This is a genomic window from Quadrisphaera setariae (assembly GCF_008041935.1).
In the GTDB taxonomy this organism is placed as follows: Bacteria; Actinomycetota; Actinomycetes; order Actinomycetales; family Quadrisphaeraceae; genus Quadrisphaera; species Quadrisphaera setariae.
This window is the reverse complement of sequence record NZ_VKAC01000002.1, coordinates 1-112,654: the sequence shown is the minus strand read 5'-3', so window position 1 is coordinate 112,654 and position 112,654 is coordinate 1. Positions and strand designations below refer to the sequence as shown.

The 112,654-nt window shown below is 75.1% G+C and carries 115 protein-coding genes, 4 tRNA genes and 3 pseudogenes (1 of these 122 cut by a window edge); 58 read left to right on the top strand and 64 right to left on the bottom strand.

All coding sequences use genetic code 11. The features are described from left to right. Both FMM08_RS03735 and FMM08_RS03730 read right to left on the bottom strand, forming a co-directional pair. Positions 1-239: the beginning of an ABC transporter ATP-binding protein gene (locus FMM08_RS03735; protein WP_147925014.1), read on the bottom strand. 1,789 nt of this gene lie to the left of the window's left edge; only the first 239 of its 2,028 coding nucleotides appear in the window; it begins with the start codon at positions 237-239; its stop codon lies off the left edge, out of view. Further along, positions 236-2,023 carry an ABC transporter ATP-binding protein gene (locus FMM08_RS03730; RefSeq protein ID WP_147925013.1) on the bottom strand — a complete coding sequence of 596 codons (1,788 nt, stop codon included), beginning with the start codon at positions 2,021-2,023 and terminating at the stop codon, positions 236-238. The genes FMM08_RS03735 and FMM08_RS03730 overlap by 4 nt, the downstream gene beginning before the upstream one ends. A 276-nt stretch (positions 2,024-2,299) precedes the next feature. Here FMM08_RS03730 and FMM08_RS03725 point away from each other — a divergent pair, with 276 nt between their 5' ends. Next, positions 2,300-3,124, top strand: coding sequence for an MBL fold metallo-hydrolase (locus FMM08_RS03725; RefSeq protein ID WP_147925012.1), 825 nt, complete (start codon positions 2,300-2,302; stop codon positions 3,122-3,124). A gap of 61 nt (positions 3,125-3,185) precedes the next feature. Continuing rightward, positions 3,186-3,614, top strand: a complete 429-nt coding sequence (locus tag FMM08_RS03720) for a DUF1232 domain-containing protein (RefSeq protein ID WP_147925011.1) — start codon at positions 3,186-3,188, stop codon at positions 3,612-3,614. Here FMM08_RS03720 and FMM08_RS03715 read toward each other — a convergent pair. Then, positions 3,601-4,158: an AAA family ATPase gene (locus FMM08_RS03715; protein ID WP_147925010.1), complete on the bottom strand. Its 558-nt coding sequence runs from the start codon at positions 4,156-4,158 to the stop codon at positions 3,601-3,603. The genes FMM08_RS03720 and FMM08_RS03715 overlap by 14 nt on opposite strands. An 89-nt stretch (positions 4,159-4,247) precedes the next feature. On the opposite strand from FMM08_RS03715, the gene FMM08_RS03710 reads away from it, so the two are divergent. From FMM08_RS03710 to FMM08_RS03700, 3 genes are all read left to right on the top strand, one after another. Then, entirely contained in the window at positions 4,248-4,457 is a 210-nt protein-coding gene (locus tag FMM08_RS03710; protein WP_147925009.1) for an antitoxin, read from the top strand. Between the two features lie 102 nt (positions 4,458-4,559). Beyond that, a complete protein-coding gene (locus tag FMM08_RS03705) occupies positions 4,560-4,757 on the top strand; it encodes a hypothetical protein (protein ID WP_147925008.1) in 198 nt (65 codons plus the stop codon). Between the two features lies 1 nt (position 4,758). Then, on the top strand, positions 4,759-5,595 hold the full coding sequence (locus FMM08_RS03700; protein ID WP_147925007.1) for a phosphotransferase family protein: 837 nt from the start codon (positions 4,759-4,761) through the stop codon (positions 5,593-5,595). Between the two features lie 43 nt (positions 5,596-5,638). On the opposite strand, the gene hisS is transcribed toward FMM08_RS03700, so the two are convergent. Beyond that, positions 5,639-7,006, bottom strand: a complete 1,368-nt coding sequence (gene hisS / locus FMM08_RS03695; RefSeq protein WP_147925006.1) for a histidine--tRNA ligase — start codon at positions 7,004-7,006, stop codon at positions 5,639-5,641. A gap of 33 nt (positions 7,007-7,039) precedes the next feature. Continuing rightward, positions 7,040-7,774: an MBL fold metallo-hydrolase gene (locus FMM08_RS03690; RefSeq protein ID WP_255472005.1), complete on the bottom strand. Its 735-nt coding sequence runs from the start codon at positions 7,772-7,774 to the stop codon at positions 7,040-7,042. Positions 7,775-7,892: 118 nt separating this feature from the next. On the opposite strand from FMM08_RS03690, the gene FMM08_RS03685 reads away from it, so the two are divergent. Then, positions 7,893-8,729 (top strand): peptidylprolyl isomerase, encoded by an 837-nt coding sequence (locus tag FMM08_RS03685; protein WP_147925005.1) that lies wholly within the window; start codon positions 7,893-7,895, stop codon positions 8,727-8,729. After that, positions 8,726-10,510, top strand: a complete 1,785-nt coding sequence (locus FMM08_RS03680) for a DUF349 domain-containing protein (protein ID WP_255472004.1) — start codon at positions 8,726-8,728, stop codon at positions 10,508-10,510. Before FMM08_RS03685 ends, FMM08_RS03680 begins: the two co-directional genes overlap by 4 nt. 683 nt (positions 10,511-11,193) lie before the next feature. Here the strand turns inward: FMM08_RS03680 and FMM08_RS03675 are convergent. The 7 genes from FMM08_RS03675 to ruvA form a co-directional block, all read right to left on the bottom strand. Continuing rightward, positions 11,194-13,428 (bottom strand): RelA/SpoT family protein, encoded by a 2,235-nt coding sequence (locus FMM08_RS03675; RefSeq protein WP_369431665.1) that lies wholly within the window; start codon positions 13,426-13,428, stop codon positions 11,194-11,196. A gap of 432 nt (positions 13,429-13,860) precedes the next feature. Beyond that, positions 13,861-14,454, bottom strand: coding sequence for an adenine phosphoribosyltransferase (locus FMM08_RS03670; protein WP_147925004.1), 594 nt, complete (start codon positions 14,452-14,454; stop codon positions 13,861-13,863). Next, on the bottom strand, positions 14,451-15,605 hold the full coding sequence (gene secF, locus FMM08_RS03665) for a protein translocase subunit SecF (protein ID WP_147925003.1): 1,155 nt from the start codon (positions 15,603-15,605) through the stop codon (positions 14,451-14,453). Before secF ends, FMM08_RS03670 begins: the two co-directional genes overlap by 4 nt. A gap of 1 nt (position 15,606) precedes the next feature. Further along, a complete protein-coding gene (gene secD / locus FMM08_RS03660; RefSeq protein WP_222710376.1) occupies positions 15,607-17,682 on the bottom strand; it encodes a protein translocase subunit SecD in 2,076 nt (691 codons plus the stop codon). 67 nt (positions 17,683-17,749) lie between these two features. Continuing rightward, entirely contained in the window at positions 17,750-18,127 is a 378-nt protein-coding gene (gene yajC, locus FMM08_RS03655) for a preprotein translocase subunit YajC (RefSeq protein ID WP_147925001.1), read from the bottom strand. A gap of 11 nt (positions 18,128-18,138) precedes the next feature. After that, a complete protein-coding gene (gene ruvB, locus FMM08_RS03650) occupies positions 18,139-19,320 on the bottom strand; it encodes a Holliday junction branch migration DNA helicase RuvB (protein WP_147925000.1) in 1,182 nt (393 codons plus the stop codon). Next, on the bottom strand, positions 19,320-19,967 hold the full coding sequence (gene ruvA / locus FMM08_RS03645) for a Holliday junction branch migration protein RuvA (protein WP_147924999.1): 648 nt from the start codon (positions 19,965-19,967) through the stop codon (positions 19,320-19,322). The genes ruvB and ruvA overlap by 1 nt, the downstream gene beginning before the upstream one ends. A 156-nt stretch (positions 19,968-20,123) precedes the next feature. Between ruvA and ruvC the strand changes: the two genes are divergently transcribed. Continuing rightward, positions 20,124-20,762: a crossover junction endodeoxyribonuclease RuvC gene (ruvC, locus tag FMM08_RS03640; RefSeq protein WP_147924998.1), complete on the top strand. Its 639-nt coding sequence runs from the start codon at positions 20,124-20,126 to the stop codon at positions 20,760-20,762. 17 nt (positions 20,763-20,779) lie between these two features. Here the strand turns inward: ruvC and FMM08_RS03635 are convergent, their stop codons facing one another. Continuing rightward, a complete protein-coding gene (locus FMM08_RS03635) occupies positions 20,780-21,526 on the bottom strand; it encodes a YebC/PmpR family DNA-binding transcriptional regulator (RefSeq protein WP_147924997.1) in 747 nt (248 codons plus the stop codon). Between the two features lie 71 nt (positions 21,527-21,597). Beyond that, positions 21,598-22,254 carry a pyridoxal 5'-phosphate synthase glutaminase subunit PdxT gene (gene pdxT, locus FMM08_RS03630; RefSeq protein WP_369431664.1) on the bottom strand — a complete coding sequence of 219 codons (657 nt, stop codon included), beginning with the start codon at positions 22,252-22,254 and terminating at the stop codon, positions 21,598-21,600. A 48-nt stretch (positions 22,255-22,302) separates the two neighbouring features. Between pdxT and kynU the strand changes: the two genes are divergently transcribed. Then, positions 22,303-23,610 carry a kynureninase gene (gene kynU, locus FMM08_RS03625; protein ID WP_222710374.1) on the top strand — a complete coding sequence of 436 codons (1,308 nt, stop codon included), beginning with the start codon at positions 22,303-22,305 and terminating at the stop codon, positions 23,608-23,610. After that, positions 23,607-24,359 (top strand): aminoacyl-tRNA hydrolase, encoded by a 753-nt coding sequence (locus FMM08_RS03620; RefSeq protein ID WP_147924995.1) that lies wholly within the window; start codon positions 23,607-23,609, stop codon positions 24,357-24,359. The genes kynU and FMM08_RS03620 overlap by 4 nt, the downstream gene beginning before the upstream one ends. A 27-nt stretch (positions 24,360-24,386) precedes the next feature. Here FMM08_RS03620 and FMM08_RS23300 read toward each other — a convergent pair whose 3' ends face one another. Next, on the bottom strand, positions 24,387-24,746 hold the full coding sequence (locus FMM08_RS23300) for a Uma2 family endonuclease (protein WP_222710373.1): 360 nt from the start codon (positions 24,744-24,746) through the stop codon (positions 24,387-24,389). Positions 24,747-25,057: 311 nt separating this feature from the next. Here FMM08_RS23300 and FMM08_RS03610 point away from each other — a divergent pair, with 311 nt between their 5' ends. After that, complete coding sequence (locus tag FMM08_RS03610; protein ID WP_147924994.1) at positions 25,058-25,510, top strand: TetR/AcrR family transcriptional regulator; 453 nt, start codon at positions 25,058-25,060, stop codon at positions 25,508-25,510. Further along, positions 25,510-25,878, top strand: a complete 369-nt coding sequence (locus tag FMM08_RS03605; protein WP_147924993.1) for a hypothetical protein — start codon at positions 25,510-25,512, stop codon at positions 25,876-25,878. Before FMM08_RS03610 ends, FMM08_RS03605 begins: the two co-directional genes overlap by 1 nt. Positions 25,879-26,314: 436 nt before the next feature. Here FMM08_RS03605 and pdxS read toward each other — a convergent pair whose 3' ends face one another. The 11 genes from pdxS to FMM08_RS22830 form a co-directional block, all read right to left on the bottom strand. Further along, the gene (gene pdxS, locus FMM08_RS03600; RefSeq protein ID WP_147924992.1) at positions 26,315-27,226 is read right to left on the bottom strand and encodes a pyridoxal 5'-phosphate synthase lyase subunit PdxS; all 912 of its coding nucleotides are present in this window, start codon (positions 27,224-27,226) and stop codon (positions 26,315-26,317) included. A gap of 97 nt (positions 27,227-27,323) precedes the next feature. After that, on the bottom strand, positions 27,324-27,947 hold the full coding sequence (locus FMM08_RS03595) for an NUDIX hydrolase (RefSeq protein ID WP_147924991.1): 624 nt from the start codon (positions 27,945-27,947) through the stop codon (positions 27,324-27,326). Between the two features lie 4 nt (positions 27,948-27,951). After that, complete coding sequence (locus tag FMM08_RS03590; RefSeq protein WP_147925287.1) at positions 27,952-28,542, bottom strand: hypothetical protein; 591 nt, start codon at positions 28,540-28,542, stop codon at positions 27,952-27,954. 17 nt (positions 28,543-28,559) lie between these two features. After that, entirely contained in the window at positions 28,560-29,828 is a 1,269-nt protein-coding gene (locus tag FMM08_RS03585) for a glycosyltransferase family 4 protein (RefSeq protein ID WP_147924990.1), read from the bottom strand. Then, entirely contained in the window at positions 29,825-30,892 is a 1,068-nt protein-coding gene (locus FMM08_RS03580; protein ID WP_222710371.1) for a phosphatidylinositol mannoside acyltransferase, read from the bottom strand. Before FMM08_RS03580 ends, FMM08_RS03585 begins: the two co-directional genes overlap by 4 nt. After that, on the bottom strand, positions 30,879-31,523 hold the full coding sequence (gene pgsA / locus FMM08_RS03575; RefSeq protein ID WP_147924989.1) for a phosphatidylinositol phosphate synthase: 645 nt from the start codon (positions 31,521-31,523) through the stop codon (positions 30,879-30,881). The genes FMM08_RS03580 and pgsA overlap by 14 nt, the downstream gene beginning before the upstream one ends. A 41-nt stretch (positions 31,524-31,564) precedes the next feature. Beyond that, positions 31,565-32,236: an HIT family protein gene (locus FMM08_RS03570; protein WP_439653544.1), complete on the bottom strand. Its 672-nt coding sequence runs from the start codon at positions 32,234-32,236 to the stop codon at positions 31,565-31,567. Continuing rightward, positions 32,233-34,227 carry a threonine--tRNA ligase gene (thrS, locus tag FMM08_RS03565; protein WP_147924988.1) on the bottom strand — a complete coding sequence of 665 codons (1,995 nt, stop codon included), beginning with the start codon at positions 34,225-34,227 and terminating at the stop codon, positions 32,233-32,235. Before thrS ends, FMM08_RS03570 begins: the two co-directional genes overlap by 4 nt. A 45-nt stretch (positions 34,228-34,272) precedes the next feature. Continuing rightward, positions 34,273-34,926: an MOSC N-terminal beta barrel domain-containing protein gene (locus FMM08_RS03560; protein ID WP_222710370.1), complete on the bottom strand. Its 654-nt coding sequence runs from the start codon at positions 34,924-34,926 to the stop codon at positions 34,273-34,275. Between the two features lie 82 nt (positions 34,927-35,008). Continuing rightward, positions 35,009-35,080: transfer RNA gene (locus FMM08_RS03555), tRNA-Val, on the bottom strand. 41 nt (positions 35,081-35,121) lie between these two features. After that, on the bottom strand, positions 35,122-35,655 hold the full coding sequence (locus FMM08_RS22830; RefSeq protein WP_187279528.1) for a PGPGW domain-containing protein: 534 nt from the start codon (positions 35,653-35,655) through the stop codon (positions 35,122-35,124). A 138-nt stretch (positions 35,656-35,793) separates the two neighbouring features. On the opposite strand from FMM08_RS22830, the gene FMM08_RS03545 reads away from it, so the two are divergent. Continuing rightward, positions 35,794-36,216 carry an SsgA family sporulation/cell division regulator gene (locus FMM08_RS03545; protein ID WP_147924987.1) on the top strand — a complete coding sequence of 141 codons (423 nt, stop codon included), beginning with the start codon at positions 35,794-35,796 and terminating at the stop codon, positions 36,214-36,216. A gap of 436 nt (positions 36,217-36,652) precedes the next feature. Here the strand turns inward: FMM08_RS03545 and FMM08_RS03540 are convergent. From FMM08_RS03540 to FMM08_RS03530, 3 genes are all read right to left on the bottom strand, one after another. Further along, a tRNA-Val gene (locus tag FMM08_RS03540) sits at positions 36,653-36,727 on the bottom strand. Between the two features lie 22 nt (positions 36,728-36,749). Beyond that, positions 36,750-36,820: transfer RNA gene (locus tag FMM08_RS03535), tRNA-Cys, on the bottom strand. A 43-nt stretch (positions 36,821-36,863) separates the two neighbouring features. After that, positions 36,864-36,936: transfer RNA gene (locus FMM08_RS03530), tRNA-Gly, on the bottom strand. A gap of 240 nt (positions 36,937-37,176) precedes the next feature. Here FMM08_RS03530 and glgX (FMM08_RS03525) point away from each other — a divergent pair. The 4 genes from glgX (FMM08_RS03525) to treZ all read left to right on the top strand — a co-directional run bounded on the left by glgX (FMM08_RS03525) (position 37,177) and on the right by treZ (position 44,497). Next, positions 37,177-39,345, top strand: a complete 2,169-nt coding sequence (gene glgX, locus FMM08_RS03525; protein ID WP_147924986.1) for a glycogen debranching protein GlgX — start codon at positions 37,177-37,179, stop codon at positions 39,343-39,345. Continuing rightward, positions 39,342-41,957 (top strand): malto-oligosyltrehalose synthase, encoded by a 2,616-nt coding sequence (gene treY, locus FMM08_RS03520; protein WP_147924985.1) that lies wholly within the window; start codon positions 39,342-39,344, stop codon positions 41,955-41,957. The genes glgX (FMM08_RS03525) and treY overlap by 4 nt, the downstream gene beginning before the upstream one ends. Before the next feature lie 2 nt (positions 41,958-41,959). After that, a complete protein-coding gene (locus FMM08_RS03515) occupies positions 41,960-42,601 on the top strand; it encodes a peptide deformylase (protein ID WP_147925282.1) in 642 nt (213 codons plus the stop codon). A 63-nt stretch (positions 42,602-42,664) separates the two neighbouring features. Further along, complete coding sequence (gene treZ, locus FMM08_RS03510; RefSeq protein ID WP_147924984.1) at positions 42,665-44,497, top strand: malto-oligosyltrehalose trehalohydrolase; 1,833 nt, start codon at positions 42,665-42,667, stop codon at positions 44,495-44,497. 46 nt (positions 44,498-44,543) lie between these two features. Here the strand turns inward: treZ and zapE are convergent, their stop codons facing one another. Further along, positions 44,544-45,647 (bottom strand): cell division protein ZapE, encoded by a 1,104-nt coding sequence (gene zapE / locus FMM08_RS03505; protein WP_187279527.1) that lies wholly within the window; start codon positions 45,645-45,647, stop codon positions 44,544-44,546. A 207-nt stretch (positions 45,648-45,854) separates the two neighbouring features. Between zapE and FMM08_RS03500 the strand changes: the two genes are divergently transcribed. Next, positions 45,855-46,784 carry a sulfurtransferase gene (locus tag FMM08_RS03500; protein WP_147924983.1) on the top strand — a complete coding sequence of 310 codons (930 nt, stop codon included), beginning with the start codon at positions 45,855-45,857 and terminating at the stop codon, positions 46,782-46,784. Further along, positions 46,781-47,248, top strand: a complete 468-nt coding sequence (locus FMM08_RS03495) for a SufE family protein (RefSeq protein WP_255471996.1) — start codon at positions 46,781-46,783, stop codon at positions 47,246-47,248. Before FMM08_RS03500 ends, FMM08_RS03495 begins: the two co-directional genes overlap by 4 nt. Before the next feature lie 104 nt (positions 47,249-47,352). Here FMM08_RS03495 and FMM08_RS03490 read toward each other — a convergent pair whose 3' ends face one another. Next, the gene (locus FMM08_RS03490; protein ID WP_187279526.1) at positions 47,353-48,507 is read right to left on the bottom strand and encodes a phosphatase PAP2 family protein; all 1,155 of its coding nucleotides are present in this window, start codon (positions 48,505-48,507) and stop codon (positions 47,353-47,355) included. A 110-nt stretch (positions 48,508-48,617) separates the two neighbouring features. Between FMM08_RS03490 and FMM08_RS03485 the strand changes: the two genes are divergently transcribed. Further along, positions 48,618-48,863 carry a hypothetical protein gene (locus tag FMM08_RS03485; RefSeq protein ID WP_147924981.1) on the top strand — a complete coding sequence of 82 codons (246 nt, stop codon included), beginning with the start codon at positions 48,618-48,620 and terminating at the stop codon, positions 48,861-48,863. 4 nt (positions 48,864-48,867) lie between these two features. On the opposite strand, the gene FMM08_RS03480 is transcribed toward FMM08_RS03485, so the two are convergent. Further along, entirely contained in the window at positions 48,868-50,142 is a 1,275-nt protein-coding gene (locus tag FMM08_RS03480; protein ID WP_147924980.1) for an alpha/beta hydrolase family protein, read from the bottom strand. After that, entirely contained in the window at positions 50,139-50,582 is a 444-nt protein-coding gene (locus tag FMM08_RS03475; protein WP_147924979.1) for a DoxX family protein, read from the bottom strand. The genes FMM08_RS03480 and FMM08_RS03475 overlap by 4 nt, the downstream gene beginning before the upstream one ends. Before the next feature lie 265 nt (positions 50,583-50,847). Between FMM08_RS03475 and glgX (FMM08_RS03470) the strand changes: the two genes are divergently transcribed. The 4 genes from glgX (FMM08_RS03470) (at position 50,848) to msrB (ending at position 55,200) form a co-directional block, all read left to right on the top strand. Then, positions 50,848-52,941: a glycogen debranching protein GlgX gene (gene glgX / locus FMM08_RS03470; protein WP_369431661.1), complete on the top strand. Its 2,094-nt coding sequence runs from the start codon at positions 50,848-50,850 to the stop codon at positions 52,939-52,941. 176 nt (positions 52,942-53,117) lie between these two features. After that, entirely contained in the window at positions 53,118-54,173 is a 1,056-nt protein-coding gene (locus FMM08_RS03465; RefSeq protein ID WP_147925279.1) for an ATP-dependent DNA ligase, read from the top strand. A 10-nt stretch (positions 54,174-54,183) separates the two neighbouring features. Continuing rightward, positions 54,184-54,708, top strand: coding sequence for a hypothetical protein (locus tag FMM08_RS03460; RefSeq protein WP_222710368.1), 525 nt, complete (start codon positions 54,184-54,186; stop codon positions 54,706-54,708). 57 nt (positions 54,709-54,765) lie between these two features. Next, complete coding sequence (gene msrB, locus FMM08_RS03455) at positions 54,766-55,200, top strand: peptide-methionine (R)-S-oxide reductase MsrB (protein ID WP_147924977.1); 435 nt, start codon at positions 54,766-54,768, stop codon at positions 55,198-55,200. Here the strand turns inward: msrB and FMM08_RS03450 are convergent. Together FMM08_RS03450 and FMM08_RS03445 are read right to left on the bottom strand one after the other, a co-directional pair. Continuing rightward, positions 55,166-56,455 (bottom strand): APC family permease, encoded by a 1,290-nt coding sequence (locus tag FMM08_RS03450; RefSeq protein ID WP_255471992.1) that lies wholly within the window; start codon positions 56,453-56,455, stop codon positions 55,166-55,168. The genes msrB and FMM08_RS03450 overlap by 35 nt on opposite strands. A 133-nt stretch (positions 56,456-56,588) precedes the next feature. Then, the gene (locus FMM08_RS03445; RefSeq protein ID WP_147924976.1) at positions 56,589-57,239 is read right to left on the bottom strand and encodes a LysE family translocator; all 651 of its coding nucleotides are present in this window, start codon (positions 57,237-57,239) and stop codon (positions 56,589-56,591) included. A 40-nt stretch (positions 57,240-57,279) separates the two neighbouring features. On the opposite strand from FMM08_RS03445, the gene FMM08_RS03440 reads away from it, so the two are divergent. Continuing rightward, entirely contained in the window at positions 57,280-57,759 is a 480-nt protein-coding gene (locus FMM08_RS03440; RefSeq protein ID WP_255471991.1) for a GNAT family N-acetyltransferase, read from the top strand. Here FMM08_RS03440 and FMM08_RS03435 read toward each other — a convergent pair. The 4 genes from FMM08_RS03435 to hemE all read right to left on the bottom strand — a co-directional run bounded on the left by FMM08_RS03435 (position 57,748) and on the right by hemE (position 61,948). Then, entirely contained in the window at positions 57,748-58,407 is a 660-nt protein-coding gene (locus FMM08_RS03435) for a 2'-5' RNA ligase family protein (RefSeq protein ID WP_222710367.1), read from the bottom strand. The genes FMM08_RS03440 and FMM08_RS03435 overlap by 12 nt on opposite strands. Continuing rightward, entirely contained in the window at positions 58,404-59,087 is a 684-nt protein-coding gene (gene hemQ / locus FMM08_RS03430) for a hydrogen peroxide-dependent heme synthase (RefSeq protein ID WP_439653546.1), read from the bottom strand. Before hemQ ends, FMM08_RS03435 begins: the two co-directional genes overlap by 4 nt. A 171-nt stretch (positions 59,088-59,258) precedes the next feature. Beyond that, complete coding sequence (hemG, locus tag FMM08_RS03425; protein WP_147924973.1) at positions 59,259-60,803, bottom strand: protoporphyrinogen oxidase; 1,545 nt, start codon at positions 60,801-60,803, stop codon at positions 59,259-59,261. After that, positions 60,800-61,948 (bottom strand): uroporphyrinogen decarboxylase, encoded by a 1,149-nt coding sequence (gene hemE / locus FMM08_RS03420; RefSeq protein ID WP_147924972.1) that lies wholly within the window; start codon positions 61,946-61,948, stop codon positions 60,800-60,802. Before hemE ends, hemG begins: the two co-directional genes overlap by 4 nt. On the opposite strand from hemE, the gene FMM08_RS03415 reads away from it, so the two are divergent. The 6 genes from FMM08_RS03415 to efeB all read left to right on the top strand — a co-directional run bounded on the left by FMM08_RS03415 (position 61,947) and on the right by efeB (position 68,206). Further along, positions 61,947-62,549 (top strand): DUF3000 family protein, encoded by a 603-nt coding sequence (locus FMM08_RS03415; RefSeq protein ID WP_147924971.1) that lies wholly within the window; start codon positions 61,947-61,949, stop codon positions 62,547-62,549. The two genes, hemE and FMM08_RS03415, sit on opposite strands and share 2 nt — an antisense overlap. 140 nt (positions 62,550-62,689) lie before the next feature. Beyond that, entirely contained in the window at positions 62,690-63,307 is a 618-nt protein-coding gene (locus tag FMM08_RS03410) for a response regulator transcription factor (protein WP_222710366.1), read from the top strand. 33 nt (positions 63,308-63,340) lie between these two features. After that, entirely contained in the window at positions 63,341-64,633 is a 1,293-nt protein-coding gene (locus tag FMM08_RS03405) for an HRDC domain-containing protein (RefSeq protein WP_147924970.1), read from the top strand. Between the two features lie 158 nt (positions 64,634-64,791). Then, a complete protein-coding gene (gene efeU, locus FMM08_RS03400) occupies positions 64,792-65,658 on the top strand; it encodes an iron uptake transporter permease EfeU (RefSeq protein WP_147924969.1) in 867 nt (288 codons plus the stop codon). 68 nt (positions 65,659-65,726) lie between these two features. Then, positions 65,727-66,902, top strand: a complete 1,176-nt coding sequence (gene efeO / locus FMM08_RS03395) for an iron uptake system protein EfeO (RefSeq protein WP_147924968.1) — start codon at positions 65,727-65,729, stop codon at positions 66,900-66,902. A 5-nt stretch (positions 66,903-66,907) separates the two neighbouring features. After that, complete coding sequence (gene efeB, locus FMM08_RS03390) at positions 66,908-68,206, top strand: iron uptake transporter deferrochelatase/peroxidase subunit (protein WP_147924967.1); 1,299 nt, start codon at positions 66,908-66,910, stop codon at positions 68,204-68,206. A gap of 18 nt (positions 68,207-68,224) precedes the next feature. Here efeB and FMM08_RS03385 read toward each other — a convergent pair whose 3' ends face one another. The 3 genes from FMM08_RS03385 to FMM08_RS03375 are packed head-to-tail and all read right to left on the bottom strand — an operon-like array spanning position 68,225 to position 71,523. Next, entirely contained in the window at positions 68,225-68,632 is a 408-nt protein-coding gene (locus FMM08_RS03385) for a TIGR03618 family F420-dependent PPOX class oxidoreductase (protein WP_147925274.1), read from the bottom strand. Between the two features lie 46 nt (positions 68,633-68,678). Further along, on the bottom strand, positions 68,679-69,845 hold the full coding sequence (locus FMM08_RS03380; RefSeq protein WP_147924966.1) for a phosphotransferase family protein: 1,167 nt from the start codon (positions 69,843-69,845) through the stop codon (positions 68,679-68,681). Positions 69,846-69,882: 37 nt separating this feature from the next. Next, positions 69,883-71,523 carry a CYTH and CHAD domain-containing protein gene (locus FMM08_RS03375; RefSeq protein ID WP_147924965.1) on the bottom strand — a complete coding sequence of 547 codons (1,641 nt, stop codon included), beginning with the start codon at positions 71,521-71,523 and terminating at the stop codon, positions 69,883-69,885. A 77-nt stretch (positions 71,524-71,600) separates the two neighbouring features. Between FMM08_RS03375 and FMM08_RS03370 the strand changes: the two genes are divergently transcribed. Beyond that, positions 71,601-73,034: an FAD-binding oxidoreductase gene (locus FMM08_RS03370; protein WP_147924964.1), complete on the top strand. Its 1,434-nt coding sequence runs from the start codon at positions 71,601-71,603 to the stop codon at positions 73,032-73,034. A 52-nt stretch (positions 73,035-73,086) separates the two neighbouring features. Beyond that, entirely contained in the window at positions 73,087-73,650 is a 564-nt protein-coding gene (locus FMM08_RS03365; RefSeq protein ID WP_187279525.1) for a GNAT family N-acetyltransferase, read from the top strand. A 29-nt stretch (positions 73,651-73,679) separates the two neighbouring features. Here the strand turns inward: FMM08_RS03365 and FMM08_RS03360 are convergent, their stop codons facing one another. After that, positions 73,680-74,081 carry a RidA family protein gene (locus tag FMM08_RS03360; protein WP_147924962.1) on the bottom strand — a complete coding sequence of 134 codons (402 nt, stop codon included), beginning with the start codon at positions 74,079-74,081 and terminating at the stop codon, positions 73,680-73,682. Positions 74,082-74,108: 27 nt separating this feature from the next. Between FMM08_RS03360 and FMM08_RS03355 the strand changes: the two genes are divergently transcribed. From FMM08_RS03355 to ligD, 3 genes are read left to right on the top strand one after another with little or no spacing between them, the layout of a single operon-like run. Continuing rightward, positions 74,109-74,480, top strand: coding sequence for a VOC family protein (locus FMM08_RS03355; protein WP_147924961.1), 372 nt, complete (start codon positions 74,109-74,111; stop codon positions 74,478-74,480). Then, complete coding sequence (locus tag FMM08_RS03350) at positions 74,480-74,887, top strand: VOC family protein (protein WP_147924960.1); 408 nt, start codon at positions 74,480-74,482, stop codon at positions 74,885-74,887. Before FMM08_RS03355 ends, FMM08_RS03350 begins: the two co-directional genes overlap by 1 nt. Before the next feature lie 50 nt (positions 74,888-74,937). After that, entirely contained in the window at positions 74,938-75,936 is a 999-nt protein-coding gene (gene ligD / locus FMM08_RS03345; protein WP_147924959.1) for a non-homologous end-joining DNA ligase LigD, read from the top strand. Here ligD and FMM08_RS03340 read toward each other — a convergent pair. Beyond that, a complete protein-coding gene (locus FMM08_RS03340) occupies positions 75,927-76,517 on the bottom strand; it encodes a GNAT family N-acetyltransferase (RefSeq protein WP_147924958.1) in 591 nt (196 codons plus the stop codon). The genes ligD and FMM08_RS03340 overlap by 10 nt on opposite strands. An 89-nt stretch (positions 76,518-76,606) precedes the next feature. Here FMM08_RS03340 and FMM08_RS03335 point away from each other — a divergent pair, with 89 nt between their 5' ends. After that, entirely contained in the window at positions 76,607-77,560 is a 954-nt protein-coding gene (locus FMM08_RS03335) for a phosphotransferase (RefSeq protein ID WP_222710365.1), read from the top strand. A gap of 1 nt (position 77,561) precedes the next feature. Then, positions 77,562-77,957: a rhodanese-like domain-containing protein gene (locus FMM08_RS03330; protein ID WP_147924957.1), complete on the top strand. Its 396-nt coding sequence runs from the start codon at positions 77,562-77,564 to the stop codon at positions 77,955-77,957. Positions 77,958-77,967: 10 nt separating this feature from the next. On the opposite strand, the gene FMM08_RS03325 is transcribed toward FMM08_RS03330, so the two are convergent. Both FMM08_RS03325 and FMM08_RS03320 read right to left on the bottom strand, forming a co-directional pair. Then, positions 77,968-78,207, bottom strand: coding sequence for a toxin-antitoxin system YwqK family antitoxin (locus tag FMM08_RS03325; protein ID WP_222710364.1), 240 nt, complete (start codon positions 78,205-78,207; stop codon positions 77,968-77,970). 25 nt (positions 78,208-78,232) lie between these two features. Beyond that, complete coding sequence (locus FMM08_RS03320; RefSeq protein ID WP_147924956.1) at positions 78,233-79,138, bottom strand: methylated-DNA--[protein]-cysteine S-methyltransferase; 906 nt, start codon at positions 79,136-79,138, stop codon at positions 78,233-78,235. Between the two features lie 117 nt (positions 79,139-79,255). Between FMM08_RS03320 and FMM08_RS03315 the strand changes: the two genes are divergently transcribed. The 3 genes from FMM08_RS03315 (at position 79,256) to FMM08_RS03305 (ending at position 82,008) form a co-directional block, all read left to right on the top strand. After that, on the top strand, positions 79,256-80,509 hold the full coding sequence (locus FMM08_RS03315) for an acyltransferase family protein (RefSeq protein WP_147924955.1): 1,254 nt from the start codon (positions 79,256-79,258) through the stop codon (positions 80,507-80,509). Positions 80,510-80,572: 63 nt separating this feature from the next. Continuing rightward, a complete protein-coding gene (locus tag FMM08_RS03310) occupies positions 80,573-81,619 on the top strand; it encodes an NAD-dependent epimerase/dehydratase family protein (RefSeq protein WP_147924954.1) in 1,047 nt (348 codons plus the stop codon). Next, positions 81,616-82,008: a helix-turn-helix domain-containing protein gene (locus FMM08_RS03305; RefSeq protein WP_255471983.1), complete on the top strand. Its 393-nt coding sequence runs from the start codon at positions 81,616-81,618 to the stop codon at positions 82,006-82,008. The genes FMM08_RS03310 and FMM08_RS03305 overlap by 4 nt, the downstream gene beginning before the upstream one ends. A 22-nt stretch (positions 82,009-82,030) precedes the next feature. Here the strand turns inward: FMM08_RS03305 and FMM08_RS03300 are convergent, their stop codons facing one another. The 6 genes from FMM08_RS03300 to FMM08_RS03275 are packed head-to-tail and all read right to left on the bottom strand — an operon-like array spanning position 82,031 to position 87,265. Next, the gene (locus tag FMM08_RS03300) at positions 82,031-82,411 is read right to left on the bottom strand and encodes a TfoX/Sxy family protein (protein WP_187279524.1); all 381 of its coding nucleotides are present in this window, start codon (positions 82,409-82,411) and stop codon (positions 82,031-82,033) included. Between the two features lie 48 nt (positions 82,412-82,459). Next, the gene (locus tag FMM08_RS03295; protein ID WP_147924952.1) at positions 82,460-83,899 is read right to left on the bottom strand and encodes an amidohydrolase family protein; all 1,440 of its coding nucleotides are present in this window, start codon (positions 83,897-83,899) and stop codon (positions 82,460-82,462) included. A 52-nt stretch (positions 83,900-83,951) separates the two neighbouring features. Continuing rightward, the gene (locus FMM08_RS03290) at positions 83,952-84,329 is read right to left on the bottom strand and encodes a hypothetical protein (RefSeq protein ID WP_147924951.1); all 378 of its coding nucleotides are present in this window, start codon (positions 84,327-84,329) and stop codon (positions 83,952-83,954) included. Then, a complete protein-coding gene (locus tag FMM08_RS03285; RefSeq protein ID WP_147924950.1) occupies positions 84,326-85,189 on the bottom strand; it encodes a DODA-type extradiol aromatic ring-opening family dioxygenase in 864 nt (287 codons plus the stop codon). Before FMM08_RS03285 ends, FMM08_RS03290 begins: the two co-directional genes overlap by 4 nt. 43 nt (positions 85,190-85,232) lie before the next feature. Next, positions 85,233-86,057 (bottom strand): citryl-CoA lyase, encoded by an 825-nt coding sequence (locus tag FMM08_RS03280; RefSeq protein WP_147924949.1) that lies wholly within the window; start codon positions 86,055-86,057, stop codon positions 85,233-85,235. Beyond that, complete coding sequence (locus FMM08_RS03275; RefSeq protein WP_147924948.1) at positions 86,054-87,265, bottom strand: CaiB/BaiF CoA transferase family protein; 1,212 nt, start codon at positions 87,263-87,265, stop codon at positions 86,054-86,056. The genes FMM08_RS03280 and FMM08_RS03275 overlap by 4 nt, the downstream gene beginning before the upstream one ends. 198 nt (positions 87,266-87,463) lie before the next feature. On the opposite strand from FMM08_RS03275, the gene FMM08_RS03270 reads away from it, so the two are divergent. The 4 genes and pseudogenes from FMM08_RS03270 to FMM08_RS03255 all read left to right on the top strand — a co-directional run. Next, positions 87,464-88,288, top strand: coding sequence for an IclR family transcriptional regulator domain-containing protein (locus FMM08_RS03270; protein WP_147924947.1), 825 nt, complete (start codon positions 87,464-87,466; stop codon positions 88,286-88,288). A gap of 29 nt (positions 88,289-88,317) precedes the next feature. Further along, entirely contained in the window at positions 88,318-89,178 is an 861-nt protein-coding gene (locus FMM08_RS03265) for an alpha/beta fold hydrolase (RefSeq protein WP_187279523.1), read from the top strand. 26 nt (positions 89,179-89,204) lie between these two features. After that, positions 89,205-89,660, top strand: coding sequence for a MarR family winged helix-turn-helix transcriptional regulator (locus FMM08_RS22825; protein WP_187279522.1), 456 nt, complete (start codon positions 89,205-89,207; stop codon positions 89,658-89,660). Positions 89,661-89,806: 146 nt separating this feature from the next. Beyond that, a pseudogene (locus FMM08_RS03255) lies at positions 89,807-91,075 on the top strand (chloride channel protein); the annotation flags it as partial. A 75-nt stretch (positions 91,076-91,150) separates the two neighbouring features. Here FMM08_RS03255 and FMM08_RS03250 read toward each other — a convergent pair. Beyond that, positions 91,151-92,068, bottom strand: a complete 918-nt coding sequence (locus FMM08_RS03250) for a DMT family transporter (protein WP_147924944.1) — start codon at positions 92,066-92,068, stop codon at positions 91,151-91,153. 104 nt (positions 92,069-92,172) lie between these two features. After that, positions 92,173-93,006, bottom strand: coding sequence for a MerR family transcriptional regulator (locus FMM08_RS03245; protein WP_222710362.1), 834 nt, complete (start codon positions 93,004-93,006; stop codon positions 92,173-92,175). 27 nt (positions 93,007-93,033) lie between these two features. On the opposite strand from FMM08_RS03245, the gene FMM08_RS03240 reads away from it, so the two are divergent. The 3 genes and pseudogenes from FMM08_RS03240 to FMM08_RS23290 all read left to right on the top strand — a co-directional run bounded on the left by FMM08_RS03240 (position 93,034) and on the right by FMM08_RS23290 (position 94,759). Beyond that, entirely contained in the window at positions 93,034-93,435 is a 402-nt protein-coding gene (locus tag FMM08_RS03240; protein ID WP_222710361.1) for a VOC family protein, read from the top strand. Between the two features lie 62 nt (positions 93,436-93,497). Next, a pseudogene (locus tag FMM08_RS23295) lies at positions 93,498-93,981 on the top strand (maleylpyruvate isomerase family mycothiol-dependent enzyme); the annotation flags it as partial. 124 nt (positions 93,982-94,105) lie between these two features. Then, positions 94,106-94,759: an AMIN-like domain-containing (lipo)protein gene (locus FMM08_RS23290; protein ID WP_222710359.1), complete on the top strand. Its 654-nt coding sequence runs from the start codon at positions 94,106-94,108 to the stop codon at positions 94,757-94,759. 139 nt (positions 94,760-94,898) lie between these two features. Here FMM08_RS23290 and FMM08_RS03225 read toward each other — a convergent pair whose 3' ends face one another. Beyond that, positions 94,899-95,576, bottom strand: a complete 678-nt coding sequence (locus tag FMM08_RS03225) for a TetR/AcrR family transcriptional regulator (RefSeq protein ID WP_222710358.1) — start codon at positions 95,574-95,576, stop codon at positions 94,899-94,901. Positions 95,577-95,656: 80 nt separating this feature from the next. On the opposite strand from FMM08_RS03225, the gene FMM08_RS03220 reads away from it, so the two are divergent. Then, complete coding sequence (locus FMM08_RS03220; RefSeq protein WP_187279521.1) at positions 95,657-96,595, top strand: DMT family transporter; 939 nt, start codon at positions 95,657-95,659, stop codon at positions 96,593-96,595. Between the two features lie 42 nt (positions 96,596-96,637). Here FMM08_RS03220 and FMM08_RS03215 read toward each other — a convergent pair whose 3' ends face one another. The 3 genes from FMM08_RS03215 to FMM08_RS03205 are packed head-to-tail and all read right to left on the bottom strand — an operon-like array spanning position 96,638 to position 98,546. Beyond that, complete coding sequence (locus FMM08_RS03215; protein ID WP_147924941.1) at positions 96,638-96,970, bottom strand: DUF3349 domain-containing protein; 333 nt, start codon at positions 96,968-96,970, stop codon at positions 96,638-96,640. Continuing rightward, on the bottom strand, positions 96,967-97,269 hold the full coding sequence (locus FMM08_RS03210; protein WP_147924940.1) for a hypothetical protein: 303 nt from the start codon (positions 97,267-97,269) through the stop codon (positions 96,967-96,969). Before FMM08_RS03210 ends, FMM08_RS03215 begins: the two co-directional genes overlap by 4 nt. Before the next feature lie 44 nt (positions 97,270-97,313). Beyond that, positions 97,314-98,546, bottom strand: a complete 1,233-nt coding sequence (locus FMM08_RS03205) for an inorganic phosphate transporter (protein WP_147924939.1) — start codon at positions 98,544-98,546, stop codon at positions 97,314-97,316. 158 nt (positions 98,547-98,704) lie between these two features. Between FMM08_RS03205 and FMM08_RS03200 the strand changes: the two genes are divergently transcribed. From FMM08_RS03200 to FMM08_RS03170, 7 genes are all read left to right on the top strand, one after another. Next, positions 98,705-99,637, top strand: coding sequence for an aminoglycoside phosphotransferase (locus FMM08_RS03200; protein ID WP_147924938.1), 933 nt, complete (start codon positions 98,705-98,707; stop codon positions 99,635-99,637). Positions 99,638-99,647: 10 nt separating this feature from the next. Further along, a complete protein-coding gene (locus tag FMM08_RS03195) occupies positions 99,648-100,397 on the top strand; it encodes a Type 1 glutamine amidotransferase-like domain-containing protein (protein WP_147924937.1) in 750 nt (249 codons plus the stop codon). A 39-nt stretch (positions 100,398-100,436) separates the two neighbouring features. Continuing rightward, positions 100,437-101,390: a VOC family protein gene (locus FMM08_RS03190; protein WP_147924936.1), complete on the top strand. Its 954-nt coding sequence runs from the start codon at positions 100,437-100,439 to the stop codon at positions 101,388-101,390. 31 nt (positions 101,391-101,421) lie between these two features. Further along, positions 101,422-103,218 carry an FAD-dependent oxidoreductase gene (locus FMM08_RS03185; RefSeq protein WP_147924935.1) on the top strand — a complete coding sequence of 599 codons (1,797 nt, stop codon included), beginning with the start codon at positions 101,422-101,424 and terminating at the stop codon, positions 103,216-103,218. Beyond that, complete coding sequence (locus FMM08_RS03180; protein WP_147924934.1) at positions 103,215-104,297, top strand: maleylacetate reductase; 1,083 nt, start codon at positions 103,215-103,217, stop codon at positions 104,295-104,297. Before FMM08_RS03185 ends, FMM08_RS03180 begins: the two co-directional genes overlap by 4 nt. Beyond that, positions 104,294-105,208: a dioxygenase family protein gene (locus FMM08_RS03175; protein WP_187279520.1), complete on the top strand. Its 915-nt coding sequence runs from the start codon at positions 104,294-104,296 to the stop codon at positions 105,206-105,208. The genes FMM08_RS03180 and FMM08_RS03175 overlap by 4 nt, the downstream gene beginning before the upstream one ends. 119 nt (positions 105,209-105,327) lie before the next feature. Next, positions 105,328-106,287, top strand: a complete 960-nt coding sequence (locus FMM08_RS03170; protein WP_187279519.1) for an AraC family transcriptional regulator — start codon at positions 105,328-105,330, stop codon at positions 106,285-106,287. A 27-nt stretch (positions 106,288-106,314) separates the two neighbouring features. Here the strand turns inward: FMM08_RS03170 and FMM08_RS03165 are convergent, their stop codons facing one another. Next, complete coding sequence (locus FMM08_RS03165; protein ID WP_147924932.1) at positions 106,315-106,938, bottom strand: alpha/beta hydrolase; 624 nt, start codon at positions 106,936-106,938, stop codon at positions 106,315-106,317. A 70-nt stretch (positions 106,939-107,008) separates the two neighbouring features. Further along, on the bottom strand, positions 107,009-107,923 hold the full coding sequence (locus FMM08_RS03160) for a phosphotriesterase family protein (RefSeq protein WP_147924931.1): 915 nt from the start codon (positions 107,921-107,923) through the stop codon (positions 107,009-107,011). Positions 107,924-108,037: 114 nt separating this feature from the next. On the opposite strand from FMM08_RS03160, the gene FMM08_RS03155 reads away from it, so the two are divergent. Further along, complete coding sequence (locus tag FMM08_RS03155; RefSeq protein WP_147924930.1) at positions 108,038-108,451, top strand: hypothetical protein; 414 nt, start codon at positions 108,038-108,040, stop codon at positions 108,449-108,451. 32 nt (positions 108,452-108,483) lie between these two features. Further along, positions 108,484-109,119: a TetR/AcrR family transcriptional regulator gene (locus FMM08_RS03150; RefSeq protein ID WP_187279518.1), complete on the top strand. Its 636-nt coding sequence runs from the start codon at positions 108,484-108,486 to the stop codon at positions 109,117-109,119. Between the two features lie 8 nt (positions 109,120-109,127). Here FMM08_RS03150 and FMM08_RS03145 read toward each other — a convergent pair whose 3' ends face one another. From FMM08_RS03145 to FMM08_RS22820, 4 genes and pseudogenes are all read right to left on the bottom strand, one after another. Then, positions 109,128-109,637 carry a GtrA family protein gene (locus FMM08_RS03145; RefSeq protein WP_369431660.1) on the bottom strand — a complete coding sequence of 170 codons (510 nt, stop codon included), beginning with the start codon at positions 109,635-109,637 and terminating at the stop codon, positions 109,128-109,130. 79 nt (positions 109,638-109,716) lie between these two features. Next, positions 109,717-110,346, bottom strand: coding sequence for a hypothetical protein (locus tag FMM08_RS03140; RefSeq protein ID WP_147924927.1), 630 nt, complete (start codon positions 110,344-110,346; stop codon positions 109,717-109,719). A 57-nt stretch (positions 110,347-110,403) separates the two neighbouring features. After that, positions 110,404-110,589, bottom strand: coding sequence for a hypothetical protein (locus FMM08_RS03135; protein ID WP_147924926.1), 186 nt, complete (start codon positions 110,587-110,589; stop codon positions 110,404-110,406). Between the two features lie 219 nt (positions 110,590-110,808). After that, positions 110,809-112,654, bottom strand: a pseudogene (locus tag FMM08_RS22820) (hypothetical protein); the annotation flags it as partial.

Genomic DNA, 112,654 nt, shown 5'->3' with positions numbered 1-112,654 from the left:
AGGGCCACCGAGGCCGTTCCCACGACGACGACGAGCGCGATCCAGGCCCGCTCCGGCCGCAGGCGGCCGAGGAGGCGCCGGGCGCTGGGCCAGAAGTCCTTGGACTTCTCTGCGGGCATCGCCATGCCCATCATGCCGCCGCCGCCCATGGGCCCGCGGCGCGGTCCGGGACCCCCCGGGCCCCCGGGTCCGCCGGGGCGCTGGCCGGGGATCGGGCGGGCGGGCGTCGAGGAGGTCATGCCACGGCCCCCGTCGCACCGGCGGTGTCCGCCGCGTCGGCGGCCGAGAGCTGGCTCGTCACGATCTCCTGGTACTCCGGCGAGGTCTGCAGCAGCTCGGCGTGCGTGCCGCGGGCGACCACCCTGCCGTGCTCGAGGACGAGGATCTGGTCGGCGGAGACCACCGTCGCCACGCGCTGCGCCACCACCACGCGGGTGGCGTCGCGGATCCCCTCGGCGGTGTCGAGGGCGGCGCGCAGGCGGGCGTCGGTGGCGGTGTCGAGGGCGCTGAAGGCGTCGTCGAAGACGTAGACCGCGGACCGCTTCACCAGCGCCCGGGCGATGGCGAGCCGCTGGCGCTGTCCACCGGAGACGCTCGTGCCGCCCTGGGTGACCGGCGCCTCGAGCTGCCCGGGCAGCTCCCGCACGAAATCGGCCGCCTGCGCGACCTCCAGGGCCTGCCACAGCTCGGCGTCGGTGGCGTCGGGGCGGCCGAAGCGCAGGTTGGAGGCGACGGTGCCGGCGAAGAGCAGCGCGCGCTGCGGCACCAGGCCGATGCGGTCCCACAGCACGTCGGGGTCGAGCCGGCGCACGTCCACCCCGTCGAGGAGCACCTGGCCGCCGGTGACGTCGAACAGGCGGGGCAGCAGGTTGACCAGCGTCGTCTTGCCGCCTCCGGTGGACCCGACCACCGCCGTCGTCGTCCCCGGAGCGGCCGTGAAGGTGATGTCGCGCAGCACCGGCTCCTCGGCGCCGGGGTAGGCGAACGTGGCGCCGCGCAGCTCCACGGTGCCGCGCAGCGCCGGGTCGAGGTCCGCCTCGTGGACGGCCTCGGCGGCGGCGGGCGGCACCACGGACGGCTCGGCCTCGAGCACCTCACCGATGCGGTCGGCGGAGACGGCGGCGCGCGGCAGGAGGAACGCCAGCATCGTCGTCATCATCACGGCCATGAGGATCTGCACGAGGTAGGAGATGAACGCCGTCAGCTGGCCGATCTGCAGGTCTCCGTCAGCGATGCGGTAGGCGCCCAGCCACACGACGGCCACGGTGGAGGCGTTCATGACGAGCATCACCGTGGGGAACATCAGCGCCATGAGCCGCCCGGCCCGCAGGGCGGTCTGCGTCAGGTCGGTGCTGGCAGCGGCGAAGCGGGCCTCCTCCACGGGCTCGCGGACGAAGGCGCGGACCACGCGGACCCCGGTGAGCTGCTCGCGCAGCACCCGGTTCACGCCGTCCAGGCGGACCTGCATGAGCCGGAACTGCGGCACCATCCGCACGACGATCGCGCCGACCGCCCCCAGCAGCACGGGGACGGCGACGACGAGCACCCACGCCATGCCGACGTCCTGGTGGAGCGCGAGCGCCACCCCGCCGACGGCGGTGATGGGGCTGGTGACGAGCAGCGTCGCGCCCATGAGCACGAGCATCTGCACCTGCTGCACGTCGTTGGTGGTGCGGGTGATGAGGCTGGCTGCACCGAAGCGGCCGACCTCGCGCTCGGACAGGGCCGCCACGTGCCCGAAGACCGCGGCGCGGACGTCGCGCCCGAAGCCCATGGCCGTCTTGGCGCCGAAGTACACGGCGATGACGGTGGCCGCCACCTGCCCGAGCGTCACCAGGAGCATCCACAGCCCCGTGACCAGCACGTACTGCGTGTCTCCGGTGACGACGCCCTGGTCGATGATGTCGGCGTTGAGCGTGGGCAGGTACAGCGACGCGAGGGTCTGCAGGGTCTGGAAGACGACGACGCCCGCCAGCAGGGACCAGTAGGGGCGCAGGTAGCGCCTGAGCAGCCGAAGGAGCACGCAGCCCACCTCCCGACGTCGGGGACGGCTCCAGCACCCAGCAGCTCGTTGCCCCGGCGAACGAGGTTAGGACCCACCGCCGACAGCCGCCAGGACTTTCCGCTGAGGGCGATCCCCACCCCACCGTGATCATGGGCGCTGTGCGCACCGCAGTGCCAGGTCCTCGGCTCCCGGGATCGCGGCCACGACACGGCGGCGCCGGCGGCCTAGCCTCGTCGTGACGGCGCGGTCTGGAGCCCTGCGGACCCCGCGCCGCTGCCGGCAGGAGCGACCCCCGTGACGCCCGACGAGCCCGCCACCGCCACCTTCATCGGCAACGCCACCGTGCTGCTGCGCTGGGGACCGTTCACGCTGCTCACCGATCCGAACTTCCTGCACCGCGGTGACCTGGCGTGGCTCGGACACGGCCTGGTGAGCCGGCGCCTCACCGAGCCGGCGCTCACCGTCGACCAGCTGCCCGACCTCGACGCCGTCCTCCTCTCCCACCTCCACGGCGACCACTGGGACCGCGTCGCCCGCCGCGGCCTCGACCGCGGGCTGCCGATCATCACCACCCCGCACGCGGCGCGCCGGCTCCAGGGCCGCGCGGGCTTCCGCCGCGCCGACGGGCTCCGCACCGGCGAGCACCGGGTGCTCACCCGCGAGCGCTGCACCGCGACCGTGACGTCGCTGCCCGGCGCCCACGCCACCGGCCCGCTGAGGAGGCTGCTGCCGCCGGTCATGGGGTCGCTCGTCGACCTCGCGGGCCCCGACGGGCGGACCCGTGCCAGGGTCTACATCACCGGCGACACCCTCCTCGTCGACGCCGTGCGCGCCCTCGCCGCGCGGCTGCGGGACGGCGACGGCGTCGACGCGGCGCTCGTGCACCTCGGCGGCACCACGCTGCCCGGCAGCGCCGTGGTGACCCTGGGCGCCGAGGACGGCGCGGAGCTGGTCGACCTGGTGCGCCCGCGCGCCGTCGTGCCCGTCCACCACAGCGACTACGGGGTGTTCAGGTCTCCGCTGGCCGCCTTCGACGCGGCGGTGGAGCGGCGCGGCCTGCAGCACCTCGTGCGCCACGTGGCCCCCGGCGAGACCGTGACGCTCCCCTCCCGCGGGTAGCAGCGGCGGGACGGACCCGCCCAGCCGTGGTCGGGGCGCGCGGGTGGCTACGGTCGACGGCGTGGACCTCGACGGCCCCTGGGGGACGGCGCTCGCGGTGGCCGGTGGGCTGGTCGTCGCGCTGCTCGTGTGCTGGCTGCTGCTGCTCGCCGTCCTCTGGCGGGTCTCGACGGGGCGGACCACCTGGCGCGAGGCGCTGCGGCTCCTGCCCGACCTCCTGCGCCTGGTCCGCCGCCTCGCCGCCGACCGCTCCCTGCCCCGCGGCGTCCGCGTGCGCCTGTGGCTGCTGCTCGGCTACCTGGCGCTGCCGGTCGACCTCGTGCCCGACGTCCTGCCGGTCATCGGCTGGGCGGACGACGTCATCGCCGTCGTCCTGGTGCTCCGCTCGGTGGTGCGCCGCGCGGGGCCGCAGGCCCTGGAGCGGCACTGGCCGGGCACGCCCGAGGGCCTGGCGGCCGTCCGCTGGGTGTGCGGTCTCACCGTCCCCTGACCAGCAGGTCCCCTGCCAGCCAGCGCTGCCGCACCAGCGCGGCCACAGCCGCGACGCCCTCCGGCGGGTCGCGCAGCACCTGCCGGTCCGGCAGCCCGCCGACCGCTGCCGAGAAGTCCTCGTGCATGCGCGTCGTCGCCACCTGGTCGGTGAAGCCGTGCCCGGTCCGCGCCGCCACCTGGCGGGAGGTCCGCTCGAGGTCGGGCAGCAGGACGACGACGTGGAGCTCGCCCGGCACGCGCAGCCCCTGGCCCGAGGCCGCACCCGCGAAGGCCGGGAGGAACCACGGCCCCACGACGCCGTCGTAGACCACGGGGCACCCGCCGGCGGCGAGGGCCCCCGCCGCGGCGGCCGCGGCCGTGATGACGGCGGTGTTCTGCTCGGCGGCCTCGGGCAGCCAGGGAGCCACCGCGCCGCGCTTCCAGAAGGCGAAGAAGGCGTCCCCCGGCACGAGCGCCCCGACGTCCAGCCCCTCGACCAGCAGTGACGCGACGGTGCTCTTGCCCGCCCCGGGCGGCCCGCTGACCACGAGGAGGTCTGCCACGACGGGCAGCCTGCCGCACGGGAGGCGAGATCGACGAGGCGGTCGTAGCGTCGAGCCCGCACGACGGACCGAGAGATGAGGAGGAGACCGTGGTGGACTTCAAGGGCCTCGCGGACAAGGCCAAGGACCTCGCCGGCAAGCACCCCGACCAGGCGGACCAGGTCGTCGAGAGGGGCGGAGACGCCGTCGACGCCCGCACCGGCGGCAAGTACGCCGACAAGGTCGACGTCGGCCAGGAGAAGGCGAACGCCTTCCTCGACGGCCAGGGCGACGCGCGCGGTGGCGAACCCCGCCAGTGACGCGGCAGGGGGCGCGCAGGACCTGGTCCTGCGCGCCCCCTCGTCCGTCCACCACCAGCACCGCCTGCGCCGTCAGCACCGACCGGGTCAGGAACAGCCGTCGTGACCTTCCTCGTCACCACCGCCGACCAGGAGCTGCGCTCCACCACCTCCGGCGCCGCCGCGGACCACCTGTTCGAGCACGGCTTCGCCGACCCCGAGCGGGAGCCCCGCTGGCACCTGCTGTGGTGCCTGGACCGGGCAGCGCCCGGTGAGGAGGTCGAGGTGGGGGACGCCCGCGTGGTGCGCGAGCAGGGCTGAGGTGCCCTCCGCAGCCGCGGGTCCCGTCGCAGCCGCGACCTCCCTGGCCGCGTCGGCCGGGCTCGAGGTCCGCGAGTGCCGGGTCCTGAGCGCGTCGAGCACGACGGTCGTGCGCCTGCTCCCGTGCGACGCGGTGGCCCGCGTCGCACCCGTGGCGCGGCAGACCGCCGCTCTCGAGGTCGACCTCGCCCTCCAGCTCGAGGTGCTCGGCGCGCCGATCGCCCCGCTGGACCCCCGGGTCCCACGCCGGCCCCACCGCCTCGACGGCTACGTCACCACCTTCTGGACCCACTGCAGCTCTGCCGGCGCGCCGCCGCTGCCCCACGAGGGGTACGCCGAGTCCCTGGCGCGGCTGCACCGGGCCCTGCGCGAGGTCACCGTCGCCGTCCCGCACGTCACCGAACGGCTCCAGCGGGCCTCTCGCCTGCTCGCTCGCCCCGACCTCACGCCGCGGCTGGTCTCGGCCGACCGGGCGCTGCTGCAGGCGGTGCTCGGTGAGGACGGGGACCGGCTGCGCGGCGCCGCCCACGAGCAGGTGCTGCACGGGGAGCCGCACCCCGGCAACGTCCTCGCGACCCCCGGCGGTGCGGTCTTCGTCGACTGGGAGACCATCTGCCGGGGCCCGGTCGAGTTCGACCTGGCGCACGCGCCGGCAGGGGTCGAGGCGACCTACCCGGGAGCGGATCCCGACCTGCTGGCGAGCTGTCGGCGCCTGGCGCTGGCCGTGGCGACGGCGTGGCGCTTCGACGTGGAGGACCGGCTGCCCGACGGCCTCGCGCTCGGCGCGGCCTGGCTCGAGCAGCTGCGCGCTGCTCGGGACGCCTCGGGCGGCAGCTGACCGTGTGCCGCCCGAGACCTCGTCGTCGTCCCCGGTGGCGCGGCTAGGGCAGCTGGGCCGGGTCCTCGGAGACCACCGTCGGGCGCAGGTCCGCGGCGGGCGGCAGCCACGACGCCGGGTCGGCCGGGACCTGCTCGCCGGAGCGGATGTCCTTCACCTGGTGGCCGTCCGCAGCGTCGAGGCTGGGGAACCACACGAACGGCACGCCGCGGCGGTCGGCGAAGCGGATCTGCTTGCCGAACTTCGCCGCCGTCGGCGACACCTCGGTGGCCACACCCCGAGCGCGCAGCTGCTGCGCCACCCGGTCGGCGTCGCGGCGGTGCCCCTCGTCGGCGACGGCGACGACGACCGCCGTCGGCGTCGGGCGGCTGGCGCGCACGGCCCCCCTGCCCAGCAGCGGGATGATCGCCCGCGTCACACCGAGGCTGATGCCGACGCCGGGGTAGACGTCGCGGCCGTCGTCGGCGAGGGCGTCGTAGCGGCCGCCCGAGCAGATCGACCCCAGCGACTCCCACCCGCGCATGCGCGTCTCGTAGACGGTGCCGGTGTAGTAGTCCAGGCCGCGGGCCACGGACAGGTCGGCCACCACGGCGACGCGGTCGGCGGGGAGGTCGTCGACGGCGGTGAGCACCGCGAGCAGCTCCTCCAGCCCCTGGTCGAGCAGCTCGTGGGTGACGCCGAGCGCCCGCACGGACTCCACCAGGTCACCGGCCCCGGCCCTCACCTGCGCCAGGCCCAGCGCGCCGTCCACCTGGTCCTGGGTCAGCCCGGCCTGCGCGAGGAGGTCGGCGACGCCGCGAGCGCCGACCTTGTCGAGCTTGTCGACGGCGCGCATCGTCGCGCCGATCGAGCCGGTCAGGACGTCGCCCTCCAGGCCCAGCCCCCGGTAGAAGCCCTCCACGAGCCGTCGGTTGTTGACCTGCAGGGTCACGCCCGGCAGCGGCAGGCGGGACAGCGCCTCACCCATGACGCGGGCCATGTCGGCGTCGTGGTGGACGGCGAGAGTGCCGCGGTCCACCACGTCGATGTCCGCCTGGGTGAACTCGCGGTAGCGGCCCTCCTGCGGGCGCTCCCCGCGCCACACCTTCTGCACCTGGTAGCGGCGGAAGGGGAACTGCAGGTGACCGGCGTTCTCGGTGACGTAGCGCGCGAACGGCACCGTGAGGTCGAAGTGGAGCGCGAGCTCGTCCTTGTCCTCGCTGTCGGCCTGCAGCCTGCGGACGCCGTAGACCTCCTTGTCGATCTCGCCCTTGCGCAGCAGCACCGACAGCGGCTCCACCGCGCGGGTCTCGATGCTGGAGAAGCCGTGCAGCTCGAACACCTCGCGCAGCACGTCGAGCACGTGCTGCTCGACCAGGCGGGCCTGGGGCAGCAGCTCGGGGAAGCCGGACAGCGGGGTGGGGCGGGCCACGGGGGTCTCCAGTTCTCAGGGGGTGTCGAGGAGTCAGCGGGGCAGGAAGGGGTTGGTCGCTCGCTCGCGGCCGATGGTGGTCACGGGGCCGTGCCCGGGCAGCACGAGCCGGTCGTCGGGCATGGGCACCACCACGTCGCGCAGCGTGCGCTCCATCGCGGCGGGGTCACCGCCGGGCAGGTCGCAGCGCCCGATGCTCCCGGCGAAGAGGACGTCGCCGGCGAGCAGGGTCGACGTCGTCGTCCCCACCACCCGCTCCGCCCCGGCGAGCGCTCCGGAGAGCACGTCGGGCACCCCGTCGAGGCTCAGCACGGCCGAGCCCTCGGTGTGGCCGGGCGCGTGCTGGACGCGCAGGGAGAGGCCCGCCACCTCGAGCACCTGGTCGTCGGTGAGCTCCCGGACGTCCTCGGGCTCCTCCCAGCGCGCCGAAGGGCCGAACTGCTGCTCGAGCATCGCCCGCAGCGGCGCCGACAGGCTGGCGAGGGGGTCGGTGAGGCGGTACCGGTCGTCGCCGTGCAGGAGTGCGGGGATCCCGCCGCTGGTGGAGGCCCCCGAACGGCAGACGGGGGTGACGGACCACACGTGGTCGGCGTGGCCGTGGGTCAGGACGACGGCGGCGGGGCGCAGCCGGTGCTCGACCAGCTCCTCGCGGAGCCTGTCGAGGACGTCGAAGCCGGGGTCCACCACCACGCACTCGGCGCCGCGGCCCGTCGCGAGCACCCAGCAGTTGGTGCCCATGACGGTGTCCGGGATCGCGGAGGCCAGCACGCGGGGAGCCTAGCCAGCCCCGGGCACCGGGCCGCGCCGTAGACTCCCCGGGGCCCGTTCGTCCAGCGGGATCGCAGACGACCCGGCTCACCACGAGGCCGCAGGAGGTGAAGGCGGCGTGACACCCAGCAAGAGCGAGCGCGAGCGCGACTACGAGCGGCGGCGCCACCAGGCGTGGCAGCGTCGCCAGGCGGCCAAGGCCGCCGAGCGACGGCGCCGTCGGAACACGGCGATCGCCGCCGCGATCGTCGTGGTCGTGGTGGCCGGCATCGCCGTGCTCGCCTTCACCCAGCTGAACAGGAGCTCGACGCCGCAGGCCGCTGGGGACGCACCGACGTCGTCGTCCGCCAGCGCGTCGCTGCCGGCTGACGCGTGCCCTGCCCCCACGTCGTCGCCGTCAGTGACGCCCACGGAGGGCTCCACCGCCCCCGACGCGTCCGTCGCGGAGGGCCGCGCGTGGACCGGCACCATCACCACCTCGTGCGGGCCGATCGGCATCGAGCTCGAGGGGGCGCAGGCGCCGAAGGCCGTCGCCTCGTTCGTGACGCTGGCCGAGAAGGGGTTCTTCAACGGCACCCCGTGCCACCGCCTGGTGACGGCCGGCATCTACGTGCTGCAGTGCGGTGACCCCACCGGCACGGGCACCGGCGGACCCGGCTACACCTTCGGGCCCGTCGAGAACGCGCCGTCTGACAACGTGTACCCGGCAGGGACCATCGCGATGGCCCGCCAGGGCGGCAACGGCGACAGCCAGGGCAGCCAGTTCTTCCTCGTGTACAAGGACTCGACCATCCCGTCGGACTCGGCGGGCGGCTACACGGTGTTCGGACGCATCACCAGCGGTCTGGACGTCGTGGAGCGGGTGGCCGAGGCCGGCGCTGGCGGGGTCTCCTCCGGCAGCACCGATGGCAAACCGACCACCCCGATCAGCATCGAGCAGGTGACCGTCCAGTGAGCGACCAGACGACCCCCACCCCCGCCGTCGGCGGGGAGGCCGGAGACGCCGTGACCGAGCCCACCACCACCTCCGAGAGCCCCGAGGTGGCCGAGGTCGCCGAGGCGCTCCAGGAGGCGGCGGCGCAGGACAGCGCCGAGAGCACCACCGAGAGCACCGAGCGGGCCGCTGACGGGCCGGCTGCAGCGGAGCAGGAGGGCACCACCACGGAGCCCGCAGCCGCCGAGCCGGTGGCGGACGCCCCCGCGGAGGCTGCGCCGGCCGCTGCCTCCGACGAGGCTCCCGGAGCTGCCGCTGAGCAGCCGGCCGACGCCGCTGGGGGTACCGCCTCCGAGGCTTCCGAGGCTCCGGTGGAGGGCGAGTCCTCCGAGGCTCCCGCGGACGGAGCTGCTGGATCCGCTGCTGCGGCGGCCCCAGCGCCGGGCTCCCCGAAGCCCGGCGGCCAGGGCGGGCGCCCGCGCCCCGCGCCCAAGCCGCGGCGCTCCCCCCGTCCGCACGCGCCGACCACGCGCCCGGCCGTCCGTCCCCCGTCGGACCCGACCCCGTGGGGCCGCATGGACGACCAGGGCGTGGTGTGGGTCCGCACCGCCGAGGGCGAGCGCCAGGTCGGCACCGTGGTCGACGCCTCCGAGGCCGACGCGCTCGCGCACTACGGCCGCGAGTTCGACGCGCTCGTGGCGCAGGTCGACATCGCCGAGCAGCGGCTGATGTCCGCCGAGGTGGCACCCGGCGAGGTCGTCGGCCAGCTGCGCGCGCTGCGCGGCTCGCTGTCCGAGGTCCAGGCCGTCGGCGACGTCGAGGGCCTGGCCCAGCGCACGCGCGACCTGGAGGCCGTGGCCGCTGCGCGCCGCGAGGAGGCCGACGCCGCGCGCGCCGCCGCCCGCGAGGCCGGCCTGTCCACGCGCATGGCGATCGTGGAGGAGGCCGAGCAGATCGCGGCCACCGACCCCGAGCGGATGCAGTGGCGCCCCAGCGGAGACCGCCTGCGCGAGCTGCTCGACGCCTGGAAGGACGCCCAGCGCGCACAGCGCCTGGACAAGAAGTCCGAGGACGACCTGTGGAAGCGGTTCAGCGCCGCCCGCACGAGCTTCGACAGGGCGCGCCGCACGTACTTCTCGGCCCTGGAGGACCGCAACTCCGAGGCCAAGCAGGCCAAGGAGCGCATCGTCACCGAGGCGGAAGAGCTGTCCACCTCCACCGCGTGGGGCCCGACGTCCACCGCCTACCGCCAGCTCATGGACCGGTGGAAGGCAGCCCCGCGCGGCTCCCGCAAGGACGACGACGCCCTGTGGGTGCGCTTCCGTGCCGCGCAGGACGCGTTCTTCGCGGCACGCACCGCGGCCAACGACGCCGAGGACGAGTCCTTCCGCGGCAACCTCGTGGTGAAGGAGGAGCTGCTCGTCGAGGCCGAGAAGCTCCTGCCCGTCACCGACCACCGCTCCGCCCGGCGGGCTCTGCGGGGCATCCAGGAGCGCTGGGACGCCGCCGGCAAGGTGCCGCGCGCCGACCTGCAGCGGGTGGAGAAGCGTCTGCGGGCTGTCGAGCAGGCCGTGAGCGACGCCGAGAAGGCCACGTGGAAGCGCACCAACCCCGAGGTGAAGGCCCGGGCCGACAGCGCCGTGGAGCAGCTGGAGCGCGCCGTCGCCGGCCTCGAGGCCGACCTCGCCGCCGCCCGGGCCAAGGGCGACGCCCGTGCCGAGGCGCAGGCCGAGGCAGCCCTGGAGGCGCGCCGGCTGTGGCTGGACGCCGCGCGCCGCACCGCCGAGGAGGCCTCCGGCTGACCAGCCAGCACGGCTGACCCACGGGCGGGCCGGTCAGCGCGGCCGGCCGACCCGCCTGTGGACGGCGCGAGCGGGAGCTCGCGCCGTCCGGGCAGTCTGGGCGGGTGGTCACCCCAGCCCTGTCCTGGCTGTTGGACGCTCCTGCGCCGGCCGACGCCCCGCTGGCCCCCAGCGACGTCGCCGCGCTCGTGGCGGAGGGCGTCCTCGTGCGCGCTGCCGACGGCGTCCTCCCAGCGGACACCGCTGCCTGCCTGACCGCGCGCTCGGGCTTCCTGGAACAGCGCCTCGAGGCCGACGAGGTGGTCGGCGGGGCGGCGGCGCTGTGGCTGCGGGGTGCCGTGGAGCACCTCGGCGTCGTCGACGTCGTCGTCCTCCACGGCCGTTCGGGTGGCTCGCGCCACGACCCCGCCTGGCGGCGCACCCGCTCCGTGCTCCTCCCCGAGCACCACGTCGAGGTGGTGCGCGGCGTGCGGGTGACCACCCTGGAGCGCACCGCCACGGACATCGCCCTGTGGCACCCCGCCCGCGAGGCCGCCCCGCTGCTGAGGGCGGCCGTGGCGGCAGGAGCCGACCCGGCGCTCGCCCTGGAGCTCCTCGCCGGCCGCCGCCGGCCCGGTCAGCGGAACGGGCGGCGGCAGCTGCGCCGGCTCTCGGGAGCCGCAGGAGCTCCTGGGCGAGTGGCCTCAGGCCTGCCGGCTGCCGGTGACCCGGTAGGCGTCGAAGACGCCGTCCACGCGGCGCACGGCGTTGATGACGTGCCCGAGGTGGGTGGCGTCGGCCATCTCGAAGGTGAAGCGGGAGAGGGCCACGCGGTCGCGTGAGGTGGTGACCTGCGCGGACAGGATGCTCACGTGGCTGTCGGACAGGACGCGGGTCACGTCGGACAGCAGTCGCGACCTGTCGAGGGCCTCCACCTGAATCTGCACGAGGAAGACGCTGGCGGAGCTGACGTCCCACTCCACCTCGACGATGCGGTCGGGCTCGGCCCGCAGGCCCACCACGTTGCCGCAGTCCTCCCGGTGCACCGAGACGCCGGCGCCGCGGGTGACGAAACCGACGATCGGGTCCCCGGGGACCGGAGTGCAGCAGCGGGCGAGCTTCACCCAGACGTCCTCGACGCCCTTGACCACCACGCCGGGGTCTCCGGTGCGGGGCCGCCGGACCGCCGGTGACGGCATGGTCGCCTCGGCGAGGTCTTCGGTGGCGCCCTCCTCCCCGCCGAGTGCGGCGACGAGCTTCTCCACCACCGACTGCGCTGAGACGTGGCCCTCGCCGACCGCCGCGTACAGCGAGGAGACGTCGACGTAGCGCATCTCGTTGGCCAGCCCCACGAGGGCCTCGTGGCTCATGAGGCGCTGGATGGGCAGGTGCTGCTTGCGCATCGCCTTGGCGATGGCGTCCTTGCCCTGCTCGACGGCCTCCTCGCGGCGCTCCTTGGAGAACCAGGCGCGGATCTTGTTGCGGGCGCGGGGGCTCTTGACGAACGTCAGCCAGTCGCGGCTGGGTCCGGCGCCCTCGACGCGGGAGGTGAAGATCTCCACGACGTCGCCGTTGTCGAGCTGGCTCTCCAGCGGCACCAGGCGCCCGTTGACACGGGCGCCCATGGTGCGGTGGCCCACCTCCGTGTGGACGGCGTAGGCGAAGTCGACGGGGGTGGAGCCCGCGGGCAGGCCGATGACCTCGCCCTTGGGCGTGAAGACGAAGACCTCCTGCGCGTTGATCTCGAAGCGCAGGCTGTCGAGGAACTCCCCCGGGTCCGCCGTCTCGGACTGCCAGTCGACGAGCTGGCGCAGCCAGGACATGTCCTCGAGGTTGCCCTTGCCCGTGGGGCCGACACCGCGGACGGCGGCGTCCTTGTACTTCCAGTGGGCGGCCACGCCGTACTCGGCGCGGCGGTGCATGTCGTGGGTGCGGATCTGGATCTCGACGGCCTTGCCCTCGGGTCCCACGACCGTCGTGTGCAGCGACTGGTACATGTTGAACTTGGGCATCGCGATGTAGTCCTTGAACCGGCCGGGCACCGGGTTCCAGCGCGCGTGCAGCGCACCGAGGACGGCGTAGCAGTCGCGGACCGTGTCGACCAGCACGCGCAGGCCCACCAGGTCGTAGATGTCCGTGAAGTCGTGACCCCTCACGATCATCTTCTGGTACACGGAGTAGTAGTGCTTGGGCCGCCCGGAGACCGTGGCCCGGATCTTGGCGGCGCGCAGGTCAGCGCTGACCTGCTCGCGCACGGTGGCCAGGTACTCCTCGCGCGCGGGGGTGCGCTCGGCGACGAGCCGGACCACCTCCTCGTGCATGCGCGGGTAGAGGGTGGCGAAGGAGAGGTCCTCCAGCTCCCACTTGATGGTGTTCATGCCCAGCCGGTGCGCCAGCGGCGCGTAGATCTCGAGGGTCTCGCGGGCCTTCTTCTCCGCCGAGGCCGCCGGCACGAACTTCCAGGTGCGGGCGTTGTGGAGGCGGTCCGCCAGCTTGATGACGAGCACGCGGATGTCCTTGGCCATCGCCACGACCATCTTGCGCACGGTCTCGGCCTGCGCGGCGTCGCCGTAGGTGACCTTGTCGAGCTTGGTCACGCCGTCGACCATGTCGGCGACCTCGTCGCCGAACTCCCGGCGCAGCTCGGCGAGGGCGTAGCCGGTGTCCTCGACGGTGTCGTGCAGGAGGGCCGCGGCCAGGGTCGGCGGGGTCATCCCCAGCTCGGCGAGGATCGTCGCCACGGCCACGGGGTGGGTGATGTACGGGTCACCGCTCTTGCGCCGCTGGCCGCGGTGGGCCTTCTCGGCGACGGCGTAGGCACGCTCCAGCACGGCCGTGTCCGCGCGGGGGTGGTTGGCGCGGACGGCCTTGAGCAGGGGCTCGAGGGCGGCGGGCGTGGTCGGCGTGCGGGTGCCGAGGCGGGCGAGGCGGCGGCGGATCCCGTTGCCCGGCGGCGGCGCCTCCAGCTCGCCGGACGAGCTGTCCGCGGGAGCCTCCGGAGCCGGTGGCGCGGGGGCCGGGACGGGCGGGGCCGATCCGGGGCCTGCGGTCGAGGTGCCGCCGCCTGCACTCACGGCCGACGACGACTGCGCTGTCTGGTCCACGACACCTCCCGGGCCCGCTGGGTGCGCCGAGTCTACGGCTGGTGGGTCAACGCTTCCGGGCCCCTGACCAGTTCCCGCGCTCTGACCTCCTCAGACCGCAGCCGCGCCGGCTCCTGCGACTCGCAGTTCACCGCTCATCCTCATCTCGCACTTGCCGCGGAAAGTGCGAGAACACGGGGGTCCGGAAGCTCACTTGCCGCGGAAAGTGCGACGAAGACGGGGACGACGACGAGCGCGGGGGGTGCGCGACAGGTGGTCGCGCGTGGCTCAGGGGGTCTGCAGCACGGCGGCCACGGGCGCGCCGCCCAGCGCCGTGGCGAGCGCGGCCCGTCCGTCGAGCCCGACGAGCTCCAGGAGGAACAGGGCGCCGGCGAGCTCGCCGCCGAGGCGCTGCACCAGCGTGCACGCCGCCGACGCCGTGCCGCCGGTGGCCAGGACGTCGTCGATGACCAGCACGCGCGCGCCCGCGGGGACGGCGTCCTCGTGGGCCTCGATGGAGGCTTCCCCGTACTCGAGGGAGTAGTCCTGCCGGACGGTGCGCCACGGCAGCTTCCCCGCCTTGCGCAGCGGCACGAAGCCCGCACCCAGCGCGAGGGCCAGCGGCGCTCCGAGCACGAAGCCTCGAGCCTCCACGCCCGCGACGAGGTCGATCCTGCCGCCGGGCAGCGCACGCGCGGCCTCGGCCAGCGCACCTGTGGCCCGGGCCAGCGCCTGGGCGTCGCCGAGCAGCGGGGTGATGTCCCAGAACGTGACGCCGGGAGCCGGGTGGTCCGGGACGGACCGCAGCAGGGCGAGCAGTCCGGCGGCGTCGTCCTCGGTGGTGGCGGCGCGGTGGGTGGCGCGGTGCTCGGCGCTGCTCATCGGCGGCGTCCTCCGGGACGGCGCGGCTGGCTGCGCTGCCCGCCCGACGGCGAGCGCGGCGTGCGACGCGTCGACGGGCGCTCGAGGACCGCGGTCGCCGTGCCGGTCGTGGTCGCCTCGGAGCCGCTCGCGCCAGCGGCGACGGCGGCAGTGGACCCCGTGGTGGGGACAGCCGCGCCGCCTCGGCGGGCGAGCACCTTCTCGCGCTGGCGGGCGATGTCGGGCTCGCGCTCGCGCATGTGCACGTACAGCGGCGGAGCGAGGAAGACCGACGAGTAGGTGCCCGCGATGATGCCCACGAAGAGGGCCAGCGAGATGTCTCGCAGCGTGCCAGCGCCCAGCAGCAGGGCGCCGATGAAGAGGATCGACGCCACGGGCAGCAGCGCCACGACCGAGGTGTTGATCGAGCGGACCAGGGTCTGGTTGACCGCGAGGTTGGCCGCCTCGCTGAAGGTCTTCGAGCCGCTGGACAGGACGTGCTCGGTGTTCTCGCGGATCTTGTCGAACACCACCACGGTGTCGTACAGGGAGTAGCCGAGGATGGTGAGGAAGCCGATGACCGTGGCCGGGGTGACCTCGAACCCCGACAGCGAGTACACCCCGGCGGTGATGACGACGTCGTGGACCAGCGCCACCAGCGCGGCGACCGACATCTTCCAGGTGCGGAAGTACAGGGCGAGCACGACGGCGGCGAGGACCACGAAGATGCCCAGGCCCGTCAGGGCGTTGGTGGTCACGTCCGCGCCCCAGCTGGGACCGACGAAGGAGTCGGTGACGTTGCCTGCGGGCACCCCGTACCCGGAGGCGAGGGCCTTGGCGACGGCGTCGGTCTGCTGCTGGCTCAGCTGCTCGGTCTGCACGCGGATGGCGTTGTCGCCGACCGTGGAGATCAGCGGGGGCTGACCGTCGGGGACGACGGAGCGCACAGCCGCCTCGGCCGGGTCCTGGGAGGTGGTGGACACGTCCGAGATGCGGAACTCGGACCCGCCGCGGAACTCGATGCCCGCGTTGAGGCCCTTGGTGAGCAGCAGCACCACCGACAGGCCCACCATGACAGCGGCGACGACGTACCAGACCTTCCGGGTCCGCATGACGTCGATGCCGCGCTTGCCGGTGTAGAGGTCGTTGCCGAACTCTGAGAACGACGCCACGTCAGCGCTCCTCGGTGGTCGTGCCGGAGGAGCCGGCGGAGCTGCCGCCGTCGTCCCCGTCGGCGCTGCGCTGGCGCGCTGCCTCCGCGGCGCGGCGCTGGGCGATGGTCGTGCGGCCCCCTGACCCGGAGGTCACCGGCTCGCGGTCCCCGGTGTCGTCGCCGAGGGGGTCGAAGCCGCCGGAGGGGGACTCCGTCTCCTCGCCCTTCGACCGCGACCGCTGCGAGCGCGGGGTGCGCTCGGCGGGGGTGCGCACGCGCCCGCGGCCGGCGTAGGCAGGGGCCTTGCCGAGCCGCTCGCCGTCGAAGCCGGACATGCGGTGACCGGAGGCGAAGAACTTCCGGCGGGCCAGCAGCACCAGCACCGGGTGCGTGAAGAGCACCACGACCAGCAGGTCGATGATGGTGGTCAGACCCAGGATGAACGCGAAGCCCTTCACGCCCCCGACCGCGAGGAAGTACAGCACCGCGGCGGCCATGAAGTTCACGACGTCGGAGATGATGATCGTCCGGCGAGCGCGGGCCCAGCCGGTCTCCACCGCCGACGTCAGTGACCGCCCCTCGCGGACCTCGTCGCGGACGCGCTCGAAGAAGACGATGAACGAGTCGGCGGTGATGCCGATCGAGACGATGAAGCCGGCGACGCCCGCGAGGCTCAGGCGGTACCCCTGGTTCCAGCCCAGGAGCACCGTGACCAGGTAGGAGATGCCCGCCGCCAGCACGAGGCTCGCGACGGTCACCAGGCCGAGCGCCCGGTACTGGGCGAGGGAGTAGAGGACCACGAGCACGAGGCCGATGGCGCCGGCGAGGAGGCCGCGCTCGAGCTGCTCGGACCCGAGGACGGCGGAGATCCGCTCGACGCTCTGCGTGGTGAACGAGATCGGCAGGGCGCCGAACTTGAGCTGGTTGGCCAGCGTGGTCGCCGTCTCCTGGGTGAAGGAGCCGCTGATCTGCGCGTTGCCGTCCGTGATGGGGCTCTGGATGGTCGGCGCCGAGACCACGGTGCCGTCGAGCACGATGGCGAAGCGGTTCTGCGGGGCCTGCAGGCCGAACAGGCGCGTGCTGGTCGCGGCGAACTCCTCGCGCCCCTGGCTGTCGAAGCTGAGGTTGACGACCCACCGGTTGGTCGTCGCACCGGTGCTGGTCGTCTCGAGGCCAGCCGTGGCGTCGGCGATGTCGGTGCCCTCGACCTCGACCGGTCCGAGGATGTACTTCTCCGCGCCCGTGGCGTCGCACGTGACGACAGGACCGTCGACCACGTCGTCGAGCTGGGTGCCCACCTGCACGGGGTTGCTGCAGTCGAGCGCCTGGAACTGCGCGAGCAGCTCCGGCGTGACCTGGCTGAGGTCGCTCGGGCTGGTCGGGCTCGGAGCCGGCGTCGCCGCCGGGCTCGCGGCGTCGGTCGCCGCCGGGGTCGCCGCGTCGGTCGCCGCGGGGCTGGCGGTGTCGGAGGGCGCCGCGGTCGCCGCGGGCGAGGCGCCGGACAGCAGCGCGCCGGGCAGGCGGCTGCCCTGCTGGCTCTCGGAGGGCGCCGGAGCGCCGGTCACGCTCTGCGTGGCAGCCGGGGCCGAGGCCTCCGGGCTCGCAGCACCGGTGGCGCCGGGCGTCGCGCCGTCGGTCGCCGCCGGCGTGGCGCCGTCGGTCGGCGCGGGGGCGGCGGGCGCCGCAGAGGCGACGTAGAGCACCGGTCGGAACCGCATCTGCGCGGACTGCGACACGAGCTCGACGGCACCGGCCTGCGAAGCAGGGTCTCCGGGCAGGCTGACGATGATGTTGTTGCCGCCGGAGCTCGTGATCTCCGCCTCGGTGAGGCCCGAGGAGTCGACGCGCTGGCGGATGATCGTGATGGCGTCAGCGATCGTCTGGGGCGTGATCTGGTTCGCGGTCTCACCGCCGCGCAGCTGGGGCGTGAGGATGATCTGCGTGCCACCGGCGAGGTCGAGGGCCAGCTTGGGCGTCCAGGTGGCGCCTCCCCACTGCACCGCAGAGCCGAGGCCCGCGACGAGGGCGACGACGAGCGCCGTCAGCCACAGCAGGGAGCGCCGGGCGCGGGACGTGGAGGATCGGGAGCGTGCCAACGGGGTCTCTTCCGGACGGAGGCCGGCCCGTGGGCCGACGGTGAGCGGCGCGGGGTGCGCCGTGGGATCAGCGGTCGTGCCGCTCCGGGGCATCGCCAGCGGTGCCCGCAGCGCCGGGGGCGGTGCCGCCGTCGACCGGCGGCAGGGCCGTCGACGCGGAGGACGGATCGCTGCTGGTGACGCCGTCGGCGTCCTTGACCGGGGCGTCGACGACGCGGGCGACCGCGGCGCGGGCCCAGGTCATCCGCACGCCGGGGGACGGCTCGAGGTCGACCGTGGTGTCGGTGACCTCGAGGACGGTGCCGTACAGCCCGGAGGCCGTCATGACGCGCTGGCCCACGGCCAGTGACGACTGCAGGTCGGCGACGGACCGCTGCTGCTTGCGTCCCCTCAGGATGAGGAAGAGCAGCAGGGCGATCGGGAGCAGCAGGATCAAGGCGTCCATCGGCAGCGACCCTACCTGCCGTCGCCGGGAGCATCCGGCGTTCGCGGAAGGTGCTCCGGGGAGCGCCCTCCGCCCGGCTCGCCCAGCTCCAGCTGGCCGGGCAGGCCACCGGGCCGGTTCAGCGGCGGCTCGAGCCCCAGGTGGCGCCACGCGGCGTCAGTCGCCACACGACCGCGCGGGGTGCGCCCGATCATGCCCTCGCGCACGAGGAACGGCTCGACGACGGTCTCCACCGTCTCGGCCTCCTCCCCCACCGAGACCGCCAGGGTCGACAGCCCCACCGGACCGCCCCCGAAGGTGCGGCACAGCGCGCGCAGCACGGCCCTGTCGATGCGGTCCAGGCCGAGGGGGTCGACCTCGTACACCTCGAGGGCCGCCCGGGCGGAGGCCTCGTCGACGACGGCGCTGCCGCCGCTGGCACCGCTGCCGCGCACCAGCGACCAGTCGCGGACCCGCCGCAGCAGACGGTTGGCGATGCGGGGCGTGCCGCGCGAGCGACGGGCGACCTCGGCGGCGCCCTCGCTCGTGAGGGCGACCCCGAGCAGCGCCGCGGAGCGGTGCAGCACCTGCTGCAGCTCCCCAGCGGAGTAGAAGTCGAGGTGGGCGGTGAAGCCGAACCTGTCGCGCAGCGGCGCCGGCAGCAGCCCGGCGCGCGTGGTGGCCCCGACGAGGGTGAAGGGCGGCAGGTCGAGCGGGATGGCGGTGGCCCCGGGCCCCTTGCCGACGACGACGTCGACGCGGAAGTCCTCCATGGCCACGTACAGCAGCTCCTCGGCGGGGCGCGCGACGCGGTGCACCTCGTCGACGAAGAGGACGTCGCCCTCCTCCAGGGAGGTGAGCACCGCGGCGAGGTCCCCGGCGTGCTGGATGGCCGGGCCGGAGGTGATGCGCAGGTTGGTGCCCAGCTCGGCCGCGATGATCATCGAGAGCGTGGTCTTGCCCAGCCCGGGGGGACCCGACAACAGCACGTGGTCGGGCGCCCGGCCCCTCGCCCGCGCCGACTCCAGCACGATGGAGAGCTGGTCGCGCACCACCTGCTGGCCGACGAAGTCGCGCAGCCGCTTGGGGCGCAGGGCGCTCTCCGCGGCGCGCTCGGTGTCGTCGGCACCGGGCTCCACGAGCCGGACGCCGAGGGCGCCGTCGTCGTCCCCCGGCTGCCCCGACCCCGAGAGCTCGCGGGAGGAGTCACCCATCAGTGCCGCCCGAGGTGGCGCAGCGCGGCGCGCAGCGTGGTGGCGAGGTCAGCACCGGACCCGTCACCGCCCTCTCCCCCAGCGCCGCCGTCCGCGGTGACCGCTGCGACGGCGTCCTCCGCCTGCTTGGTGCTGAAGCCGAAGCCGACGAGCGCCTCCACCACGGGCGAGGGGGTGGGCTTGGCTGCCACCGGCGCGGCAGCGGCCGCTGCGCGACCGGCCCGCGGAGCGGGGACCTCGCCGCTCGGGGCTCCGATCTTGTCCGCGAGGTCGAGCACCATGCGCTGGGCGCCCTTCTGGCCGATGCCCGGCACGCGCTTGAGGGCCACGAGGTCCTCGGAGGCGACAGCGACGCGCAGCTCCTCCGGGGAGTGGACCGCGAGCACCGCGAGCGCCAGGCGCGGGCCGACGCCGGTGACGGACTGGAGCACCTCGAAGACGTCGCGCTCGTCAGCCTCGGCGAAGCCGAACAGGGTGAGGGAGTCCTCCCGGACCACGAGGCTCGTGTGGAGCAGCGCCTCGGCCCCGCGCCGCAGGTCGGCGAGGGTGCGGGGGGTGGTGTGCACGAGCATGCCGACGCCCCCCACCTCCACGACGACGCCGTCCAGGCGCAGGGAGAGCACGGTGCCGCGCACCGAGGCGATCACGGGGCCACCGCCGCGGGGACCATCCGGGAGGGCACAGACGACGTCACGCGGGTCACCCTCGCACGGCCCACCGACAGCTCGACGGTGGCTGCGGCTGCGTGACGCCACGTCACCTGTCGTCACCCGAACGGGCGTGCGACGTGCGAGGCTGGACGGGTGCGCGTCATGGGGGTCGACCCGGGCCTCACCCGCTGCGGGTGGGGCGTGGTGGACGGCCTGCCCGGGCGCCGGGCGAAGCTCGTGGCCGTCGGCGTGGTGCGCACGGAGCCGGAGCTGCCGCTGGCGCAGCGGCTGCTGCAGGTGGCGGACGGGCTGACCGCCGTCCTGAGGGAGTGCCTGCCGGACGCCGTGGCGGTGGAGCGGGTCTTCGCCCGCAACGACGTCTCGACGATCATGGGGACGGCGCAGGCCAGCGGCATCGCCATGATGCTGGCCGCGCAGCACGGCCTGCCGGTGGCCACGCACACGCCCAGCGAGGTGAAGGCCGCGGTGACCGGCAACGGCCGCGCCGACAAGGCGCAGGTCACCCTGATGATCACGAAGATCCTCGCCCTGGCGGAGGCGCCGCGGCCCGCGGACGCCGCCGACGGCCTGGCGCTGGCGATCTGCCACCTGTGGCGCGGCGGCCCCACGGCGCTGGCCGCGGGCCAGGACACCGCCTACCACGCGGACCCGCTCGCCTCCGTGGCCGGCAGCGCCGGCGCCCCCACGGCGGCGCAGACGGCGTGGGCCCGCGCCGCCGCAGCGGCACGGGCCCAGCCGAAGGAGTGGAAGGTCCCCGCGAAGACGCGGTGACCGTCACCGGAGGACGCTCAGGCGTCCTCGAGGACCCCGTCCGGCACGTCGAGGTTGGCGTAGACGTTCTGGACGTCGTCCAGGTCGTCGAGGGCGTCGATGAGCTTGAGCACCGAGCGCGCCTGCTCGGCGTCGAGCGGGACCTGCATCGACGGGACGAACGAGGCCTCGGCGGAGTCGTACTCGATGCCCGCCTCCTGCAGCGCCGTGCGGACGGCCACGAGGTCGGTCGCCTCGGAGACCACCTCGAAGGAGTCACCGACGCGGTTCACCTCCTCCGCACCCGCGTCCAGCACGGCGCCGAGGACGTCGTCCTCGTCGTGCCCCTCGGCGGGGACCTCCACGACGCCCTTGCGGGTGAAGAGGTAGGCCACGCTGCCCGGGTCGGCCATGGTGCCGCCGTTGCGCGTGAAGGCCACCCGCACGTCGGAGGCCGCGCGGTTGCGGTTGTCGGTGAGGCACTCGACGAGCACGGCCACGCCGTGGGCCGCGTAGCCCTCGTACATGATCGTCTGGTAGTCGGCGCCGCCGGTCTCCTGGCCGGAGCCGCGCTTGACCGCCCTGTCGATGTTGTCGTTCGGCACCGAGTTCTTCTTCGCCTTCTGGATGGCGTCGTAGAGCGTCGGGTTGCCGGCCGGGTCACCGCCGCCCGTGCGGGCCGCGACCTCGATGTTCTTGATGAGCTTGGCGAAGGCCGAACTGCGCTTGGCGTCCTTGACGGCCTTCTGGTGCTTGGTGGTCGCCCACTTGGAGTGGCCCGACATCGCACACCTCCTCGGGGCTCGCTGGTCAGATCAGGTCAGCAGCCCATCCTACCGAGGGCGGGCGGCGCCGCTCACCGCTGAGCGGCGGCATCGATCATCCGGACGAACAGCGCGTGGACGCGGTGGTCGCCCGTGATCTCCGGGTGGAAGGACGTGGCGAGCAGGTTGCCCGACCTCACGGCCACCACGCGGTCGGCCGCGGCCGCCGTGCGGGTGCGCGCGAGCACCTCCACGCCGTCGCCGACCTGCTCGACCCACGGCGCGCGGATGAAGGCCGCGCGGACCGGGCCGCCCTCGACGCCGTCGACGTCGAGGTCCTCCTCGAACGACTCCACCTGCCGGCCGAAGGCGTTGCGGCGCACCAGCACGTCGAGCCCGCCGAAGGTCTGCTGGCCGGGGATGGCGTCCACGAGGCGGTCCGCCAGCATGATCAGCCCGGCGCACGAGCCGTAGGCCGGCATGCCGTCGGCGATCCGCTCGCGCAGCAGGTCGTGCAGCTCGAAGCGGCGGGCGAGCTTGTCGATGGTGGTCGACTCCCCGCCGGGCAGCACGAGCGCGTCCACCGCGCGCAGCTCGCTCGGGCGCCGCACCGGCACGGCGCGGGCTCCCACCGCCTCCAGCGCGCGGGCGTGCTCGCGGACGTCCCCCTGGAGCGCCAGGACGCCCACGAGGGGCCCGTCGCCGGAGGACCTGGCCGTGGGGGCCGCCGAGGGTCCGGGAGTGGTCACGGGTGCAGCGCTCACGGGTCCATGGTCCCAGCCCGGCAGGATGGGCGGGTGACCACTGCTGATGATCACCCGGCCGGCCCGGCGGCGACCACTCCGGCGACCGCCCCGCCGGAGCTGGCCGAGCGCGCCGCCGGGCTCGAGGCCGCGGACCCCCTGGGCGACCTGCGCGAGCGCTTCGACCTGCCCGACGACGGCTCGGTCTACCTCGTGGGCAACAGCCTCGGCGCCCTGCCGCGCGCGGTGGCGCCCGCCGTCGCCGACGCGGTGCAGCGCCAGTGGGGCCGGGCGCGCGTGGGCGGGTGGAACACCGAGGGGTGGTGGGGCGCACCGCAGCGCGTCGGTGACCGCATCGGCGCGCTGGTCGGGGCGGCTCCCGGCCAGGTGGTGGTGGGCGACTGCACCAGCGTCCAGCTCCACAAGGTCCACCTGGCCGCGGCCGCCGAGGCGAAGAGGCACGACGACCGCCGCCGCGTCGTCGTCGCCGATCCCGGGTCCTTCCCCACCGACCTGTTCGTGCTGGCCTCCGACGCCCGCCTGGCAGGGCTGGAGGTCGTGCTCGCCGCGCCGCCGGACGTGCCGTCCGTGCTCGCCGCCCGCGGCGACGAGGTCGCCCTGCTGGCCCTCAGCCAGGTCGACTACCGCACCGGCGAGCTGTGGGACCTGCCCGGGCTGACCCGGGCCGCCCACGACGCCGGCGCGCTGGCGCTGTGGGACCTGTGCCACTCCGCCGGGGTGGTGCCCGCCGACCTCGACGCGAACGACGTCGACTACGCGGTCGGCTGCAGCTACAAGTTCCTCAACGGGGGCCCGGGCGCCCCGGCGTGGGTCTACGTGCCCCACCGCCTGCAGGCGGGCTTCGCCAACCCCGTGCCGGGCTGGAACTCCGCAGCGCAGCCCTTCGCCATGACCCGCGAGTACACCCCGGCCCCCGACATCGCGGTGGCCCGGACGGGCACGCCTCAGATGATCAGCCTGCTGGCGCTGGAGGCCGCCCTGACCGCCTACGACGACGTCGACGTCGACGCGGTGCGCGCGAGGTCGGTGTCGCTGACGGGCTTCGCCCTGGAGGCGCTGGACGCCCTGGTGCCCGAGGTCGAGGTGGTCACCCCGCGCGACGCGGACCGCCGCGGCAGCGCCCTCGCGCTGCGCCACCCGCAGGCGTGGGGGCTGTCGCGCGCGCTGCACGCCCGCGGCGTCGAGGGCGACTTCCGCGCGCCCGACGTCGTGCGGTGGGGCGTCGCGCCGCTGTACCTCTCCCACGCCGACGTGATGGCCGCCGTCGTCGCGCTGCGGGCCGTCCTCGACGCTGGCGAGCACGAGGCTGCCGAGCACGCCGAGCGGCCGACGGTCACGTGAGCGAGCAGCCGGACGAGCGGTCCTGGCTCCCGCCGGAGGAGGAGCCGTGGGCGCTCTCGCTCGTGGTGAGGGTCGAGCGGGAGGACGCCGGCGGTCCCCCGGCGCACACCGACGTGCTGGTCGCGGCGGCCCGCGCCGTCGTCGCCCTGCTCGTCGACGAGCGCACCACCGAGCCCGACGGCGTCTTCCACGACGCTGTGACCCGGTGGCGCGGCCAGCGGATCCGCAAGATCGGTCGCCGCGCGCGCGGATCCCGCTGGGAGCGGACGGCGCAGCTGGAGCACGTCGAGGCCCGGGCGGGCTCCGCGCGGGTGCGGGCGTTCGCACCGCACCCGCGCGACGACGCCCCGAAGGTCCTGCGGGACCTGCAGGTCGGAGGCCTGGAGCTCACCGACCCCGAGTCCCCTCCCCGCGGGCAGGGATCCCCCGCAAGCGGGAGGTACCCCCAGTCAGCCACCCCCGTGGGGCCCGTGCTGACCATCCGACTGGCACCGGGAGTGGGGATGAGCACCGGCAAGGCCGTCGCTCAGGTCGGCCACGCGGCGCAGCTCGCCCTCGAGCGCCTCGACCGCGCCACCGTCGCCGGGTGGCTGGCCGGCGCAGAGCCCGACGTGGCCACGGGCCTCGCTGTCGTCGTCACCCAGGGGGCGCCCGCGCTGCCGGCGTCGCAGCGGGTGGACGTCCGCGACGCCGGCTACACCGAGGTGGCCCCGGGCACCGTCACCGTGAGCGCCGGCTTCGAGGGCTAGCCCACCCGCGCTCGGACACCTCCAGCGTCAGCTGGAGTCGGCGAGCAGCTCGTCGAGCACGAGCGACAGCTCGTGGCCCTCGATGGTCACGACGAGCGCCGCCGACCACGGCACCCGCTCCACGCTCGCGCAGCCGCCCTCGACCGGACCGGTGTGGACGACGACCTCGTGGGCCGGCAGGTCGACCACCCCGCAGACGGAAGCCCCGGCAGCCGCGCAGACGCGCGGCTCGTGCACGAGGTCGAGCCGCTGGCTCGACTGCGCCACCTCCACCACGAGGGCCGCGGTGTCGGGGTGCGCTCCGGGGCGACGCAGGACGACGGCGACACCAGGCTCGGGCTGCGACCGGGGGCCAGCCAGAACGGTGAGTGCGTCCGCACCCGCCACGGCACCGGCACGGTCTGCGCCAGGGCGTGGCCCAGCTCGCCGACGACCTCGTCGTGCTCCCACCCCTGCGGCACCACCTCGACCAGCACCCCTTCCAACAGCTCCACCGGAGGGCTGTCGCAGCCGTCGGGTCCGACCATCCGGTCGAACTGCTCGCGGGTGACGCCGACGCGGTGGACCTCCGGGTCGCTCTCGAGGGGCTGCGCGCTCACGCGGGCCACCCTCCCTGCGACGTCCGACAGCGCGCCAGACCGGTGACGTGCCCGTCCCTGTTATTGACTGACCGTTCATCCATGTACGAGGATGGGGCCATGGCCCGACCCAGGAGCTTCGACGAGGCGGTCGTCGTGGACGCCGCCACGCACTGCTTCACCGACCTCGGCTACGCCGCGACCTCCGTCGACGACCTCGTCATCGCCACCGGCCTGCACCGCGGCAGCCTCTACGGCGCCTTCGGCAGCAAGCGCGGCCTCTTCCTGGCCGCCCTGGCCCGCCACACCTCCAGCCCCCGCGAGGCCCCCGAAGACGACGAGCGAGCGCTCGACCTGCTGCTCGTGGCCTCGCTGGAGCTGGCACCCCACGACGACGAGGTCCGGGACCTCGTCCGCGACGCCTGTGGCGCGCTCGGCCCGACTGCCGTCACGGTCCTCGGGCGGCGCCTGCTGGAGCGAGCCCACCTCGAGGACGACCTCCCCGAGGCGGAGGCGCCCCCCGTGGTCCCCACCGGTCCGACCCCGACGACACCAGCAACGAGGAGGGCGTGATGGCACGCATCAGGGTCAGCGACGGACAGCTCGAGGTGCGGCTCGTGGGCCTCGACGCCCTGTGGGCGCTCCGGCGGCGCCTGGTGGTGCCGCTCTCAGCGGTCCGCGGGGCCACGGCAGACCCGGGCGCCGCCGCCGAGCCCAAAGGAGTCCGCGCCCCGGGGCTGCACCTGCCGGGCGTGGCCGCCGTGGGCACCTTCCACCGCGGCGGGGACAAGACGCTGTACGCCGTGCACTCGGGCCGGCGGACCGTCGTCGTCCAGATGGAGCCGGGAGCGGACACGTCGGGCTTCGCCCGGGCGGTGGTGGAGGTCCCGGACCCCCGCGCCGCCGTCGACGACGTCAACCGGGCGCTGAGCAGGCGCTGAGGCTCAGCCGGCGGGTGGTGCGCCCGGCGACGCCCCGGGGCCCGGCTGGGCCGCGGGGTCGGGCGGACTCCACCGGCACGCCTCACGGGGCTCGCGCCGCCGCGTCGCCCCGCGGCAGCGCGGGCACATCCGCGTGACGCGCTCACCGGTCCGGGACGCCGGCGCGTCGTCCCAGGACACGTGCGGGAGGCGCTCCAGCTGCGAGCGCGACAGCGCCAGCCCGCAGACCGTCTGGTGGGTGCCGGGCTCCCACGCGTGGGCCTCCCCGGCAGCCGCGGTCCTGTCCCCAGGTGCCCGAGGTCAGCTGCGGACGGGGTGGCAGAGAGCCAGCGAGAACCGCCGAAGCGCCACCGCAGGACGACGACGGCCGGCGGCCCCTCACGGGACGCCGGCCGTCGTCAGGAGCTCGCTGCAGGCGGTGCAGCGAGCTGTCAGCTCACCAGCCGCGCTGCGCCAGGCGGTGCGGCTCGGGGATCGCCTCGACGTTGAGACCGACCATGGCCTCGCCCAGGCCGCGGGAGACCTTGGCGATGACGTCGGGGTCGTCGTGGAAGGTGGTGGCCTGCACGATCGCCTCGGCGCGCTGCTGCGGGTTGCCCGACTTGAAGATCCCGGAGCCCACGAAGACGCCGTCAGCGCCCAGCTGCATCATCATCGCGGCGTCGGCCGGGGTGGCGATGCCGCCGGCGGTGAAGAGCACGACGGGCAGGCGTCCGGCCTCGGCCACCTCCACGACGAGGTCGTAGGGGGCCTGCAGCTCCTTGGCGGCGACGTAGAGCTCGTCCTTGCTGAGCGAGGTCAGCCGCTGGATCTCCGCGCGGATGGTGCGCATGTGCGTGGTGGCGTTGGAGACGTCACCGGTGCCCGCCTCGCCCTTGGAACGGATCATGGCCGCGCCCTCGGTGATGCGGCGGAGCGCCTCCCCGAGGTTGGTGGCGCCGCAGACGAAGGGCACGGTGAACTGCCACTTGTCGATGTGGTGGGTGTAGTCGGCCGGGGTGAGCACCTCGGACTCGTCCACGTAGTCGACACCGAGGCTCTGGAGCACCTGCGCCTCGACGAAGTGGCCGATGCGGGCCTTCGCCATGACGGGGATGGAGACCTCGGCCTGGATGGCGTCGATGAGGTCGGGGTCGCTCATGCGGGCCACGCCGCCCTGCGCGCGGATGTCGGCGGGGACGCGCTCGAGGGCCATGACGGCCACGGCGCCGGCGTCCTCGGCGATGCGCGCCTGCTCAGCGGTGACGACGTCCATGATCACGCCGCCCTTGAGCATCTCGGCCATGCCGCGCTTGACGCGGGAGGTGCCGACCTGGGGCTGCGAGGCAGAGGTGGAGGACTCGGACATGCCTCCCATGGTACGGCGGCGCGCCGAGGGCGACGCACCGCCTGATCAGGCCGGGAGGCCCTTCCACCTGCGGCGCGGCGGCGTCCTGGCGAGCGCCTCAGTCGCCGATGTGGCGCAGCACACCGTCCCAGCCGCCGGCCAGCTCCTCGACGAGGTCCACGAGGGCGTGCGGGTACACGGTCGCCCCAGCCTCCTGGGCTGCGGCCAGCTCCGGCAGCGACCACCAGCGCAGCTCGTCGAGGACGTCGCTCTCCAGCTCCGTCCACCCCGCGGTGGAGACGCCGCGGGCTCGCGCCCCGGGCACGAGGGCGAGGAAGAAGAGCTCGTCCTGGCGGCACGTGCGGGCGAGGAAGTCGAAGACCGCGCTGCGCTCCCCCACCGGGCCGACCAGCTGCTCCGCGGTGACCTCCAGCCCCGTCTCCTCGCGCAGCTCGCGCGCGGCCGCGGCGCGCGGGTCCTCCTGCGGCCCGATGCCGCCGCCGACGGTGAACCACCACGAGCGCTCGGGCTGGTCGGCGTCGTGACCGCGCACCAGCAGCACGTGGAGGCCCTCACCGCCGTCGTCGTCCTGGCCGGCAGCGCCGGTGGGGTCCACGAGCAGCACGCGGGCCCCGCGGCGGAACCACAGGCCGTCCTCGCCGAGGACCCACTCGTCCGGCTCCGCCCCACCAGCTGCGCCGGCCCCGTCAGCGGCTCCGCCTGCACCGAGCGACTCGACCACGGCGTCAGCCTGTCAGCCGCTCGGCCGGACCCGCCTGCCGGGGCGGACCGTGCGGGCGCCGGGGTGCGAGCGCGGGCGGCTCGTCGTCGACGTCGAAGGTGCGCGGCATCGGCGCCCTGCCCGCCAGGTGCGCCCACCGCTCCACGCGGCGACCGCGGGTGCGCCGGGCCGCCACCACGGCGTCGTTGGCGAAGCGCCTGGCCAGCACGACCCGCTCGCAGGCGGTGGCGAGGTCGGCGAGGAGCTCCTCCACCACCGGCTCGCGGCGGTCGTGCAGCACCTGCACCGCCCCCGGCGTGAGCACCGCGCGCAGCGCGCGGGTGAGGTCGGACTCCACCACCTCGCGCTCCAGCTCCTCCAGGGGCGCTGTCGCCTCGGCCGCGGCGGAGGCGAGGAGCAGCGCACTGGCCGGGTCGAGGGCTCCGCTGGCCGCGAGCGCCTCGGTGGCGGCGGCGCGGCGCAGCAGCGCCGCGTCCAGGGCGGCGCGGGTGGTCTCCACGCGCACGTGCATCCGGTCGAGCCGCGCCGCGCGCGCGGTGAGCCACCACGCCAGCCCCCCGAGGACGACGACGACGGCCAGCAGGACGGCCGGCAGCAGGAGCACGTGGTCGCTCACGGCAGCACCTCACCAGTGCGCACGGCCGGCGCCGGCAGCTGCGCCGTCGCCGTCGTGTCGCGCCACTGGGTGAGCAGGCGCCCCGCGGCGGGGTCGTCGCCGAGCTCGCCGAGGGCGGCCTCGCCGCCGCGCACCCCGCTGAGCACGGTCTCGTAGACGGTGAGCACGCGGTGGGCGACCACCGACCAGTCGTAGCGGCGGACGGCTCGTGAGGCCTCGCCGGCGAGGCGCCGGCGGCGCTCGTCGTCGCCGAGGAGCGACGAGGCAGCCGCCGCCAGGGCGGCGGGGTCGCCCACGGGCACGAGCTGCCCCAGCGCGCCGCCGTCGAGCACGCGGGAGAAGGCGGGCAGGGCGCTGGCCAGCACGGGGGTGCCGGCGCTCATGGCCTCCACCAGGACGATGCCGAAGCTCTCCCCCGCCGTCTGCGGCGCCACGTACAGGTCTGCGGAGGCCAGCAGGGAGGCCTTGTCCGCCTCGCTCACCGAGCCGAGCAGCTCCAGGCAGTCAGCGTGCTCCCCGGCGAGCGCGCGGGCGGCACGGGGGTCGCCGCGGCCGGCGACGAGCACGCGCAGCCCGGGGTGCTCGGCACGCAGGACCGGCAGGGCCTCGGCGAGCACCCCGAAGCCCTTGCGCGGCTCCTCGAAGCGCCCCAGGAACAGCAGGACCGGCGCCCCGGGGCGCCCGCGCCACTCCTGGCGGACGGGGGCGCTGGCGTACCGGTCCACGTGCACGCCGTTGGGGACGACGACGGCGTCTCCCCCCAGGTGCTCGACCACCCGGCGGCGGGCGTCCTCGCTCACCGCGATGCGGGCCGACAGCTTCTCCAGCCCGGGCCGCACCAGCGGCAGGGCCGCCTGCAGGGCCCGCGAGCGCAGGGACGCGGTGTGGAAGGTGGCCACCAGCGGCACCTCGGCGGCCAGCATGGCGATGAGGGCGATGCTGGGCGTGACGGGCTCGTGCAGGTGGACGACGTCGAAGCCGCCCTCGGCGAGCCACCGGCGCACGCGCAGGCCCACCACCGGGCCGAAGCTCACCCGCGCCACGGAGCCGTTGTAGGAGACCGGGACCGCCCCACCGGAGGAGACCAGCCAGGGCGGGAGCGGGTCCGGCTCCCCCCCGGCGGGGTCCGGGGCGGGCGTGGAGACCGGCGCCAGCACGGAGACCTCGTGCCCCTGCTCCAGGAGCACCTCGGCGAGGTCGGCGACGTGGGCCTGCACGCCTCCGGGGACGTCGAAGGAGTACGGGCAGACCAGCCCCACCCTCACGGCGCCGGCTCCCGCGCCGGGACCAGCGCCTCCGCAGCGGTCAGGCCAGCCGGGCCGCCGGTGAACACCCGCTGGAGCATGTGCCAGTCCGCGGGGTGCTCCCGCACCGCGGCGCTGAGCACGTCGACGCAGGCCTGCGTCATCGCGGCCGTCTGGGCCTTGCGGTCCGGCCGCTGCCCCGGCCCCGCGCCCGGAGCGCCGGGGGCGGTGACACGGGGGTGGACGACGGCGACCGCCGTCCACGACCGCCACGGGCTGCGCCGGAGGGACGAGGGCTCGTAGTGGACGCTCACGGGGAACAGCGGCGCCCCCGTGGTCAGCGCCAGCGCCGCCGGGCCCGCCGCGGACCGCGACGGGTGCCCCAGCAGCTCCACCGGTACACCACCGCCGGACAGGTCGCGGTCGGCCAGCAGCGGCACGAACGCCCCGCCGCGCAGCGCCCGCACGAGCGAGGCGAAGCTGCCGCTGGAACCGCCGCGCTCCACGGCGACCACGGTCAGGCCCAGGCGCTCGCGGAAGGCGAGGAACGCCTCGAAGACCTCCGCAGGCTCCAGGCGCTCGGCCACGGTGACCACCGGGGCGTCCCACACGGCGGCCGCCCAGGCACCCACCTGGTCCCACGAGCCGGAGTGCCCGAGGAAGGCGACCGCGCCGCGGCCCGCCTCCAGCGCCTCGACCAGCTCGGCCAGACCCTCCCCCTCGACCCGGGTGCGCTCGAGCAGCTGCTGCGGGGTCCACACGTGCAGGCGGAAGGCGTCGGCCCAGTAGCGGGCGTAGGAGCGCATCCCCGCTCGCACGAGCCGTCGCAGGTCCTCGCCGGAGGCCCCGGTGGCGCGGGCCAGGTTGCCCTCCAGGCGGCGGACCCCGGGACCGCCCCGGCGGGCGGCGACCTCGGCGCCCAGCGACGCCGCCGCGCGGACCAGGGCCTCAGGGAGGCGGGGGACGACGGCGAAGGCCGCGCGGTAGCCGAGCGCGGCCGCACCGGGCCGACCTGCGAGCGGTGCTCCGCGCCGGGTGATGAGCCGCGCGGGGGTCCGCCGGCGCCCGCCGTCAGGTGCCGGCACGAGCCGGCTCGTCCTCGGGCAGGAGCTGCCGGCGCACCAGCGCGAGGCGCTGCCCGACGGTGACGCAGCTGGCCGCCGCGAGCAGCGCCAGCACCACCACGAGCACGGTCTGCGGCAGGCCCAGTCCGACGAAGGCGGTCACCACAAGGGTGGCCACGAGGCGCTCGCTGCGCTCGGCGATGCCGACGTCGGCGCGCGCACCGGCCGCCTCCGCGCGGGCGCGGGCGTAGGAGACGACGAAACCGAGGGCCATGTTGGCCAGCGCCAGCACCGCCAGGCCCCGGGCCCAGGGCGTCTCCGCACCCGATCCGGTGGCGTAGAGCACCAGTCCCCCGAAGACGGCGGCGTCGCCGAACCTGTCCAGGGTGGAGTCGAGGAAGCCGCCCCAGGCGCTGGTGCGCCCGGACATCCGCGCCATGGTGCCGTCGACCGCGTCGGAGAAGACGAAGCACGTGATGGCGATCGTGCCCCAGAACAGCTGCCCCTGCGGGTAGGCCACCAGGGCGGAGACCACCACGCCGAGGGTCCCGACCACGGTGACCGCATCAGGGCTGACGCCCCGGCGCAGCAGGAAGGCGGCCAGCGGCGTCAGGACGCGCGCCAGCCAGGCGCGGGCGTAGCGGTTGAGCATCTCGTCTGCAGGCTAGCGGGCGGACCCGCGCCGGGCCTGCTTCAGGCCCGGGCCGCTGGGCCGGACGAGCCGCTCGACCCGCTGCCCGAGGTGGTGCTCGTGGTCGTTCCGGGCTCGCCCGCGGCGGCCCACGCGTCGGCGAGCTTGGCGCGGGTGTCGGCGAGCAGCTCGGGGAGGGCCTTGGTCCGCCCGATGACCGGGAGGAAGTTGGCGTCGCCGGTCCAGCGGGGCACGACGTGCTGGTGCAGGTGCGCGGCGATGCCGGCCCCTCCCGCCTGGCCCTGGTTCACGCCGAGGTTGAACCCCGAGGGGTTGCTGACCCGCGCGAGCACCCGCAGCGCGCTCTGCGTGAGCGTGGCGACCTCCACGGTCTCCTGCGGCGTCAGGTCCACGTAGCCGGCCACGTGCCGGTAGGGGCAGACCATGAGGTGGCCCGGGTTGTAGGGGTAGAGGTTGAGCACCACGAAGCAGAGCTCACCCCGGGCGACGACGAGCGCGTCCTCGTCCTCCAGCGACGGCGCCCGGCAGAACGGGCAGCCGGAGCCGGCGGCCGCGCTCGGCGGCTTGTTCTCGCCGCCGATGTACGCCATGCGGTGGGGCGTCCACAGTCGCTCGAAGCCGTCGGCCTCGCGGGCGAAGCCGCTCGGGTCCTCCGCGCCCACCGGGTCGAACGGAGCGGCGGGCGGTTCCACCGAGGACGACGGCTCGCTCACACCTGGACCCGGGTGCGGACCGCCTCGACGATGCGCTCCACGGCCTCCGCGACCGGCACGGCGTTGTCCTGCCGACCGTCGCGGTAGCGGAAGGAGACCGCACCGGCCTCGACGTCGTCTCCGCCCGCGATGAGCACGAACGGCACCTTCGCCTTGGAGTGGGTGCGGATCTTCTTCTGCATGCGGTCGTCGGAGTCGTCGACCTCGGCGCGGATCCCCTGCGCCTTGAGCTGGCGGACGACGTCGTGCAGGTGCGGGGCGAAGTCCTCCGCGACCGGCACGCCGACCACCTGCACGGGCGCGAGCCACGGGGGGAACGCCCCGGCGTAGTGCTCGACCAGCACGCCGAAGAACCGCTCGAGGGAGCCGAACTTCGCCGAGTGGATCATCACCGGCTGCTGGTGGGAGCCGTCGGCCGCGGTGAACTCCAGGCCGAAGCGGGCCGGCTGGTTGAAGTCGTACTGGATGGTCGACATCTGCCAGGTGCGGCCGATGGCGTCGCGCGCCTGCACGGAGATCTTCGGGCCGTAGAAGGCCGCGCCGCCCGGGTCGGGGACCAGCTCCAGGCCGGTGCGCTCGGCGCAGCCGCGCAGCACCTCGGTGGCCTGCTCCCACTCCTCGTCGGAACCGATGAACTTGTCGCCGGTGCCGCGGGTGGACAGCTCGAGGTAGTAGTCGTCCAGCCCGAAGTCCTTCAGCAGCCCGAGCACGAAGCCGAGCAGCTTCTCGACCTCGGCCGGCGCCTGCTCGGGAGTGCAGTAGCTGTGGGAGTCGTCCTGGGTGAGGCCGCGCACGCGGGTCAGGCCGTGCACCACGCCGGACTTCTCGTAGCGGTACACCGACCCGAACTCGAAGAAGCGCAGCGGCAGCTCGCGGTAGGAGCGCCCGCGCGACCTGAAGATCAGGTTGTGCATCGGGCAGTTCATGGCCTTGAGGTAGTACTGCGCGTTCTCGAGCTCCATCGGCGGGAACATCGTGTCGGCGTAGTACGGCAGGTGGCCAGAGGTCTCGAAGAGGTGCTGCTTGGAGATGTGGGGCGTCCCGACGTAGTCGAAGCCCTCCTCCACGTGCCGCCGGCGGACGTAGTCCTCCATCTCCCGCTTGATGACGCCGCCGCGCGGGTGGAACACCGCCAGGCCGGAGCCGATCTCGTCGGGGAAGGAGAACAGGTCGAGCTCGGCACCCAGGCGGCGGTGGTCGCGCCGCTCCGCCTCGGCCAGGCGCTCCAGGTGGGCGCGCAGCTCGTCCTTGGACGGCCACGCCGTGCCGTAGACGCGCTGCAGCTGCTGGTTCGCCTGGTCCCCCCGCCAGTAGGCGGCGGCGGTGCGCGTGAGCTGCCAGCCGTTGGCCAGCAGGCGGGTGCTCGGCACGTGCGGGCCGCGGCACAGGTCCTTCCAGGCGACCTCGCCGCCGCGGCGGACGTTGTCGTAGATGGTGAGCTCACCGGCGCCGACCTCCACCGACGCGCCTTCTGCCACCTCGTCACCCGCCTCGGGGCTGCCGGTACCGCCCTTGAGGCCGATCAGCTCGAGCTTGTACGGCTCGTCGGCCAGCTCCGCGCGGGCCTCCTCGTCGGTGACGACCCGGCGGCGGAAGGTCTGGCCCTCCTTGACGATGCGCTGCATCTCCTTCTCGAGGGCCTTGAGGTCCTCGGGGGTGAACGGCACCTCGACGTCGAAGTCGTAGTAGAAGCCGTCGCGCACCGGCGGGCCGATGCCGAGCTTCGCCTGCGGGTGCAGCGACTGCACGGCCTGCGCGAGCACGTGCGCGGTGGAGTGGCGCAGCACGTCGAGCCCGTCCGGGCTGCCCACCTCGACCGCCTCGACGACGTCGCCGTCGGCCAGCTCCGTGGTCAGGTCGCGCAGCTCGCCGCCGATGCGGGCCACGACGACGTCGCGGCGACCCTCGTACAGCTCGGCGGCCGTGGTGCCCGTCGCGACCCCGCGCTCGGCACCGTCGACCACCACGCGCAGGACATCAGGCTCAGACACGGCCGTGACTCTACGGCGCTGGCCAGTGCGCCCGCCGGGCCCCCGTCAGGTGTCCAGCAGGACGACGACGTCGCCGACGCCGACCACCCCCGGCTCGACGACGTCGGCGTACACCCCCAGGCAGCGCTTCGGGGTGCGGGTGACGCGCAGCAGCGGCCCGGGCGCCGCGTCCGCCCGCTGCAGCCGGAGGCGCCGCCCCACCCACGTCCGCTCCTCGCCCGGCTGCGCGAGCGCCGGGTCGAGCTCGACGACGACGTTGGCGCGCTCACCCGGGTCGCAGCCCGCGGGCGCGTCCGGGGCCTCGGCGGCACCGGCGGCCACCAGGTGCACCGCCGCGCCCTCGCGGTGGGGCCCCGGGGCACCAGCGGCCCCCACTCCCGCGGCCCGGGCGTCGTGCAGGCGGGTGCCGGGACCAGCCAGCCGGACGGGCCAGCCGTCCCCCGGGGCCGCAGCTCCGCCAGCGGCTCCTGCCGGCCGCACGCGCAGCGCGTCGTCGTCGACGGAGGCCACCCACGCGGCCAGCTCCGGCACGTCGCGGGCCCGCACGGGCTCACCGGCGGCGTCGAGGAGCTGCCAGCGCCGGTCGTGGGCGAGCCCGGCGGCGTCCAGGGAGACGCTCGCGGGGAGGTCCCCACCGGCGGAGCGCAGAGGGAAGCGCCGCAGCAGCGCGACCCGGCCGACGACGACGCCGTGGTCCACGGACGACCTCCTCGCACGACCGAGACGACCCTGGGAACGCTGAAGGGCCGCCCCACAGGAGGGACGGCCCTTCAGCGACCGGTGGGCGATACTGGGATCGAACCAGTGACCTCCTCGGTGTGAACGAGGCGCTCTACCGCTGAGCCAATCGCCCGGTGCGGAGAACACATTACAGGTCTCCCGCGGTGCTCCTCGTCAGGGGTCCACGCCGGGGATCCGGCCGAGGAACGCCACGGCCTCCGCGGGCAGCACCGCCGGTGGCCCCACCACCACGAGGAAGAGCCAGGCGCCGCCGAGCGCGCAGGCGATCGCCGCACCCGAGCCGGTGAGGCGCAGCCACAGCGGCTGGCGGGCGGCCCAGTGCGTGAACCGCCGCACAGCGATCCGCGCGCGCTTCAGGAGGCGGTGCGCCCAGGCGAACTCGCTCGCCAGCACGGCCAGGCCGGCGAGGACCAGCGGGATGCCGCCCGGTCCCGGCAGCCAGCCGGTGGCGGCCCCCAGGAGGATGAGGAACACGCCGACGCACGCGACCACCACGCGGTAGACGCGGTGCTTCTTGGGGTCCGCGCGGACCCTGGCGCGCCACTCCCAGCGGTCGCGGCGCTCCCGGCGGGTGGAGCCCGGTCCGCCGCGGGAGGCTCCGGTGCGCGTCCGACCAGCGGCGGGACCGGTCGGCGCGGGGGTCGCGGCGTCGTCGGGAGCGGGAGGTACCGGCGGCGCAGGCTGCACCCGCCTAGGGTACGTCTCGTACGACACGCCGCCCGGGGGTGTTTGATCCGTCCGGGACGGGGGAACATCGAGGGTGTCCGACCCGAAGGGGTCGGCGACGCCGCCGGCTCCGGCCGCCGCTCACCGGGGAGGACCACCGTGCCCAAGGGCTCAGCTCACGTCGACGCCGAGGTCGAGCTGCGCCTCGTCGTCCCCGAGTCGGGCAAGGTTCCGGTCTCCGTGGAGTTCGGCTACGGCGTCCACGACCCGTTCGCCGTCACCGCTTCGTTCCGCGGCGACGGCGGCTCGATCGAGTGGGTCTTCGCACGCGACCTCCTGCGGGAGGGTCTGCGCCGCCCCACGGGCGAGGGGGACGTCCAGGTGTGGCCCGGCGAGGCCGACGGCACGGAGGTCGTGCTCGTCTCGCTCAGCTCCCCCGACGGCCACGCCGTCCTCGAGGCCGACGCTGCTGACCTCCGCGACTTCCTCGACCGCACCCACGCCCTCGTGCCCCCCGGGGCCGAGAGCCGCCACGTCCACGTCGACGACGAGCTCGCCGAGCTCCTGGGCCGCGCTGTCTAGCTCGAGACCCAGCTCCCGCTCGGACGAGGAGGGCGCCACCCCGATGTCGGGGTGGCGCCCTCCTCACGTCCACCCGGCCGCCCGCGACGATCACGCGCCTCAGCGCCGGTCCAGAGCGCCAGCATCGGCCGGCACACGGATCCGGTGGGCAGGCTCAGTGCCGGCGGGCCGGCTCGGTGCCGGGTCTGACCCCGGAAGCGGCACTGGACCTGCCCGCCGGCACTCGGGCTGCCCGGTGACCCCGCGACGACCGGCTCGCGCGGCCAGGACCCCGGAAGGCGGCGGCGCAGCCGCACGGCCGACTGCGGACGTGACGCGCGAGGGCATGACTGTCATGGGGGTGGGGTGCGAAAGGGCCGCGACGGGACGCGCCCGACCGGCAGCTGCCCGCAGGTGCACGAAGACCCCGGTCCGCCAGCGGATCCGGGGTCTGACCTGGTGGGCGATACTGGGTTCGAACCAGTGACCTCTTCCGTGTCAAGGAAGCGCGCTACCACTGCGCCAATCGCCCGTGCGTCACCGAGGTGCGCATGAGGTGGAGACGGGATTCGAACCCGTGTACACGGCTTTGCAGGCCGTTGCCTCGCCTCTCGGCCACTCCACCGAGGGGCATCCGAGTCCGAGCGACCCTCGTGCGGTGCCCTCCGAGCGGACGACGGGATTCGAACCCGCGACCCTCACCTTGGCAAGGTGATGCTCTACCAACTGAGCCACGTCCGCGTACCGGCCTTGCGGCCGAACAAGAAGAACATTACTTCACGCCCGGGGCCCACGTCGAACCGCCCCCCCTCTCGGCCTCACCGGGGGTTCTCGCCGGAGCCGCCCGGAGGTCGCCGCAGTGCCGTCCGGAGGTCATCCGCCGACCCTTCACGAGGCGCCGGCGACCGCCCTCGGCCAGGATGACCCCAGCCCGGCGCCCGGAGCGGCGGGCCGCACGACAGACGCCCGTGAGAGGACGCCATGCAGGTCTGGCCAGGACGCCCCTACCCGCTGGGGGCCACCTTCGACGGCGCGGGGACCAACTTCGCGCTCTTCTCGGAGGTCGCCTCGCGCGTGGAGCTCTGCCTCGTGGACGAGCGCGGGCGCGAGACGCGCATCGACCTGCCCGAGGTCGACGGCTTCGTGTGGCACGCCTACCTGCCGCGGGTCCAGCCCGGGCAGCGCTACGGCTACCGCGTGCACGGCCCGTACGACCCGGCCGCGGGCCACCGGTGCAACCCCAGCAAGCTGCTGCTCGACCCCTACGCCAAGGCCATCGACGGCCAGGTGGACGGGCACGAGTCGCTCTTCAGCTACTCCTTCAAGGACCCCTCGCGCCGCAACACCGCGGACAGCGCCCGCCACACGATGCTGTCCGTGGTGGTGAACCCCTACTTCGACTGGGGCACCGACCGGCCACCGCGTCGGGACTACCACGAGACGGTCATCTACGAGGCGCACGTCAAGGGCCTCACGATGACCCACCCCGGCCTGCCCGAGGAGATCCGCGGCACGTACGCCGGCATCGGCCACCCCGCGATGGTCGAGCACCTCACCGACCTCGGCGTCACCGCCATCGAGCTCATGCCCGTCCACCAGTTCGTGCAGGACACCCACCTGCAGGAGAAGGGCATGACCAACTACTGGGGCTACAACACCATCGGGTTCTTCGCCCCCCACAACGCCTACTCCTCCACCGGCACCCGCGGGCAGCAGGTGATGGAGTTCAAGTCGATGGTGCGCACGCTGCACCAGGCGGGCATCGAGGTGATCCTCGACGTCGTCTACAACCACACCGCCGAGGGCAACCACATGGGCCCGACGCTGGCCTTCCGCGGCATCGACAACGCGGCCTACTACCGCCTGGTCGACTCCGACAAGGCCCACTACTACGACACCACCGGCACCGGGAACTCGCTGCTCATGCGCTCCCCGCACGTGCTACAGCTGATCATGGACTCGCTGCGGTACTGGGTGAACGACATGCACGTCGACGGGTTCCGCTTCGACCTGGCGAGCACCCTGGCCCGGCAGTTCCACGAGGTCGACCGCCTGTCGGCCTTCTTCGACCTGATCCAGCAGGACCCGGTGGTCTCGCAGGTCAAGCTCATCGCCGAGCCGTGGGACGTCGGCGACGGCGGCTACCAGGTCGGCGGGTTCCCCCCGCTGTGGACGGAGTGGAACGGCAAGTACCGCGACACCGTCCGCGACTTCTGGCGCGGCGAGCCGAGCGCGCTGGCCGAGTTCGCCAGCCGCATCTCCGGCTCCTCCGACCTGTACGAGCACAACGGCCGCAAGCCCATCGCGTCCATCAACTTCGTCACCGCGCACGACGGCTTCACGATGCGCGACCTCGTCTCGTACAACGAGAAGCACAACGAGGCCAACGGCGAGGGCGGGCGCGACGGCGAGAGCCACAACCGGTCGTGGAACTGCGGGGTGGAGGGCGAGACCAAGGACAAGGAGGTCGGCGCCCTCCGCGCCCGCCAGCAGCGCAACATGCTGGCCACCCTGCTGCTGTCCCAGGGGGTGCCCATGATCCTCCACGGCGACGAGCTGGGGCGGACGCAGAAGGGCAACAACAACACCTACTGCCAGGACAACCGCACCTCGTGGGTGGACTGGAACCTCACCGACGAGCAGCGGGACCTGCTCCGCTTCACCCAGCAGGTGATCTCGGTGCGGATGAGCCACCCGGTCTTCCGCCGGCGCCGGTTCTTCGCCGGGGACGCGCACCACGGCGGGGAGAGCGCGCTGGGCGACATCGCCTGGTTCACCCCCGCCGGCGTCCACATGACGCACAGCGACTGGTCGACCGGCTACGCGCGGTCCCTCGGCGTGTTCCTCAACGGCTGGGCGATCCCCGAGCCCGACCCCCGTGGAGAGCAGATCGTGGACGACAGCTTCTACATCATGTTCAACGCCTCGCACGAGGACGTCGTCTTCACGCTCCCGCCCGAGGAGTACGGCCACGAGTGGCGGGTGGTGGTCGACACGCACTCACCGCCGGAGACGCCGCGGCCCGCGGTGCCGGCGGTCATCGCACTGGCCGCTGCCGAGGCGACCGGCCCGTACACGGCTGGTTCCGACGTCACGGTGGCCGGGCGCAGCCTGCTCGTGGTGACCCGTCCCTCGGTGGAGGCGCTGTGAGCGAGAACCAGCAGACCGGCCAGCAGGGCGGGCAGGGTGGCTCCGCCGCGCAGCACCGCCCCGCGCCCGGCAAGCCCGTCCCGGTCTCGACGTACCGGCTCCAGATCCGTCCGGAGTTCGGCTACGACGACGCGACCGCCGTCGTCGACCACCTCGACGCCCTGGGCGTCTCGCACGCGTACCTCTCCCCGCTCCTGGAGCCGACGCCGGGCTCGGCGCACGGGTACGACGTGGTCGACCACAGCCGCGTCAACCCCGAGGCGGGCGGCCGCGAGGCCCTCGACGTGCTGGTGCAGCGGCTGCGCAGCAAGGGCCTGGCCGCCGTGGCCGACGTCGTCCCCAACCACATGGCGGTGCCGACGCCGGCGCGGCTCAACCGCGCCCTGTGGTCGGTGCTGCGCGACGGACCGGACTCCCCCTACGCGCGCTGGTTCGACGTGGACTGGTGGACGTCGGGGCACGCGCTCCTCATGCCCGTGCTCGGATCCCGGATCGGGCAGGTGCTCGGCAGCGGAGAGCTGGTGCTCGACACCTCGGGCAGCGAGCCGCTGCTGCGCTACTACGACCACGTCTTCCCCGTGCGCCCCGGCACGGAGACGCTGCCGCTGGCCGAGCTGGTGGACCGCCAGTGGTACCGGCTGGCGCACTGGCGCGTGGCCGACGAGGAGCTGAACTACCGCCGCTTCTTCGACGTCGACACCCTGGCCGCCATCCGCGTGGAGGACCCCGAGGTCTTCGACGCCAGCCACGAGCTGCTGCTCGAGCTGCTGGAGTCCGGCGAGCTGGAGGGGCTGCGCATCGACCACCCCGACGGCCTCGCCGACCCTCGCGGGTACGTGCGCCGCCTCGCGGAGCGCTCCGGCGGGGCGTGGGTGGTGGTGGAGAAGATCCTCGAGGGCACCGAGGTGCTCCCCGACGACTGGCCCGTGGCCGGCACCACCGGCTACGACGCGCTGCTGCGCGTGGGAGGGCTCTTCGTGGACCCGGCCGGCGCCGGGCCGCTGTCGGCGCTGCTGGCGGAGGTCACGGGCGAGGCGACCGGGTTCCCCGCCGTCGTGTCCGCCGCCAAGCGCGAGGTCGTCGAGGCGGGTCTGTACGCCGAGGTCCACCGGCTGGTCCAGCTGCTGGTCCAGATCGTCGCGGCGGACGTGCGCCTGCGCGACCACACCGAGCGCGCCCTGCGCGAGTGCGTGGTGGAGCTGCTGGTGGCCTTCCCGCGGTACCGCGCGTACGTGGTGCCGGGAGAGCCCGCCCCGGCCGAGGCGCAGCGGGTCCTCGAGGAAGCCGCGGAGCAGGCGCGCGAGCACCTGCCCGAGGAGCGGTGGGACACCCTCGCCGTCGTCGTCGACCTGCTCCTGGGCCGCGAGGTCGGCAGCGCCGGTCGCCAGGCGGACGCCGACCGCGCCGAGCTGGTGGTGAGGTTCCAGCAGACGTGCGGGCCCGTGATGGCCAAGGGCGTGGAGGACACCGCGTTCTACCGCTGGTTCCGCCTCGCCGGTCTGAACGAGGTGGGCGGCGACCCCGACCGGGTGGGCGTCGCACCGGAGGAGTTCCACGCCTACTGCGCCCAGCAGGTGCGCGACTGGCCGGTGGCCATGACCACGCTCACCACGCACGACACCAAGCGCGACGAGGACGTGCGGGCGCGGCTCGCCGTCCTCTCCGAGCTGCCGCTGGAGTTCGCCGAGGCGCTGCGCCAGTGGCGGCGCCTGGCGGCCGAGCACCGCCGCCAGGAGCTGGACGGGCAGACCGAGCACCTCATCTGGCAGACGCTGCTGGGCACCTGGGGCTCAGGCGTCCGCGACGGCAGGCCGGGCGGCCCCATCAGCGGCGAGCGCCTCCTCGGCTACCTCGAGAAGGCCATCCGCGAGGCGAAGCTCCACACCACCTGGACGAACCCCGACGAGGCCTACGAGGACGCCGTGCGGTCCTTCGCGGTGGGCGTCCTGGGTGACTCCGCGGTGGTGGACGCCGTCGAGGCGTTCTCGCAGCGCATCGCCGAGCCGGTGCGCGTGGGCGTGCTCGGGCAGAAGCTCGTCCAGCTGACGATGCCCGGCGTGCCGGACGTGTACCAGGGCACCGAGGTGGTCTCGCTGTCCCTGGTCGACCCGGACAACCGCCGTCCTGTCGACTACGCCGAGCGCCGCCGACGGCTGTCCCGCATCGACTCCGGCGCCCGGCCCGTCGACCTGTCGGACGAGAAGCTGCTCGTGACCTCCCGCGCGCTGCGCCTGCGCCGCGAGCACCCGGAGTGGTTCGTCGGCGAGGGCGCCACGTACGCCGCGGTGGCCACCTCCACCGGCAACGCCGTGGCCTTCGGGCGGGGCAGCGCCGACGTCGACGGCGGAGCCCCCCAGGTGGTGGTCGTGGCCACGCGCCTGGCGGCCTCCCTGGAGCGGCTCGGCGGCTGGGGGCAGCACTCGGTCGTGCTGCCCGGGGCGTCCGGCCCAGGCGCGTGGCGCGACCTGCTCACGGGCGCCCTGCACGACGGCGGCGCCGTGGCGCTGTCGCGGCTGCTGTCCGCGATGCCCGTCGCGCTGCTCGTCCGCGAGGGTGCGAGCGAGGTGGCTGCTGCCGCCACGGGCGCCGTGGTGGAGGATGCTGCGCCGTGAGCATGGCCCAGCAGTCGAGCCCCACCAGCGTCGTTGACGGCATCCACCGCCCGATGAGCAGCAAGGACCTCCGCAAGGCGGTCGGCAAGCTGCTGCGCGGGACACAGCCGCTGCCCATCGTGCAGGCGGGCCACCCGGTGCTCCGGGAGGTCGCCCAGCCCTACGACGGTGAGCTCTCCCCCGAGCTCATGGCCGACCTCGTCGAGGCGATGAAGGTCTCCATGCACGCCGCTCCCGGCGTGGGGCTGGCAGCTCCCCAGGTCGGCCTGGGCCTGGCCCTCGCCGTCGTCGAGGACTCCGGGGACGACGAGGACGACCCGCGCGAGCGGACGGACCTGCCGTTCCGCGTGATCGTCAACCCGTCGTACTCGCCGGTGGACGCGGCCGGCGAGGCGGTGGACGTCGAGTCCGCCGAGCGGGTGGTCTTCGAGGAGGGCTGCCTGTCGGTGGTCGGCTACGAGGCCGAGGTGGCGAGGTTCCGCTCGGTGCGCGTGGTCGGGCAGGACGAGACGGGGCGCGCCTTCGACGACGTCTTCCACGGCTGGGCGGCGCGGATCATGCAGCACGAGATCGACCACCTCGGCGGCGGTCTCTACATCGACAAGGCCGACCTGACGTCGCTGTCCTGGACGGGACGCGTCTGACGCTGGCCGCGCGCATCCCCCGGTCGGGTGGCGGACGCCCATGATCACCGGTTGGGTGGTCGGGTGCACCGCTTCGCCGTCTGGGCGCCCTCTGCTGACCGCGTCGAGATCGACGTCCACCTCCCCTCCGGCACGCGGACGCTGCCCATGGAGCCCACCGACGATCCCGCCCCCGGCTGGTGGGCGTCGGAGGTGGCGGAGGCCGGCGACGGCACCGACTACGCCTTCCGGGTGGACGGCGGCGACCCCCGGCCCGACCCGCGCAGCGCTCACCAGCCGCACGACGTCCACGGCCCCAGCCGCGCCTTCCACGCGGGCGCCCACGCCTGGGGAGACGGCGCGTGGGCAGGCCGGGACGCCCGAGGCGCCGTGGTCTACGAGATGCACGTCGGCACCTTCACCGCCGAGGGCACGCTCGACGCGGCGGCGGAGAAGCTGGGGCACCTGACCGCGCTCGGCGTCGACGTCGTCGAGCTGCTGCCGGTGGCCGCGTTCCCCGGGCGCCGCGGCTGGGGCTACGACGGCGTGGACCTCTACGCCGTGCACGACGCCTACGGCGGTCCCGCGGCGCTGCAGCGCTTCGTCGACGCCGCCCACCAGGCGGGGCTGGGCGTGGCGCTCGACTGCGTCTACAACCACCTGGGCCCGGCGGGGAACTACCTCGGCGAGTTCGGCCCGTACTTCACCGAGGAGCACCACACGCCGTGGGGCGCGGCGGTCAACCTCGACCAGCCGGGCGCCGACGGCGTGCGGCGCTTCGTCCTCGACAACGCCTTGCGGTGGTTCCGCGACTTCCACGTCGACGCGCTGCGCCTGGACGCCGTCCACGCCCTCGTGGACGACTCCGACGAGCACGTGCTGGCCCAGCTGGCCCGCGAGACGGCCGCCCTCTCCGCCGAGCTCGGGCGGCCGCTGACGCTCATCGCCGAGAGCGACCTCAACGACACCGGCATGGTCACGCCGCTGGGCGAGGAGTCCGGCACGGACCTGCCCGCCCGCGGGATGCAGGCGCAGTGGGCCGACGACGTCCACCACGCCCTGCGCTCGGTGATGACCGGCGAGCGCGGGGGCTACTACAAGGACTTCGCCAGCCTCGAGGTGCTCGGCGGCGTGCTGGAGCGCGTGTTCCACCACGCGGGCACCTACAGCCCGTTCCGCGGCAAGACCTGGGGGGCGCCCGTCGACACCTCCCGCTTCGGCGGTCACGCGTTCGTCGCGTACACCACCACGCACGACCAGACCGGCAACCGCGCCACCGGCGACCGGCTCTCGGCGTCCCTGGACGACGCCGCGCTCGCCACCGCGCAGGCGGTGGTCCTCACGAGCGCCTTCACGCCGATGATCTTCATGGGCGAGGAGTGGGGCGCCACCACGCCGTGGATGTTCTTCACCGACCACGACGCCGAGCTGGGCGCCCTGGTGAGCAAGGGCCGGGCCGAGGAGTTCGCCTCCCACGGGTGGGAAGGCGATGTGGAGGTGCCCGACCCGCAGGAGGAGTCGACCTTCACGGGCTCGAAGCTCGACTGGTCAGAGCCGACCTCCGAGCGCGGGGCGAGGCACCTGGCCTGGACCCGCGACCTGCTGGCGCTGCGCCGCTCCGAGCCCGACCTCGCCGGCGACGACCTGCGCGCCGTCCGCACGGCCACCAGCGGTGACGCCGAGCTGCGCGAAGGCGGCAGCCCCTGGCTGGTGGCCCGTCGCGGCTCCCTGGCGCTGGTGGCGAACCTGGCCGCCCACGAGCAGGTGGTCCCGCTGGCCGGCGCCCTGGACGACGACGACGCGCGCGCCGAGGTGGTCCTCGCGTGGGACGCCGCGACCACCGAGGTCTCCGCAGGCTCGTCGGGCACCGCCGTGCGGCTGCCCGCCCGGGCCAGCGCCGTCGTCCGCCTCTCCTGAGAGTGCTCCGGAGGTCCGTGACCACGGACCTCCGGAGCAGGGCGGTTCAGCCCTGGGAGCCCTCGCGGGCCAGGGCGGTGAGGCGCGAGACGGCGCGGGCGTACTTCTTGCGGTAGCCGCCGTTCATGAGCTCGTCGGGGAAGAGCTGGTCGAGCGGGGCGCCGGAGGCCACCAGCGGCAGGTCGCGGTCGTACATGCGGTCGCCGAGCACCACCAGGCGCAGCGCCACGCTCTGGTCAGAGACCGGGCGCACCCCGGTCCAGTGGACCGCCGTGACCCCGTCCAGCAGGGCCCCGTAGCGGCTGGGGTGCACGGTGGCGAGGTGGCCGAGGAGCGCGTCGAAGGAGTCGAGCACCACGCCCTCGCCGGAGGCCAGCCGCTGCGCCGCGCGCTCGCGCACCTCGGCGTCGGTGGCGGGCTCCGGCGGGGCGGGCAGGCCGCGGTGGCGGTAGTCCTCGCCGTCGACCCGGTAGACGTCGAAGCGCGAGGCGACCGCCTGGATCTCGCGCAGGAAGTCCTCCGCGGCGAACCGGCCCTCCCCCAGCGCGTCGGGCAGCGTGTTGGAGGTGGCGGCCAGCGCTGTGCCCGCGTCCGACAGCTCGCGCAGCAGGCGGCTCATGAGGACGGTGTCGCCCGGGTCGTCCAGCTCGAACTCGTCGATGCAGACGAGGCGCTTGGCCGAGAGGGCCTCCACGGCCTGCCGGAACCCCAGCGCCCCGGCCAGGTTCGTGTACTCCACGAACGTGCCGTACGCGGCGGGGGCCGTCGGGCTGTCCACGGCGTGGAAGAGGGAGGTCAGCAGGTGGGTCTTGCCCACGCCGAAGCCGCCGTCGAGGTAGATCCCCTCCTTGGCCGCCCCGCCACCCACGCCGCCGCGGCCGAACAGCTTGGCGAGCCCGCCGCCCCTCGCGCCCTTCGACCCCTTGGCCCCGCTCCAGCGCCCGGCCCTGTCGCGCAGGGCGGCCACGGCGTCGGCCTGCGTGGGCTGCGACGGGTCGGGGCGGTAGGTGTCGAAGCTCGCCGCGGCGAAGTGCGGCGGGGGCACGAGGTCGTCCAGGAGGCGCTGCGGGCTGGGCCGCGGGTCGCGCTGGACCAGGGAGGGGACGGCGTCGGTGGTCTCGACGGCGTCGAGCGCGGTCGCGTCAGGCACCGGCCGAGCCTAGGGCGGCTCGCTCCCGCCTGCCGGTCGTGGCCCACGACAGGGCGGCGGGTGAGCCGCAGGTCACAGCCCGGTGCACGCTCGCGGCCGGATGCGCCAGCAGGCGCGGCACGACCACGGCCCCGGACCGGTCGCGGGCGACGGGGTGAGGCTGTCCTGGCTGGTTAGAGCACACCGGCGTCGCCTAACCTCGACGGCATGGCTGCTGAGACGACGTCGCCGCGGATCGCCCCGGACCCCTCGCCCCGCTTCGCGGAGTACGCCCACCCGGAACGGCTCGTGAGCACCGAGTGGCTCGCCGAGCACCTCGGTGAGCCGGGGCTCGTCGTGGTCGAGAGCGACGAGGACGTGCTGCTCTACGAGACCGGGCACATCCCCGGTGCGGTGAAGGTCGACTGGCACACCGACCTCAACGACCCCGTCACCCGCGACTACGTCGACGGCGAGGCGTTCGCGCGCCTCATGGGTGAGCGCGGCATCGACCGCGACACCACCGTGGTCGTCTACGGCGACAAGAACAACTGGTGGGCGGCCTACGCCCTGTGGGTGTTCACGCTGTTCGGCCACGAGGACGTGCGCCTGCTCGACGGCGGCCGCACGAAGTGGGAGGCCGAGGGCCGCGAGTACACCACCGACGCGCCCGCGCTGACCACCGTGGACTACCCGGTGGTGGAGCGCGACGACAGCCGCATCCGCGCCTACAAGGACGACGTGCTCTCCTTCCTGCGCACCGAGGCGCCGCAGCTGGTGGACGTGCGCTCCCCCGAGGAGTACACCGGCGCCCGCACCTCGATGCCGGCCTACCCGGACGAGGGCGCGCTGCGCGGCGGGCACATCCCCGGCGCCCAGTCGGTGCCGTGGGCCCGTGCGGTGGCCGAGGACGGCGGCTTCAAGACCCGCGCCGAGCTCGAGGCCGTCTACGCCCAGGAGAAGGGCCTGTCCGCCGACCGCGCGACCATCGCCTACTGCCGCATCGGCGAGCGCTCCAGCCACACGTGGTTCGTGCTCCACCACCTCCTGGGCTTCGACGACGTGAAGAACTACGACGGCTCCTGGACCGAGTGGGGCAACGCCGTGCGCGTGCCGATCGCCACCGGCGACCAGCCGGGATCGCCGTCAGCGCGGTGAGCGCGGCCCAGGACCTGCCCCCGAAGCTCGCCGACGTCGTCGACGACTTCGCCGCCGTCAGCGAGCGGGAACGGCTGCAGCTGCTGCTGGAGTTCAGCGAGGGCCTGCCCGAGCTGCCCGAGCGCTACCGCGAGCACCCCGAGCTGCTCGAGCCGGTGCCGGAGTGCCAGTCACCGGTGTTCGTGGTCACCGAGCTCGAGGACGCTGACGACGCCACTCCGGCGCTGGACCGCACGGTCCGCGTCTTCGCGACCGCCCCGCGGGAGGCCCCGACCACGCGCGGCTTCGCGGGGATCCTCGTCGAGGGCCTGGACGGGCTGCCCGCGTCCGAGCTGCTCGCCGTCCCCGACGACGTCAGCGACCGGCTGGGCCTGGCCCGCGCGGTGAGCCCGCTGCGCCTGCGCGGCATGGCGGGCATGCTCGGCCGCATCAAGCGGCAGGTGCGGGAGAGCGCCTCCGCCTGACCGCCGCCGCTTCCCAGAGGGGCAGGACGACGACGAGGGGCCCCGGCCGGCTGGCCGGGGCCCCTCGTCGTCCTGCTCTGCGAGCAGACGGAGTGCCTGGTGCGTCAGGCGACCGGTGCTGCCCGGCGGCGCGCCTCGACGGCGTCGGCACTGCCGGCGACGTCGTCCTCGTCCTCGGGTCGCTTGCTCGGGTCGCGCAGGTTGCCGGTGGCCCAGGCGCCGGCCCACACGGCGATGCCGCCGATGGCCATGCCGGCCAGGTCGTCGACGATGTAGTGCCAGCCGAAGTAGATGGTGGCCAGCACCGTCAGCACGAAGAAGGTCCACATGGCGCGGCGCACGAGCTTGGGCATGCGGATGAGCTGCACGATCAGCGCGGCGGTGAAGACCACGGACACGTGGAGCGACGCGAACGCGGCGATGCCGGAGACGGTGCCGGACACGTCGGGGTCCGCCATGACGATGGAGCGGTTGCGCACCAGCGCCGCCTGCAGCCCCGTCACGTCGGTGCGGGAGAGGTCGCTGAAGTCCCAGGGGAGGGCGTAGAACGGCCCGGACGCCGGGATCAGGTAGTAGCTGGCGGCACCGAGCGCCCAGTTCAGGCAGAGCGCGGTGACGTACCAGAGACCGTGCGACAGGTGCTTCCAGAAGATCAGCGCCACCGCCACGGAGACGGGGACGAAGATCAGGTACCCCATGTACACGAACGACAGCACGTGGGCGGAGAACCCGGTCCCGAGCACTGCGTGCAGGACCTCGGCGGGGTTGTTGCCGAACGCCAGCAGCCGGTCGCTGGCCACGAGGGCCAGGTCCTGCGAGCCCTCGTGGATGAAGGGGAGGAAGTTCTTGAGGTTCCGGTACCCGACGTAGGTGATGTAGAAGCTGGCGACCGCCACGAGCACCGGCACCAGGCGGCGCCACGGCCAGCGGGCGACGGCGACGTCGCGCACGGACTCCACGAAGCCGCGCGGCGAGCGCAGGTCCGGGTGGCCCCGCAGGCGCCACGCGGCGCGGGGCAGCACGTCGATGAGCAGGCAGATCGCCACGATGGCGGGCATCCGCACCCAGCCGGGACCGAGGAAGCCGTCCGGGTCGCGCATGGGGATCCCCAGCGCGACGGACCCGATGACCGCGAGACCTCCGGTGATGGCGGCGGTGCCAGCGGCCAGGAGGAGCACGCGGTGGCGGTGGCGGCGGCTCGGGACCTCGACGGTGGCGACTGGAGGCGCGGACGCATCAGGCGGGGTACCGAGGGCCATGGGGTCATTCTGACCCAATCGGAGGGCTCCGCGCGTCCACGGACTGGTCATCTGCGCGTCACCTGCTGGACGCACCACCCGGCGGCCCCGCCGCCTGTTTGACTGCTGGGGTGTCCAGCACTCCCCCGCCGCCCTCCGACCAGCCGTCCGACCAGCCGTCGCAGCAGGCCTACCAGCCCCGTCCGGACCCGCGGCGCCGCCTCGTCGGCGTCGGGTTCGCCATCCTGGGCGGCTACTTCGCCTACGGGGTCTGGCAGGTCGAGATGTCGGGGTGGCTGAAGGCGCTGCTGCTGGCCGTCTTCGCCGGCGTGGCCGTCTACGGGGTCGTGCAGCTGCTGCAGAGCCGCCGCCGCTGACCTGTCAGAGGTGCTCGAGGAGGAACCGGGCGACCTCGCGCTCCCACCGGTCGGGGTCGGAGTTCCACTCCCGGCAGTGCCCGGCGCCGGGGAACTCGAGCAGCGTCACGAGGTCGGGGCGGGCAGCGGCGAGCATGCGGCTGGAGCCCACCGGGACCACCGCGTCGGCCTCGCCGTGCAGCAGGAGCACCGGCACGCGCAGCTCCTCCGCGCGCGTGACCCAGTCGAGCCGGTCCAGGTCGAGGGGACCCTCCACGCCGAGCGCCGCTCGGGCGAGCGGCGAGCCCATGAGCGCGGTGCCCGCACGCCCCAGCGGCGGCGGCACGCGGTGGACGCGCGCCTGGTGCTGCAGCACGCTGCGCCAGTCGAGCACCGGGCCGTCGAGCACCACGGCGCGCACCCGGTCCGCCGTCCACGAGCGCGACAGGGCCGACAGCACGATGGCCCCGCCCATCGACCACCCGACGAGCACGACCTCGCGCGCGCCGGCGTCGAGGGCGTGCAGGACGGCGGCCTCGACGTCCTCCCACTCGGTGTCGCCCAGGCCGTAGCGGCCCGACGGGCTGGCGGGGACGCCGGGGTCGTTGCGGTAGCTGGGCACGAGGGCGGGCACGCCGAGGCGGTGCAGCACCGGCAGTGCGCGCAGGCACTCCTCGCGCGTGCCACCGCGGCCGTGGACGAGGACCGCCCAGACCTTGCCGCGCAGCTCGCCGTCGGCGGGGTGCACCAGCCAGGCGGGCAGCTCACCCACCGGCGAGGTGACCACCGCGTCGTCGAAGGGCAGCCCGAGCGCCCGGCCGGGGTCGCCGGTGTGGAACCAGCCGCTCCAGCGCCCGGGACCGGGGCGCAGCGCGCCGGCGTCGGTGCCGATGAGGTGGCGCACCACGGTCCTGGCCCGGCCCGCGCCGCGACCGGCCCCCGCGCCGCCGCTGCTGCCCGTCCCGGGCTCGTCCACGCCGATGACGTCGCCGAGCTGGGAGTGGGTGGCCCCTCCGTCGGTCCACAGGCCGTAGCGGCCCGGCGCGAGGGTGAGGTCGCTGGCGGCGAGCACCACGCGGTCGGGCTCGACGGCGAGCACGCGGACGTCGTCGACCCTGACCTTCTCGGGCGTCACCACGCGCCGTGCGAAGTGCGTGGCCAGGGCCGACGCCGCCGCCGAGGCCGCCAGCCCGACGGCTCCGCCCACCACGGCGCTGCGGACGACGGCGCGGGTCAGGGACGCCGCGCGCACAGCGGCGGCCGCGACGTCGCCCCCGCCGGGGGCTCCGGTGGTGCTCATGCACGCCCCCCCGCTGCTGGCCGGGCCGCGAGGAGCGGCTCGCGCCGCGGCGCGGCGGACGCCACCCGCAGCCCCCACGCCACCAGGGGCAGCTGCAGCGGCAGGCGCGCCAGGGCCACCGCCCGGTACCAGCCCGGTGCCCGCTCGCTGCGCAGGGCCTGCACGGCCATGGTCACGTTGGCGGGGTAGACGGCGGCGAACAGCACGGCGCTGGCCAGGCCCGCCCACCGGCGCGTGCCCGGGGCCAGCAGGGCCCCGGCGCACGCCAGCTCGGCGACGCCGGAGGCCGCGACCCACGGGCCGGGGCGCCCCAGCGCCCGGGGCACGATCCGCTCGAACGGCCCCGGGGCCGCGAAGTGGGCTGCGCCCGCCGTCCCCAGCAGCACCGCGAGCGCCACCGGGGCGGTGGGACCGGTGCCGAGCGGCGTGGTTCGGCTCATGCTCCGATCCTGCCAGCGGTCCGCCGGACGTGCGCGGGCCGTGCTCGGGTGTCACTCCCGGGTCGCGCGCCGCGGAGGGCACCACCACGATCAGCGCGTGACCCCTCCCGCTTCCTCCTCCTCCAGCGCGCCCTCGAAGGCGTCCGCGAAGACCTCCGACAAGACGTCCGACAAGACGTCCGACGAGCGCAGCACCGCGAAGAGCTCCGCGAAGAAGGCGCCGTCGAGGGGCCCGGCGCGCCGCACCCGCTCCGCCAGCCGCCCGCTGGCATCCCGCGTCGAGCCAGGCCTGCCCTACCCGCTCGGCGTGACCCTGCGCGCCGGCGGCATCAACGTGGCGCTCCCCTCGGAGACCGCCGAGTCCGTGGAGCTGTGCCTGTTCGACGCGTCCGGGAAGGAGGAGCGCGTGGAGCTGCCGGAGAAGTCCGGCCACGTCTTCCACGGCTTCATCCCGGGCATCGGAGCCGGCCAGCGGTACGGGTTCCGCGTGCACGGCGCCTGGGACCCCGCGCGCGGCCTGCGGCACAACCCCCACAAGCTGCTGCTCGACCCCTGGGCCCGGGCGGTCGAGGGCGCCTTCGGCGCCGGCGAGGAGGTGTTCGGGCACCACTGGGACGACGCCGCCAAGCTCAACGAGGCCGACTCCGCCGGCTCGGTGCCGCGCTCCGTCGTCGTCGACGAGTCCTTCGACTGGGGCGACGACACGCCCCCGCGGACCCCGCTGCACAGCACGGTGGTCTACGAGACCCACGTCAAGGGCCTGACGCACACCCACCCCGACGTCCCCGAGGAGATCCGCGGGACCTACGCCGGCCTGGCCCACCCCGCCATCACGAGCTACCTCACGAGCCTCGGCGTGACCAGCGTGGAGCTGCTGCCGGTCCACCAGTTCGTGCAGGACTCCCACCTGGAGGAGAAGGGCCTGCGCAACTACTGGGGCTACAACTCCATCGGGTTCCTCGCGCCGCACGGGGAGTACGCCGCCGCCGGGGACGGCGGCGGGCAGGTCGCCGAGTTCAAGCAGATGGTCAAGGACCTGCACGCCGCAGGGCTCGAGGTGATCCTCGACGTCGTCTACAACCACACCGCCGAGGGCAACGACCAGGGCCCCACCTTCAGCCTCAAGGGCATCGACAACGGCTCCTTCTACCGGCTGGTGGAGGGCGACGAGGGCCACTACTTCGACACCTCCGGCACCGGCAACAGCCTCAACGCCTCCCACCCCGCGGCGCTCGGGCTGGTCATGGACTCGCTGCGGTACTGGGTGCAGGAGATGCACGTCGACGGGTTCCGCTTCGACCTGGCCACCACGCTGACCCGCCAGGGCGGCGAGATGGACGTGCACAGCGCGTTCCTGACGCTGGTCCACCAGGACCCGGTGCTCGCACCGGTGAAGATGATCGCCGAGCCGTGGGACACCGCCGGCTACCAGGTGGGCGGCTTCCCGGCGCGGTGGAGCGAGTGGAACGGCAAGTACCGCGACGACGTGCGCGACTTCTGGCGCGGCGAGGAGGGCGTGCTCGGCGCGTTCGCGCACCGCGTGACGGGCTCCGGCGACATCTACGGCGGTGCACCGGGCACCGGCGGTCGCGACCCGCTGTGCAGCATCAACTTCATCACCGCGCACGACGGCTTCACGCTGCACGACCTCACCAGCTACGACGCGAAGCACAACGACGCGAACGGCGAGGGCAACAACGACGGCGAGAGCGACAACAAGAGCTGGGGCTGCGGCGCCGAAGGACCGACGGACGACGACGGCATCAACGAGCTGCGGACCCGCCAGCGGAAGAACCTGCTGGCCACGCTGCTGCTGTCGCACGGCGTCCCGATGGTCCTCGGCGGCGACGAGATGGGCCGCACGCAGGGCGGCAACAACAACGCCTACTGCCAGGACAGCGAGATCTCCTGGTTCGACTGGTCCGCCGTCGACTCCGAGCTCGTGGACTTCACCGAGGAGCTCACCTCCCTGCGGCGCGAGCACCCGGCGCTGCGTCCGCGGCACTTCGGTGACGTCGACGTGGAGATGCGCCGCGCCGACGGCCCGGAGATGGGCGACGCCGACTGGGCCGAGCCGCTCAACAAGGCGCTGACGATCCACCTCACGGGTCCGCGCTCGGACGGCGCGGACGACGTCGAGGAGTTCATGCTCATGGTCAACGGCTCCGAGGGCGTCGTGGAGTTCACCGTGCCCACGCGGACGGACTCCGGCACCGACCCCGAGGCCGAGGGGCTGCCCGGCTGGAAGCTCGTGCTCTCCACCGACCCCGAGCAGCACGTCAAGAAGCGGGGCCTGGCGCCCGGCCAGCAGATCCTCGTGCGGGACCGCTCGCTGACGCTGCTGCACCGCGTCGACTGACCCCCCCTTCGCAGCCGGGCGCCCGGTCGCGGTTCCCACCCCCTCCGGAACCGCGACCGGGCGCCCGGCTGCGGTTCCGGCCGGGGCCGGCTGCGCCACGCGGGTGGTGGACGCCCATGATCACGGTGAGTGGACGGGCCGAGGGGGGCAGGCTGGGTGGCGTGCACCTGCCCGTGATGCCGCCCGTCGCGCCGATGCTGGCCAAGGGCGTGAAGGACGTCACCACCGTGCCCGCGCCGAGCTCCGTGGCGGGCGGCCTGCTCTACGAGCCGAAGTGGGACGGGTTCCGCTGCATCGTCTTCAAGGACGGTGACGAGGTGGAGCTCGGCAGCCGCGGCTCCAAGCCCCTGACGCGGTACTTCCCCGAGCTGGTCGCGCACCTGCGGGCCCAGCTGCCCGACCGATGCGTCGTGGACGGCGAGGTGGTGGTCCGCCGCGGCGAGCCCGGCGCCGAGCGCCTGGACTGGGAGGCGCTCGCCCAGCGCATCCACCCCGCCGCGAGCCGCATCACGCTCCTGTCGCAGCAGACCCCCGCCTCGTTCGTGGCGTTCGACCTGCTGGCCCTGGCCGACGACGACCTCACGGCCCGCCCGTTCTCCGAGCGCCGCACCGCGCTCGAGCAGGCCCTCGGCGGCGTCACCGCGCCCGTCCACCTCACCCGGACCACCACCGACGCCGCCCTGGCCCAGGAGTGGCTCCAGACCTTCGAGGGCGCCGGCCTGGACGGCGTGGTGGCCAAGCCGCTGGCCGCCCCCTACTCCCCCGGCAAGCGCGTCATGCTCAAGGTGAAGCACGCGCGGACAGCGGACGTCGTCGTCGTCGGCTACCGGGTGCACAAGTCGGGCGCCGGCGTGGGCTCCCTGCTGCTGGGCCTCCACGACGACGACGGCCAGCTGCGGCAGGTCGGCGGAGCCAGCGCGTTCACCGACAGGGTGCGCCTCGAGCTCGAGGCGGAGCTGCAGCCGCTGGTGCTGCGCGACGACGACGGCGCGCCCCGGCGGCAGGCCGGCGAGAAGAACCGGTTCGCGGCGGCGGACAAGGACGCCAGCTGGATCCCCCTGCAGCCCGACCTCGTCGCCGAGGTGAAGTACGACCAGCTGGAGGGCGACAGGTTCCGCCACACCGTGCAGCTGGCGCGCTGGAGGCCCGACCGCGACCCGGGCTCGTGCCGCTTCGACCAGCTCGACGTGCCGGCCGACTACGACCTCGCGGACGTCCTCACGGGCGGATAGCGTCCGGGGCGTGTCCGGGATCAACGCAGAGACCAGCCCTGAGGTCGAGCCTTCCGTCGTCGTCGTCCTCACCGAGCAGCCGGTGGAGGGTCCCGACGCGGAGCGGGTGCTCGCGCTGCACGAGGGCGAGCACCTGCTCTACCGGGTCCTGGTGCCGGCGGACACGAAGCGGTCGGTGCTCACCGAGGTGGTCGACAGGCTGAGCCTGGCGCACTGGCGCGAGGCGGTGGAGGCCGTCCGCGAGGGCGGCCGGCGTGACGCGGACACCGCCCGGGCCGAGGCGTCGACGGTGCTGGACACGACGGTCGCGGCGCTGCGGGCGCTCGGGCGCGACGCCGACGGCGTCATCACCGACGACGACCCCGTGCCCGCCCTGGAGGCCGCCGTGCAGCAGCACGGGGCGCGCGAGGTGGTCGTGGTGACCCGGCCGCACGCCGTGGAGGAGACGTTCCACCGCGACTGGGCCAGCCGCGCCCGCGAGGTGCTGGGCGTGCCGGTGCTGCACACGTACGCGGGCACCGGCCAGGTCGGCTGATCCGCCACCGCGACGTCGCCGGGGAACGCGTCGCGGACGACGGGTGTTGGACAGGGCATGACCGCTCACCCGACCTCCAGCCGCCAGTACCCCGTGGCCAAGTCCGACACCGAGTGGCGCCAGCAGCTCTCCCCCGCCGAGTACCGCGTGCTGCGCGAGGCCGGCACGGAGCGCGCCTGGGTCGGTGAGTACACCGACACCGAGACCGAGGGCGTGTACCGCTGCAAGGCGTGCAGCGCGGAGCTGTTCCGCTCCACCACCAAGTTCCACTCGAACTGCGGGTGGCCGTCGTTCTACGCGCCGAGCGAGTCCGACGCGGTGGAGCTGATCACCGACAGGTCGCTGGGGATGGTGCGCACCGAGGTGCGCTGCGCCTCCTGCGGCTCGCACCTGGGCCACGTCTTCGAGGGCGAGGGGTTCCCCACGCCCACCGACCAGCGCTACTGCATCAACTCGATCAGCCTCGACCTGGAGCCCGGCGCCGAGGGCTGATCCCCCTCCGCAGGAGGGCGCGGCCGGCCAGGCCCGCCGCCAGCACCGCCAGTCCGGCGGCCACGGCGGCGGGCGGCAGCGCCACCACCAGCACGAGGCAGCCGAGCAGCCCCAGCCCCGCGACCGGTCGCTCCCAGGCGCGGCGCTGGGGGTCGCGTCCCGCGCGCGCCCACGCTGCGAGGTTGGCCACGGCGTAGTACACGAGCACACCGGTCGAGCTGGCGGCGATGGCGCCGCGCAGGTCGGTGGTGAGGACCAGCGCGACGACGACGGCACCGACCGCCAGCTGCGCCACCGCCGGCGCACCGCTGCGCGGGCTGGTGGCGGCCAGGGGTGCGGGCAGCTCGTGGTCGCGGGCCATGGCGAGCGCCGTCCGACCGACACCGGTCATCACCGTCAGCAGCGACCCGAGCGCCGCGACGGCAGCGCCGACGGTGACGAGCACCGCGAGCTGCGGGGCGGGTCCGGCGGCCACGGCGTCGCGCAGCGGGAGGGTGCTGGCGGCGGTCGCCGTCGTCCCGAGCACCCCGAGGACGACTACGACCACCGCCGCGTAGACGACGAGCACCACGGCCAGCGCGATCGCCACGGCCCGGCCGATGGTCCGCTCCGGGTCGCGGACCTCCTCGCCGAGCGTCGCGATGCGCGCGTACCCGGCGAAGGCGAAGAACAGCAGGCCCGCCGCCTGGAGCACGCCGAGCGGCGCCGCTCCGGCGGTGGCGCCGGTGAGGCCGGAGAGGTCGAGGCCGCCGCCGGCCGCCGCGCCGAGGCTCACGGCGAGGACCCCCAGGACGACGACGACGAGCACCGCGGTCACGCGAGCGGTGCGCTGCACGCCCGCGCACGTTAGGGCGGTGAAGAGCACCACCACGACGGCTGCTGGCACACCCGGGTGCTCCGGCCAGACCGCGGCGCCGGCCACCAGGGCGATGGCGGCGCAGCTGGCGGTCTTGCCGACCACGAACGCCCACCCGGCGGCGAAGCCCCACCGCTGGCCCAGCTCACGACGCCCGTAGGCGTACGCGCCCCCGGCGAGCGGGTGCAGGCCGGCGAGCCGGGCCGTGGAGGTGGCGTTGCAGGTGGCGACCAGCGCCGCGAGCGCGAGCGCCGCGAACAGGCCGGGCGCTGACGGGCCGACGGCCGCGGCGGCGGTGCCGACGGCCCCGAAGACGCCCGCGCCGAGCATGGCGCCCAGCCCGACGACGACGGCGTCGCGCAGCCCGAGCTCTCGCCGCAGACCCGTGGTGGTGGTCACCGCGCGACCCTGCCCTGCCGAGGTGAACGCCTCGTGACCCGCCCCTCCCCCTCGACGATCACGCCAGTGAGCGCCGCATCCCGGAGCAACCTCTCCCGACCGCGGACGCTGGGTTCCGGCGTGGTGGAGGAGGTCAGAGGGCGCGGGCGGACAGGGCCACCCGGACGCCGAAGAGCACCAGCACCCCGCCGGTGACCCTGTCGACCCAGCGCGCGAACGACGTGGACGCCATGCGCGGGCCCAGGGCGGAGCTGCCGATCACCAGCGCGCTCAGCCACACCGCCCCGATGGCGCAGTGCACCCCCGCCAGCAGCAGGCCCATGGCCAGCGGCGGGACGCCGACGGCGGAGAACTGCGGGATGGTCGCGAGGTAGAAGACGCCGACCTTGGGGTTGAGCAGGTTGGTGACCAGACCGGTGGTGAAGCCGCGACCGGCCGAGACGCCGGCCGCGGGGCGGGGGCCGGCGTGCGCGCCGTCGTCGTGAGGGGTCTTGCGGAAGCCCGCGACGAGCAGGCGCACGCCCGTCCACAGGAGGTAGGCCGCGCCGGCCAGGGTCAGCACGCGGTACGCCGTCTGCGACGCCGCGAGCACGGCGGTGGCCCCCAGCGCCGCGGCCGCGCCCCACGCCAGGCAGCCGACCTGGATGCCACCCGCTGTGGCCAGGGCGCTGCGGCGCCGGCTGGTGAGCGACGTGCGCAGCACCAGCGCCGTGTCGAGCCCCGGCACCAGCGTCAGCAGCGCCGCCACCAGCGCGAACCCCGCGACCGCCTCGTGCACCGACATGCGCGTGAGGCTAGCGGCGCGACTGCCGCAGGATGGGCGGGTGACCGGAACTGCCGTGCAGCGCGCCGCCTGGCGAGACCTCGACCCCGCGACGGCCTACGCCGTCCTCAAGCTGCGCGTCGACGTCTTCGTCGTGGAGCAGGAGTGCCCCTACCCCGAGCTGGACGGGCGCGACCTCGAGCCCGACGCCGACCACCTGTGGGTGGCCGGGCCCGGCGGCTCGGCCGTCGGCGCGTACCTGCGGGTGCTGGCCGGGCGCTCCGGCCCGGACGCGGCGCACGCGGACCCCGCGGGCGCGCGGCGCGTCGGCCGGGTGGTGACGGCGCCGGCCGAGCGCGGGCACGGGCTGGCGGGGCTGCTGCTGGACGACGTGGTCGCGCGCGAGGGCCACCGGCCGCTGGTGCTCGACGCGCAGGCGCACCTGGAGGGCTGGTACGCCCGCTGGGGCTTCGAGGTCAGCGGGCCGGGGTTCCTCGAGGACGGCATCCCGCACGTGCCGATGACCCGCTCACCGCGCTGAGCGCCCCAGCGGCGCGGGGTGGGCGGCGTCCCAGCGGTAGAGGTGCTCGTCGCGGCCGAGCCGGATGAGCTGCGCCTCGCTGACACGCACGCGCGCGACGGCCGGCTCCACGGCGCGCACCCGCTCCGCGAGCGCCGTCGCGTCCCAAGCGCGGTTGCTGTAGGCCAGCGAGACGTGGGGGCGGAAGCCGGCGCCGTCGCCCTCGACCCGGTCGGGACCGAGGACGTCGGCGACGGCGGCCCGCAGCTCGCGCTGCAGAGCGTGGAAGGGCTCGGCGGGCGCGGCGGGGAGCAGCGCGCCCCCGCCGTGCAGGACCGCCGGCCCGAGCTGGACGTCGAAGGCCTCGAGCGCGGCCAGGCGCGTGCGCGCCGCGGCGACCACGCGGTCGACGTCGTCGTCGTCCACCTCGTCGGTGAAGGCGACACCGTGGACCGTCAGGTGGAGCCAGGGCGCGGGGACGACGTCGAGACCGGGCACGTCGAGCAGCGGCGCGTGCGCCGCGGCGAGAGCGTGCAGGTCAGCGCCGCGGTCGCCGTCGAAGGTGACGTGCCAGGTCCACATGCGGCGCCCGACGCGCCAGCCGGGCCGCCACCACCAGTGGTCGCTGAGCAGCACGGGCTCCTCCGTGGCCGGGAGGCCCGTGGTCACGGGAGGAGGTCGACCAGCTCGCGCAGCTCCACGCGGCGGCCGGTGAAGAAGGGCAGCTCCTCGCGGACGTGGCGGCGGGCCTCGGTGTTCCGCAGGTCGCGCATGAGGTCGACGATGCGGTGCAGCTCGTCGGCCTCGAAGGCGAGGAGCCACTCGTAGTCGCCCAGGGCGAACGCCGAGACCGTGTTGGCGCGCACGTCCGGGTAGGGGCGGGCCGCGAGGCCGTGGTCGCGCAGCATCGTGCGGCGCTGGTCCTCGGGGAGCAGGTACCACTCGTAGGAGCGCACGAAGGGGTACACGTTGAGGTACTTCCGGGGCTCCTCACCGGCCATGAACGCCGGCACGTGGCCCTTGTTGAACTCCGCGGTGCGGTGCACGCCCACGCTGGACCACACCGGCCGCAGCAGCCGCCCGAGCGCCGTGCGGCGCAGGCGGCGGTAGGCCTCCTGGAGCAGGTCGACGTCGGAGGCGTGCCACCAGACCATGAGGTCGGCGTCGGCGCGCATGCCGGACAGGTCGTAGAAGCCGCGGACCTCCAGGTCGTGCCCCTCGACCCCGCCCGCGGCGCCGAGGGAGCGCAGCAGCGCCTCCACCTCGGCGGTGGCCGCCGTGCGGTCCGCCTCGCCGCCGAGCCCACCGCCGGTGTGCGCGGACGGGTCCAGCGCGAAGACCGACCACATCGTGTAGCGGACGGTCTGGTTGATCTCGTCGGCGATCTGCCGCGCGGTGCGGCCGTCCGGCAGCCCGGTGGCGGTGGTGGCGGTGGTGAGGGCGGCCTCCGGTGCGCCGGACGCCGGGGGGTGCTGCAGCGAGGTCATGCCCCCATCCTCACCCCGCCGCCTCGTGCCCGGTCAGCCCGGTCGGGTCGCCAGGAGGTCGGCGACGACGACGCCGGCCGCCCGCCGGGCGGCGGCGATGCAGGCGGGCACGCCCACGCCGTCGACGGCGGCGCCCGCCAGCGCCAGGCCGGGCAGAGTCGCGACGTCTCGCTGGACGGCGGCGACGCGGGCGGCGTGCCCCACGTCGGGCTGCGGCAGCGCCGCCGGCCACCTGGTGACCAGCGAGGCCAGCGGGTCGAGGCGGTGCCCGACGAGCTCGCCGCCGTCCTCGAGGACGGCCGCGAGCAGCGCCGCGTCGGGCCGGGCCAGCACGGCGCCCTCCCCGCGGCGCCCGACCGACAGCCGCAGCACCTCGGTGCCCTCGCCTGCGGCCCTGCCCGCCGCTCGGGCGACCCACGCCCACTTGCGGCTCGAGGCGGTCACCGCCTTGACCAGCCGGCCCTCCGACGGCGGCACGAGCAGCCCCGACAGCGGGTCGCCCTCGTCGTCGACGAGCGCGTCGAGCGAGCCCGGGGGCAGCAGCAGCGTGACGAGCGCGAGGCCGGCGTCGTCGACCTGCGCCATCGCGGCGGAGGCGTCCGGCGCCTCATCGGCCAGCAGCGCGGCAGCCGCTGGCGGCGGAACGGCCAGCACCACGCCGTCGGCCGCCTCGCGGCGCACGAGACCGGTCCAGCGGTCCTCCACGTCCACCTGCCAGGCCCCGCCGACCCGCCGCAGCCGCTTCACCCGCGCCGACGTGCGCACCTCAGCGCCCCGCCCGCCCAGCGACGCCGCCACGGCGCCCGGCAGCCGCCCGACGCCTCCGCGCACCCCGGCGAACACCCCGCCGCCGGCGGCCGTGCCCACCAGCCCGAGAGCGCCGCCGCCGTCCGGCGGGGCGGACGGCGAGGACGCCGCCTGCGAGGCCCGTGCGGCGGCGCGCACCGCCTCGAGCAGCGAGGCGCCGTCGCGCGCCGCCGGCCACAGCGCGGGCAGCACCGACCGCACGGACAGTCCCGACGCGCGCCCCGCGTAGACGCCACCCAGCAGCGGCTCGACGAGGGCGTCCACCACCGCGCTGCCGAGGCGGGCCGCCACGAAGGAGGCGACGTCGACGTCGCCGTCCTCCCCCAGCGGCTCCGTGAGCCGCTCGGCTGCGGCGCGGGCGACCTCGCCGGCGGTGAGCAGTCCCGCCATCGACGCCGGGTCCGCCGGGACGCCCATGACGGTGCCGCGCGGCACCGGGTGGCGCTGTCCCCGCAGGACGACGGCGGCGCGCGTGGTGGCCGGCTGCACGAGGTCGCGCGCCAGGCCGACCTCGCGGGCCAGCTCGACGGCCTCGGGGCGCCGGGCCAGCAGCGACTCCGCGCCGACGTCCACGGTGACCGGCGTGGTGCCGGCGGCCAGCTCTGCGGTCTGCAGCGGCCCGCCGACGCGCGGTGCCGCTTCCAGGAGGACGACGTCGACGTCCTCCTGGGCCAGGGCCCACGCCGCGGCGAGCCCGCTGATCCCTCCCCCGACGACGACGACGCGCGGTCGCGCCCGTCCGCTCGTCGGCACCGGGGGCTGCCCGGTCATCGCGAGGTGCGCTCGTGCACCCGCTCCACCACGCGCAGCAGGGAGTCCGGGTCGGTGGTGGGCGGCACCCCGTGGCCGAGGTTGAAGACGTGGCCTCCGGCCGTCGGGCTGCCGACGGCTGCGGCGGCGTCGTCCAGGACGGCGTCGACGGCGGCCTCGAGCACCGCCGGCGGTGCGCCGAGCAGGGCCGGGTCGAGGTTGCCCTGCAGCGCCCGGCGCGTGCCGTCGGCGCGGGCCCGCACCGCGGCGTCGCGCAGGCTCACGCGGTAGTCGACGCCGACGACGTCAGCACCCGCCTCGCCCATGGCACCGAGCAGCTCCCCCGTCCCCACCCCGAAGTGGATGCGCGGCACCGGCTGCCCGTCAGCTCCGCGCAGAGCCCCGACGGCGGCCAGCACGGAGGCCGAGGCGGGCATCGCGTGGGCGCGGTAGTCGGCCAGGCAGAGCGCCCCGGCCCAGGAGTCGAACAGCTGCACCACGCGGGCGCCGTTCTCCACCTGCACCTGCAGGAAGGTGGCGGAGGTGCGCGCGAGCTTGTCCGCCAGCGCGCGCCACAGGCCCGGGTCGGTGTGGATGAAGGTCTTGGTGGCGGCGTGGTCCTTGCTCGGGCCGCCCTCCACGAGGTAGCTGGCCAGGGTGAAGGGGGCCCCCGCGAAGCCGATGAGCGGCACCTCGCCCAGCTCGCCGACCAGCTGGCGCACGGCCTGCGCGACGGGCTCGAGCTGGTCGGGGTGCAGCTCGGGCAGGGCGTCGACGTCAGCGGCGGTCCGCACGGGCTTCGCGACCACCGGCCCGGTGCCGGGCACGATGTCGAGGTCGACGCCGGCGGCCTTGAGCGGCAGCACGATGTCGGAGTAGAGGACGGCGCCGTCGACGCCGTAGCGGCGCACGGGCTGCATCGTGATCTCGGTGACGAGGTCGGGGGTGGTGCAGGCCTGGAGCATGGGGACGCCCTCGCGCACCCTCTTGTACTCGGGCAGGGAGCGTCCGGCCTGGCGCATGAACCACACCGGCGTGCGGGTCACCGGCTCCTGGCGGCAGGCGGCGACGAGCGGCGGGACGGGGGTGCTCACCCCTCCATCATCGCCGCAGCCCGGGGCGCCGGAGGTGCTGGTCGCGCGAGCGGTGGGGAAGGATGAGGTCATGGACGCGCGCGGCGAGGGGCCCGGCCCCGGCAGCCAGGCAGCAGCACCCCCCGCCTTCGCCGCGGCGGTGCAGCAGGTCCGCGCCACCGCGCTGCGCCCGGAGATCGTGGTGGAGGAGGGCCCCGGACCGCGGTCGCTGGCCCCGTTCTCGCTGGCGCTGTCCGCCGACGTGCTCGACGAGGCCGGCGACGAGGTGGCAGAGGGCCGCTTCGTGCTCCTGCACGACCCGGCCGGCCAGGAGGGCTGGGACGGGCCGTGGCGCGTGGTGGTGCTGGCGCGCTGCTCCCCCGCCACCGAGGACGCCGACGACCCGCTCCTCGCCGACGTCGCGTGGAGCTGGCTGGTGGAGGCGCTGGAGGACCACGGCCTGCCCGTGAGGTCCCTCGGCGGGACGGTCACCACGTCCACCTCGCGCTCCTACGGCCAGCTGGCCGCGCGCCCCGTGGACGGCGAGCTGGAGGTGCGGGCCTCCTTCAGCCCGCGCCCGTCCGAGGTGCCCGAGGCCGTCGGCGACGCGGTGCTGGCCTGGGCCCAGCTGCTCGGCGCCGCGGCGGGCCTGCCTCCCCTGCCGCACGGCGTGGCGCGCTTGCCCCGCCGCTGACGGACCCCTCCGCCCGCGGGGGTGGTTCCTCCGACAGGGTGGCGAAATCCTGCGCCGTACGTGTCAAGGCACCCCCTCGCCCGCCCGATACCCCCTCCAGGACGCACCCGACCGGGTGCGGCAGGAGCAGGAGGTCAGGGATGACGACCATGGCGGAGAGCGCGCTCGCTCGCGCACCGCGCGCGGGTGCCGTCGCGCGGGGACGTCGCACCACCGCGCTCGTGGCGGTGCAGGACCTGGCGGCGCGCGAGGTGGCCGTGCGGGTGCTGCGCGCCCTCGGCGCCAGCGACGTGGTCGCTGCCAGCTCGGTCACCGAGGCGCGCCGCGCCGCGGTGCACCACCAGGGCGACCTGTGCGTCATCGAGGCCGGTCTGCAGGACGGCGCCGGCGTGGCGCTGGCCCGCGACCTGCGCGCTGCGGGCTGGACCCGCGCCGTGGTGGTCTCGACGTCCGAGGACCCGTGGACGGTGCGCTCCGCGCTGTCCTCAGGGGTGCGCTGCTTCCTGTCCACCGCCGCGCGCGGCACCGAGGCGCCCGTGGTGCCGACCTCCCCCGACGGCCTGTCCAGCCTGTCGGCCCGCGAGGTCGAGGTGCTGCAGCTGGTGGCCGACGGCCGCTCCAACCGCGAGGTCGGCGAGGAGCTGGGCCTGTCGGCGCTGACGGTGAAGAGCCACCTGGCGCGCATCGCCCGCAAGCTCGGCACCGGAGACCGCGCCGAGATGGTCCTCATCACGCTGCGGGCGGGCGTCATCTCCTGAACCCCGTCCTGCGGTGCAGAATGGGCGGCTGACATGAGCAGATCGCCCAGCAGCACAGAGTCCGGACACGGCACGGCCCCGGAGACCCCTGAGGTCCCCGGGGCCGTCGCCGCGCCCGCGGACGACGCCGTCGAGCTCCCGCTGCTGGTCGCTCCCGCCGACGGGCTGCCGGCGCTGACGGACACCCCTGAGGCCCTCGCCGCCGTGGTGGAGGCCCTCGGTGCGGGCTCCGGCCCGGTGGCCGTGGACGCCGAGCGGGCCTCGGGCTACCGCTACGGGCAGGACGCCCAGCTGGTGCAGCTGCGCCGCGAGGGCGCGGGCACGGTGCTGGTGGACCCGCGCGCCCTGCCGGACCTGTCCGCCCTGGGCGTGGCCCTGGGCGACGCCGAGTGGGTGCTGCACGCCGCCAACCAGGACCTGGCCTGCCTGGCCGCGGTGGGCCTACGGCCGGGCGGGGACCTGTTCGACACCGAGCTGGGTGGCCGCATCGCCGGCTACCAGCGGGTGGGCCTCGGCGCCGTCGTCGAGAGGCTGCTCGGGGTGCGCCTGGCCAAGGAGCACTCCGCGGTGGACTGGTCCACCCGCCCGCTGCCGGAGCCGTGGCTGGTGTACGCCGCGCTCGACGTGGAGCTGCTGGTGGACCTGCGCGACGCGCTCGCCGCGGACCTCGCCGCCCAGGGCAAGCTCGAGTGGGCCCGCCAGGAGTTCGCCGCGGTGCGCGACGCCCCGCCGGCCCCTCCCCGCACCGACCCGTGGCGGCGGACCTCCGGGCTGCACGCGGTCCGCCAGCGGCGGCAGCTGGCCGCCGTGCGCGAGCTGTGGCTCTCCCGCGACGAGCTGGCGCGCAAGCGCGACACCGCGCCCGGCCGGGTCCTGCCGGACCGCGCCGTGGTGGCCGCGGCGCAGGCCATGCCCACCACCACCCGCGAGCTGGCCGCCCTGCCGGTCTTCTCCGGGCCCGCCAACCGACGCCTCGGCGCTCGCTGGCTGGAGGCGCTCGACAGGGCCCGGGCGCTGCCCGAGGCCCAGCTGCCCCCGCACTCGCTGCCCACCGACGGTCCGCCCCCGCCGCGCGCGTGGAAGGACCGCGACCCGGAGGCCGCCGAGCGCCTCACCCGCGCCCGCGCCGCGCTGACCGAGCTCTCGGAGGAGGTCAGCGTGCCGCTGGAGAACCTCCTGTCCCCCGACGCGGTGCGCCGCCTGTGCTGGCAGCCCCCGGCCGACGCCAGCGAGGACGGCGTCAGCACCTGGCTCGCCGACGCCGGCGCCCGCCCGTGGCAGCGCGAGCTGACCGCCGGGGTGCTGGCGCGCGCGCTGCACGGCTGACCCGCTGCACGACCCCCTGGCCACGGCGTGTGACCAGGCGCACGCGGTCCCGCGGAACCTTTACCCTCTCTTGACCGACGCCGACCCAGCCTGAGGTTAGGCTCGCCTCACACGGCGCCGATCACGGCGTCGCGCCCGGCGAGCTCGAAGGACCCGGTGTGATCGCCAACTTCCTGATCGGCCTCCGCGAGGGCCTCGAGGCCACGATCATGGTCTCGATCCTCGTGGCGTTCCTGGTCAAGACCGGTCGTCGCGACCGCCTGGGAGCGGTCCGCTGTGGCGTGGCCGTGGCCGTCGCCCTCCCGGTGGCGATCGCGGTGGCGCTGGCGGTGGCGGCCAAGGCCCTCACCTTCGAGGCGCAGGAGCTGCTCGGCGGCACCCTATCGATCATCGCCGTCGCCTTCGTGACGTGGATGGTCTTCTGGATGCGGAAGGCCGGGCGCACCCTGGCCACCGACCTCACCGACAAGATGCGCGCCGCCGTGGGCGTCAGCGGCTTCGCCGTGGGCCTGACGGCCTTCCTCGCCGTCGGCCGCGAGGGCCTGGAGACGGTCTTCTTCGTCTACGCCGCCGGACAGGCCACCGGCCAGACGTGGCAGCCGCTGGTCGGGGCCCTGCTCGGCCTGGCCGCCGCCGTGGTCCTGGGCTGGGCGCTGTACCGCCAGGCCGTCAAGGTGGACCTGCGCCGCTTCTTCAGCTGGACGGGCGCGGCGCTCGTCGTCGTCGCCGGGGGCGTGCTGGCGTACGGCGTGCACGACCTCCAGGAGGCCGGCGTGCTGCCCGGTCTGCACTCCCTCGCCTTCGACGTCAGCGCCGCCATCCCCCCGGCCAGCTGGTACGGCGTGCTGCTCAAGGGCGTCTTCAACTTCTCCCCCGACACCACCTGGGCCCAGGCGATCGCGTGGACGGCGTACGTGGTGCCCGTCCTGGCGCTCTACCTCCGCCCGCGCCGCCACCCCGCCGCCCCGGCCGCGCCGTCCCCGTCGACGTCGCTGCGGGCCGTCCCCTCGGACGCCCGCGCCTGACCCGCCGGCGCCGCGCCCCCTCGCGACCGGCCAGCCACGCCCCCGATCCCCCGCCTCCAGGAGTCCCCGTGCCCTCGCGCGCCCGCGCCCTGCTCGTCCTGCCCCTGGCCTCGCTGGCCGCCCTGTCGCTGAGCTCCTGCGGGGCCCTGGTGGACGCGCCGTCGTCGTCGGCGGAGGTCTCCGAGGGCGCGTCCGGCGGAGCCGCTGACGCGTCGGTCGCCATCAACGCCTCCGACGGCGCGTGCGAGGTGGCGAAGACCGACCTGCCCGGTGGCGTCACCACCTTCTCCATCACCAACACCGGCAGCCAGGTGACGGAGGTCTACGTCTACGACGGCGACCGCATCGTCACCGAGAAGGAGAACATCGGCCCCGGCACCAGCTACGACCTCACCGTGGACCTCACGGAGGGGAAGTACCAGGTGGCGTGCAAGCCCGGCATGGTCGGCGACGGCATCCGCCAGGCCATCGCGGTGACCGGCGGCACCTCGGAGCTGACCGCCGCCGAGCAGACCGCGGTCGACGCCTACCGCGCCTACGTCCAGCAGCAGGCCGACGCCACCGTGCCGCTCGTGCAGCAGCTGCGCGACGCGGTCGCCGCCGGTGACCGCGCGAAGGCGCAGTCGCTGTACGCGCCCTCGCGGGTGGGGTGGGAGTCGGTGGAGCCGGTGGCGGAGAGCTTCGGTGACCTCGACCCCCGCATGGACGTCCGCGAGGCCGACCTCGAGCAGGGCCAGGAGTTCACCGGCTGGCACCGCCTGGAGAAGGCGCTGTGGACCGGCGAGGACCTCGCGGCCGTGGCGCCCGTGGCCGACCAGCTGCTCCTGGACGTCAAGGAGCTCGCCCAGCGCGTGCCGAACGCCGCCATCACGCCCAACTCCATCGGCAACGGTGCCAAGGAGCTGCTCGACGAGGTGGCCACCGGCAAGATCACCGGCGAGGAGGAGGCGTTCAGCCACACCGACCTCGTCGACTTCAAGGGCAACGTCGACGGCGCGCAGAAGGCCTTCGAGGTGCTCACGCCCATCGTGCAGACCAACGACCCGACGCTCGTCACGGAGCTGACCACGCAGTTCGCCGCGGTGCAGGCGGCGCTCGCGCCCTACGCCGACCCGAGCGTCCCCGGCGGCTACGTCTCCTACGAGAAGGTGACGGAGGACCAGCGCCGCGAGCTCGCCCGCGCGGTCGACGCCCTGTCCGAGCCGCTGTCGCAGCTGGGCGCCGCCGCAGCGGGCCAGGCCTGACAGCAGTGGCACCGAAGACTCCGAGGACGACGACGAGCGCGCCCGCCGCACCGTCGGGCGGCGTCTCGCGCCGCGGGCTGCTGGCGGCGCTCGGCTCGGGTGCGGTCGGCGCCGGGCTCGTGGGTGCCGGCGTGGTGGCGGCCGAGGCGTCGGCTCGCTCGTCGTCAGGGTCTTCGGGGGCCGGCGGGGGCTCGGCGTCCGTGGTGCCGTTCCACGGCGAGCACCAGGCCGGGATCGCCACCGACGTGCAGGCCAACCTGCACTTCGCCGCGTTCGACGTCACCGCCACCTCCCGCGACGAGCTGGTCTCGCTGCTGCAGGACTGGACCGCCGCTGCGGTGGCGCTGACCGCCGGGAAGGAGGTCGGCGCGGGCGGGGCGACCGGCGGCAGGCCGCTGGCGCCGCCGTCGGACACCGGCGAGGCCGTGGACCTGCACGCCAACCGGCTCACGCTGACCGTGGGAGCGGGGCCGTCGCTCTTCGACGACAGGTTCGGGCTGGCTGCCGCGCGCCCCGCGGCGCTGGTGGACCTGCCGGCGTTCCCCGCCGACGCGCTGGTGCCGGAGCGCTCCGACGGCGACCTGTGCGTGCAGGCCTGCGCCGACGACCCGCAGGTGGCCGTGCACGCCATCCGCACGCTCACCCGCATCGCTGCCGGGCGCGCCGCGGTGCGGTGGGCGCAGCTCGGGTACGGGCGGGCGGCCACGGTGGACCCGGGCGCCCCGACGCCGCGCAACCTCTTCGGCTTCAAGGACGGCACCGCCAACCCGGCGGCCTCCGACACGGCCACTCTCGACGACCAGGTGTGGGTGCAGCCCTCCGACGAGCAGGGGGCGGCGGCCTGGGTGGCGGGCGGCTCCTACCTCGTGGCGCGGCGGATCCGGATGCACATCGAGACCTGGGACCGCACCTCTCTGCAGGAGCAGGAGCAGGTGATCGGGCGGACCAAGGGCTCCGGGGCGCCGCTCGGCCACGCCGGCGAGCACGACGCGTTCGACGCGCGGACCCTGCCGGCGTCCTCCCACGTGCGGCTCGCGCACCCGTCGATGAACGGCGGCGCGCAGATGCTGCGCCGCGGCTACAACTTCACCGACGGCACCGACGGTCTCGGCCACCTCGACGCCGGCCTGTTCTTCCTGGCCTACCAGCGCGACGTGCGGAAGGCCTTCATCCCGATCCAGACGGCCCTGGCCCGCCAGGACGCGCTGTCGGAGTACCTCGAGCACACGGCGTCCGGCGTCTGGGCCGTCTTCCCCGGGGTGCCGCAGGGCGGCTACCTCGGGCAGCAGCTCCTCAGCGTCTGACGCCAGGGCCACCGGCCGTCAGTCGGCGGCGCCGCCCCAGCCGTGCCAGCGGTCCAGCTCCACCCAGACGAGCACTCGGGGGCTCGTGCGGTTGGGGTAGTCGTCGCCGGTGTAGTGGCGGCTGATCCTGTCGATGCCGGCCAGGCCCTCGTCGTCGCGCACCTCCACCACGCGGCCCTGGACGCTGACGTGGGTGTACCAGTCGCCCTCGGCCAGCGCCGTGAGCGAGACGCGGCCGTCGTCGGTGAGGTGCTTGAGCCGCGCGCGGCTGGCGTCGAGGCCGAGGAGGAGACGGCCGTCGTCGTCGAGGAGGTACCAGGTGGCCACGGTGACCGGGCGGCCGTCCTTGGCCACGGTCGCCATCACCGCGGGGTTCGGCTTGCGGAACAGCTCGAGGACGTCGGCGGGCATGGGCTTCTCGGAGATCTTCGGCACGCCTCCACCCTGCCGCGCCCGGCGCCTCCTCGCAGCGTCAGCGGTAGGCGGGGGCCAGGTCGAGGGGCCGGTCGCCCCAGGCGCTGACGGCTGCCGCGTGCAGCCGCTCGCTCCAGCCCGCGAGCGCCGGCCACGCGCCGGTCGCGGCAGCGCGCTCCGCGGCCACCCGGGTCCGGTGCTGCAGCAGCGCCCGCCGCCGCGGGACGAGGTGGTCGCGCGCCGGGTCGGAGGTCCCGTGGTCGCCCTCGAGGGCGCTGGGGAGGAACCAGGCGGCGCTGACGGCGGTCCAGGCGACGACGGCGGCGTCGACGTCAGAGGCGAGGTCCGCAGCGCTGCATGACGCCGGGACGGCTGGGGCCACGGCCTCCCGCCACGCCGCCAGAGCCGCCTCGACCGCGTGGTCCGGCAGTCGCCAGCTGCACCAGCACGACGGCCAGGGCAGGGCGAGGTAGGCCGCCTCCCAGGCGACGTGCCGGTGCGCGGCCCCTTCGAAGTCGAGCAGCCGCACGCCGTCGGGCGCCCCCGCACCCGCCTCCACGAGCACGGCGTTGTCGGGGCAGGTGTCTCCGGGGACCAGCCCACGCGGTGCCTCGGCGCGGTCGAGGTGGTCGACCAGCGCGGTGAGCTCGTCCGCGGTGTCGTCGTCGAAGGCGGCGCGGGGGTCCAGGCGCGGCGCCTCGCGCCGCAGGACGGCGACCGCGTCGGCCACGGCGTCGCGCACGCCGTCGGCGTCAGGCGCCCCCAGGGGTGAGGCCGACGCCAGCGCCGCCTCGAAGGTGGGCCGGGCGTCCGCGGTGGCCGCCTGCAGCCTCCCCACCGCCGAGCCCCACGCCACGAGCGCGTCCGTGGCCGCGGCGGGGTCGTCGCCGAGGAGCCGGTCGGCCAGGGTCGGCGCGGCCCCCAGGTCGGCCAGGACGAGCACCGGCGGGTCCTCCCCCACGCCCAGCAGCGGCACCACGCCCGGCGCACCGCTGCCCGCCGCCACCCGCAGCGCCGCCTCCTCACGGGCCGCGGCCTCCGGGTCGGTCAGCGGCAGCTTGAGGACGACGGGACGCCCGTCCGCCGTGGCACGCACCACGAGCGAGCGCTGCGACCCTCCCAGCTCCTCGCCGAGGACGACGCCTCCCGGCAGGCCCAGCGCCCGGGCTGCGGACACCGCGAGGCGCTCGCGGTCGACGTCGGAGCGGTCCGGCAGGAGCATCACGCCCCGATCCTTTCTGCACGACGGGACGCGGGAGTGGTCAGCCCAGCCAGGCGCGGTGGCCCCCGTGGGAGACCTCGGGCCAGATCTCCAGGAGGTCGGCGCGCAGCACGCGCACCTCGGCCCGCTGGGCGGCGTGCAGCGACCCGAGCGCGAAGCCCACCTTCGCCGCGGCGGCCGCGCTGCGCGGCAGGTGCAGGGCGCGGCTGCGGTCGGTGGCGAGGTGCGCGAGCACGTCGGCGGCCACGGCGGCGTCCTGGTGCTGGCCCAGCAGCTCGGTGACGCGCTCGACCTGCTTGGCGAACCGCTTGGCCGGCTTGCCGAGCGCCGGGGTGACGGCCTCGGCGGCGTACCGGACGCGCTTGGCGGTCTTGCGGGCGTCGTGCCAGGAGTCGTCGTCGCCGGCCATCCGGAGGGCGGCCACCTCGCGCGCCAGCTTCTTCCACGCCTTGCGCACGAGCGGCGGCAGCACCTCGCGGCACTCACCCTCGGCCGCCTCCGTGGTGGGCGGGGCCGCGGCCGCCGCGACCAGCCGGTCGAGCAGCGCGGTGTACCGGTCCGAGCTCAGCGCTGCGAGGGCCACGGCCTCGCCGTCGCGGTGCTGCTCGGCCAGGAGGGCCTGCAGCAGGCGGGCGGCGTCGGTGGCGTCGACGTCGGCGGGCAGGGCGTCGAGGGCCACGGCGAGCCGCTCGGCGAGCACCTCGCCGTCGCGGGCGGCGCCCAGCTCCCCGGCGAGCCAGGCGAGCTCGCTGCGCAGGTCGTCGGCCCAGGCCTGGTCGAGCAGGGGACGGAACACGCGCAGGCCGCTGCGCAGGCGGCGGGCGGCCACGCGCATCTGGTGCACGGCGTCGTCCTCGCCGCGGCGCACGCCGAGGTCGTGGCGGCGCAGCGCCCGCACCTGCTCTGCGGTGTAGGCGCGCACGAGGTCCGCGGCGGACGAGCGCGGACCCACCTCGCCGGGCTCGGGCACGTCGGACAGGGCGGTGGCCGGGGCGCCGAGCGCCCGCTTGGCCTTGGAGACCTGGGCGCCCAGCACCGCGCCGGCTGCGACGAGGGCGTCGGAGACGGCGTCGAGGTCGGTCTCGTCGCCGTCGTCGAGCAGCTCCACCTCCAGCTCGCGGAACCGGCCCGGCACCACCCCGGACGAGCCCTCTCCCGCGCCGTCGGGCACGGCCACCTCGACGTCGTCGAGGGCGGCCTCGGCGAGTGCGCGGCCCTCGGCGTCCCGCAGCACGCGCACCTCGCGGTGGGTCCGCAGCTCGGCGACCGGCCCGAGCGGGGAGATCCGCACGAGCGCCGTGACGAGGGCGGTCAGGGCGGCCGGGACCGTCGGCGGACCGCCCTCCTCGCGCGGAGCGCCCCCGTCGGCCAGCGGCACGGACAGCTCGTCGCGGTCGGAGCTGGAGCCGACGGGCAGCTTGAGGTGCCAGCCGTCGTCGGAGCCGCCGTGGCGGCGGCGCAGCGTGACGCCCTCGCGGGCCAGGCGCAGGTCGGCGGTGTCGTAGTAGACGGCCACCATGTCGTGGGTGACGGCGTCGTCGACGGAGGCGACGCGGCCGGCGCCGACCAGGTCGGGCAGGGTGGCGTCCTCACCGAGGGAGAACTTGCGCTCCGACTCCCGCGAGGTGCTGACACCTCCGGTCGCGCTCGCCGCTGGGCCCTCGACCGACTTCCTCGCCATGCCCGTCGACCCTAGTGACGGTCACCGCGGCGCGCCCGTCACGACCTCGTCACCAGCGCAGCACCACGCTGACGGGCGTGCTGGTCGACGACGTCCACTCCGCCCTCAACGCCACTCGTGTGCGCGAGGTGCTCCGCCCGCGCACCGAGCAGGACGTGGCGGCCGCCCTGGCCCGTGCGCGCGCCGGAGGCCTGCGGCTGACGGCTGCCGGCGGGCGGCACGCCATGGGCGGCCAGCAGTTCGCCACCGACGGGCTCCTGCTCGACGCGAGCGGCCTGGACGCGGTGGGTCCCGTCGACGTCGCCCGCGGTCTGGTGGAGGTCGGTGCGGGCGTGCAGTGGCCGCGGCTCGTCACGGCCCTGGCCGCCCAGCAGGCGCACCTGCCGCGCAGCCGGCGGTGGGGCGTCCGGCAGAAGCAGACGGGCGCCGACAGGTTCAGCCTCGGCGGTTCGGTCTCGGTCAACGCCCACGGTCGCGGGCTGGCCATGGCCCCCCTGGCCGCCGACGTCGAGTCCGTGCGCGTGGTGCTGCCCGACGGCCGCGCGACCCACCTCAGCCGGGAGCACGAGCCGCACCTCTTCCGCGCGGTCCTCGGGGGGTACGGGCTCTTCGGCGTCCTCACCTCGGTGGTGCTCCGGCTGGCGCCGCGGCGCGTGCTCCAGCGCGACGTGGTGCTCTCCACCACCGAGCAGCTGGCGGCGCAGGTGGCTGAGCGCGTCGCGTCCGGGTACCTCTACGGCGACCTGCAGCCCGCCGTCGACCCGGCCTCGACCGGCTTCCTGCGCGAGGGCGTCTTCTCCTGCTACCGGCCGCTCGACGCCGGAGGGACTGGAGGGCAGGACGACGACGAGAGCGCCCACGTGGTCCCCGAGGGCCAGCTGGCGCTCTCCCGAGGCGACTGGGCCGAGCTGCTGGAGCTGGCCCACCGCGACAAGGCGACGGCGTTCGACCGGTACGCGCGGCACTACCTGGCCACCTCCGGCCAGCGGTACTGGTCGGACACCCACCAGCTGGCCGACTACGAGGACGGCTACCACCGCCGCATCGACGCCGCGCTCGGCGGACCGCCGGCCAGCGAGGTCATCGGCGAGCTGTACGTGCCTCCCGCTGAGCTCGCCGGCTTCACCCGGGCCGTGGCCGACGACCTGCGAGAGCACGCCGTCGACGTCGTCTACGGCACGGTGAGGTTCGTCGAGGCGGACGTCGACACGGCGCTGCCGTGGGCGCGCCGCCGCTCCGCGTGCCTGGTGCTCAACATCCACACCGAGCACACCCCGGCTGGCACCGCGAAGAGCGCCGCCGCGTTCCAGCGGCTCATCGACCTCGCCCTCGACCGCGGCGGCAGCTACTTCCTCACCTACCACCGCTGGGCCCGGCCCGACCAGCTGCTGCGCGCCTACCCCGAGCTGCCCGACGTGGTGGCCCACCAGCACGAGGTCGACCCGCACGGAGTGCTGCACAGCGACTGGTACCGCGAGCACGTGCTCCCAGCCGTGGCCTCTGCGGGCTGACCACTGGAAACCCCCTGGCCGGAGCCGCCGTCGTCCTGCCACCGTGGTCCGGGTGGAACCCACCGCGCCCGAGCACCCACCTCTGCCCGAGCCGCCCGTCCTCCACGCCGGTGGCGGCGTGCTGCTGCGCCGCCACCGCCCCGAGGACGCCGACGCGATCTTCGAGCAGTGCTCCGACACCGACATGCAGCGGTGGACCTCGGTCCCCGTGCCCTACGAGCGCCACCACGTGCAGGGCTTCCTCGACAAGGTCGACGCCGGGTGGGCCGACGGGTCGATGGCTTCGTGCGCCGTCGAGCTCGACGGGCGCTTCGCCGGCACGGTCGACCTCCGCCTCGGCGAGGCTCGCTGGGCCGAGATCGGCTTCGGCCTGCACCCCGCCGCCCGCGGCCGCGGCGTCATGACCCGTGCCGCCCGGACGCTGCTGGCCTGGGGCTTCGACGAGCTGGGCCTGGTCGGCGTCCACTGGCGCGCGGTGGTGGGCAACCACGCCTCGCGGAGCGTCGCGGAGAAGTGCGGCTTCCGGGTGGAGGGCGAGGTCCGGGGCCTGCTCGTGGCCCGCGGCCACCGCGACGACGGCTGGATCGGCTCCCTGCTGGCCTCCGAGCTGCGCTGACCGCGCCCGCCGTCGTCGTCCTGAGCGCCTCAGGGCAGGACGACGACGGCGTCGGCCTCCACCTCGACGAGCAGCTCAGGGGCGATGAGCGCGCTGACCTCGACCATGGACGTGGCGGGGCGGACGGCGCCGAAGACCTCGCCGTGGGCGCGACCGACCTCCTCCCAGCGCGCGATGTCGGTGACGTACATCCGGGTGCGGACGACGTCGGCCAGCGACGCACCCGCCTGCTCCAGCGCGGCGCCGATGCGGCGCAGCGCCTCACGGGCCTGCTCGGCGGGGTCGTCGCCGCCGACGACGCCACCGCCGGGCAGCGCCGCGGTGGTCCCGGCCACGCTCACCCACGGGCCCACGCGCACGGCGCGGGAGTAGCCGACGACGTCCTCCCACACCGCTCCGGAGGAGACCAGCTGCCGCTCGCTCGACGTCACCGGTCCATGAGAGCAGCATGCGGGGGCATGCGGACCACCGGCCTGTCCATCGCCTTCGACTCCTCCGACGTCGCGACCGAGAGCCGCTTCTGGGCCGACCTCCTGGGCGGGGAGGTGGTGCAGGACGACGACGAGTGGCACACCGTGCGCACGCCCGGCCTGCCGGACGTGTGCGTGCAGCTGTCCTCCGACCACGTCGCGCCGACCTGGCCCGACCCGGCGGTGCGCCAGCAGGTCCACCTCGACCTCGACGTGGAGGACGCGCGCGCGGCGGAGGCCGAGGCGCTGGCCGCCGGCGCGCGGCTGCTCGAGGAGACGCACCCGCTGGAGGCCGCCGAGGGCTGGCGCGTGTACGCGAGCCCGGCCGGCCACCCGTTCTGCCTCTGCTGGGGCGAGTGATGCGGCCGAAGCACCGCCTCGTGGTCTTCGTCCCCCGCAAGCGGGAGGTGCCCCCAGCCTCCGACGTGGGCGCCGAGAGCTCCTTCTGGGCGGACCTGCTCGAGGGCGAGGTGGTGGTGCCGGCGTGGTCGGACGGTCGCTGGCACCAGGTGGAGGTGGACGGCGAGCCGGTGGTCGGCGTGCAGCTCGCGCCCGACCACGTGCCGCCGACCTGGCCGGACCCGGCGGTGCGCCAGCAGGTGCACCTCGACCTGGAGGTGGACGACCCCCGGGCCGCCGAGGCGGAGGTGCTGGCGAAGGGCGCGCGGCTGCTGCTGGCCGCGCACGAGCTCGCCGCCGCCGAGGGCTTCCGCGCCTACGCGGATCCGGCCGGCCACCCCTTCTGCCTCACGTGGGGGCAGGCGTGACGGTGGCGCCACGGGCGGCGCGCGCCGCGGGACGGCCCTAGCGTCGGCGCATGGCCCGAGCGGACGCCGGAGACACCGAGGTGGTGGAGGGCGTCGAGCTGAAGCACCTCGACGCGGAGCTGTTCGAGGGCGCGGGCGCCACCAAGCGCGACCTCGTCGACCACGTGCGCGCGCTGGCCGGGCCGCTGGTGGCCGAGCTGCACGGCCGCCCGCTGACCGTGACGCGCGTGCGGCCGGGGCAGCGGCCCTTCGTGCAGAAGAACCTCCCCTCCAGCGCGCCGGGCTGGGTCAGGACGACGGACGTGTGGGCGGAGGCCTCCCAGCGCACGATCCGCTACCCGCTCGCCGAGGACGTCCGCACGCTCGTGTGGCTGGCCGGGCAGCGCGCCGTGGAGCTCCACCCGACCGTCCTGTCCGGCGAAGGGAGGGTCACCCACCTCGTGCTCGACCTCGACCCGCCGCCGGACGCACCCTTCAGCGCCGTGGTGGCCGCGGCGCGGCTCGTGGAGCGGGCCCTGGCGGAGGCCGAGCTGAGCGCCGCGATGAAGACGAGCGGCGCGAAGGGGCTGCACGTGGTGGTTCCCGTCCGCGACGTCACCGTCGACGACGCCGCCGCGGCCACCCGCGCCCTGGCCGCGCGCGCCGAGCGCCTCGGCCCCGACGTCGCGACCACGGCGTTCCTGCTGGCCGACCGGGGGGGCCGGGTGTTCCTCGACCCCACGCGCGCCGGCGGCGGCAGCCTCGCCTGCTGCTACAGCCCGCGCGTCAGGCCGGGGGTGCCGGTGTCGTTCCCCGTGCCGTGGGACGCCCTCGACGTCGTCGTCCCCGGCGACGTGACCGTCCACAACGCCGCACGGCTCGCCGCCGAGGCCGCTCCGGCGTCGGGCGACCCGTGGCGGGACGCGCTGCCTGCGCCGCAGCAGCTGCCCGAGGTGCTCGTGGTCGAGGGACACGAGATCCCCGTACCGCGGGTGGCGGCGATGCACGAGGGCAAGCGCCGCGCCCGCGCCCGCCGCAGCCAGGACGAGCCGGAGGCGGGTCAGGGATAGCGCCGCACCAGCACCCGCGGGAAGCCACCGGCCTTCGACTCGGTGGTCGAGGCGACGGCGAAGCCGGCCCCCTCGAACAGCGCCCGCGTGCCGACGAAGGCCATGGTGAGGTCGACCTCCTCACCGCGGTTGTCCACCGGGTACCCCTCCACGGCCGGGGCGCCCTGCTCGAAGGCGTAGCGCGCCGCGCCGTCGAGCAGGTGCGGCGCGATGCCGCGCCCGCGGTGCCCGGGCCGCACGCGCACGCACCACAGCGACCACGCGGGCAGCGCGTCGACGTGGGGGATCTTGGTCGAGCGCGCGTACGGCAGCTCGGCGCGCGGTGCGACGGCCGCCCACCCGACCACCAGGTCGCCGCCGTCGTCGGCCGCCCCGACGTCGTAGGCCAGGACGCCGGGCGCGACGTCGCGCTGCACCAGCTGGCGCACCAGCTCCCCGCGCGCCGGCCCGACGAGCGAGCGGTTGGTCTTCGCGTCGATGCGGTGCGACAGGCACCAGCACACGCTCGAGGTGGGGTTCTTGGGTCCGAGCACAGCAGCGACGTCGTCGAAGTCGCGGGCCGGTCGCACCTCGATGGCCATCGCCCGACGCTAGCCACGGGTGTGCTCGGCGTCCACGGTCGCGGGAACCCGGTGGAGAGGACGACCGGCGCAGCGGCAGCGTGGCACCGGTGAGAGCACTGCACCGCGACCAGGTGCCCACCTCCGCCGCCCTGGTGCGCGCCCTGCTCACCGAGCAGCTGCCCCACCTCGCGGCGCTGCCGGTCGTGCCCGTCAGCTCGTGGGGCACGGACCACGACGTCTACCGGCTCGGCGACCAGCTCGCCGTGCGGCTGCCGAAGATCGCGTGGGCGCGGGAGCAGGGGGCCCTCGAGGCGCGGTGGCTGCCGCTCCTGGCGCCCCACCTGCCCCTGATGCTGCCCCGCACGGAGGCGCTCGGCAGCCCCGGCTGCGGCTACCCCTTCCCGTGGGCGGTGGTCGGGTGGCTTCCCGGACAGCAGGCCGACCCCGACCGCGACGCCACCGAGCGCACCGCCGCGGACGTCGCCGGCTTCGTCACCGCGCTGCGCGCGATCCCGCCCCACCTCGCCCCCGACCCGCCCGTCCGCGGGCCCGGGCAGCGCGGTGGTCCGCTGGCCGCGCTGGACGACGACGTGCGCGCAGCGCTGGCGGAGCTCGGCGCGCGGGTCGACGTCGTCGTCGACAGCCGCGGTGGGACGGGTGGTCGGCGCGCGGTGCTGCGCTGCTGGGAGGCCGCGCTGGAGGCGCCACCGCACGCCGGGCCGCCCGTGTGGTCGCACGGCGACCTCGTGCCCGGCAACGTGCTGGTCGACCCCGCCGCTCCGGGCCGGCCCACCGCCGTCATCGACTGGGGCTCGGCTGCTCTCGCCGACCCGGCCACCGACCTGCGGCCTGCCTGGCACCTCTTCGGCGGCGCCTCCGCGCGCGCCGCCCAGCAGCGCTTCCGTGAAGGGGTGGGCGCGGACGACGCGGCGTGGGCGCGCGGGCGCGGCGTCGTCCTCCAGCAGGCGGTGCGGGCGCTGCCGTACTACTGGGAGACGAACCCGGCGATGGTCGCGCAGGCGTCCCGAGCGCTGGCGGCCGCCGTCGCGGAGACTGCATGACGTGGGAGCGGCGGAGGTCCTGGCGGCGGCTCGTGCGCGGCTGCAGCGCCTGACCCCGCTCGAGGCGGCCGACGCCGTGGCGGGCGGTGCGCTGCTGGTCGACACGCGCACCCCGGCGCACCGCGCCGAGCAGGGAGAGCTGCCGGGAGCGCTGGTCATCGACAGGACCGTGCTGGAGTGGCGGCTCGACCCGACCTGCCCGCACCGGATCCCGGAGGCGACCGGCTACGACGTGCAGGTGGTGGTCGCCTGCCGCCACGGGTACAGCTCGAGCCTGGCGGCGGCGTCGCTGCAGGCCGTGGGGCTGCGGCGGGCCACGGACGTCATCGGCGGGGTGGAGGCGTGGAAGGCGGCGGGCCTGCCCGTGCACGCGGGGCCGGTCGACATCAGGCCCTGACCCCCGCTGGTCAGCGGTGGGTGGTCTTGTACAGGCGACCCTGCCGGTCGTAGGTGGCCCACTCCCCCACCGGCTCGCCGTCGGTGAAGTGGCCCGAGCGGAGCTTGGTGCCGTCCAGGCGGTACCACTCCCAGTAGCCCTCCGGCTTGCCGTCGAGCACGGGCCCGCGGGCGCGCACGGAGCCGTCGCGGTGGTGCTCGACGTGCACCCCGTCGTCGCCGAACTGCTCGGCGCCGATCAGTCCTGCCACGCCGAGGAGGATGCCACGGGCACCCTCAGGGCCGCTGCTCTGCGACCAGGAGGGCCTGCTTGACCTCCAGCCCCCACCGGAACCCGCCCAGGCCGCCGTCGGAGCGGACCACGCGGTGGCACGGGGTGACCAGCGCCGCCGGGTTGGTGGCGCAGGCCCGGGCCACCGCCCGCACCGCTGTGGGGCGGCCCAGCTCCGCGGCCACCTGCGCGTAGGAGCGGGTCTCGCCGGCGGGGATGCGCCGCAGGGCCGCCCACACCGCCGCCTGGAACGCGGTGCCGCGCACGTCCAGCGGCAGCGGGGCGCTCGCGCCCGCGGCGCCGCTCCCGGCCCCGCGGGCGAGGGCCGCGACGGCGGCGACCACGTCGGTGAGCACCTCGGGCTCGTGGTCGAGCTCGGCGAGCGGCAGCTCGGCGGCCACCTCGGCGAGCAGCGCGGCGTCGTCGTCGCCGATCCGGACCGCCACCACGCCGGTGAGCGAGACGACGACGAGCACCCGGCGCCGCTCGACGCCGCCCACCTCGGCGGGCCCGGCCGACCACAGCAGCCGCTCGCCCGTGCCCCCGGCGGCGTACTGCGACGGGGTCATGCCCAGGCGGGCGGCACCCTGCTCGTAGAACGCGCGGACCGACCCGTAGCCGGCGCTGAAGGCGGCGTCGAGCACGGTGCCGCCGCTGCCGCGGCCCTCCCGCAGCGCCGGGCGCAGGCGCTGCGTGCGCAGCGCCTCGCCGTAGGCGCGCGGGGTGGTGCCCAGCGCCTCTCCGAAGCGCCGCCCGAGCTGGCGGGTGCTCCACCCCGTCAGCGACGCGAGGTCCTCCAGGGGCAGCGGGCCCCCCGCGTCGTCCATGGCCCGGCACGCCGCGAGGACGCGCTCGTGCGCGCCGTCGTCGTCCTGGTCCGCAGCAGGGGGAACCGTCGTCTCGAGCGCCACGCCAGGACGGTAGGACGCCGCGCGGCGGCGCAGCACTCCGCTTGCGGACGCGTCCGCCGTCCGGAGGGGGTCGGTCTCGACTCGGTCACGACGCGGTCCGTCACGTACGTTCGACGCATGACGACCCACCGGGGAGCGGCGTCCGCCGCCCCGGGGCCGTCGGCTCTGCCTCCCCAGTCGCCGTCGCCCGCCTCGCCCTCCACGACCGCCGCACCAGCCCCCCGCCTCCACGGGCTGGACGCGCTGCGCGCCGTGGCCCTCGGGCTCGGCATCGTGCTGCACACCCTCGCACCGTTCCTGCCCGGCACCACCTGGTTCCGGCCGGACCCCGTCTTCGCACCGGCCGCGGACATCACCACCACGGTGATCCACCTGTTCCGCATGGTGCTGTTCATGATGCTCGCCGGCTACTTCGGCCGGCTCGTGCTGACCCGGCGCGGCGCGGGCGCCTACGCCAAGGACCGCGCGCAGCGCATCCTCCTGCCGCTGGCGGTCTTCAGCCCGGTCGTCCTGCTCTCCATCATCGGGATCGAGGAGCTGGCCCGCCGCCTGCGCGGAGACCCCGACCCCCTGCCGCCGCTGCCCAGCGGCATCCCGTTCTGGCTCTTCAGGGACCCGGCGCACCTGTGGTTCCTGTGGGTGCTGGTGCAGATCATCGTCGTCGTCCTGCTGGTGAGGGCGCTGGTGGTGGCCTGCGCCGGCCGCGAGCGCGCCGCCCGGTGGGCCGACCGCGCCGGCGCGGCGCTCGCGCTGCCCGGGGGCGTGGCGCTCGCCGCGCTGCCCTACCTCGGGGCGCTGCTCCTGCAGGGCTCCACGCGGTACGGCGTGGTGCAGCCCTCCCACCTCGACATCCTCCCCTCGACCCTGAGCGCCTACGCGGGCGCCTTCGTGGTGGGGTGGTTCCTGCACGCCCGGCCCGACGCGCTGTCGAGGCTCGTGGGCAGCTGGCCGGTGCACCTGGGCGCCGCCGTGGTGCTCACACCGCTGGTGGTGCTCCTGGAGGACACCGGCCCGATCGGGGTGAACGCCCCCCTGTCGGCGCTGGCCGGGTGGTGCTGGGTCTACGGGCTGGTGGGGCTGTTCCTCAAGGCGCTGGCGGGCGGGTCGCCGGTGGTGCGCTACCTCGCCGACTCCTCCTACTGGGTCTACATCGCCCACCTGCCGCTCACCGCCGTCATCCAGCTGCTGCTCGCCAAGACCGGCTGGTGGCCCTCGGTGCAGCTGGTCGCGGCGTGGGCGATCGCCGTCCCGCTGCTCCTGCTGAGCTACGACCTCTTCGTGCGCAGCACCTGGCTGGGCGCCTGGCTGAACGGACGCCGCCACCCGCGGGCGCTGCGGCGCCGGACCGCCGTGGACGCCGCCACCGGCTGACGGGGATTCACTCGCGGTGAACACCGCTTGACGCGGCGGGTGGGCAGCGGGCCTGCTGGGGCCATGCGGCTTCTCGTGCTCGGTGGGACGCGCTTCCTGGGGCGCCACGCGGTGGACGCTGCGGTGCGCCGCGGCCACGAGGTCGCCACCTTCACGCGCGGGCTGTCGGGTCGTCCGCCGGAGGGTGTGCTGGCGCTGCACGGCGACCGGGACGACGCGCCCTCGCTCGCCGCGGCGCTGGACGGCGCAGCGGCGAGCGGCTGGCGGCCCGACGTCGTCGTCGACACCTCCTGCCAGAGCCGCGCCGCGGCCGAGCAGGCCGCGGCAGCGTTGGCGGACGTGCGCGCGTACGCCCTCGTGAGCAGCCTGAACGCCTACGCCGCCTGGCCGCCGGGCCCGGTGCTCACCGACGACGACCCCACCTGGCCGGAGGGACCCTCCGACGGCACGGCCCCGGACGCCTACGGCCCGGTGAAGGCGCACGCCGAGCGGGTGCTCACAGCGGGGGTGCGCGGGCCGGTGCTGCTGGCGCGCGCGGGCCTCATCACCGGACCCCACGACGACGTCGGCCGCCTGGCGTGGTGGCTGCGCCGCCTGGAGCGCGGCGGCCGCGTGGTGGTGCCGGGGTCTGGCGCGCTGGAGCAGCCAGTGGCCCTGGTCGACGCGCGCGACCTCGCCGACTGGCTGGTGCGCGGCGTGGAGTCCGGTTGGGCCGGCGGGGTCAACGCCACCTCACCGGTCGGGACGACGACGCTCGGCGGGCTGCTGCGCACCTGCGCCGACGTGGCCGGCGGGGACGTCGAGCTGGTCGAGGTGCCCGAGGAGCGGCTGCTCGCCGCCGGGGTGCAGCCGTGGCAGCACCTGCCGTACTGGCTGCCGCGCAACGTGGCGAGCACCGCGTGGGACGTGGCGACGCCGCGCGCCCAGGAGACCGGCCTGGTGCAGCGGCCGGTGCGCGAGACGGTGGCGGACACCTGGGCGTGGCTGCAAGACCTCCACGACCCCCACGCCCTGCGGTCGGACCGGCCCGTCCCGGGGCTCCCGGAGGAGCTGGAGCGGGAGCTGCTCGACGGTGCCAGCGTCGGTGCCAGTGCAGGGACCTCCCGGTGAGCCGCCGCGCGGACCGGCGCCTGCACGCCGTGACCGGGCCTGCCGGGGTCGCGCTGGCGGAGCCGAGCGAGGCGGCCGAGGCCCCGTCCGGGGAGAAGCCGCTGCTGCGGGTGGTGGTCGGGGCGCGCCTGCGCCGGGCGCGGGCGGCCCAGGGTCGCTCGCTGCGCGAGGTCGCGGAGGAGGCGGGGGTCTCCACCGGCCACCTCTCGCAGGTGGAGCGGGGCCTGGCGGAGGCGTCCTCGGAGGTGCTGCGCGCGGTGTGCCGCTCGCTGTCGCTCCCCCAGGCGGTGCTGCTGCGCGCCGTGTCGGCCGACCTCGCCCTGGCCGAGCCCGCGCCCGTCGTCGTCCCTGAGGCGGGGCCCGCGGCCGTCCAGGCGCTGGCCGCCTGACCGACGTGCCTGGCTGGCACCGCTACGAGGGCCGAGGAGCGCCCGAGGAGACGTGGTCGTAGGAGGCCCGCACGAGCTCGGCCCACAGCGGGCGGAGCTCGTCGGCCGCTCCGGCGCGGGGCACCGCGACCCACTCCCGGGCGGGTGAGCGCCCCATCCGCACCCGCGTCGCGGTCCCCTCGGCGACGAGGTCTGAGGCGCGGTCGGGAGGGAGCTTCACGACGAGCGCTCCGTCGCCGTCGACGAAGGCCACCACCCGGCCGGCGGTGAAGAGACCCTCGCAGCCGAACATGCGGCGGCGCGAGGAGCCGGGCAGCGCCGCGAGGTCGGCGGCCACCTCGTCGAGCAGCTCCTGGCCCAGCCGCCGCTGCGCACGGCGCTCGTCAGAGGCGTCAGCGGGCACGGGCGCCATGGCGCGGAGCCCCTCGATCGTCCCGGACCGGGGCGGGGGTCAGGCCCCGGAGGCGGAGTGCGTGGCCGCGCTGCGGTACTCCGTGTACTGGTAGGGGTTGTCGAGGATCTCCGTCTGCGGCACCTCGGGGTTCATGCCCGCCTGCCAGACCTCCTCGCCCAGGGAGGAGCGCAGGTGCTCGACGGTCCCCTCCGCGGCCGCGCGCAGGCCGGCGAGGTCCGCTCCGACCAGGCGCCCGTCGCGCTTCACGACGGCGCCGTCGACCAGCACCGTGTGCACGTCGCCGCGCCCCACCTGGAAGACGACGTGGCCGTAGGGGTTGAGGACCGGGAACATCGACGGCGAGTGGTCGTTCTTCAGCAGCACGAGGTCCGCCTTGAGGCCGGCCTTCACCTGCCCGACCACGCCGTCCAGGCCCAGCGCCCTCGCGCCGCCGCGCGTGGCCCACTCGACCACCTGCTCGGCGCGCAGGTGCGAGTGCGTCACGGTGCCGCCGGTCTCGTGCGCCCTCGTGTGCTCCCAGGCGCGGTCGGCGCCGAGCGTGGAGCGCATGGCGGCGAACAGGTCCGAGGAGAACCACACGCTGGTGTCCACCGACAGGGACGCCCCGATGCCGTGCTCGCGCACCTTCATGGCGGGCGGGTAGCCCTGGCCGCAGCTCTGCTCGCTCTCCGTGGACAGCGAGATGGTGCCGCCGGTGGCGGCGATGCGCTGGTAGGAGTCGTCCGAGAGCGTCGCGGCGTGCACGTACACGTCGCCGGGGCGCATGAGGCCGTGCTCGTGGGCGAGGCGGATGCCCTCGTCGTTGGTGGCGCCCCACACGCCCGCGTGCGTGGTGACGGACAGGTCCATCTCGCGGGCGGCCTCGTAGGCGGCCTTCTCGGGGAAGGTCGGGTCTCCGGTGACGTCGAAGGCCAGCTGGAACCCGATGCGCGGGTGCGCCTCGCGGTGGCGGGCCATGAAGGCGCGGAAGTCGGCGCTGTTCGCCCACTCCCACGGAGCGCCGAAGATGTTGCCGGGGGCGAAGACGAACCGTCCGGGAGACGCCGCCAGCGCGCTGATGGCCGCCTCGGCGTGCTCGGTGGTCCGCAGCCCGTGCGACCAGTCGACGGTGGTGGTGACGCCCGCGTCGAGCGCGTCGAGCGCCGAGAGCGCGTTTCCGGTGGCGACGTCCTCGGGGCGGAAGGCCACGCCGTGCTCGAGGTAGTACCAGACGAAGTACTGCGTCAGCGTCCAGTCGGCGCCGTAGGCGCGCATGGCCGTCTGCCACAGGTGGCGGTGGGTGTCGATCATGCCCGGCATGAGGATGCCGCCGCTGGCGTCGAGCTCCTCGGTGCCCTCGGGCACGGACAGGCGCTGGCCGGGTCCACCGACCTCGGCGATGCGGTCGTCGACGACGAGCACGTCGGCGTCCTGGAGCACGGTGCGGGCGTCGTCCATGGTGAGGACGAGGGCGTGGCGGACAACGGTGCTGCTCATGGACGGCTCCTTCGCCGGCGGTGCTGGATCTGGGTCGGGTCTGGCGGGTGCGTCAGAGGGCGACGCTGGGGTGCTCCCTGCCGGTCCAGGCGGAGAGCTTGGCGGCGTACTCGCGCTGGAAGCTCAGCGGACCGGAGCGGGCGGCGTACTCCTCGTCGTAGAGCGCGATGAAGATCGTCAGCGTGAGGAAGAAGTGGGCGCCCATCTCGAACAGCGCCACGTAGTCGTGGTCGACCAGGGCCTGCCGCTCGGCGTCCGTCAGGGAGATCCACGAGGTGCGCTCCACCGTGCGCGCGCCGGTGCCCAGCCAGGGACCGATCTCGGTCTCCCACCGCGCCACCAGCGCCGCCGGGTCGGCCTTGTACTCCGCCAGCAGGGACGGGTCACCGTCGACCTGGTAAAGGAACTTGTTCACCGCGTACCTGCTCATCGCGGGTCCCCCTCGGGGTACCAGGTCATGTACATCTCGCGGGTGTGGAACAGGTCGAGGTCGTCGACGTAGGCGGCCCCGGTCGGCCCGGCGATCCCGAGCATGAGCACCAGGTCGAGGAAGCCCGGGGTGGCGTTGCCCGCCGCCGTCATCGACTCCCACGTGACGTCCTCGAGGATCGAGTCGACGTCACCCTCCGCCAGCCAGCGGATGGCCTGCAGGTCCCACTCGGGGTCCGGGCCGTGCTCGCCGAACATCCGCGGCCCGCCCAGCTCCAAGGACAGGTGCCCCGAGCCGACCGCGGCGACGTTCACGTCAGCTGGCCACTCCTCGATGATCGAGGCGATGGCCCGGCCCAGGTCGTAGAAGCGCTTCGCGCTGGGCAGCGGCGGGGCGAAGATGTTGGTGTAGATCGGCACCACCGGCAGGTCGGCCCGCGGCCGGGTGGTGATGATCGGGCAGATGATCGAGTGGTCGATCTTCAGCTCGTGGCTGATGGAGAAGTCGAAGCCGCGGTCCAGCAGCCCCTGGAACATGAAGCCGCTGAGGTCCTCGTGGCCCTGGAGCTCGTAGGTGGGCATGGAGAACTCGCGCACCTCGTTGTAGAAGGTCGCGTCGTAGCGGGCCTGCTTGCCGATGAGGAACGTCGGGTAGTTGTCGGCGAAGAACTGGTGGAAGTGGTCGGAGCCGACCATCACCAGCACGTCGGGCTCCGCGGCCGTCAGGGTCTCTCGGTAGGCGAGGACCTTGCGCTTCCACTCCGCGGCGAACGGCGGCTGCTCCTCCGGCGGGGTCAGCTCGGTGATCTTGTGGAAGAACGGGTGGTGCGTCGTCGCGAGCACGGCCGACAACCTGGCCATGTCGCCTCCTTCCTGCCGACGTCGTCGTGGGGGTGCAGCGGGTCTAGAGCTGCTGCTCGGGCAGCGGGTCGGGAGCGACCGAGCGGTTGTTGAGGTCGACGGCGAGGAAGACGTCGTTGGCCACGGGGTGGCGCAGCTCCTCGGCGAGCTGGCCGATGAGGCCGGCGGTGCGGGCCAGCAGCGCGAAGCCGCGCAGCAGCTCCAGCGGCAGCCCCAGGTCCGCGAGCACCGCTCCGCAGGTGCCGGCCCCGTTGAGCGGCAGGGTCTTGCCGAGGACCTCCGGCGCCACCCGGCCGATGGCGGTGAACAGCGCCAGGTGCGGACCGACGAGGTCTTCCTCGGCGGCGATGTGCTGCAGGCGCGGGGTGCGCGGGTCGCCGTCCTTGTGGACGTGGTGCCCCAGGCCGGGGATGCGGCGCCGTGCGTCGTGCTCTGCGGTCACGGCGGCTCGGGCCAGCGCGTCCCAGCCCGCGTCGTCGTCGCCGGCGGGCAGCGGGCCGTCCGCGGCGGCGCGGACCAGGGCGGCGTGCAGGAAGCGGCCGCAGTCCTCGGTGACCCCGAGGAACCGCGAACCGCCGCCCAGCAGGCCGGCGGCCAGCGCGCCCTGCACCGAGTCGGGCGCGGACAGGTACGTCAGGCGCGTGACGATGGCGGTGGGCGTGAAGCCGTGGTCGGCCAGGGCCGCCAGCACCGCCTCGAACAGCCGGGTCTGCCCCGGGGTGGGCCGGCGCTGGGTGGCCAGCCAGTAGGCCAGCTCACCGAAGCCGACCGTCCCCATGACGTCCCGGGCGAGGTCGTGGCCGAGCAGGGTGATGGTCTCGCGGCTGGAGGCGCCCAGCGCCGTCTCGTACACCGGCCGCTCGCTCACCGGACCTCCCCCGGTCGCTCGCCCAGCACCGCCTCGGCCGGTCCGGCCAGCCACGCGCGCACGGCGTCGTCGTCGGCACCCAGCGACGGCGGCGGGGTGCGGTAGGTGGCGGGGGTCGCCGAGAAGCGGATCGGGTTGCGCACCACCGGCACCGCCGCGTCCCCCTCGCCGACGTGCACCACCGGTTCCAGGCCCAGCTGCTCGGCCAGCGCCACGCCGCCGTCGATGGTGTTGATCGGCCCGCACGCCACTCCCGCGGCGGTGAGCACCTCGAACCACTCCTGGCTGCTGCGACGGGCCAGCGCCTCCAGCAGCAGGGGGCGCAGCTGCTCGCGGTGGCGGTTGCGGTCCTCGGTGGCTGCGAACCGCAGGTCGTCCACGAGCTCCGGCACGCCCAGGGCGGCGGCGAGCTTGCCGAACTGCGCGTTGTTCGCCGCCACCACCACCAGCTCGCCGTCGGCGGTGGCCAGCGGCTCGTAGGGGAACAGCGAGGGGTGGGCGTTGCCCATCCGGAACGGCACCTGACCGGCGGCGATGAACGTCGAGGAGTGGTTGGCCATCGCCGACAGCGCCGTGGAGAGCAGGTTCACCTCCACGTGCTGGCCCTGCCCGGTCGCCTCCCGGTGCCGCAGCGCCGCGAGCACGCCGATGGTGGCCTGCATCCCGGTCATGATGTCGAAGACCGACACCCCGGACCGGTACGCCTGCCCGTCGGGGTCTCCGGTCAGGCTCATGAGCCCCGAGGCGGCCTGGACGATGAGGTCGTACCCCGGCAGCGCAGCCCCGCCGGCGCTGCCGAAGCCGCTGATGGAGGCGTAGACGACCCCGGGGTTGGTGGCGGCGGTGCTGTCGTAGTCGAGGCCGAACTTGGCCAGGCCGCCGGGCTTGAAGTTCTCGATGACGACGTCGGCGCGCCGGGCCAGCTCCTGCGCCAGGGCCCGGTCGCCCGGGTCCTTGAAGTCGAGGACGACGTCGGCCTTGTTGCGGTTGATGCCCAGGTAGTACGTGGAGACCCCGTCGCGCTCGGGCGGGGCCCAGCCGCGGGTCTCGTCGCCCGCGGGGGCCTCGACCTTCACCACGGTGGCGCCGAGGTCGCCCATGAGCTGGGTGGCGTACGGGCCGGCCAGCACCCGGGAGAAGTCGGCGACCAGCAGGCCCTCCAGGGCACCGCGGGCGGCCGCGGGCGCGGTCGTGGCATCGGTCGTCATCGACCCTCCGAGCACTCGAGCATCAGCGGACGAGTGTCCGCTGTGCGGACAGACCCATGCTGCACCCGTTCCTCCGCCCGGTCAACGGGCTGCTCCGCCGCACCCTCGGGCCGCTGGACGGTGAGGTGCCATGCTGCTGCGACGACCCCCGACCACGGCCCAGGACGACGGCACCGGACGACGAGGAGGCACGGCGGCGTGCGCGAGACCGGACGGCACCGGACCAGCCCCGACTTCGTCGAGGCGGTCGCCCGGGGCCTCGACGTCATCCGGGCCCTGGGCACCGGCGCGCCCTCGCTCGCGCTGAGCGAGGTCGCGGACCGGGCCGGCCTGGCCCGCCCCACGGCCCACCGCATCCTGCTGACCCTCGCCGACCTCGGCTACGTCCGCGCCGAGCAGGGCGCCTTCTCCCTCACCCCGCGCGTGCTCGACCTCGGACTGGCCTACGTCACCGCCAGCGGCGTGTGGGACGCGGCGCACCACCACCTGCGCCAGCTCGTCGACCGCACCGGGGAGTCGTGCTCGGTGGCGCAGCTCGACGGGTCGGACGTCGTCTACGTCGCGCGGGTGGCGGTGCCCAAGCTGGTCACGCTGCGCGCCGACGTCGGCACGCGCTTCCCCGCCGCGGTCACCTCGCTCGGCAAGGTGCTCCTGGCCGACCTCCCGGCCGACGAGCTGCACCGGGTGCTCGACGTGCCCTCGCGCTCCGGTGTGACCACCGCCGCCCCGGTGGACCCGGCGGCGCTCGAGGAGGAGCTGGCGCGCGTGCGCGACCAGGGCTGGGCCGCCACCGACCAGCTGCTCGCCCCCGCCGTGCGCTCCGTGGCGGCACCGGTCCGCGGGGCCGGCGAGCGGGTGGTGGCGGCGGTCAACGTCAACGCCCACGCCCTCGAGACGTCCATGGAGACGCTCGTGGAGCACCACCTGCCGCTGCTGCTGGAGACGGCTGCCGCCATCAGCGCCGACCTCGCGCGCCTGCAGGCGGTGCCGTCCGAGCTGCGCGTGCCCAGCAGCTGGCGATGAGTCCCGTGAGCGAGGAGGGTCGGCACGACATGACCAGCACCACCTGGACCCCCGGCACCCTGGACGTGCCCGGCGCGCGCCTGCACCACGAGGTGGCCGGACCGGACGGCGCGCCCGTCGTCGTCCTCGTCGGCCACCCCGCGGGCGCGGACGACTTCCGCGACCTGGGCGAGCACCTCGCGAACGACCACCGCGTGCTCCTGCACGACCCGCGCGGCTTCGGCGCCAGCCCCCTGGACGACCCCGACGACGACGCCGACCCGCGCCGCCTCGCCGACGACGTCGCCGCGCTCCTCGAGGCCGTCGCCGGTCCGGACGCCCGCGCGGACGTGTTCGGCTCCAGCGGTGGCGCGGTGACCGGCCTGGCCTTCGCGGCACGCCACCCGCAGCGGCTGCGGGTGCTCGTGGCCCACGAGCCGCCGCTGTTCGGGGTGCTGCCCGACGCGGCGGAGCGCCGGGCTGACGCCGAGCGGATCGTCGCCACCCTCCACGAGCAGGGGGTGTGGCCGGCCATGGGCGCCTTCATGGCGCTGGCCGGCTTCGAGGCGCCCGAGGGCGGCGACACCTCGCACGACCCGCAGCCGCCCGCCGACCCGACCGGGCAGCACGTGGCGGCGATGACCCGGATGATCGGCAAGGGTCTGCTCCCGGTGTGCGGGTACGACGTCGACCTCGACGCCCTGCGCGCGGCCGAGGCCTCCGGCGCGCGCGTGGTGCTGGCCGCCGGGCGCGAGTCCGGGAGGCAGCTGGCCCGCCGCGGCGCCGAAGGCCTGGCGGCCCGGCTCGACCGCGAGGCGGCGATGGTGACCGGAGGGCACGTCGACTGGGTGCCGTGGATGGGCGGAGACCCCGAGCGCTTCGCCCGCCAGCTCCGGGCGCTGCTGGCCTGACGGAGGGGCGCGCCGATGATGGCTCCGTGACGGACGACGGCGTGGAGGACCTCGTGGCCGCCTCGCGCGCGCTGCTCGGCGTGGTGGCGCGCTCGCTGGCACCAGCGCTCGAGGAGGTGACGGTCCCCCAGTTCCGACTGCTCGTGCTGGCCAGCGAGCTGGGCCCGGTGCGCTCCAGCGACCTCGCCGAGCGGCTCGCGGTGGGGGGGTCCACGCTGACCCGCTCGGTGGACCGGCTCGTGGCCGGCGGGTGGCTGGAGCGGCGCCCCGGAGCCTCGGACCGGCGGGAGGTGCTGGTGGCGACCACCGAGGCCGGTCAGCGCCTGGTGCGCGAGGTCACCGACCGGCGGCGGGACGAGCTCGCCCGGGTGGTGGCGCGCATGACTCCCCGGGACCGGGCGCTCCTGGCGCGCGGGGCGGCCGCGTTCCGCCGCGCCGCCGACGAGCCGCTGCCGGAGGAGCTGTCGCCCTACGGAGGCTGAGAGCCGTCGGGGAGCCCCCTGGACCATGTGGTTGCTCTAGGCGTACATTTGCACTTGTGCAAGCATCGCCCGCGGCTCCGTCGTCGTCCCCCGCCCCCTCGCGCCGGTTCGGCCTCGGGACCAGCTTCGACGGCCAGGTGCTGCGCCTGGCCCTGCCCGCCGTGCTCATCGGCGTCGGTGCGGGCCTGGCCGCGGTCGTCTTCCGCTGGCTCATCCACGTGGCCACCTGGGTGTTCAGCGGCCACGAGGACTACTCGGCCGTCGTCGGCCACCCCGCCCACCCGTGGGTCCCGTGGCTCGGAGCAGGCTTCGTCGTCCTCGCGCCCGCCGTCGGCGGGCTGCTCTACGGGCCGCTCGTGCAGCGCTTCGCCCCCGAGGCCCGCGGCCACGGCGTCCCCGAGGTCATGCGCGCCATCAGCTCGAACGGCGGCCGCATCCGCGGCAGCGTGGCGGCGGTCAAGGCCCTGGCCAGCGCCATCTGCATCGGCTCGGGCGGGTCGGTGGGCCGCGAGGGGCCCATCATCCAGATCGGCTCCGCCCTCGGCTCAGCGCTCGGGCAGAAGATGCGGCTGCCGGGCTCGCGCCTGTCCACCCTGGTCGCCTGCGGCGCCGCGGGCGGCGTCTCGGCCACCTTCAACGCCCCGCTCGGCGGCATCTTCTTCTCCCTCGAGCTGCTCCTGCAGGACTTCTCCCCCACCGCGTTCGGCGCCGTGACGATCTCCTCGGTCATCGCCGCGCTCATCGGCCGCGCCGCCTTCGGCGACGCACCGTTCATCTCCCTGCCGCACCTGGGCGCCATCCGCCCCGAGGACTACCTGCTCGTCCTGCTGCTCGGCGTGCTCGCCGGAGCTGTCGGCATCGGCTTCGCGCGGGCCATCTACCTCGTCGAGGACGCGTGCGACGCCCTGTGGGGCAGGACGCGTGGACCGGAGTGGGCGCGCCCGGCGGTCGGCGGGCTCGCCCTGGGCCTCCTGCTGCTGGCCGTGCCGCAGATGTACGGCGTGGGCTACCCGGTGCTCGAGAGGTCGGTCTACGGAGGCATCGCCCTGGGCGCCCTGCTGGTGCTGCTCCTCGCGAAGGTGCTCGCCACCTCGCTGACCCTGGGCATCGGCGGCTCGGGCGGCGTGTTCGCGCCGTCGCTGTTCGTCGGGGCCATGGCCGGTGCGGCCTTCGGCGACGTGGCCGCCTCCGTCGACCCGTCCCTGGCCGGCCACACCGCGCTGTTCGCCGTGGTGGGCATGGCCGCGACGTTCGCCGGCTCCACCCGCGCCCCCATCACGGGGGCGGTGATGCTCTTCGAGCTCACCGCGGCGCCCGCGCTGCTGCTGCCGCTGGCCCTGGCGGTGGTCCCGGCGACGGCGGTCTCGCGGATGCTCTCCCACGGCACCGTCTACACGCTGAAGCTGACGCGCCGCGAGGAGCGCTCCGAGGCCGCGCCGGTCACGCCGGTGCAGCCCGCGGAGCGCACCCAGCCGTCGGGCGTCTGAGGCTCAGGTCGCCGCGAGCGCCGGGTCGGTGGCGGCGCGGCGGCGCGGGGGCGCCGTCGCCAGCACCGACCCGGCCAGCACGAGGACGGCTCCCACAGCGGTCCACGCGGTGAGCCGCTCCCCCAGCACCAGGGCCCCGGCGACCACCGCGACCAGCGGGTTCACGTACACCACCGTGGTGGTGCGGACCGCGCCGACGGCCGCCACCAGCGCCCCGAACAGCAGGAACGCCCCCGCCGTGCACACCACCCCGAGGACGACGACGGCGAGCACCACCCGGCCCGACGGCAGCTGCGCCGGCAGGCCCGGCCCCAGCAGCACCACGGGCAGGTAGACCAGCGCGGAGACCGCCAGCGAGACCGCCATGACCCCGGCGCTGGGGACGTCGCGCAGGCGCGCGCCGAGCACCCACGCGCCGATGGCGTAGCAGACCACCACCACGGCCATCTCGAGCACCGCGACGGGGTCGGCGCCGGTCAGGGAGACGCCGACGAGCGCCGCGACGCCGAGGCTGCCCACGGCCAGGCCGAGCGCGCCCCGCCCGCCGAGGGGACGGCGCGGGGAGTCGTCGAGGCGTGCGCGGCGGGCCAGGGCGGCCACCGCCAGACCCACCAGCGGGACCGCGGCGATGAGCAGCGCGGTGGTGGAGCTGGGCAGCGAGCGCTCGGCCCGGGCCAGCAGCAGCCAGGGCACGAGCACCTCGGCGGCTGTGTAGACGAGCAGAGCCGGCCAGTGGCGCAGGGCCGGGCCGACCTCGCGGCGCAGCAGCGCCAGGGGCAGGAGGAGCAGCGCGCCCAGCGCGGTGCGGGCCAGCACCAGCACCGACGGCTCCAGCTCGGTGACGGCGATGGCGATGAAGAGGTAGGGCACGCCCCAGGCGATGCCCAGGCCGGCGAAGAGGACGGCGGAGCGGCGGTTCACGTGCTCATCACAGCGCCATCCTGCGCGCCCGAGCACTCCGCTCCGCGCCGTCGAGCCCTCCCGCACGGGAGTCGGCAGGAACTCGACGGCGCGGTGGCAGGAGCTCAGCTGGTGCAGCCCTCCGTGACGCCGTGGCGCGCCGCGTTGGCGTGGGCGGCGTCGCGCACGTACTGCGCCAGTCCCGGGGCCACCGCCTCGTAGGTGGCGGTGAAGCGGGGGTCGTCCACGTAGAGCTGGCTCACCGACCGGTGCATCGCGTGGGACATGTCGTAGAACCGCTCGCACACGTGGAGGCGGTGCCGCTCGGCGACGGCCGTCGCGGCGTCGCCGTCGGCGGGCTCCCCCGCCGCGAGCAGCTCGGCGAAGGCGGTGTTGAGGGCGTCACCCTCGGCCCTGACCTGCTCCCAGTCCGCCTTCGTGTACTGCGCGGTGCGCTGCTGCGACTGCGCCCACTGCTCGGTCTGCCCCCAGCGCTCCTGCGCCTCCACGGCGTAGTCCTCGCTGAACGAGTCGCCGAACAGCTCGCGCTGCTCGTCGGGGGTCAGCTGGATCCCGGTCATCCTCGCCTCCAGTGCTCTCTCGATCGCCGCGAGGAGGTCTGCGTCCTCCTGCAGCCTGGCCGTGACCGCGTCGCGCTGGCGCCGCAGGTGGTCGACCACCTCCTCACCGTCAGCCGCCAGCAGCGCGCCGATCTCCTCCAGGGAGAACCCGAGGCGGCGGTAGACGACCACCGCCTGCAGCCGCTCGACGTCGTCGACGGCGTACAGCCGGTAGCCCGCGGAGGTGCGCCCCGAGGGACGCACCAGGCCGACGGCGTCGTAGTGGTGCAGCGTGCGGACGCTGACACCGGTCAGCTCGGCCACGCGGCCCACGGTCAGCAGGTCGCTGGGCCGGTTGCCGTCGTCGTCGTGCTCATCGGTGCGGTGCGGTGCGGTCACGGGGACCACCGTGGGGCCTGACGTCGCGTGAGGGTCAAGCCCGCGCCGGCGATGAGTCCGCGCGGGCCCAGCGGTCTGGAGCGCATGGAGTTCTCCCGGGTCCTCGCGCAGGCCGCCGTCACCGACGTCGAGGTGGCCGAGCGCTGGTACACCGCCCTGTTCGACGGGCCACCCACCACGCGCCCGATGGGCGGGCTGCTGGAGTGGCACCTCACGCCGACCGCCGGCGTGCAGGTGTGGTGCGACGCCGAGCGCGCCGGCCGGTCGTGCGTGGTGCTCGGCGTCGCTGGCGCCGGGGTGGTGGACGCGCTCGCCACCCGCCTGGCGGCTGCTGGCACGGCCCACGGCGGGGTCGAGCCCGGAGGAGGTGCGCGCCTGCTGCGCCTCACCGACCCCGACGGCAACCTCGTGGTGGTCACCGGCCCCTGACGGCGACGACTCCGCGCTCGTGCGCCGGTCCGAGACCCCACACCCCCGACGCTGGGAGGCGCATGACCGACTCGTGGCCCCTCGTGCACGCCGAACGCGCTGCCCTCGTCCAGGACCTCCAGGGCCTGCGACCTGAGCAGTGGGAGGTGCCGTCGCTGTGCGCCGGCTGGTCGGTGCACGACGTGGTCGCCCACCTGGTCGACAACGCCCTGACCACCCGGCTCGGCTTCGTCCTCGGGCTGGTGCGAGCCCGCTCCGACCTCCACGGCGAGGACGTCCGCCGCCCCCTGGGCCTGCACCGGGACTGCGGCACCGAGTCGCTCGAGCGAGCGCTGCGCGTCCAGGCGTCCACCCCCGCCGGCTTCGGGGGGGGTGCAGGGAGCTGGTGCAGCAGGTCCAGCTCGTCGCCGACGACGCTGACGTGGCGGGGGCAGCGGACCGCGCGCCAGCGGTCGGCCGGTCGACGTCCTGCTGGCGGCGTGCGGCCGGGCCGCTGGCGCGCAGCGCCTGCCCGGAGAGGGCGCGGTGCTGGTGCTCGAGGCCGCGACGCGGGCGCGGTCCCGGCCTCCGCCTGACGGGCGGCTGTCCGTGGTGCCGCGAACGGGTCGCAGGGCGACGATGGGACGGAGCCCGCAGCCACCGGGCGTGAGAGCACCGGAACGAGGACCCCGTGCCGCGCACACCGACCACCTCGGCCGTCGCAGCGCTGCTGGGCGCTGTCCTCCTCGCCGGCTGCGGGGCGCCGGACCCCGGCCCTGCCCGTGCCGACCAGCCGCTGAGCACCGCCACCGAGGAGGAACCGGCGACGCCGTCGGCCAGCACGCCGACCAGCGGCTCGGTCGACGACGACGCGGGAGGCACCGGCCAGGAGGCGACGCCCTTCGTCCCGCTGGACCGGGCCGGCGAGGCACCCGGTTCCGGCTCGGCCAGCATCGTCGGCGTCCGCACCGGTGAGCACGAGGGCTACGAGCGCGTCGTGCTGGACCTGGCGGGCGAGCCGGAGCAGGTCGCAGGCTGGTTCGTCGGCGCGGTGCCCCAGCCGCTGCAGGACGCCTCCGGTGAGCTGCTCGACGTCGAGGGGGACCGCTTCCTGGACCTCGCGGTGACCGGCATCGCCAACGGCGGCGACGGGCAGGTCGACTCCGCCGGGCGGAGGGCGTTCGTCGGCGCCGTCGGCGGGACCGGCGGCCTGGTCGAGCAGGTCTGGGTGGGCGGCGCGTGGGAGGGCCAGGCGCAGGTGCTGCTCGGCCTCGACGAGGCCGTGAGCGAGTACCGGGTGGTGGCGCTGAGCGACCCGCAGCGCATCGTCGTCGACGTCCGCTGAGCCGTCTCCGCCCGGCGCGACGGACGCAGCTGCTCGGTGCGTGATCGGCGCGCTCGCACGGTCCAGCTCTGGTCGGCGCCGCCGAGAGGCCCTCGCCCCGTGCGCCGCAGCGGGCCCGCCTCCACCGACGTGGGGCCGGTCAGGACGGCGACGGCCCTCCGCGTGACGGCTCCGCCACCTGGGGCTCCTGGAGCACTCGGAGCACCGCCGACCGCGCGCGCGCCGCCGCCGTCGGGTCTCCGCCGGCGGTCATGACCACCAGCGTCCCCTCGTAGAGCAGGTGCAGGTGGGCGCCGGCGGTGGCGTCCGCGGCCAGCTCGTCGAAGAGCGCCCGCATCCAGGCCTTCTCCGCGCGGATGACGGGGAGCGCGGGGTGGTCGCCCCCGCCCAGCTCGGCGAAGGCGTTGACGAAGGCGCAGCCGCGCCGCTCCTCCCCCATCCAGGTCTCGAGCACCTCGAAGACGCGCAGCACGCGCTGGGAGCGCGTCGGCTCGGGTCCTCCAGGCACCTCCAGGGCGTCGAGCTGGTCCAGGACGTGCGCGCGCCAGCGGTGTGCTCGCCGCAGCAGGTACAGGGCGACCAGGGCGTCCTTGGAACCGAACCTGTCGTACAGCGTCTTCTTGGTGGTCCCGGCGGTGTCGGCGATGAGGTCGACGCCCACCGCGCGCACGCCTCGGCTGTGGAAGAGGTCGCTGGCGGCGTCCAGCAGGCGCTCGCCGGCTGGGGTCAGGACGGGGACCGGCTCGAGGGCGGGGCGCAGCGCCGCCGGCGTGTGCTCGTCGAGCACCGTCAGCGCACCTGCACGCACTCCGCTCACGGCGGTCGAGGAGGGTCCAGCTCTCAGCACACTGCGAGTATACCGACCAGTATGGTTACCTCGCTCGCATGGGACGAGCTGTGGCAGGACACCAGCGCTCGACGAGGGCCCACCTCCTCGCCGTCGCGCTGGTCCTCTTCTGGAGCTCCGGCTTCATCGGCGCCGAGCTGGGCCCAGGCACCGCAGGAGCTCAGACCCTGCTCACGTGGCGGTGCCTGGTGATCGCGCTCCTGCTCGTGCCCTTCCTGCCGCGGCCCTCCGAGCGCTGGCACGCCCGTGAGTGGGTCCGCCAGGCGGTGCTGGCGCTGCTGTGCCAGTGCCTCTACCTCACCGGCGTCTTCTGGGCAGCCGCCGCAGGTGTTCCCGCCGGCACCTCGGCCCTCGTCGCCTCGCTGCAGCCCGCCGTCGTCCTGCTCGCCACGGCCGGCCTGCACCACGGCGCCGTGCGCCGGGTCCACCTGTGGGGGCTCCTGGCCGGTACGGCGGGTGTCGCGCTCGCAGCCGCAGGTGACGTCGGCGCCGGAGCGTCGCCGCTGGCGCTGGCGCTTCCCGTCGGGGCGGTGCTGTCCCTCGCCGCGGGCACGCTCCTCCACCAGAGGTGGACGCGGGAGGAGCCCACCGGTGGACGCTCGATGCCGCTGCTGCAGACCCTGGCCGTGCAGAGCCTCTTCACCGCTGGCTTCACCACCGCGGTCGCCGCCCCGGGAGGAGACCTCCTGCCTCCTCCGTCGTCGGCCTTCTGGACGGCCGTCGGGTGGACCGTGGTCGCCGGGCTGGGCAGCTACGCCGCCTACTACCGCGCCGTCGACGCCCTGGGAGCCGACCGCGCCAACGCCCTGCTGTACCTGACTCCCGCGGTGACCGCCCTGTGGGCCGCCGCGCTGTTCGGGGGCGAGGTCCGCAGCACCACCCTGGCCGGGCTCGCGCTCAGCGCTGCGGGAGCAGCGCTGCTGCTCCGGGTGGAGTCCCTGCGGCCCGTGTCCGGAGGCACGGCGACCGACCGGTCACCCCACCGGTGAGCACCGCCTCCGCGAGGGGGTCGACCCGGTCGGCGGTGGGTCTCACCGGGCCTCGGCGAGCGGCCACCCGCCTGCAGCGAGCCGGGCCGAGACCCGGGCCACCTCGGAGGGGGACGCCTCGTCGAGGGTCGCACCGCCGACCAGCCGCTCGACGTCAGCCGTCGTGATGACCTCTCCCTGCTGGGCCATGCCCACCAGCTCGTCGGCGATGAGCCGCACCTCGGTGTCCGTGAGCTTGCGGCGCAGCAGCCCGAGCAGGGCCACGTAGTCGCCGCGGGGCACCCCGGCGGGGTAGCCGGCGCGCAGCCAGCTGAGGACCCTGGCGACGGCCCCCGGCGCGGCGTCGTCGGTCCGCGACGTCGGCTGTGCGCTCACTCGTCGACCACCGTCGGGTAGACGTGCTCGAAGCTCACGGTCTTGCCGGAGCCCGAGGCGACGATGAAGGTGATGCCCAGCAGGGCCACCAGGACGACGACGGCGAAGACCGCGCCGCTCAGCGCGCGGCCCACCGGGTGCGCGGGGGCGTCAGCGCCCACCTCCGCGCTGCCGCCGCGGCCCCAGGCCGACGCCCGGACGCCCGCGGCGAACAGGGCGGGAAGACCGGCGCCGAGGACGACGGCGGCGAGGGCGATCTGCCCGAGCGCTGCGGCCTCGAGCTCCCAGACGTGAGACACGGTGCGGCTCCTCTCGCGGACGTGCAGGAAGGTGTGGTGGTCGCTCAGGCGGAGACGGTGGTGCGGCCGGAGGCGGACCCCGTGCGGGGGCCGCCGTCGTGCCACTCGTCGTTGACGTTGTCGGCGTGCACGGGCTCCTGCCGGGAGCGGTGGTACATGACCGTCGCGGCCGCGGCGAGCACCACCACGACGGCGACCGCCCCCATCAGCCCCCCGCCGAGCAGCGCGGCCAGGCCCCACAGCAGCGCACCCACCACGGCGGCGGCGGGGATGGTGATGACCCACGCGACGACCATGCGGCCCGCCACGCGCCAGCGGACCGTGGCACCGGGACGGCCCAGACCGGTTCCCAGCACCGAGCCGGTCGTCACGTGCGTGGTCGACAGCGGCAGGCCCAGGTGGCTCGACACCAGGATCACCGCGGCCGAGGAGCTCTCCGCGGACAGCCCCTGCGGCGGGGCGATCTCCACCAGGCCCTTGCCCAGGGTGCGGATGATGCGCCAGCCGCCGAGGTAGGTGCCCAGCGCGATGGCCAGCGCGCAGCAGGCCTTGACCCAGAAGGGGATGTTCTCGGTGTCGGTCCAGTGACCGGTGGCGATCAGGCCCAGGGTGATGACGCCCATCGTCTTCTGCGCGTCGTTGGTGCCGTGGGCCAGGGAGACCAGGGACGCCGAGCCGATCTGGCCCCAGCGGAAGCCGCTCTCGGTGAACCGGTCGGCCACGCCGGCGGTGATCCGGTAGACCAGCCAGGTCGCGAGCCCGGCGACGAGGACGGCGATGACCGGCGAGGCCAGCGCCGGGACGATGACCTTCGGGAGCAGCCCGTCGATCGTCGAGCCGTTCCCGGCCCAGTTGACCCCGCCCCAGCCCAGACCGGCGATGGTCGCGCCGAGCAGGCCGCCGAACAGCGCGTGCGTGGAGCTGGAGGGCAGGCTCAGCAGCCAGGTGAACAGGTTCCACACGATGGCGCCGGCCAGACCGGCCAGCACGATGACCAGCAAGGCCGTGCCCCCGTCACCGGTGAGCCCGACCACGGGTGTGCCGTCGCTGTTCTGGATCTTCACGACGGCGTTGGTGACGGTCAGGGCCACCTCCACCGAGAGGAAGGCCCCGACGAGGTTCAGGACGCCGGACAGCAGCACGGCCGTCTTCGGCTGGAGCGCACCGGTGGCGATGGAGGTCGCCATGGCGTTGGCGGTGTCGTGGAAGCCGTTCGTGAAGTCGAACGAGAGCGCCACCACGACCAGCAGCACCAGGATGATGGTGGCAGTGGTCACGAACGCCGAGCGTCGAGCACCCTCGGCGAGGTCGCCAGGCCGATCTGGCCGACTGGCGGGACGTTCCCCCAGGGTTCACCGTCGCGTCGGCGAGCCTTGACCGTTCTTGACCTGCTCTTGACCTTCCCGTCCCCGCGCCGAGCGCCCAGACTCACCGCGTGGCCGCCACCCTCCCGACCCCGCCTCCGCCGCACGTCCGTGCCGCGTTCGGCCTCCCCGGCGCCACTGCCACCGCCCTTCCCGGCGGTCAGGGCCTCAGCTGGCTGGTCACGCCGCCCGCTGCCGCCGTCGGCTCGGACGGACCGCCCGCGCCGCTCGTCCTCAAGCCCGTGGCCGACGAGCTCCAGGCCGAGGAGGTCATCTGGCTGGCCGAGGCGCTGGCGCCCCTGACGAGCGCCCGCGCTGCCCCAGCGGGCCTGCGACTGCCCCGAGACATCCGGGCGGCCGCGGCCGGCCCCGAGCGCCGCTGGGTCGTGGACGGCTGGCGCGCCAGCACCTGGGTCCCCGGCGACGCCGGTCCGGAGGGGCGCTGGACCGAGCTGCTGGCCGGTGCGCGAGCGTTCACCACCGCCGTGGCCCACCTGCCCCGGCCGCCGTTCCTCGACCGCCGCGGCGGCCCGTGGGCGGACGCCGACCGCGCCGCCTGGGACGAGCAGCCCCTGCCCGTCCACCCCGACCAGGACGCGCTCGTGACGCACCTCCGGCGGCTGGCAGGGCGTGGACCTCGGTCCGGACGGCCGTCCCAGCTGGTCCACGGAGACCTGACCGGCAACGTGCTGTTCTGCGACGGGCTGCCGCCGGCGGTCATCGACCTGTCCCCGTACTGGCGCCCGGCGGCGTACGCGGGGGCGGTGGTGGTCGCCGACGCGCTGCTGTGGTGGGACCAGGGGCCCCACCTGCTGGCGGCCGCCGGGGACAGCGGCGCGGTGGACCTCGTGGCGCGCGCCCTGCTGTTCAGGCTGCTGACCGACGTCGAGCTGCTGCGGCGTCCGGACGGTCCCGCCGCGCTGCCGGCGGCAGACGCCGCCCGCTACGGACGAGCGGCCGGGCTACTGGAACTCCCGTGGACGCCGGAGACCGCCAGCGGGTAGACAGCCCTGCGTGACCGTCTTCCTCGGTGGCGGGGGCACGGCGCAGCAGGAGGCCGCCCTGTGGGCACCGATGCTCGCCCGGCGACCCCGCGTCCTGTACTGGCCGTTCGCCCTCGGTGACGACATGCTCTCCGGCGCCGAGACCTGGCTGCGCGGCTCCCTGGCGGAGTTCCAGCACGGCCTGGACGTCACCACCTGGCTCACGCTCGACGGCCGCGGTCCGGCGGACCTCGAGGGCTTCGACCTGGTCTTCATCGGCGGCGGCAACACCTACGACCTGCTGGCCCACCTCCGCACCCACGGCGCGCTGGGATGGGTGCGCACGCACCTGGCCGGAGGAGGCGACCTCTACGGCGGCAGCGCCGGCGCGATCCTCGCCGGAGCCACGGTCGGCGTCGCCGCGTGGCACGACGAGAACGCCACCGACCTCACCACCCCCGGCGAGCTCGCCGGGCTGGGCCTCCTGCCCGGGAGGGCGCTGCTGCCCCACTTCGCGGCGGACGACGCACCGCGAGCGCAGGAGTGGGCCGAGCGGCTCGGGCTGGAGGTGCTGGGCGTCCCGGAGGCGTCGGGCCTGGTCGTCGAGGGGGACGACGTCGTCGTGGCCGGGCCCGAGCCGGTGTGGCGGTGCACCCCCGACGGCGCGACGGCCCTCCCGCCGGGCTCGAGCATCCCCCGAGGTGGCGCGACCTCTGGCCTGGTCCCGCCGTCCTCTGGCCCGGGACGGCCAGACGGCGTCCGCGGCCTGGGAGGGCCGTGACACTCGGCTCGACGAGGACGTCTGGTCGAAGGAGATCTCATGACGTACGTGACCGGCTCCCACCACGTGACGCTGTCCGTGGGGCGCGCCCAGGAGGACGTCGACTTCCACACGCAGGTCCTGGGGCTGCGCCCCATCAAGAAGACCGTCCTGTACGACGGCAGCACGCCGATCTACCACCTGTACTACTCCAACGCCGACGGCGACCCGTCCTCCGTCGTGACCACCTTCCCCTGGGCGCAGGCCGGCGTCTACGGCACGCGGGGCACCAACCAGGCCCGCGAGGTGCTCCTCGCCGTGCCCGGCGGCTCCCTGGACTACTGGGCGGGGCGCCTGGGAGACCACGGGGTCGAGGCGCGCTCGACCGAGGTCTTCGGCAGCCGCCGCCTGGAGTTCGCCCACCCCTGCGGGATCGAGTACGTGATGGTGCCGCAGGAGGGCGACGCGCGTCGCGGGTACACGGGGTGGGGCGTACCGGCTGAGCACGCCGTCCACGGGCTGCACGGGGTCGGCGTCCACGTCTTCGACCAGGACCGCATGGTCGACTTCGCCACCGACGTCTTCTTCGCGCAGGGGCAGGTCGAGGAGGAGGGCCACCGAGCTCGCTTCCAGGTGGGCGAGGCGTCCCACGGGAACTGGGTCGAGCTGACCGGTGACCGCGGCGACGCCCAGGGGACCTGGCGCTTCGGCGCCGGCACGTACCACCACTTCGCCTGGAACCTGGACACCCTCGAGAACCAGGACGCGGTCAAGTTCGACATCGAGGGCGCCGGCTACACCGACATCTCCGAGCTCAAGGACCGCACCTACTTCAAGTCTCACTACGTCCGCACCCCCGGGGGCGCGCTGTTCGAGCTGGCCGTGACGCACGACGACGGCGGGTGGGACTGCGACGAGTCCCCCGAGGAGCTGGGGCAGGCCTTCATGCTGCCGCCGCAGTTCGAGTCCGAGCGGGAGTCGATCCTCGCCCGGCTCGAGCCCGTCCGGTACTGAGCTGCGCACCGCGCCCGAGGAAGGGACCCCCGTGACCGCGTTCGACGACGGCATCGCCGCGACCGCCCTGCCGACCGGCTCCCAGGTCGAGACCGACGTGCTGGTGGTGGGCTCCGGGCCCGCGGGCGCCTCGATGGCGCTGGCGCTGGCCACCTACGGCGTGCCCACCCAGCTGATCACCAAGCACCGGTGGACGGCCAACACCCCCCGCGCGCACATCACCAACCAGCGCGCCATGGAGTTCTTCCGCGACATGGGCCTGGAGGAGCAGGTCAAGGCGGTGTCCACCCCGCACCACCTCATCGGCGACACGGTGTTCTGCTCCTCCATCGCCGGTGAGGAGTTCGGGCGGATCCTCGCCTGGGGCACGAGCCCCGAGCGCGAGGGGGACTACGTCCGGGCGTCGCCGACCATGAACTGCGACGTCCCCCAGAACTACCTCGAGCCGGTCCTCGTCAGCGGAGCGGCCCAGCGCGGGGCGCAGGTGCGCTTCTCCACGGAGTACCTCTCCCACGTCCAGGACGCCGACGGGGTCACCACGACGGTGCGCGACCGGGTCACCGGCGCGGTGCACGAGGTCCGCTCGCGGTACCTGGTGGGCGCCGACGGGGCGCGCTCGCGGGTGGCGGAGGACGTCGGCCTGCCGATGGAGGGCCGGATGGACATCGCCGGCTCCATGAACATCACCTTCCGCGCCGACCTGGCGCGCCTGGTCGGCCACCGGCCCTCGGTCCTCTACTGGGTGGTGCAGCCGGGCGCGGACGTCGGGGGCATCGGCGCCGGGCTGGTCCGGATGGTGAGGCCGTGGAACGAGTGGCTGGTCGTCTGGGGCTACGACATCTCCCAGCCACCGCCGCGGGTCGACGAGGCCGCGGCGCGCGGGATCGTGCAGTCGCTGCTGGGGACGACGGACGTCGACGTCGAGATCACCGGCACCTCGCTGTGGGGCAACAACGAGCGCTACGCGACCGAGCTGCAGCGCGGCCGCGTCTTCTGCTCCGGAGACGCCGTGCACCGCCACCCGCCGTCGAACGGGCTGGGGTCCAACACCTCCGTCCAGGACTCCTACAACCTCGCCTGGAAGCTGGCGGCCGTGCTCAAGGGCCAGGCCGGTGAGCGCCTCCTGGAGTCCTACACGGCCGAGCGAGCGCCGGTCGCGAAGCAGGTGGTGCTGCGCGCCAACCAGTCGAGCCGGGAGTTCGGCGGCTTCTTCGACGCCCTCGGCGTGACCAGCGCGGCCGACCAGGCCGGCATGGTCGCCGCCATCGAGGAGCGCAAGGCGGCCACGCCCGCGGGCCGCGCCAAGCGCGAGGCGCTGCGGACGGCGATGGAGCTCAAGCACTACGAGTTCAACGCCCACGGCGTGGAGCTGGGCCAGCACTACGACTCCGGCGCCGTCGTCAGCGACGGCAGCGCGCTGCCCGAGCCGACCCGCGACCCCGAGCTGTACTTCACCCCGTCGACCGTTCCCGGCTCCCCGCTCCCCCACGCCTGGGTCGGCGACAGCGCCACCAAGGTGTCCACGCTCGACCTCGCGCCCAGCACCGGGTTCACCGTCTTCACCGGGGTCACGGGGCAGGCGTGGGCCGACGCGGCGGCGCACGCGGGAGCGGCGCTCGGCCTCCAGCTCCGCGCAGTGGTGATCGGACCGGGCCAGGTCGTGACCGACCTCTACGACGACTGGGCCCGCCTGCGGGAGGTCGAGGAGGACGGCGTCCTCCTGGTCCGCCCCGACAAGGTGGTGGCCTGGCGCTCCCACGGGCCCGTCGACGACCCCGCCGCCGCCCTGGAGCGCGTGCTGCGCCAGGTGCTGGGACGGGACGCATGAGCGGCACCTCGTTCGACCACACCACGCTGGGGCAGCGGGTGCTGTTCGGCTCTCGAGCGGCGGTCGAGAACACGGCCCGGGCTGCAGGAGACCTCGGCGCCCGGCGGCTCCTCGTCATCTCCGGCCGGTCCTCCGTGCAGGCGGCCGAGGACGTCGCGGGGGCGCTCCCGGTCGTCGCCCGGATCGGAGAGGTGGTCCAGCACGTCCCCGCGGACCGGGTCGAGGCCGCGGTGGCTCTCGCTCGGGAGTCCGGGGCCGACCTCGTGCTGACCATCGGCGGCGGGTCCGCGACCGGGCTGGGCAAGGCGGTGGCGCTGCGGACCGGTGCGCCGCTGGTGGCGGTGCCCACCACCTTCTCCGGGTCGGAGGCCACCGACGTCTGGGGCATCACCACCGACGGGACCAAGCGGACGGGCTCGGACCCGCGCGTCCTGCCCCGCGCGGTCGTCTACGACGCCGCGCTGACCCTGGGCCTGCCTCGCGACGCGGTGGCGGCGTCCAGCCTGAACGCGGTGGCCCACGCCGTCGACGGGTTCTGGGCACCCCGCGCCGACCCCATCAACCGCGCTCTCGGGACGGAGGGGCTACGAGCCCTGGTCCCCGCCCTGCAGGCGCTCGCGGACGGCCGCGACGACCTGGGCGTGCGCGAGGAGCTGCTCTACGGCGCCCACCTCACCGCCGTCGCCTTCGCCTCCGCCGGCTCGGGCCTGCACCACAAGGTCTGCCACGTGCTCGGCGGTGCCTTCGGCCTGCCCCACGCCCCGATGCACGCGGCCGTGCTGCCCCACGTCACCGCCTTCAACGCACCGGCGGCCCCCGAGGCGGCGGCCCGGGTCTCCGCGCTCTTCGGCGGTCTCCCCGCCGCGAGCGCGCTCCAGCAGCTCCACGCCTCGCTGGGCGGCCCGCTCGCCCTTCGCGACCTCGGGCTCGCCGAGGCCGACCTGCCGCGCGCGGTGGAGCTGGTGCTCCCGAGCGCACCGGCCTCGAACCCCCGTCCCGTCGACGCCGCCGCGCTGGCCGAGCTGCTGCACGCCGCGTGGGCGGGCGACCCCGTGCCCGACCGAGGAGCCCAGTCGTGAGCCGATCAGCAGACCAGGCGTCGTCATCGCTGGCCGGGGTCTCCCCCGAGCAGCGGGCCCGGGAGGAGGAGCTCGTCGAGCGGGTGGTCGCCTCCTTCGCCGCCACCCCCGACCCCCGTCTGCGGCACGTCCTGGAGGAGCTGGTCCGACACCTGCACGGGTTCGTGAGGTCGGTGCGGCTCACCGAGGAGGAGTGGAGCGCAGCCGTGGCCTTCCTGACCCGCACGGGCCACACGACGAGCGGCACGCGGCAGGAGTTCGTCCTGCTCAGCGACGTGCTGGGCCTGTCGATGCAGACCGTCGCCGTGAACAACGAGGCCTACCGCAGCGCCACCGAGGCGACGGTGTTCGGCCCCTTCTTCGTCGACGAGGCCCCCGAGGTGGAGCAGGGGGGCGACATCGGCGGAGGGGCCCCCGGTGAGCCCGCGTGGGTGCACGGCACCGTCGCCGACGTCGAGGGTCGCCCCGTGCCGGGCGCCCGCATCGAGGTCTGGGAGGCCGACGAGGAGGGCCTGTACGACGTCCAGCACGACGACGGGCGCACGTACGGGCGCGGCCGCCTCGTCGCCGACGAGGCTGGCGGGTACCGCTTCTGGGGGCTGTTCCCCACGCCGTACCCGATCCCCGACGACGGTCCGGTCGGCGACCTGCTGGCGGCCACGGGCCGGTCGCCCCTGCGCGCCGCTCACCTGCACTTCATGGTCTCCGCGCCGGGCCACCGGACCCTGGTCACGCACATCTTCGTCCGCGGTGACGAGCTGCTGGAGCGCGACTCGGTCTTCGGCGTCAAGGAGTCACTGGTGGTCGACTGGGAGCACCACCCCGCGGGAGCACCGGCGCCGGACGGTCGGGAGCTGGGAGGCCGCGGCTGGGCCAGCGCGAGGTTCGACATCGTCCTCGCGCCCGCGTGAGGGCCCCGCCGTCCAGCGGGGCGGCCGCCAGCCTCCCGGTGTACGTTGCCGCCCTCCGGTGACGGCGTCGGCGCCGTCGCGGGCGACGCGACGGGGCGGTGCTGCGGGGTGGCTCACGGGTGCTGACGACGACGCACGGCACGGGCCCCCTCGCGGGCGTCCGGACGTTCTCCACCGTCGGCCTGCCCCCTGAGCAGCGGGTCGCCCGGTGGGAGGAGCACAACGCCAGCGCCCTCATCGACCTGCGGGCGAGGACCCTGGACGGCACGGCGCTGGAGGGGCGCGAGGTGGTGGTGGACCTCCAGGGGGTGCACCTGGCCGACGTCGTCGCCAGCGCCCACGTGGTCGAGCGCTCGGCCCAGCAGATCGCCTCCAGCGGCGTGGACGGCGTGGCCTTCTACTTCGCCCTGCGCGGCGAGTCGTTCTTCTACCACGGCGGGGGCGTGCAGCTGCAGCGCCCGGGGACGCTGCTGGTCTGCGACGTCAGCCGGCCCTTCATGCGCGGCTTCGCGCAGGGGCTGGAGGAGCTGGTGGTCCGCCTGCCGCGCGCCACCTTCGAGGAGGTCACGGGGCGGGCGCTGCCGGAGGCGCCGCTGCTCCTCGGCTTCGGTGACGGGCCCAGCGAGGCTCACGCCGCCACCCTCGCGCGGCTGGTGCGCAGCACCCTCGCGCGCCCCGGCGCCGTCGAGCGGGCTGCTGCGGCGCAGCGGCTGTGCGAGGTGGTCCACGCCGTCATCAACGGCTCCACCAGCAGCGCGGGCCACCGCCGGGCGGCCATGGCCCACGTGGAGCGCCACCTCGCCGACCGCGACCTGTCGGTGGCGGCGGTGGCGCGCGCCGTCGGGCTCAGCGAGCGGCACCTCAGCCGCGTGTTCGCCGAGACCGGCACGACCCTGTCGCGTGCCGTGCTCGAGCGCCGCCTGGAGGCGGCGCACCAGCTGCTCTCGCGCCCCGGCGGCACCGCGGTGGCCGTGGTGGCCCGGCGGTGCGGCTTCGTCTCCGCGTCGCACTTCTCGCGGGTCTTCCGCGAGCGCTACGGGCGGACACCGGTCGAGGTGCGCGCCGCCGCCGGGGCCTGACCCAGCGCCGGCGGCTGGGCGGCCTCCTCAGCCGGTCGGCAGTGCGTCGAGCACGGTGGCGACGGCGCTCGCGGCGAGCGGGGTGACCACGTGCTCGGAGCCGGGCTCGACGAGCAGCGTGACCGCAGCGCCTGCCGCGGTCAGCAGGTCGGCGCTCTCCTGGACGCGCCACAGCGGGACCCACGTGTCACCGGCGTGGGTGGCCAGGAGCACCGGCACACCGGCGACCCCGTCGGGCGGTGCCGGGGCGGTGCCGGGCGGCCCGACGTGGCCACCGGTGAGCGCCACGACGGCGCCGAAGCGGCGCGGCGCGGTGAGGAACGACTGCAGCGCCAGGCAGGCGCCCTGGGAGAAGCCCAGCAGGACGACGCGCTCCAGCGGGACCCCGGCGTCGAGGACCTCCTGGACCGCGGCGTCGACGGCGGCCAGCGCCTCGCCCAGCGCCGGCTCGTTGCGCTCGAGGTCGGCGGTGAAGGGCTCGGGGTACCAGGTGTCGCCGTCGATGTGGGGTGCGAGGACCGCGGTGCCGTCGAGCGGCAGCACGTCCACGACCGCGCGGAAGGTCGCACGGTCCTGTCCCCTGCCGTGCAGCGCGACGACGACGGCGCGTCCCTCCGACAGCTCCGCTCCCCACCTGTCCACAGCGACCACCGACGCCTCCTCGCGCTCGAGCCCGTGCCGTCAGGTGGTCATCATGCGGGCGCCCACCTGGTGGCGCCCGTCAGCGGGCGAACGCGGCGAAGGGGTTGTGCCGGGTGAGCTGGGCGAGGGCCTCCTCGCCCGCTCCCGCCGCCGCGAGCGCCGGCAGGAACGCGGTGGGCAGCGTCGTGAACGGCCGCTGGCTGCCGCCGCCGGGCTCCGCGGGGTCGAACCAGCCGGCGTCGTGCGAGACCAGCAGCTGCCTCCCGTGGCCGGCGGCGAGGGAGTCCAGGACGAGGTCCAGCGCGGCGCCGTCGTCGCCCTGGCCGACGTGGTCGTACTCGATCCACGCACCCCGGTCGACGACCGCCTGCCGCAGCCCCGCGTCGGTGATGAGCTGCGTGTGGATGGACAGGAAGCGGTCGGGCGACAGCCCCTCCTCGACGACGACGTCGAGCTGGGCGAGCACCACCCGGCCGTCGACCGTGTGCGATCCGACCAGAGCACCGGTGCGGACGGCCGCCCGCGCCGCGGCCCGCAGGACGCGCTCCTCCACCGGCGTCAGGCCGTCGTCTCCGGCGGAGACCTTGATGAAGCCCGCGACGACCCCGGTGCCGTCGACGCCCTCGGTCAGCTCGCCGACGAGGAAGGCCTCGACCTCGGCGTCGCTGGCGGCGTGCACCCACCCCGGGACCCACGGCTCGCGGTAGACGCCGGTCGCCACCACCACGGGCACCCCCGCGGCGCGGCTCACCGCGGCGAGGACGTCAGCGCGCCGGCCCAGCCCGTGCGGGGTGCACTCGACCAGCGCGGTCACGCCCGCCTCGCCCGCCTCCCGCAGCAGCGGCGCCATCCGGACGACGACCGCGTCGGCGCGGACCGCGTCCACGGGCTGGGCGTCCGGGGGCCGGAAGTCCACGAGGAGGTGCTCGTGCGGCAGGACGAGCCCGAGCTCCTCCGCGCGCCGTGGACCGAGGGTCGTGTGCAGCACCGCCACCCGGGGAGCCTAGGGACAGGCGGACGCGGCGCACCTGGACCACCGCCGGCGGGAGCCGGAACGGTCCAGCACCACTCATTGACCGTCCGGTCAATGCGGGCGTATGTTGACCACGTGGTCAACAGTCCTGGTCCCTCGGGCCGACGTCCTGCACCCACCGCCCTTCCCCTCGCCAACACCCTCGTCCGGCTGTACCTCGTCGTGGTCGTGTGCACCCTGCTCGCCCTCGGCGTGCTCACCGTCGTGGCACCGGCGCAGGCGAGTGCCGAGTCGTGGGGCCACTCCCTCGTCGTCGCGGTCTTCGCCGTCCTGCTCCCGCTGCGCCTGCGCAGCGCCCGCACCGGACGACGCAGCGCGGTGCGGGCCGTCGGCCTGATCGCCGCGGTGCTCCTGGTGGTCAACGTCGTCGAGGCGCTCCTGCCCGGCTTCGTCCCGGCGTGGATGCAGGTGCAGATGGTCCTGGTCGCCGTCCTCATGGCCGGCGTGGTCGGCGACATCGTCCGCTGGGCGCTCACCCACCACGCCTGATGCCGCACACCCGCGTGTGGTGTGGTGTCGCGGTGAGCGCCCCCTCCCCCACCCCCGCTCAGCGCCCGGCCCGCCAGCGGCTCAGCGCCGAGCAGCGGCGCGAGGCCCTCGTGGACGCCACGATCGAGGTGGTCGCCCACCAGGGGTACCAGCGCGCCTCCCTCACCGAGATCGCCAGGACCGCGGGGGTCTCCAAGGGCCTGCTGTGGCACTACTACGCCGACGGCGAGGAGCTCATGACCCACGCCGCGCGCACAGCGCTGGTGAGGGTGCGCGAGGCCGTCGCAGCAGAGCTCGACCTCACCGCTGCGGTCCCGGTCGTGGTCAGGGCGGCGATCCGGCGGGCTGCGCTGCTGCTGCGCACCCACGCGCAGGAGATGGCCGCGATCCACGCCATCGCCACCGGCCTGCGCGCTCCCGACGGCTCCCCGGCGATCAGCCCCCAGGAGTACGAGCAGACCTACGCCCTGCAGGAGGAGCTGTTCCGCCGCGGGCAGCGCGAGGGCAGCCTGCGCACCACCGACCCCCGCCTGACCGCCGTGTTCTACCAGGGCGCCATCGACGCGATGATCGCCCACCTGAGGGCCCATCCCGAGGTGGACCCGACCGCCTGCGCCGACGCCGTCGCCGACCTCGTGCTCGACGGCATCACCACCCGCCCGTCCTGAGGCGCGGCCTACCGCGAGCCGCGCGGCCCGGCCGGCGTGAGCGCCCGGCCGAGCCGAGCGGCGACCCCGCGGGCCCCGTGCTCAGCGGAGCCCCGGGACGGCCCGGCGGTCGCTCCGGCGGACGCTCGTCGGAGGTGCAGGAAGTTCGCCGACCCCACCAGCGCGGTGACGCCCCACGAGATCGCGACGTCGCTGGTCAGCGGAGCGCTCGGTGCGAGCCACGTCCACGCAGACACGGCCGTCGCCGTCAGGACCGTGCCCGCCACCGCGGACGCCGCGCCGGACAGGTGGGCCTGCCGGAGCGAGGGCCTGCCGATGCTGCGGAAGGTCCAGCGCCGGTGCGCCTCGTTCACCGCGACGGTCGAGACGACGCTGGCGACCACGCTGGACGCCACGACGCCGTCGTCGCCCTGCGCCACGAGGAGGAAGACGAGCGAGTACACGAGGTTGCCGGCGCACCCGGCGGTGACGAACTTCAGGAGCGCCAGCAGGTCCCTGCGGGTGGGGCGCTCCGTCATCACGTCCTCAGGGTGGATCTCCACCGTGGTCGCGCCCTGGACCTGTGCTGTGCCCCTCCTGTGGAGCCGCGCCGGGCACCTACCGCGAGGTGACGGCTCCCCCGGTCCGAGTGCGGCGCTGGCGGACCGCCGTCCACCCCGTGCCCGCGGCGAGCAGCGTCGCGACGCCCGCGAGCGCCAGCACCCCGGGCGACGGCAGCCCCGGGCCGCACGACGCCTCGCCGTCACCACCACCCGAGCTGCCGGACGCTGCCGCACCGCTGAGCGCCGACCCGCCGCCCGCGCAGCCGTCCGAGGGAGAGCAGCAGGCGTAGGCCGCCGCGGTCTCCGCGCGGGACACGGCGAAGTCCGCTTGCACCTGCGCCAGGTCCCGCGGACCGAGCCCGGCGTCCCACGACTGGACCTTCACGGGCGTCACCACGCCGTCGACGAGGGTGAAGTACGCGTAGTCCCAGGGCACCTGGACGAGCGCGCACGCCGAGCTCGCCAGGAACGCCGCTGCACCCGGCGGGTCCGGCTGCCACATGACGGGTGCAGCGGACCCGCCTCCTCCCGCGACGCGCAGCCACCCGAGAGGAGCGCCGTCTCCCTGGACTCCGGCGACCCACTCCTGCGTCGCCTCCACCGGGTCCGCACCGGGTTCGCCTTGCATGAAGGCGTCGGTGAAGTGGAACACCTGGTGGACCGGCCCGGCCGTCAGCTCGCGCACGGCGTTCGTCTCTGGCGTGCGTGCACCCCTGCGCAGCTCTTCGCCCTCGAAGGCAACTCACACCGCGGCGGGCACCTCACCGATGGCACTGGGACCACCAGGAACGGCGCTGGTGGGTGGACTCGGCGCGGGGCCGGCCGCGCTCGCCGGCCCCGCCAGCACTTCTGTGGTGATGAGGACGACGACGAGCGCCCCCAGCGTCCACACCGCCACCGCGCGACCCACCCACCGTCGACCGCTCACGGAGCCAGCCCTCCCTCGCGCGGGCCTCGTCCGCGAGGCCACTTCGTGGAGGACGCCGTTCCCGTCGTTCGCGTTGCACCACGCGGCGCAGACGACATCGCGGGAGGTGACGGAACCGTGGTCACCGAGGACGCCACCCCGGCAGGTCCTCGGGGGCCTGTCGCAGGAGTCGCACGGGCAGGGGCGTCGCGTCACCGACACGCCTCGTCGGGTCACCAGCTAGAAGGGCGGGTCCGCGGGGAAGCGCGAGGAGGCGGTGGTGGCCTTCTGAGTCGGGCGGGTCGGTGGCACGCGTGAGGGCGGTGCCCAGGCGCGGTACATCGGGATCGGGTCGGTGTACCGCTTGGGGCCGGTGACGTGGTCGAAGCCCAACGGGGAGCGCCAGTGGGCGTGCCCCGCGGTGCACCTCCAGTGCTGCCAACGCGCCGTCCACGGCTGGGCAGCGGCGGCGCGGGCATCCCCGGCGTGCTTGCGCCGGTGCCAGCGGCGGGACTTGGGATCCAGGTTGCACGCACACGTCGACCCGCCCTGACCGGGCAGGTACCCCCAGGCGGTGACGTGGTCCAGGTCCGCCTTGCCGGCGGGCAGGCGGTCCCCGGGACCGGTGCTCGTGCCCCACAGGGCGACCACGTGCCGGCGCAGCGTCTCAGGGGGGTCGTGCGGACCACCGCCGATGCGGTTCAGCGGGCAGGCGGAGGGGTCGATGGGCTCACACGCTCCAGCCGCGCACGGATCGACGACATCGACGGGGTCACCGAGGTCACCGGGGTCACCGGGGTCGTCAAGATTCTTGGCGTCGCGGTACCAGTCCCCGTCGGTGACGAGATCGGTGGTGGTCGGGGATGGTGGCAGCTGCTGGACCGGTCGGCCCTTGAAGAACCCCGGCCGGGATCCCTTCGGTGTTGGTCTCACTGAGGAGGCCGACGTCGGCGGTGCACCCGCGCCAGGAGGGGTCTGCGCTCTTGGACCAGGCACACCGGGACCACCGTCGCCGGGAGCCTGCAGGCCAGGGGCACCAGGGCCCGAGCCCCCAGGGCCGCCAGAGCAGCTGGGGCCACCTGGACCGTCAGGGCCAGGTGAACCACCGTCGCCGTCGGGCCGGGTGGGACCCGAGCTGTCAGGTCCCGAGCTGTCAGGTCCCAAGCTGTCGGGGCCCGGGTCGTCGGGGTCGGTGAGCCAGGAGGCGGGGTAGGTGTGCCCGTCCACCGCGACCAGGTCCCCGGTGACGGGGTCGGTCAGCACCCGCCGCAACCGGCACCCACCCCACCGCAGACCCTGACGCACCAGCCACGCCGGCACCCATCCGTACCCCTCCACAAAGCCCGGGTCCTCAGCCACCCCCACCAACGCCGGCAGGGAGATGCGGATCTCCACGCTCGTTCCCGCAGCCCACCCCGCGCTGGTGGCGTCCAACGCCACAGGACGCACCGACCCCAACGCAGTGACCGCAGCGTCGAAGGCGTGCGCGCCCACCGTCCGCTCATCGGACTGGTCGGACTGGTCGGCGTAGGGGTCCCCACCCCCAGGCGCCACCACCCCCTCGCGGGCAGCTCGGGCGGCGGCGTGGTTGGCCACCGCCGCGGCCCGCACCCGCGCCGTGACCCCGGCCAGGGCGGTGACCGGACCGACCAACGTCAGCTTGGCCTGCCCGTCCCCCAGCGGGGTCCAGCACACCCGCCGCGCGCTGGTCTTGCGCCGCACCCGCTCGCTGGCAGCGGTGGGGTCGTTTAGCTGGACCTGGTGGTCGACCTCCTCCCGCAGACTCGCCACCGTCAACCCCACCCCCACCGCCTCGACACCGAACAGGTGCTCATCGATGGTGGCCGCGGCCACGTCATCGACCTCGACCAGGCGGTTGGCGGTCGCGGTCAACGCGGTCATGCTCAGCTGCCCGCAGGACAGGCGCTCCAACGCGTGGGGCATCACCGCCACCACCTTCTGAGCCAGCAGCACCTGCGCGCGGGCGGTGTACTCACTCCACCCCAGCGCCGGGGCCAGCTCAGCGACCAGGTCCGCCAACCCCGCCGCCGCCACCAGCTCCTCCTGACGGGCGAACGCCGCCGCA

What these genes read in the sequence shown, in the direction of transcription:
- FMM08_RS03670 (WP_147925004.1), bottom strand. Translation starts at nt 14,454, where the DNA reads ATGAGCAGCGCCGAGCACCGCGCCACCCACCGCGCCGCCACCACCGAG.
- yajC (WP_147925001.1), bottom strand. Translation starts at nt 18,127, where the DNA reads ATGGACGCCTTGATCCTGCTGCTCCCGATCGCCCTGCTGCTCTTCCTC.
- ruvB (WP_147925000.1), bottom strand. Translation starts at nt 19,320, where the DNA reads ATGGGTGACTCCTCCCGCGAGCTCTCGGGGTCGGGGCAGCCGGGGGAC.
- FMM08_RS03635 (WP_147924997.1), bottom strand. Translation starts at nt 21,526, where the DNA reads ATGTCGGGCCACTCCAAGTGGGCGACCACCAAGCACCAGAAGGCCGTC.
- FMM08_RS03610 (WP_147924994.1), top strand. Translation starts at nt 25,058, where the DNA reads ATGGCCCGACCCAGGAGCTTCGACGAGGCGGTCGTCGTGGACGCCGCC.
- FMM08_RS03605 (WP_147924993.1), top strand. Translation starts at nt 25,510, where the DNA reads ATGGCACGCATCAGGGTCAGCGACGGACAGCTCGAGGTGCGGCTCGTG.
- pdxS (WP_147924992.1), bottom strand. Translation starts at nt 27,226, where the DNA reads ATGTCCGAGTCCTCCACCTCTGCCTCGCAGCCCCAGGTCGGCACCTCC.
- pgsA (WP_147924989.1), bottom strand. Translation starts at nt 31,523, where the DNA reads ATGCTCAACCGCTACGCCCGCGCCTGGCTGGCGCGCGTCCTGACGCCG.
- glgX (WP_147924986.1), top strand. Translation starts at nt 37,177, where the DNA reads ATGCAGGTCTGGCCAGGACGCCCCTACCCGCTGGGGGCCACCTTCGAC.
- FMM08_RS03515 (WP_147925282.1), top strand. Translation starts at nt 41,960, where the DNA reads ATGGCCCAGCAGTCGAGCCCCACCAGCGTCGTTGACGGCATCCACCGC.
- FMM08_RS03500 (WP_147924983.1), top strand. Translation starts at nt 45,855, where the DNA reads ATGGCTGCTGAGACGACGTCGCCGCGGATCGCCCCGGACCCCTCGCCC.
- FMM08_RS03490 (WP_187279526.1), bottom strand. Translation starts at nt 48,507, where the DNA reads ATGGCCCTCGGTACCCCGCCTGATGCGTCCGCGCCTCCAGTCGCCACC.
- FMM08_RS03480 (WP_147924980.1), bottom strand. Translation starts at nt 50,142, where the DNA reads ATGAGCACCACCGGAGCCCCCGGCGGGGGCGACGTCGCGGCCGCCGCT.
- FMM08_RS03475 (WP_147924979.1), bottom strand. Translation starts at nt 50,582, where the DNA reads ATGAGCCGAACCACGCCGCTCGGCACCGGTCCCACCGCCCCGGTGGCG.
- FMM08_RS03465 (WP_147925279.1), top strand. Translation starts at nt 53,118, where the DNA reads ATGCCGCCCGTCGCGCCGATGCTGGCCAAGGGCGTGAAGGACGTCACC.
- msrB (WP_147924977.1), top strand. Translation starts at nt 54,766, where the DNA reads ATGACCGCTCACCCGACCTCCAGCCGCCAGTACCCCGTGGCCAAGTCC.
- FMM08_RS03445 (WP_147924976.1), bottom strand. Translation starts at nt 57,239, where the DNA reads ATGTCGGTGCACGAGGCGGTCGCGGGGTTCGCGCTGGTGGCGGCGCTG.
- hemQ (WP_439653546.1), bottom strand. Translation starts at nt 59,087, where the DNA reads ATGTGGTCGGTCTTCGCGCTGGACCCGTCCGCGCACACCGGCGGTGGG.
- hemG (WP_147924973.1), bottom strand. Translation starts at nt 60,803, where the DNA reads ATGACCGGGCAGCCCCCGGTGCCGACGAGCGGACGGGCGCGACCGCGC.
- FMM08_RS03415 (WP_147924971.1), top strand. Translation starts at nt 61,947, where the DNA reads ATGGACGCGCGCGGCGAGGGGCCCGGCCCCGGCAGCCAGGCAGCAGCA.
- hemE (WP_147924972.1), bottom strand. Translation starts at nt 61,948, where the DNA reads ATGACCTCATCCTTCCCCACCGCTCGCGCGACCAGCACCTCCGGCGCC.
- FMM08_RS03410 (WP_222710366.1), top strand. Translation starts at nt 62,690, where the DNA reads ATGACGACCATGGCGGAGAGCGCGCTCGCTCGCGCACCGCGCGCGGGT.
- FMM08_RS03405 (WP_147924970.1), top strand. Translation starts at nt 63,341, where the DNA reads ATGAGCAGATCGCCCAGCAGCACAGAGTCCGGACACGGCACGGCCCCG.
- FMM08_RS03375 (WP_147924965.1), bottom strand. Translation starts at nt 71,523, where the DNA reads ATGGCGAGGAAGTCGGTCGAGGGCCCAGCGGCGAGCGCGACCGGAGGT.
- FMM08_RS03355 (WP_147924961.1), top strand. Translation starts at nt 74,109, where the DNA reads ATGCGGACCACCGGCCTGTCCATCGCCTTCGACTCCTCCGACGTCGCG.
- FMM08_RS03350 (WP_147924960.1), top strand. Translation starts at nt 74,480, where the DNA reads ATGCGGCCGAAGCACCGCCTCGTGGTCTTCGTCCCCCGCAAGCGGGAG.
- ligD (WP_147924959.1), top strand. Translation starts at nt 74,938, where the DNA reads ATGGCCCGAGCGGACGCCGGAGACACCGAGGTGGTGGAGGGCGTCGAG.
- FMM08_RS03340 (WP_147924958.1), bottom strand. Translation starts at nt 76,517, where the DNA reads ATGGCCATCGAGGTGCGACCGGCCCGCGACTTCGACGACGTCGCTGCT.
- FMM08_RS03315 (WP_147924955.1), top strand. Translation starts at nt 79,256, where the DNA reads ATGACGACCCACCGGGGAGCGGCGTCCGCCGCCCCGGGGCCGTCGGCT.
- FMM08_RS03310 (WP_147924954.1), top strand. Translation starts at nt 80,573, where the DNA reads ATGCGGCTTCTCGTGCTCGGTGGGACGCGCTTCCTGGGGCGCCACGCG.
- FMM08_RS03295 (WP_147924952.1), bottom strand. Translation starts at nt 83,899, where the DNA reads ATGAGCAGCACCGTTGTCCGCCACGCCCTCGTCCTCACCATGGACGAC.
- FMM08_RS03290 (WP_147924951.1), bottom strand. Translation starts at nt 84,329, where the DNA reads ATGAGCAGGTACGCGGTGAACAAGTTCCTTTACCAGGTCGACGGTGAC.
- FMM08_RS03285 (WP_147924950.1), bottom strand. Translation starts at nt 85,189, where the DNA reads ATGGCCAGGTTGTCGGCCGTGCTCGCGACGACGCACCACCCGTTCTTC.
- FMM08_RS03275 (WP_147924948.1), bottom strand. Translation starts at nt 87,265, where the DNA reads ATGACGACCGATGCCACGACCGCGCCCGCGGCCGCCCGCGGTGCCCTG.
- FMM08_RS03265 (WP_187279523.1), top strand. Translation starts at nt 88,318, where the DNA reads ATGACCAGCACCACCTGGACCCCCGGCACCCTGGACGTGCCCGGCGCG.
- FMM08_RS03190 (WP_147924936.1), top strand. Translation starts at nt 100,437, where the DNA reads ATGACGTACGTGACCGGCTCCCACCACGTGACGCTGTCCGTGGGGCGC.
- FMM08_RS03180 (WP_147924934.1), top strand. Translation starts at nt 103,215, where the DNA reads ATGAGCGGCACCTCGTTCGACCACACCACGCTGGGGCAGCGGGTGCTG.
- FMM08_RS03145 (WP_369431660.1), bottom strand. Translation starts at nt 109,637, where the DNA reads ATGACGGAGCGCCCCACCCGCAGGGACCTGCTGGCGCTCCTGAAGTTC.